The organism is Mesorhizobium sp. M1334 (assembly GCF_040317995.1).
GTDB lineage: Bacteria > Pseudomonadota > Alphaproteobacteria > Rhizobiales > Rhizobiaceae > Mesorhizobium.
In genome coordinates this window covers 1-86,762 of record NZ_JAMYLM010000022.1, presented here as the reverse complement: position 1 = coordinate 86,762, position 86,762 = coordinate 1, and the positions used below count along the sequence as shown (strand labels likewise).

Genomic DNA, 86,762 nt, shown 5'->3' with positions numbered 1-86,762 from the left:
TTTACCGCCGGTTGAGCGTTGCAGCGGCGTCAGGCCCAGCCAAGCGGCGAAGTCGCGCCCCTTTCGGAAGATTGCGGCGCAAGGCGCCAGTGCAACCAGAGCCGTTGCCGTTATCGGACCAACGCCGGGGATTGTTGCCAACCGCCGCACGTCTTCATCCTCTCGGGCACGTCGTGCAATCTCGGCATCGAGCTGCTTGATCCTTTCCTCCAGCGATCTCAGCGTATCGACCAGCATGGTGAGGGCCAGGCGGGCTGCTTCTGGCAGATCGCCCTCAGGATCCTCTACCTTTTCCATCAGCTTGGCAGTATGTGAACGGCCCTGGGCAACGACCAGTCCATATTCTGCAAGATGGCCGCGCAAGGCGTTGATCGTCTGGGTGCGCTGCCGCACCAGCAGATCACGAGCCCGGAATACGGCCGCACTCGCCTGCTCCTCTTCACTCTTCACGGCGACAAAGCGCATGGTCGGCCGCTGCGCGGCCTCGCAGATCGCCTCGGCATCGGCGGCGTCGTTCTTCTGCCGCTTCACGAAAGGCTTCACATAGGATGGCGGGATCAGACGAACGGTGTGCCCGAGCTTGCCGATCTCGCGCGCCCAGTGATGCGCCCCAGAACAGGCCTCCATGGCGACCAAGCAGGCCGGCTGCCCAGCGAGAAACGCAAGCACCTTGTCGCGTCGCAGTTGCTTGCGGAAAACAATGGCGCCCGCCGCATCGGCTCCATGCGCCTGAAATACATTCTTCGCTAGGTCCAACCCGATCGTGTTAACTTCCATTGTGGACGCTCCCTCTCTTACGGTGGCTGTCAAACACCACCATTCTGGCACATCGATGCCGTCGAGGGGGCGTCCACATGGGGTAATCGCGGGAGCGACGCGCCCTGGAACCGATCATAGCCTTGGAGGGTGGCTGTTCCCCGATAAGATGAAATACGGGCTCACGACTGGACGCCGGGCCCAGCATCAACGGAGAACAGCCATGGAAGAACATATCGGTCTCGACGTATCGATGAAAGAGACGGCAGTGTCGATCCGCCGTGAAGGCGAACGGATCTGGCGCGGGAAGTGCGCATCTGATCCCAGGATCATTGCCGAGCTTGTCCGCAAGCGGGCGCCGGCCGCAAAGCGCGTCGTGTTCGAAACCGGCCCGCTGTCAGTTTGGTTCTATCATGCGCTGCGCGCCGAGGGATTGCCAGCCATCTGCATCGATGCGCGCCATGCCAAAGCCGCTCTCGATATGGCGGCGAACAAGACGGATGCGAATGACGCCGATGGTTTGGCGCGTCTTGCTGAAGCAGGATTCTTTCGCGAGGTGCGCGTGAAAGGCTTCGACAGTATGTTGACCCGCACGCTCGTGGCAGCACGCACTCGGCTGGTCCGGATCACCGTCGAGCTTTCCAACCAGATCCGAGGGATCATGAAAACGTTCGGCTTGCTCGTTCCCGCCGGTAAGGGAACTACATTCGAAAAGAATGTCCGGAGCCTTCTTATCGATCAGAGCGAGCTTGCTCCTGTCGTCCTACCGATGTTGGAAGCCTGGCGCAGCATTCGCGTCCGTGCCGCCGAGCTTGGGCGCCAGCTTGTCGCAGATGCACGTCAAAGCCAAGCATGCCGCATACTCATGTCGATCCCCGGCATCGGCGCCATTACCGCAACCTCTTTCGCCACTGCCATTGAAGATCCGGGCAACTTCAAGAAGTCCCGCTCTGTTGCCGCTTGGATCGGCCTGACAACTCGCCGCTACCAATCGGGAGAAGTCGATTATGACGGCCATATATCCCGACGCGGCGATCGACATTTGCGGGGACTTCTCTATGAGGCTGCGGCGGTCATCCTGACACGCAGCTCGATCGACAGCAGCCTGCGCACGTGGGGCCTCAAGCTCCGGGAGAGGGTTGGCTTCAAACGAGCTGCCGTGGCTGTGGCGCGCAAACTGGCGGTGATAATGCATTCGATGCTCAAGACCGGTGAGTTCTTTGATCGAAATGCAGGCGCCACAGCATGAAATCTTGCGAATAGCGTTCAGGATCTGAGCGCCTGAGACGTCCCTGCCGGGACGTGAGCCGAGCCATTCCGCTGATGGGGTTGCACCGCTGTCTCAGCAAAGTGCGTCGTCCACATTGAAGGCTCGTCCGCGGAGCTCCATCATGCGGCGACTGATGTCGACCGCGAAGACAACCATGCACCCGGCAGCGTCGTCTCGACGCAATTACATGCTTGACGTCCCAGCGGCGATTAGACAACCCCATCACTACCGCGTAACGTGGCGCAGCGATAACCGCGTTGACCTTGGCCTCTGGCGCCAAGTGAGGATGACAGGGATGCGAGCTGCCGCACCGCTTTTAAGAGTCCTTCTCTGTTACGAATTCAGGGATGGGCGTTTCTGCGGATAAGATTGCCGCCCATAGCGACTAGGATCATTGCGTGAGAGACGTCGATGCGCTGCTCGAAGTCGCGCACGAGCCTCCGCCACCGCGTCATCCAGCCGAAGACGCGCTCGACAACCAGCGGCTGGGCAAGACTTCGAAACCCTTTTGGTCGTCGGATCGGCGGATGATCTCTACCACGAAGTTTCCAGATAGGCGGCCTTATTCATAAGCTTCAGCTGGTCGTGGGCGCCGTCGGCGAACAGATGCTTCACCCCCGGGCCAGCGCTCGCGGATGCCATCCAGAATCGCCTGAGCCCCGGCACTGTCGGAGATGTCGGGTGAGGTTGACCATCAACAGCCGCCCATCCGTATCGTCGGCGATGTGGCGCTTGCGGCCGACAATCTTCTTGCCTGCGTCGTACCCCCCTGTGTTTCCGCTTGCCGAGCCTTGACAGACTGGCTGTCGATCACGACCGCCATGGGATTGGCCTCGCGCCCGGCTCGCTCGCGGTCTGCCAGCTGCAACGGAGCGCAGAAGGTAGCGCACCGCGTTGATCACCGCACGGAAATCAACCTCGCGCGGACGGCCGCGACGCCCAGGCTTGGGCATCAGCGGCGCAATCTGTTCCCACTCCCCATCCGTCAGATCGGACGGGTAGCGCTTGGTCTTCTTGGCGATCTTGGCCATCCGGCCACGGCTCTGTTCGGTCCACATCCACAGCTCGGTCGATATTGTGCACGACCAATTCGCCTGCGGCGAAAGCTTTAAGTTGCTTACCAACGGTGTCTCCTATCGGAGGGCGACCGGTCACATAAAGCAAGGAGGGCGGAGTTACGTCGGATTCCATGCATCTGTGTCATCATCATGCGCAGCTATAGCAAACTGAAGTTTTATCAGATGGGTATCCTACTGTATTGAGCGGATTTTTTCGTTTGGCACGGTATATGCTCGGCTGTCTGCAACGGTGCCAAGAAGCGTGGTGATGTTAACTGTGGGACAAAATAGATATAGCGCCTGACGGCATGGTGGCAATGGCGGCCGCCTCCAGCGGCTTAGGTTTAGCCACAGCTGAGGAGTTAGCTAACGAAGGTTGCCGCCTCTCCATCCGCGGGCGGACCCGGGGCGGCTAGAAAGAGCAGTGGATCGGTTGCGCAGCACAGGCGCCGAAGTGCTGGCGCGCAATCGATGTAGTAACGGCGCGGATCCAGCAGCTTGAGTTGCCGAAACAGCGGAGCAGTTGCATCGCTCGTACCAGGGGATTCTCTATGTCGACGGGGGCTGCGCCGCGAGCTGGTGCAGGATGCTTCGATGTTGTGGCGGTATTTGGAGAAGGCTAGGCAATGTTAAACACAATACCAGATGAAGTGAACTTCCTGGACTGCACCTTGCGCGACGGTGGCTACTACACAGGTTGGGATTTCGCGCCGGACTTGGTGTCGGACTATGTCGCTACTATCAACACTCTCCCAGTGCGCATGGTCGAGCTGGGGCTCGCCGGAAAGCCTGAGAGCCATGGATATTTCGCCAGTGTGACGAGCTCTAAGGCCGAACAGGTGGCTGCCGGTCTCATAGTCGAGGCATGCGTGATGATCGATGCCAAGGATGTGCTTGCGAGCGAACTGCCTATACCCCTTGCCGTGATCCGCCTGACAGAGGGACTAGCGCCAAGGCATATCACAACCGTCCGCGTAGCGGCGCACTACAGCAACTTGGCTGCTTGCCGGGACATTTGCGCTGAGTTGTCTCACAGGGGCTTCCGTGTGTTTTTGAATCTCATGCAGATCGATGCAGCGAATGCTGCCGAAGTTGGAATGTGCCTCAAGGAGGTAAAGCAGATCAGCACGATCGACGTGCTTTATATTGCCGATTCCTTTGGCTCTATGAAGCCGACTCGGGTTCAGGAATTTGTCGGCCGGTTTGCGGATCGAATTGAGCCTGACATTGGATTCCACGGCCATGACAACCGCGGATATGCACTGGTCAATTCAGTGGCCGCCGCGATGGCAGGAGCGACTTGGATAGACTGCACCATGGGCGGCATGGGCCGCGGGGCCGGCAATGCGGCTAGTGAGCAGCTCCTTCCGATTCTCACTCGCCTCGAAACATCCAAGGAACGGGCACTCCTCGAGCACGTCCTGCGTCACTTCGATCCGCTTCGCAAACGGTATGGCTGGGGCAGCAGCGCGGCATATCAATTCGCGGGCTCAAACTTGATCCATCCGTCCTATGTTCAAAAGCTACGTGAGGGCGGGGTATTGTCTGACGCCGCAATTATAAGGCGCCTGTCGGACCTCCGCGCCGATGAACGGATGAGTTTTGCCAATGAAAAGCTGGCAACGCTGATGGCTAAGGACGACGCGTGATCGCAGATATCTCTGTTGAGCTGCCCCTTGTTCCCCATTGGAGGAAGCCATGACTTTACCAAATGCTGTTGCGAAACCATCGCTCCGCCCGTCCGATCCGCGGTTTTCATCAGGCCCTTGCCGTAAACATCCTGGTTGGAGCGTGCACCCAACTATGCTGCGCTACGTTGGACGTAGTCACCGGAGCTCCGAGGGAGCAGAACGGCTGGGAGAGGTAATCAGGCGCATGGCCTCCTTGTTAGAACTGCCTGACAACTGGCTCTGCGGGATCGTGCCCGGTTCGGGCACTGGGGCCTGCAGCATGGCCTTACAAAATCTACTCGGCCCGTCTCCAGTCGAGACATTCTTGTCGGATAGCTTCTCGCAGTATTGGGCAAACGAGATCGATGGGTTGGCGCTTGCCCCCCAAAGGCGGCACGTTTGTGCTTTCGGAGATTTTCCGAGCACGAGCGGGATCGATCCCAATCACGACATCGTTCTAGTGCTAAACGGCACCAGCAACGGCGTTTGTCCACCGGATCTTGAATGGATTCTTCCTGACCGTGCCGGGCTTGTGATCGCAGATGCCGTCTCTGCAGCTTTTACGAGGCACATCGACTTCGATCGGATCGATGTTCTGTGCTGGTCATGGCAGAAGGCACTTGGAGGCGAAGGGGGCCATGGCATGATCGCGCTCTCGCCTCGGGCCCAGGCACGGCTGAGGGTCGGCGGACGGAAGCCCGTAGCCAGGCTCATGAGACTGCACAACGCTAACGGATCTATAAACAAAGCGTTCTTTGGTGGCCGCACGATCTCGACCCCCAGCATGTTCGCAGTCGAGGATATCCACTCTGCGCTCGACTGGGCCGAAGCGTGTGGTGGATTACCCGCGCTTTTGAAAAGGGTTGCCAGTAATTATGCTGTGATGGCCGACTGGGTGGACTCTACTCCTTGGATTGATTGGACTTGCACCAATCCGGTAGCACGCTCCACCTGTTCAATTACTCTTCAGCTTGTACGAGAGCAGCTCGCAGCCGGCGAAAAGGAGGACGACGGTAGAACCGTTGCGGAGATGATCCGTCTACTCGAAGTAGAAGGTGCGGCATTTGACATCTGGAGCTACGGTGACGCGCCGCCAGGATTTCGGATATGGGCGGGGCCAACGATCGAGGCAGATGACTTGGGTATCTTATGCAAGTGGCTCGCCTGGGCGTATAGCGAGGCGCGCGGGGCCAGCATACCATCCGAGGCTAGGGTTGTGCGTCACGGCTGCTTTACGCCCTCTCAGGCGCGCGCGGTCGAGCCAAGGACGGAGACGGCCTGTCCTCTAACCGTCGCCCCGGAGAGCCCAACTCCCCAGACACTGGCAGATTGCTATGACGCGATACTTTTCGACGCAACGGGGGTTCTGATCAGTGAAAATGAGGCCCTGCCTGGCGCCGCTGATATCTTGGCCCGACTTAATATGTCCGGTCAGCCATACTACATCGTGACGAATATCAGTAGTGGATCGGTTGAGACAATATGCGCACGTCTCTGCGGCGCGGGACTTCCGATTCCGGCGGTCGATCGCATCGTGTCTGCGGGCGGTGTTGCGCGACGTCGCGTACTCGAAGAGCTGGGAGCCGGGCGACTAGTTTCGTATGTGGGCAGTGCACACGCTGCGCATGACATATTCGGCAGGCATCCAAATCTTCATTGCGCTGATACGGCGGAGACATTCGACACGCTCGTAGTGCTCGATGACGGAGGTTTCGATTTTAAACGGGCGGCCGATCACATCCTGTCCACCTTTCAACGCAGACTGATCGAGACGGGCGAGATGCCGCGTATGATAGCGGCAAACGCGGACATCATTTATCCTGGCAAGAATGGCTCGCTCGTCTTTGGACCAAGCATAATAGGGCCAATGCTTCAAGCAGGACTGGCGCCGTTCGAAGCTCCTCCAATCTCAGTAGAGATTATGGGCAAGCCAGGAAGAGCGATTTTTGAAGAATGCATCGCTCGGGCCGGTACCGACCGTCTTTTGATGGTCGGCGATCAGGTTGACACTGACATCAGGGGCGCAAAGGCTGCCGGGCTCGACGCACTTCTCGTAACCACTGGTCTCAACAACCGCGGCCAGTTGCGTCAAGACCAGAACGGCGCCCCCGATTATGTCGCAAAGAGCCTCAGTCAGATCTTCGACGGCAGTTTGTGTCCACATCTCCGATCGGCGAAGCATTCCAGCACGACAAATCAGGTTTGGGTAGCTTCGAGCGACAATTGCGGCGAGGACAAGGCGCATCTTGGCGAAAGCGGTTGAACGCGGCAGCACGATTATGAGGGAGGTGGCGATGATCTTTTCGACTATTTTGGCGGAAGTTGTGATGATGAGAGATCGCCACGACTAGCCGAAGCGTTTGTAAAACCTGACCCTGCGTTCGGTGTCTTCTTGGCCAGCCTTCTTTCCGTTCTGGCCTCGGCTCTCCTCCCTCCAGTCGCCGTTCCGCGGTGCCGTGTGGTGCCGAAGGTCCCTGACAACGTGCGCGTCCGGCTGCCGTGGCGGTGGCCGGCGACACTGGTGGTCGCATGACTGCGCGCCGCCGGCTGCCGGCCATACCGGGGACGGGCAAGCACTGCTTCCAGCTCGGTCTCGAGCATCGTCTCGATGAAGCCACGCACCCGCTCGCGCAGGCCAGCTTCGATCGGATCAAACCAGTTGTCGAAAAGATAGCTCGTCGTCTCATCCGCAGGATGAACGGCGTCGGCATTGATGGTAGTCCTTGTCATGGCGTAGTCTCCTGTCCGGCGCGGCAAGGCCGGATGATTCGAGGTTGAACACCCCGGAGACTACGCCAACTCCTAATTCCAACCACTCCCGCGACGGCACCGCGTCGCCCTCAGAGTTCTCTGATTGGGGTCGTTTGTATCCCCGGTGACGCTTTCGATTACCCACATCGTCGGCTTGATCGCTTGATCCAACGGAGATGCAGAAGGCGAAGTCGTGCAAGCGGATCATGCCGCGCCAGACGACCATGTTGCCGGGAGCGGATCATGTTTGCGGGCGAGATAGCCGCCAAGCATGGCGATTTGCAGCAGGTAGGCGCGAGCGTGGGCCGTTGGAGGCGCGGTCGCGTTCGGGACGCGTCGATCTGGTCGAGCGCAGTGATCTCGGCGAAGGGGAGAACGCTGTCTGGCGCGGCGTCTGGCTTGGCGCGCGCCGACATTGTGACGAAGAATATTCGCCAGCTGACCACCGCGATGAGAGCGAGGAACTTCGCCAGCCTCTCTGCGGTCTCGAGCCTTGCCTCCTCGGCACGGCAGCCGGACTTCATGACCTTGTGGAACACCTCCGCCTTCCAGCGCAGGGCATACCAGCCGAGATTCTCGACCGCCGCGGAGAGATCTTCGACCGGCAGGTTGGTTACCAGCTTCCAGTCGATCGGCTCGCGATCGGCCGGCGGGTTCCCTTCGAGGGCATGGATGTAGGTCAGAACCTGCGGACTGTAGCGCTTCTGCTTGCCCACGGGCGGCAATGTGTTGATGGCGGCGAACTTCACCTGCAGCCAGGTTCGTCTCGTCCTGATCGACCGTAATGCGATGACGTCCCGCCCAAGGCGCCGTCGCAAGTTGGGCAAAGACGCGATGAGCAGGATCGTGCGGGGCAGCATCGGCAGGCCGCTCGGCCAGCCTGTTCGTCTGCACCCGCACCAGGAAGCCGGTACCAAGGTCGGTGCAATAGAGCTCGTAGATGTCGCTCTCCCGGTCACCCACATGCACGCAGCGCTCAGGCGCGCCCACGAGCGCGATGGACTGACACAAGTTCTCCAGCCAGCGGTAGCTCTCCTTCGTCTCGTTGCGGCACGCGCGTGGGATTGATGTGCCGCTTGAGCGCGAGCGTTCCCTTGAATTTCGTTCGGGTCCAGAACTTCACTGTCATCAGACCGAGGGGCGTGCCGGTGAGGGTGACGGCCAAGCTCGAATGCATCAGCACCCCGCACAAGGTCAGCACGTTGGGCTGCCCAGCCTTGTAGCGCCCGGCGTTGATGGTCTTAGTCTAGTGGAAGCCGATTTACCCGGCTGCGCGCGGCTGTCGATAAATTCGGTCGTGTCCTGCAGAATAAGGATCGGACTTCGTTCGCCGCAACGCGCGCCGCATTCGCGGCGAAATGGCCGGCGAGAACGCTGTGTTCGGTCACACGCGGGTTGTCAAAGAAGCGGTAGGCCGCCTTTGCCGCTGCCCAGTCGCTACAGGCCGCTGGGATCGGCTTGCCCGGCGCTGCTGACAGCTGATCCAGCAACCGCTGCAGCCGGCGGACCAGGCGCTTGTCGGGAAGCGCCCGCCGCGCAAAGCTCTTCCTGCCAAGCGGCTTCGCTGCTGCTGGTCTTGTCTCGCATCCGTGACGCCTCCGATTCGTTTTCACGGACAGAATCACGGCAGGTTCATACGGGGTAATAGGCCCGCCGACGATGTGGGTAATCGAAAGACGGTGACGGCCGCCTTGCTGAGGTAGGCTGAAGGCTGCAAGTCCTAGTGGTAGCACTAGGAACAGTCCTATGACGAAGCAGCATGTGGAGGCTATCACGTCCGTCGAGCGCCGCCGACGGTGGCCTCGGGAAGAGAAGGAGCGGCTGGTCGCGGCGTGTCTGGAGCCGGGTGCCAGCGTATCGGAGATCGCCTGCTCGGCGGGCATCCATGCCGGTCATGTCGGCCGAATTGAGAAACTGACCCCCTGACGAAATGAAGAACTGACCCCTCGGTTATGAGAGGAGGCATGGATGACGGTTGAGATTTCGGCGATTCCTGCATTGTCGAGAACGATGCGGGGGGGAGGAGATGCTTCAGCCTGAAGAAGTGGCAGCGATGCTTCGGCTGCATGAGCTTGGCTGGGGAGCGAAGCGACTTGCGAAGGAATTCGGATGCGCGCGCAACACGGTGCGTCGGTATCTGCGCGAGGGCGGGACTTTTCCGTTTCGCAAGCCTGTGCGGCGGACGCGTCTGACGGGCTGGACGATTGGCTGCGGGAGCGCTTCTTCCGCCATGGCGGCAACGCCGATGTGGTGCGCCAGGAACTGGAGAGCGAACAAAGGATCGTTATAGGGCTTCGGTCGGTGGAGCTTCGGGTGCAGGGTTGGCGTCGGGAGTTGAGGGCGCAGAAGCGCGCGACGGTTCGGTTTGAGACGGCGCCGGGATATCAGATGCAGATCGACGACACGCGGGCGTGGTTCTTTCCCACTGCGATCGACCGCCAGCCGAACAGTGGGACTGGACTGATCCCGATCTCTTGGGCCAAGGCTGAGAGGTTCGCTCCTTGCTCAAAGCGCGTGGCCACCATCGTCCGTTTAACGGATCGGACCAGCGCCGACGTTGCAATTGGCGCACCTTCAACCGGCTTGAGATTGACGGCATCGTCATGCGAGTCGGCTGGGGAGACGACGCCGAGGCGGATGTCACTGTAATCCATGCGCTTAAGCCAACGTCGTGATCGGACAGTCCGTCACGATCTGCAGTGAGAATCAACTCAACTCGTTGATCGTCGGAGCTGGTCGAGCACCCAGGCCATGCGAAACGCTGCTTCCTCGGCCACGCCCGGCCCGTGCGAAGCGCCACTGTGGCCACCTACCGTCCGCATGCGAAAGACGAGCTCGGGGTCCCGATCAGCGGCGCAGAACCTACGCTGTGCCACGTAGCGAGCTGGCTGATAATAGAGCACCTGGCCGTCGTCGAGCGCGGCGTCGACGTACGTCGGCGGAAGTGGCCGATCGGCACTGAGGTTGTAGTACGGGTCGTAGCCGCGCAGGTACCGATACTCGTCGGCGATGTGGGGATCGCCGTACTCCGCAGTTTCAGATAGCGCGTACGGCATCGTGAAGTCCAGCTCGGTATCCAGGATGTCGGCGAGCGGAACCTCCGCGAGCACAGCGCGGAACAAGTCCGGCCGCAAGAGGGCCGCTGCAAGCACGGTACCCCCGCCAGCGCTCTTTCCCTCAATGATAATGCCGTCGCGGGCCGCGAATCCCTGCTCAACGAGTCCCTCGGCCGCGGCGACAAGATCTTTGTGTGTGGTGCGTTTTCGATACCGGGTGGCTGCCTCGTGCCATGGGCGTCCGAGTTCGCCACTCCCTCTTACGTGCACGATGCCGAACGCAACTCCGCGATCGAGCAGGCTCAAACGCTTTGTCATGGATGAGGGCCACGTGAAGAATGAGGGCCATCTCGATGTTCCGTAACAGCCGTACACATTCAATAAGACCGGCCCAGGAATCGTTCGATCGCGCCGCGCGACCAACGAGATCGGGATATCAACCCCGTCGTCCGCCTTCACCATGACAACCGTCGCCACGTATCGAGCCGCGTCATACCCGGTAACGCGGGCCTGGTACAGCACTGCCGAGCAGTCGTCGGCGAGATTATGCTCGACGAGGGTGCCGGGCGTCACGAATGAGCTAACCGAGTAAACCAACTTCGAACTTCGGAACGGATGTCGTGCGACCGAATATCTACCCCCTGCAGACAAGCCGACCTTAAGAGTGCAACTCGGCTCGTCGGGAACGATCGTGGCCCCAACCCGCCCGGTTGCGTTACGCGCGACCAGGCGAGCAGAAAGGCCTTCTCGCTCCAGAAGGACGAGGTGCTGATCAAGCAGGTGAACCTCCTCGAGCGTCACGCCCACTCGATGCGGGACCACCTCTTCCCAGCGTGAGGGCGACGGGTCGTCAATCGGCGCGCGCACGAGTCGGTAATACGGTCCGGCGTCATCGATGTGGAACAGGAACTTGTCTTGCCAGTGCTCGGCAACGACCCGGTGACCTAATGCACGCGTCACTAAACGGCGCCATCCAACGCCCGGCTGGTCAGCGGGAAGGCACCACACCTCCACCGCCCCTCGGTGGACGCCATTTACATCCAGAAACAGCCAGGCGCCGCTATCAGAGCGTCTTATCCCCACGTTCAGTCGCTCGTCCGCCTCCTCGAACACCACCTCAGAGTTCCCAGCTGCGACATCCAGGCGGACAAGTTCATGACGCTGTCGCCGCAGGTCACACCGCTCCCGGGTGAAAAACAAGGTATGACCATCCGCGGCCCAAGCCACCATCGCAACCCGATTCGAGCCCTTCCAGACGTCATGGCCGTCAGCCGTGTCGCGCACTCTCAGCTCGTAACATTCGTCACCGATGAGATCAAAGCTAAACGCCACGTAACGCCCGTCGTCGCTCGGCTCGAAGACACCGAGTTCATAGAACAACTCGGCCCCGGGAATCGCGTTCGGGCTGAGGACAAGCTCAGCCGTGCCGCCGATCACAGGCCGGCGCCACCAAGCCGGATGCGTCAGGCCCTGCTCGTGTCGTTGGAAATACTCGAAGGGCCCAACTTGGAACGCTGGCGAGGCATTCTCGCAAGGCTGACGCCCTTCGATCTCGGCGATGAGCTCCGCTTTGAGCTCTGTCAGGTGAGCTGTCGCTTGCTCCGCATAGTTGTTCTCGGCTTCAAGGTACTTGCCGACATCTGGATCCTCCCGGTCCCGAAGCCACCGATAACGATCTATCGTGACGTCGTCATGTAGCACCCTGATTCGGGGCTCGGCACGAGGAAGAGGTGGCGGAAGGCGCTTGTCTCCCATCATGCCGCCCTCAGGTAGTCAATAGCATCGGCGGCGCACGTCGTGGGCCGCGAGGCGCGACGGAAATTGCAATGCGCTGCATGAGATAGCCGGTAGCAAGCGGTAGCACTCGGCGAATGGCAAAGTTGGTACATCAAGGTTCCTCCCAGCGGATAGAGCGAAAACCGTCATCGAGCGACTTTAAATGAGATTCGGATATCGATCGGCAGAACCGCGATCAGCGCGTGTCATCGCAGCTGTCGCAACAAAACCCTGGCCTGTCATGTCTCGAGCCAACAGGCGGATATGTGCTCGGGTCCTACTTCGATACCCGGCGGCTCCTCTTCCCGGCAGCGGTCGAAGGCTAGTGGGCAGCGTGGATGGAAGCGACAGCCCTTCGGCACGCGCGCGGCGCTTGGAACCTCGCCTTGCAGGGCCGGCAATTCGGCGCGACCTGCATTGCCGCCAATCTGCGGGGTAGCGTTACGCAGTGCGACGGTATACGGATGGCGGGGATTGAATGTGATCTCGTCGGCGCTACCGATCTCGACCAATTTTCCAAGATACAGGACGGCAATCCTGTCGGCGATCAACCAGGCAAGAGGCAGGTCGTGTGTGATGAACAGCAGCGCCATGTTGTGCTTGTCGCGCAGGTCAACCAGGACCTGAAGAATCTGTGCGCGTATCGAGACATCGAGCATCGAGACAGGTTCGTCGGCGACGATGAGATCCGGCTTTACCGCGAGCGCGCCAGCGATCACGACCCGCTGGCGCTGCCCGCCAGACAGTTCATGTGGGAAGCGGACGAAGAAATCATTGGGAGGATTGAGGCCGGCCGCCGCAAGCGCTTGACTAACCCGTTCTGCAAGCTGTCTGCCATTGTCGACCAGCCGCAGGGAGCGCAATGGCTCTGCCACGATGTCGAAGACGGTGTGTCGCGGGTTGAGGGCCTGATAAGCGTCCTGGAAGATCATCTGCACGCGATGTCGGTAAGGGCGTAAAGCCGACAAGCTTCGAACCGACGTCATGTCGAGGCCTTCGAACAACAACCTGCCGCCGGTCGGCTGCGTAAGCTTGGTGATGACGCGGCCCACCGTGGTTTTGCCGCTCCCAGATTCCCCGACCAAGGCGACGATCTCACCCCGTCCGACGTCGAGGTCGATCCCGTCCACCGCGCGCACAGCGCCAGCAGGTCGGCCCAGCACACGGTCGAACAGCCCACCCTGGATAGGAAAATGGACCTGCAGGCTCTCCAAACGCAGGATATCGGCGGTGTCAGGCATGAGCTGCGACCTTGGCTTCTTGCGAGGACCGGTGAAGGTGACAGGCGACCCCTCCCCGCCCGAACTTATCGAGGCTGGGGACTTCGGTTGCGCAAACCGCCATAGCCGACGGGCAGCGCGGATGGAAAGCGCAGCCCGAGGGTCGATTCACCAAATTGGGGGGATCACCGGGGATGGGCCGAATTATCCGTTTGCCGCTCGCTGGGTCCGGGATCGATTCGATCAGCAGTCGTGTGTAGGGATGTTTGGGCTGGGCGAAGATCTCGGCGACAGTGCCATCCTCGACGATTCGGCCCGAATACATGATCATCACGCGATCACAGGACTCAGCCACCACAGAAAGGTCGTGGGTGATCAAAATGAGGGCCAGATTAAGCTGCGATCGCAACTCCCCTAGCAGCTTCAGGATCTGAGCCTGTGTGATGACGTCGAGCGCCGTGGTCGGCTCGTCACCGATGATGATCCAGGGGCGACACGCGAGTGCCATCGCAATCATCACCCTTTGGCGCATACCGCCCGACAACTCGTGGGGATAGGCAGCGCCGCGATCCGCCGGAATGCCGACGAGCTCTAGCAGTTCTCTTGCTCGCGCGGTCGCCTCACCACGCGGCATGCCGAGCTTCAGCATGCACGGCTCGGCGATCTGCTTGATGATGCGGTGAACAGGATTGAGCGCATTCATCGCGCCCTGGAAGACTACGGACGTTTCGCACCAGCGATGTGGCCGCATCGCCGCGTCGTCGTCGGCCGGCAGTCGGTTGCCGCGATAACGCACCTCGCCGCTGCTGATCCGCGCGTTGGGCGATAGCAAACCCGCGATCGCCATTGCAGTCGTGGTCTTCCCGCTGCCGGATTCTCCGACGAGGCCAACGGCCTCTCCGGGCCGGAGCACGAAGCTTACGCTGTCGATCGCGCGCGATGAAACGCCCTTGACCCCATAGTCGACAGAGAGCCCGTCGACCTCCAGAAGCGGTGCCTTGTCGTGGGAGGAGTTTGTCATGGAATAACCCTCCGCCGTGGATTGAACGTGTCATCGAGGGCATTGCCAATCAGGACGAAGCTGAGCGAAACCGTGAGGGCGCACACGCCCGGTGCGCCGAGATACCACCAGGCTCCAGCACTGGCAGCACCGGCGCGCTGGGCGAGCGAAAGCAAAGTGCCCCATGAAGGCTGCAACGGATCGCCAAGCCCCAGGAACGAGAGCGATGTCTCGACATAGATTGCGCCAGCGACGACCAGAGCCCCGTTCGCTGCGATTTGCGGCACGAGATTGGGCAGGATGTGCCGCACCATAATGCTGAAATTGCTGCTGCCCGCAACGCGCGCACGATCAATGAATGTTCGCTCCTTAAGCGACAGTGTCTGGCTGCGTACGACACGGGCGACGAACGCCCAGCTTGTCATGCCGATAACGACAATGATCACGAAAAGAGAAGGACGGAAGCCGAGGATTTCGCCGCCGCGCCCCATCACCTCGAGAACCACGGGTGTGATGACCAGCGCCAGCACGAAGGACGGCATGACAAAAAAGAAGTCCGTCAAGCGCATCAGCCAGACGTCAACCCTGCCACCATAGTAGCCAGCCGTCATACCGATCGTAGTCCCGACGACGAGGCTGATCACAGTCGCCAGCAGCGCAATCGTAAGCGAGATTCGGGCACCATGGACGACCAGATTGAGCACGTCCCGCCCGACTTCGTCCGTGCCGAGCAGATGCTCGCCTGATGGGGGTACGAGGAAATCGCCGGTTGCATTGATCGCAGTCTGGAGCGGTCCAACCAGAATATTGGGGACCGCTGCCACAGCGAGGAAGAATACCAGACACAGCAGGCCAAGCCGAGCACCGCCATGGCCAAGAAACTGGCCTAGAAAGGCATTGATAGCACGCGCCCGGCCTCGCGGGGAATACCGAACTGTACGCTCACTCATTGTCGGACCCTCGGATCAAGAAGGCCGTAAGCAAGATCGGCTACGAGGTTTGCGAGAACAATCGAGGCACCGAGCAACAGGAATACTCCTTGAAGGACTGGGTAGTCCCGTGCATTGAGCGCTTCCACCGTCAGGCCGCCGATCCCCGGCCAGGCGAAGACAGCTTCAACGGTGATGGCACCGGCAACGACGTAACCGAGATTGAGGGTAATCAAGGTTACGACAGGCAGCATCGCATTACGAAATGCATGACGCATGAGCATCTGACCAGTGGTGAGTCCTTTAGCCCGCGCAGTTACCATGTAATCCTCAGTCACGACGTCACTCATCGCGGCACGAGCGACCACGACATATTGGCCGATGAGTCCAAGAGCCACCGCGGTGACCGGAAGCGCGAGATGCCGCAAGTAATCGAGCAACGAATCAAGGGAGCCTGTGCTCACGCCGGGTGAATATGCACCATAGCCCGGAAGCCAGCCGAATTTCGTACTGAAGATCACCACAAGGAGCATGCCGAGCCAGAACGACGGCGTAGAGTAGAGCGCCAGAGAGACTCCGGTGGCGATATGGTCGACGGCTCCTCCTCGGCGCCAGCCCGCATAGAGGCCAAGCATCACCCCAACAACGATTGCAATTACCTGAGCAACTCCGACCAGGGCGATGGTTGCCGGTAAGCGCTCCAAAATCAGGTCAGCGACATGCCTGCCCCTGAACTTGAAGCTGTAACCCAAATCGCCCCGTATAGTTGCCGACAGATAGTCGATCGCTTGGTCTGGGAACAGTGGCCGGTCGAGACCCCAGTTCTGGCGCTGCGCCTCGATCTGCTCAGCGGTCACGCTGATGCGCGCTCCGCCAAGCAGAAGCGCGGCAGGATCGCCGGGAATGACCCTGAATAGGATGAAGTTGAGCGTCGCCACCATCACAAGAGTAACGATGGCCCTGATGAGGATGCGCCCGATGTGCCGGCTCGTCCCACCTCCTATTCCAGTGCTACCCATTGTGTGGCTTCAAGCGATCGAGCGGAAAGTAGCCCCACTGCGAGATAGCGTCCTGCGACCCCCAGCCCTCGAAGCAATCCTTCCGATGGGCTTCAAGCACCAAGGGGTAGCTCAGCATAATGTAAGGAGCTTCAATGTAAATTAGACGCGCCGCCTGATCGACCAGTTCCTGACTCTTCTTGAGGTCGACAGTGACACCCACCTCCGAAAGGTACTTGTCAAACTTCTCGTTGGTCCAATACGATCTGTTTTCCCGGCCGATGGCGTTGCTGCTCCCCATGATAAGCAAGTCCTGAGGCGAGGTACTCAGCCAATTGCTGGCGATAACCAGATCCCAGCCACCGCCACCCTTCGCCGGAGATGCGACTCGGGCGTTGAGCGCTCCGGAGTCGAGTTGGGTCACCGATACGGGAATGCCAATTTGTCCCAACCAGCCAGCAACAAGCTGCACGGCTGCGATAGGAATCTCGTTCGCACCCGAAGCCTTTCCTGTGATCAGCTCAAGCTGGAAGTTGTTTCCGTCCTTGTCCTCCCGGACACCATCGCCATTCGTGTCCCTGTAGCCTGCAGCATCGAGCCGGCGGCCCGCCTCGGCAGGATCGAAGTGCCGCATGATGTCCGCCAAATCCGAGTAGTAGTCGGACGCCACAGGCATCACCAGCCCGACACCCGGGTCGGCGTGGCCGCGCATAGCGCGATCAACGATGGTCTTCTGGTCGATCGCGTAGCCGATCGCATCGCGAAACGCCGGATCTTGCAGGGCCTTGGTGCTGCCTGCCCCGTCCCCCGACGCGGTGTTGAAGGCCAGATAATCCCGCTGCTCAACGCGCGATTCACCGACCACGATGTCGGGGTCCTTCGAGAGGTCGGCCCACTGGGCAGCCGTCACGCCGCCATAGTCAAGACTTCCGCTCTTCAAACCCTGGGCAATTGGATCTTGCGTGGTGAAGAGGTAGCTAATCATGCCAGCCGTTTTTGGCTGCCCTGTGCGGAAATACGGATTTGGCGTGAAGCGCACAAACTGACCTTGCTGAAACTCCGCAACGATCATAGGCCCAGTCCCCACCAGCGGCGGGTCGTTTTGGAAAGTGCTGCGCGCATCCGAGTAGCTAATGTCCTTCCAAATGTGCTCGGGGACTATTAGAAGGTAGTTGTCAATTGGCCAGCGCGTAGGAGCCTTGGTCACGATCTGCAAAGTCTCGTCATCAATGGCCGAAACGGATGCAATTTGTTCCATGCCGCTCGTGCTGTTTTGGCCAATGCTCAGTTCGCCTGGCTTGCCTATGGACCCAAGCAGATAGTTATATGTGAACGCGGCGTCTCTGGCGGTGGCAGGTTGGCCGTCCGACCACTTCATGTCGGGCCATATCTTAAATATCCAGGTGAGGCTGTCATCAGCAACGGACCAGGTCCTCGCGAACCCCTTCCGGTCGGAGTGGCGTTGGGCGTCAACGCCGACCAGGAAATCATAAGTGAGAACTAGAGGCCAGAAAGAGCTCCAAGTGGCGAATGGATTCAGGGTATCGGGAGCGCCCATTGATCCGACGCGCACAATATGATCTTTGCAAGACGAGGCGAACGCCCTTGAGTTCATGACCCAAGGTGCTGCCGAACCCACCAGAAGCGCCTTGACGATCGCACGGCGACTGATTGACCACTCGTTCATTCTGTCCTCCCTAAAGCTCTGTCACACCGCAATCCCTAGCCTTCACTGCGATAACGCGCAGCTGCTGCCCCACTTGAGCATTAGAGTTGATGACGTGAGGGTTCCCCATTTTTTCCGAGATTTAGATTTGCGTGGCAGGTTCGGAATTGGCAAATACAAAATCGATATTACTGTCATCTAGGAGTTAGATGGTGATTGCCGCTCATGCTGATGTTACAACGGCTTGTGAGGGGCTACCGCGATAGACGCACGTGCTAACCTCGACAGTCAGCCACAAGCGCCATCGCTTCCCACCTCAGATCATCACCCATGCCTCGAGCGGCTTGCGGAAAACCTCCCACGGCACCAGCGCGTTCAGCTTCTCCAGACCAAGGATCGCCCGCCTCGCTCAACCGCACATAGCGCTCGTCAATATCCCAGAACCCCGCCTCTCCCCGCATCCGAAGCCTCCCGCAGTTGCGGCGATCGCACTGGCTGTGGATCGGACCGATTCCGGGGATCGTCTCCAGACGCAGGCTCTTTTCATTCGAGCGGCGCGAGGAATGAATCTGATATCCAGTTCACCAACCGTAGCTGCTCGACAAAGGGGACAACGACAGCCCAGGCGGGATGAGCTCGTTATTGCCGTCTTCGACGAGCTCGATCAGCATCCCTGTGCCGGCAATCGCGTCCGCCAGCACGAGAGTACTGCACGTTCATCATGTCGCCCCAAACAACGGTTTCGTCGGCGAGGACTAGCCCGATGCAGCGCGACATCAATTTGGGAGAGAAGCCGTATTGCCTCACGTAACGATGTTAGATGCCAGCGTTGCCTCCATTTTGCTCCCCGCTTGGGGCGAAGGAGGCCGGGCGCGGAGATGGGAAGATCCTATGGGGATGGAAGGCGACCAGCGCTCTGCCAGAGTGAAGTCGCTAAACATCACCTGGAGGTCAGCATGCAAGCCAACACCACCAAAGCCCCGGCCGCTATCCGCGTCGATCTTGCCGCAATATTTGTCTCGTTAGAACTGCCTCGTTCAAAATGGCTCGTGACTTCGCTTTCGCCAGGTGGGGGCGAGAGAATGTCGAGACACCTCGTGCCGGGGGGCGACATTCCGGGTTTGCGATCACTTCGCAGAGTTGCAACGAAAGGCGGAAGTGCGGACAGGGCAGCGTTTCCGGGTCATATCAATCCAGGAAGCTGGTCTGGATGGATTCTGGATACATCGGGTCCTCGAACGCGAAGGCATCGAGAGTTATGTCGTGGACCCGGCATCCATTGCCACATCACGTCGCCGCCGGCGGGCCAAGACCGACAGGATTGATGGGGAAGCACTGGTTCGAGCGTTGTTGGCCTACAACCGCGGCGAGCCTCGGGTTTGCGCGATGTTGCGAGTGCCAACGCCGGAGGAGGAAGACCGTCGCCGGTTGGTGCGGGAGCGGAAGGCGCTGACGAACGAGCGGATCAGGTACGTCAACAGGATAAAGGGCCTTTTGTTCAGCCAAGGTGTGTCCGGATACGAACCATTGAAAGGCGATTTCGACGCAAATGCCTCGATGCGCTCATTACCGGAGATGGGCGTCCACTGCCGCCAGCGCTCATGGCGCAGATCAGCCGCGAGCTTGATCGCATCGAGTTGCTGATCCAGCAGATCAAGGATGTTGAAGAGGCACGCGACGCCTTGCTCGTCGCGGCAGATGAGCCAACACCGGCCCTGCTGCTCAGCCTCAAGGGAATAGGTCCGGAGTTCCCGGCCATCCTGTGGTCTGAGGGATTGTCGCGCAAGTTTGACAATCGACGACAGGTTGCCGCCTACGCTGGTTTGGTGCCAACGCCCTGGCAAAGTGGGCAGATTAATTGCGAGCAGGGAGTCTCGAAGTCCGGCAATCCAAGGCTCCGGTCGACGCTTGTCCAGGTTGCGTGGCTCTGGGTTCGCCATCAACCCAATTCCGCACTCAGCCAGTGGTTCAGGGCGCGAGTCATCCAGAATGGTGGCCGGAACAAGAAGACGGCGATCATCGCCCTCGCTCGGAAACTGCTTGTTGCGCTGTGGAAATACGTGAACGCCGGAGTCGTTATAGAAGGAGCTCTCCTGACGAAACCATCAGCGTAGACGTTAATCGATTCTAATAATCTCCAGGACCGACCAGGGCCTGGCAGATCCTCGGTAGACGAACCGACGAAACTCATGGCCTCAAACAGCCGCCGTTGAAGAATGGTTTCGTCTCTTGGGTTCCGAATCCGCCGCAAGCGGGATCATGGAACAGGTGCATGCGCCCTGACCGAATATAAGGTGGACTGGGTTCGTTCGCGAACCGCGTCACGCTAACGGACCCATCGAATGGATCTACGGATTGCCGCGGAGGTACATGACAATGTCGACGTGATGCCGTTTGTAGTTGACCATCCCCATATAAGGGTTTCGCAGCGCCCAGCCTCCTTCGCGAGCGCCACGGCGCCTCAGTGTGGCCTTGCGATCTCGAGGATCGGCTGCTCCTTGTTCAAGAGGTCAAACAGCAACGCGTCGGCGTGTTCGCTGCGCCAGACCTTTAGGCGGCGCTGAAGCGTTCCAAGCAGTTTGTCCTGGGAATCGCCGGAATACACGACAGAAGTTCGCTGCCGGTCCGCCATGGTTCCGCTTCGAACCAATTTCGTAAGTCAGCAGTCGCTTTGACGAGGGGCGGGACGACGTCGGCCGCTTTTGGCTTTCACAATCGGCCGGTTCGTCGGCCGGACAGCACCGTCATTCGGGGCGATGCAAAGTCGCCAGCAGGGGCGCGCGTCCCCGAAGTATCGGCGAGCGCACCGAGCTGGGCGCGGATATCGCGCAACAGCAGGACAGGATCGAGTCCGGCGTATATTTCCTGCAGACGGGTAATCGGCGTATTGACGGCAATCGGGGCAACACCAGTCCTCTCGAATCCGGAGCTATGTTGTGAGGTCTACTGAGAAAGCCCCGACTCCGAGGCTGACCGTAACTTGGCGAGATTATGAACTCCCATCGGCCAGGGGATGACGCGGAGAGTATCGCTCAAACGCTGTGCCGCATGTAGCATGGCCGGACGCATCGTTTCCGCCTTCGTGGCAATCTCCTCGGACAGCATGATGAGGCTGATGGCTGCGATGCATGCGCTAGCGCTGTCCCTTACGGGTACAGCCATGACGCTGATATGGCGGTCGATCAGGCCATGGCCGATAGCGAAGCCTTTACTTCTGGCATGTTCGATCTGCGACACCAAGGCCTCAATGTCGGGCGTCTCGCTCTCCGGAGCGAAGTGCGTGGCCGGAATATTCGCGCTCAAACGATCCGTCGGCACTCCGTCGAGCAGGACGCGGGAGGACACGGTGGTGGGCAAAGGAAAACGCCAACCCATCATTGGCTGCAAGTAGCTGTGCTCCGTACCCTTTATGGCGAGAACAACAAGCTGTTGCCAGTTGTCGACCACGTTCAGCTCGGCGGCCTGCCCAGTCTCTTCCACGAGCTGCAGAAGGACTTCGTTTGCTGTCTGCTCGAAATGGGTGTGACACCGATATGCGAGCCCCAAAAGACCACTCTTGTGACCGAGGGTTATTGTTCCGTTCGGGGACTGCTCGAGCCATCCTCGTGCCAGCAATTGGTCTACGAGGGTGTAGACGGTTGATCTCGGCACGCCCATGGCGCTTGCTAGGCTGTTCCGTGAGTATGGCGTTTCCGCCTCAAAGAGCTTCTCGAGAATATCAAGCAAGCGATCGGTTCCCCGAGCCCGTTCGGATGTCATTACGGCGAATCCATTTTAGTTGACGCAGCGTTCCGAATAAAGTACAAGTTCTCTTACAGGAGATTATGTCTCTTGTAAAGGACATTTGGCTGGAGAACTGATGATTAGTTTGAGGGCAGTGGCGGTCTCGTTTTCTATGCTTGCAACTATGGCGACGAGCGGTTTCGCCCAGGAGCACAAGGGAAGCTCGAGGAAAACCGGGCGCGCGGCGGTATGTAACCATCCTTCGAAACATTCCCGTTCTTCTCGCCATCTTCTTCTTTTTCTTCGCTCTGCCTCAACTGGGCGTTCGAATGGAAAACGGTGACATCATTTATCGCGGCTCTTGCAACCTACGCGGGTGCCGCTCTGGCAGAAAGGTTCCGAGGAGGGTTGCTCGCTGTCTCGCATGGACTGACGGAAGCGGGCCAGTCTATTGGGCTGCGACCGCTGCAGATCAAGATCTACATCGTTCTCCCAGTGATGCTGCGCATTGTGCTTCCATCACTCGGAAACAGCTTCATTTCGCTGTTCAAAGATACGTCCCTCGCAGCGGCGATCGCAGTGCCGGAGCTGACCTATTACGCGCGAAAGGTCAACTTGAGACCTTCCGCCTGATCGAGACCTGGATGATCACGAGTTTGCTTTACGTTGCTACCACTATCGTCATCACAACGGTGTTGCGCCTTATCGAAGGCCGACTCCGGCGCAACGGTAGGCGGGCAGGGATATGCATTTCGAGCGTCTTTTCACTGAGCTCTCTGGCCCCGGCTGCTATCAGGGCTTGGGACAACGATCATCGTCTCGGTCGAGGCCATCACGATTGGCTCCATCGCAGGCTTGGTTTTAGCAGGCTGTTGAAAAAGGCACTCGCCACGGACCGCAGCGGTCATTCTGAATAGCACTCACAGGAAGCAAAACATGCGCGTCATAGTATTAGGCTCCGGCGTGATCGGGGTGACGACGGCGTTCGCCCTGGCGAAGGCGGGGAACGACGTAACGGTCATTGAACGCGAAACCGGACCCGCGCTCGGCACGAGCTACGGAAACGCATCGCAAATATCGCCGGCGCTCTCGTCACCCTGGTCTTCACCGGGGATCGCTCAAAAGGCATTGGGCTGGATGGCGCAGCGCTTCCCCCCGCTTGTGCTCGGGAGCATGCCCGACGCGGCAATGCTGCGTTTTCTTGCCGGAATGCTGAATTGTGCGAACCTCCAAAAGTACGCCAGATCCAAGCATGCGATGGTCGCGCTCGGGGAATACAGCCGTGACCTCATGATCGAACTGAGGGCCCGACACCCCTTTGACTATGCAGGGCGGAGCGCTGGGACGACTATCCTCTTCCGGACGGAGAAGCAGCGCGAAGGGTACCGCAGCGAACTGACGATCCTCGAAAAAATGAATGTGCCGGGCCGCCTGGTCAGCATTGACGAGCTGCGCGGTCTCGAACCCAATGTCGCTATCTCCAGCGCCGGGATCGTTGGCGCGGCTCACCTGCCGGGAGACGAGACTGGAGATTGCTTCCTGTTCACGAACAGGCTTGCGGAGTTGTCCGCCAGTATGGGTGTGCGGTTCTTCAACGGCATCGCTGTCAAGGGCTTCATAAAGAAGGGCTCTAAGATCTCCGCCGTTCGGACAACGCAAGGTGAGATAGAGGCGGACCTTGTCGTCTCGTGCCTTGGAGCGTGGTCAAGCGGGGTCCTCGGTCAACTTGGTGTACGAATTCCCGTGTATCCTCTGAAAGGGTACTCGCTCACGATCAAAGCGGACAGTGATGCCGTCGGTCCTCGGTCCACCGTCGGTGACGAGACATACAAGATCGGCATCACTAACCTCGTGGATCGGATCCGGGTGGGCGGGACAGCTGAACTCGCCGGGTACGACCTATCCCGCAAGGAGAAGCGGTACCGCGGACTGTCCTACGTCGTGCGGAACTTTTTTCCGAACATTTCCCAAGAGGCTGTCGCATCTGCAGAACGCTGGAGCGGACTTCGTCCGATGACACCGGATGGCCCTCCGCTTATCGGACGGATCGCCTGCGACAATCTCTTCATCAATGCTGGCCATGGCACACTGGGTTGGACCATGGCACGCGGAGCAGCGCAACTAACCGCCGATCTGATCGCCGGACGGTCGACAGCGATCGATGCTTCTCCTTTTTCCCCGACCCGTTATCAACGAAAGGTCCAATCATGATCCAACGGTTGCAGCTGGCGCGAGAATGAGCCAGACGTCACTTATCCTGCCAACAGCCGGTTCGTAGTCATCTCCGGACAGGTTCCGGACGACCGCACGCTCGACGTACCCGGACAGACCGCAGATGTGCTTGCAAAGGTCGACAGGCTTCTTGCTGAAGCCGGAACGGACAAAAGCCGTGTCACTCACGCCTATATCTGGCTGCGCGATATCGCCGATTTTGATCTCATGAACAGCTCGTGGGACAAGTGGGAATCTCTCGGCAACGGACCCGCACGCACTTGCGTCGAAGCGCGGATTGCGGCGCCGGATATCCGCGTCGAGATCCAGGTTTTTGCTCTGGCCAACGCATAAGTCCCGGAATGCGATAGGCGCCTCCACCACAAGCGGTCTCGAACTGGAGATCGATGCGCTCGTCGATCTCCAGCAAGGCGTCGGCTGGTCGATCGCAGTCAGAACATACAGTTGCTCGAATACCCTCGCAGAAGGAACCCTATCATGTTCAAGCCAAATCAACTGAAAGCAAGGCTTTTCGCAGGCGAGACGGCCTACGGCTGCTGGATCGGTAGCGGTTTACCGTCAACGCCGAAGTCCTCGGGCATGTGGGGTTCGACTTCCTGCTCCCTGATTTCGAACACGGAGTAGGCGATACCCGCGATATCGTCGAAATGCTCTGTGCCATCGAAACTACCTCGACGCCCGCGATCGGGCGCGTCCCGTGGAACGACCATGTATTCCTGAAGCGGGTATCCTCGCCAAGCTTTGCCAGCTTGCCCGCCGAGCGGGCGATCTCCGATACGCTGGCGTTCGGCTCCAGACAAGCCGCAACCAGCCGTTCCTTCTCTTCACGAGACTACCGTCGGCGGCGCTCAACGGACGTGATCACCTCCACATGCTGTTTCGTCATAGGACTGTTGCTAGTGCTACCACCAAGACTTGGAGCCTTCCGCCTACCTCAGCAAGGCGGCCGTCACCGATCGAGCGCTTCCCACATCGGGCAGCATCATGGGACTGACAGGCTCAGCCGCTCGATCGTCGGAGTTGGTCGAGCACCCAGGCCATGCTTCGACGAGCATTAGAAGGCAACAGCGTCGCCCTCCGGTACGCCCGAGGCAGGATCTTCAATCTGTGTAATGAGCCGCTCGACATGCGAGGGGCCGTGCGGCGCTGGTGGGAGGCAGCTGGTGATGACGGCGGTCGATCACGAGATGTTGGTCGCAATGCTCGACCGCAATCAGGCCGAACTCGGACAGATGGCCGCGGATCGCGTTGATCAGCTGGGTGCGCTGACCGACGAGCACATCGCGGTTTCGGAAGATCACAGCCGTGGCCTGCTTCTCCTCGCTCTTAACTGCCACAAAACACATCGTCGGCCGTTGCGCTGCCTCGCAGATCGCTTCGGCATCGGCGGCATCATGCTTCTGGCGCTTGACGAAGGGCTTCGCGTAAGCCGGCACGATTAGCCTGACCGTATTCTCGCGACCCCAGTAGTGCGCGCCCGGGCAGGCCTCCATAGCCACAAGGCATGGCGGCTGCGCGGCGAAATGGGCCAGCACCTGCTCGCGCCGCAACTTCCTACGGAACACGACGGCGCCGGCGGAATCTGCGCCATGGGCCTGGAAGCTGTTCTTGGCCAGATCCAGGCCAATGGTGGTAACTTGTGACAGGACGCCTTCCTCCGGTGGTTCTCAACGTCACCACTTTGGCACATTGATGCCGTAAGGGGGCGTCCACATGGGTAATCGCGGGAGCGCATCGCCCAGAGAACCAAACATATCCTTGGAGGGTGGCTGTTCTCCGATAAGATGGAAATACGGGCTCACGACTGGACGTGAAAGCGAACGGATCTGGCGCGGAAAGTGCGCATCTGATCCCAGGATCATTGCCGAGCTTGTCCGCAATCGGGCGCCGGCCGCAAAGCGCGTCGTGCTCGAGATTGGACCCCTTTCCGTCTGGTTCTATCATGCGCTGCGCGCCGAGGGATTGCCAGCCATCTGCATCGATGCGCGCCATGCCAAAGCCGCTCCCGATATGGCAGCGAACAAGACGGATGCGAATGACGCCGATGGTTTGGCGCGTCTTGCTGAAGCAGGATTCTTTCGCGAGGTGCGCGTGAAAGGCTTCGACAGTATGTTGACCCGCACGCTCGTGGCAGCACGCACTCGGCTGGTCCGGATCACCGTCGAGCTTTCCAACCAGATCCGAGGGATCATGAAAACGTTCGGCTTGCTCGTTCCCGCCGGTAAGGGAACTACATTCGAAAAGAATGTCCGGAGCCTTCTTATCGATCAGAGCGAGCTTGCTCCTGTCGTCCTACCGATGTTGGAAGCCTGGCGCAGCATTCGCGTCCGTGCCGCCGAGCTTGGGCGCCAGCTTGTCGCAGATGCACGTCAAAGCCAAGCATGCCGCATACTCATGTCGATCCCCGGCATCGGCGCCATTACCGCAACCTCTTTCGCCACTGCCATTGAAGATCCGGGCAACTTCAAGAAGTCCCGCTCTGTTGCCGCTTGGATCGGCCTGACAACTCGCCGCTACCAATCGGGAGAAGTCGATTATGACGGCCATATATCCCGACGCGGCGATCGACATTTGCGGGGACTTCTCTATGAGGCTGCGGCGGTCATCCTGACACGCAGCTCGATCGACAGCAGCCTGCGCACGTGGGGCCTCAAGCTCCGGGAGAGGGTTGGCTTCAAACGAGCTGCCGTGGCTGTGGCGCGCAAACTGGCGGTGATAATGCATTCGATGCTCAAGACCGGTGAGTTCTTTGATCGAAATGCAGGAGCCACAGCGTAAATCCGGATAGCGTTCAGAATCTGAACGCCTGAGGCGTCCCTGCCAGGACGTGAGCCGAGCCATTCCGCTGATGGGGTTGCACTGCCGACTCAGCAAAGTGCGTGGTCCACATTGAAGGCTCGTCCCGCGAATCTCCATCATGCAGCGACCGATGTCGACCCCGCGGAGCGCTGCGGCTGACGGGCATGACTGCGCCCTTCGTCTACGACGGCTCCATGAACGGCAACGTGTTCCTGGCCTATGTCGAGCAGGTGCTGGTCCCGACATTGTCGGAGGGCTACGTAGTCGTCATGGACAACCTGCCCGCCCACAAGGCCGCCGGCGTCCGCGACGCGATTGAGGCCGCAGGCGCGAGCCTGCTCCACCTGCCGCCCTACAGTCCCGACTTCAATCGGATTGAGAACGCCTTCGCCAAACTCAAGGCGCTGCTGCGAGCAAAGGCCGAGAGAACCAGCAAGGCTCTGTGGGACGCGGTCGGCGCGGTCATCGACCTCTTCACCCCAGCCGAATGTGCCAACTACTTCAAAGCCGCGGGATATGAACCGGATTAAATAGGACGTGCTCTAGACTGAGTGGCATGTTACGAGTTGGCAAATATAAAATCGATATCATAACCATCCAGAAGTAAGATGGGTAATCGAGCCGAGCGCTTCATTCAGACGAGCCTACTCGAATCGGCCAACACGCGGGCCTAGAACTTCTCATACGAACGAACGGCCGAATTGCCCCGTTGGCTTCGCCCTCATGGCAACTGAGATCAAAAACCTCAGTTTTCTTGGTCCCGATCGGGACAAACTGTTGAGGCTTTACAGCCACAGCCTTCGGATAGATTGTTGGTGATGTTCGACACAGTCAGATGGTCCCGAAACAAGCGCATCGCGGACCCCTTTTTGGCCAGCGTTTTGTTTTATGGGCGCGACGATAGGCCTAACATATGCGCGCAACCGATACCATCAAATTGCGGCTCGGCATCTTGCGAAGAGAGGCGTCCACATATGCCGGGAGGTGGGATCGAGCTGACGTGCTCTTCCGTTCACTCTCCCGTTTATAAGTTAGCCCTTTTTTTCGTTGAGGTACTCCCTGACGTGCTCCCCATCTTTGGATCGCCCAGGGTCGGCATTTCCGGGGGTGATGGCTCAGGGCGGAACGGCCGCCGATGAGCCTTTGATAAGCGACATCGGTGGCTTGTTGCCGATCGCGCATGCGCGTCGATGATGCGATTGAGGAAGCGCTCCCCTGTGTCGTGGAGCCGGGAGCGACTGCTGCCGCTGGCGCAGCCGAGGCGCAAGCTGCCAATCCTCGTGACCAGGTCCGAGACTCCCTCAGTCGGGATCTTGAGGCTGCCCGGTACGTCGCCGACCGGGCTTTCCGGCGACATGATGCGGCCGATCCCAGGAACCGGCTGGTGCGGCGGAAGTGGATGCGCGTTGGAACCAGGCACTCATCCGTGTCGGTGAGCGAGAACAAGACCGCCGCGCATGATGCCGCGGCACCGAGTTTACCTGTGTTGGCAACGGGCATCACGGCGCTGGGCACAGACCTCCAGGCTGTCTGGTCGGCGCGAACGGCGGACGCTAGGCTCAAGAAGTGCCGGATAGCACGCGACAAACACCGTCAACCATGCCACATCACTGGTGGCACGCCGATTGCTGCGGACTCCGTGTAGCGGGCGCGGACGCAGACGGAGTGTTCCGCTCGAGCCAATAACAGACGGTAATATCAAAGGAGTACCTCAATGCGGGTAGCCATCGTGCGGAATAGCGAATTTGCAGGCGTTATCAACCACTTCGGACAGCCTTATCCAGGGTCTCCACACCCTTGGCCCTCTAATGGATACTACGAAAGAGTGGTGGCGGCAGTGAAAGAGGGCGGTCACGAGACACTGTTGTGCGAAGGCGACAAAGGACTGCTCAATACGCTCGAGCGGTTCATGCCACCCGATCTGCAAGCCCGCCCCTCAGGGATCGTTTTCAATTTGGCAGAGGGTATTCAGGGCGAATACCGCTTCACTCACGTCCCGGCAATGCTCGAGATGGCGGGCGTTCCATACACCGGGTCGGGCCCACTCGGGCATGGGCTAACGGACGATAAGGTGATCAGCAAGAGGCTCATGCGCAGTTGCGGCGTGCCGACGCCGAAGTTTTGCGTCATGCGCCTCGGCACCGAGAGCACCGGCGACCTGCGATTCCCGGTAGTAGTGAAGCCGCGTCGCGAAGATAACAGCTTCGGTTTGCAGCTTGTACATGAGCCCGCTCAGCTGAGGCAGGCAGTGGAAATGATTGTCACGCAATATGGACAGGATGCGCTCGTAGAAGAATACATCGATGGGCGCGAAATCCATGTTGCGCTGCTGGGAAACGGAGAACCCGAGGTGTTGCCTTTGGCGGAAGTTGACTTCGGCGAACGCGAAAGTGGTCTTTTGACGTGGGCGGGGAAGTACCGGCCGGCTGAAAAGCTGCCGACGATTTGCCCGGCCAAAATCGAGAGTAGCCTTGCGACCTTGCTAGGGGAAATTTCGGTTGCGACCTTTCGTGCTTGCCAGTGCCGGGACTACGCCCGGCTCGATGTCCGGATCGACCGCTCCGGCCATCCCTTTGTCCTGGAGATCAACTCAATGCCGGGGCTCAGTATGCATTCCTCATGGGTCCTTGCCGCGATCGCTGCTGGACACAGCTACTCGAGCCTTATCAATCGCATCCTTCGTATCGCTCACGCGCGATATTTCGGAAATGACGGCGTCCACTAGGTCGAACACGCATCGAGCCGCCGCCGCCTGCTTTTCAGCAGCGGCCGCCGATCGGCGCCGTGCGGCAGGAAAGTCGGCATTCTCGATCTGTGCGTCATGGCGAAGTTTTGCAGCCCTGGCGCGGGCTTCGAAACGCTTCTGTCGGCGCATGGTAGCTTCGCGCTCGAGCAGCATGGAGCCATTCGCCATGCTCGAGGCTGCGTGCTTCGGATTGTGGGTCGAGTTCCTGGCAGGCGGTGGCCATGCCATGAAGGCCGAGTTCGCGCAGCATGTCGATGGTCGGAAGGATGAGCAATGGTGTGTCTCAAGGGAAGTAATCATGGCCACGCAGATTGGCGTGATCGACGATGGCGGTCGGTTCGGTGGAAGGCCTTGCGGCCTTGTGATTGGCAATAAGTGCAATAAGCGAGGCGATGCTCTTGCAGTTCAGCCCACCGATCTCGACAGCGCGGGCTGACACGGCTTCGGCGCTATCGCGTGTGATATCGCGAAACAGGCGAAGGACACCCAGGCATGTTCGAAAGCTTTGTTCAGGATGTGGGCGGCTGGCGAGGATTGCGACAATCAAGCCTTCCGTCTCGGGGCAGACGGATGCGGCCCAGCGACGGAAGCGATCTGGCGTGCACTCGGCATAGCGCCGGTGGGAGCTGGGCATGTGATCCGGATCGGTTCCATGGCGAGGACCGCACCGCGACGCGCTTGCTGCGGTGGAAGATCTCGATGGTGCGCGCCGTTGCTCTCAGATCGACCTGCTGGCGAATGAGGCTGTGCGGCACGGAATAGAAGAAGGTCTTGAACTCAACTCAACATGGTAGTCCGTCGAGACGCGGGCCAAACGCCATTCGGCAAACTCGTAATCCTCCAGTGGAAGACTGGCCAAAGCCGGGCGCTCGACACTCTCAACAGTTGCCGGCGACTGACGCCCAGCCGGCGCATGACGTGATCATTGATGCGATCGAGTGCCCGGCGAATGGCGGCATTGGCGTCGGCCAGCGAGAAGAAGGTCTGGTTGCGCATCCGCGCAAGGAGAGCGCTATCGCCTTCCTCGAAGCTGCCATCGCTTATTACGTGTCCCACAGAGCCGATCCGGCCGAGCTTCTTGATATCGAGATGGATGAGCTCGCCGGGATGCTCGCGCTGATAGCGGCGCACCGGCTCGACCGGTGCCAAGCCTTTCAGCCGCAACAGGCCGGCGCGTGCCAGTACCCGGCTCACCGTCGCCTCCGACACGCCGGTTTGCATTGCGGTGTGCTTGCCGGTCAGGCGCTGTCGACGCAGCGCCACGATCGCATCCGCCACCGCGGCTTCGGTTCGCCTCGGGCTTGTCTTGGCCGCTGACCTGCCAAATGGTGGCTCAAACTGCGCTCGTTGACGTCAACTTCGAGAAGATCTGCCGCATCGGCTAAGAAGGCATGGGTAGCTTTTGCCAGCCTGACCTGGCGGCGATCGTCTCCTGGGCTTCATGGCCACTTGGGGTCTACCCCCATTTTTGGTTTTGTTGCCATATCCATTGATTTCACTATTGGAGTGCTTGCTTTGTATGCATGCGATCCTTGTGACATGGATGTGACATGGCACAAACCTTAAAACACGAGGTGCCCTAAACCTCTGAAAGAATTGGTGGGCGGTTCAGGATCCGTCTCGCCGCGGCTGTGCTTGGCCAAGTGCGTGGAGGGATGAAAGACGAAGCTTCGATCCTTCTCCCGCAGTTGCTCGGTTCCCAGATTGCTCAAACGCATCGTCCCTCTCCTCGCGATTCCTCGGCTGGGAACACCCGGTCAGCCGCCCGTTGGAAACCAGCATAGTGGCATGTCTCGGGTTTCGCGGGAATGCACACTTTTAGCCGACGAATTCACGGAATCGGCGCCAATCGCCGTGGAACCAAGGCTTCGGGAGTTTACCGTTGCCTCAGGGTGGACAGAGGAATCGGTGAGTTGGATTTCACTGGTTTCGTCACGACAAGGCTGTAGTATTGCTCGATACCCAAGCCTGCCTGCAGCAATTCCTCCATGAAATCCTGATACGCAGCCATGGAAGGAGATGAAACGCGCATCAAATAGTCGATCCGCCCCCCGATGGCCCAGCAGTCCAGGATTTCCGGAATCTGTTGGATCGCAGTCTCGAAGTGCCGTTGGTCCTCGAGACGATGGCGATCCAGAACCACCTCAACCATTATAGAGATGATGCCCCCCATGAGGGCTGGACTGAGTCGCGCGTAGAACCCCTCAATGATCCCTGCGGCTTGGAGTACGCGGAGCCGCTCCGAACAGGCCGACGCCGAAAGGTGGACACGCTTTGCGAGCTCGCTTTTCGAAATCCGACCATCTGACTGGATCTCTGAGAGAATCCGGACATCCCAGGCGTCTAATCGCACAGGGTCGGGTTTCGACTTCATGACCTTTTGCTCTCAAGCCGTGGTCGACAGCGTAATTAGTGCCAACCAATTCTATCATTAATTGAAGCCACCGAATGTAGTGGACGGCATCCATTCTCGCCCCGCAATGCGCCAGAGTGGGGTTGTCGAAACTCAGGTGAGGGAGTTCGAATCATGGAAAGCCTGCTGTAGAAGCAGTTGGCTATCGCCCGCCGCCTAACAGGGCGATGACGCAACTGGAGAGGTATAGTCGCCTTTCGGCGGAGACCTCGTTGTAATAGATAGCGCATTTTTTGACTTCGTAGCTTGGCACCCCGACAGGATTCGAACATCGATCGCGTGGACTAGTCAGATTGGCTTCGAGATGAATTGAACGCTTTTCTTGTCTGGCACGCCGAGGAACTGGGCACCACAAATGCCGCTTGAGTGCCGTCACGGCTTACATCCGGCGCGAGAGTCTGGCCGCATCGCGCAGCCGGGAAGACTCAAACGCCGATGTTGCGTGCGATGCTGTCGGCAGCCATGCGCTTACGCCACTCAAGCGGCCCGGAATTGTGAATAGAATTTCCCTCAACATCGACAGCCATGATGACGGGCATGTCCTCCACCTCGAATTCATAGATCGCTTCCATGCCCAGGTCTTCAAAGGCAGCGATCCGCGCCGCCTTGATCGATTTTGAAATCAGGTACGCCGCGCCGCCCACTGCGATGAGATAGGGCGTTTTGTGTCTAACAATCGACTCGATGGCCACTGGACCCCTCTCCGCTTTGCCGACCATCGCATATAGCCCGGTCTCGGCGAGCATCTTTTCCGTAAAACCGTCCATGCGGCTGGAGGTTGTCGGGCCGGCCGGCCCGACGACCTCATCCCTCACAGCGCGGACTGGTCCGACGTAGTAGATCACGCGTCCCCGCAGATCGACCGGAAGAGACTTGCCGGCATCGATCAGCTCGACCATGCGTTCGTGGGCGGCGTCACGGCCGGTCAGCATCTTTCCGGACAAAAGAAGGGTTTCCCCGCAGCGCCACGATGCCGTCTCCTCCTTTGTGAGCGCATCGAGATTGACCCGCCGGACGCCCGTTGTGTGCAAATCGTCATGACCGATCTGGGGCCATTCGGAAAGGTCGGGCGGCTCAAGCCTGATGGGTCCAGAGCCGTCCAAGGTAAACTTCAGGTGCCGGTTGGCGGCGCATTGCGGGATGAGCGCGACGGGCTTGGACGCCGCATGGGTAGGATAGGTCGCGACCTTGACGTCAACGACTGTCGTAAGACCACCGAGGCCCTGGGCGCCGATGCCCAGCGCGTTAATGCGTTCATAAAGCTCAACCCGCAGTGCCTCCTCCGCACTTGAGGGCCCCCTGGCGATCAGTTCCGACATATCGATGGGCTCGTTCATGGCCTCCTTGGCCAGCAGCATCGCCTTTTCAGCGCTGCCACCGATGCCGACTGAGATCAGGCCGGGCGGGCACCATCCGCTGCCAAGCGTCGAAACGGTGTCGACCACCCAGTCGGCAACGGAGGCGCTGGGGTTCAGGGTGGTGAAACGCGCCTTGTTTTCCGAGCCGCCGCCTTTTGCGGCGATGGTGATCTCAATCTGGTTGCCGCGCACGAGGTCGACGTGGATGACCGCCGGCGTGTTGTCGCGGGTATTGATCCGTCCGGCGAGCGGATCGGCAACGATCGATACCCGAAGGGGGTTGTCCGGGTCGAGATATGCCCGACGGACGCCCTCATTCACCAGGTCAGCGAGACTGGCCGTTGATTTGATGCGGGCATCCATGCCGACCTTTGCGAAGACCACCACGAGGCCGGTGTCCTGGCAGATCGGGCGCCGCCCGAAGGCCGCCATGCGAGAGTTCAGCAGAATCTGCCCGATGGCGTTCTTCGCCGCCGGGCTCTGTTCGCGCGCGTATGACTGCGAAAGGCACCGGATATAGTCGGGCGGATGGTAGTACGAGATGTACTGAAGGGCGTCGGCGACGCTCCTTGTGATATCCTTGCCGGCAATCGTCCGTGTTTTTTTATTCACGAAATCTCATCCGATGACGCGAATCCGTTGACCAGTTTCAGGTTCTGGAAGCTCCGAAAACCTTGCTCGCCGCCCTCGTATCCATAGCCGCTCTGTTTGACGCCTCCATACGGTGCATCTGCAGAAACCCCTTTCAGGTAATTTACACTGAGAGCGCCTGCCGAAAGACCGCCGATCAGCGCCCGTTTCGCTTCGGCGGTGCCGGTGAAGAAGTAGGCGGCCAAGCCATACTCAGTGGCGTTGGCTTCTTCGATCGCCTCCTCGATCGTGTCGAATGGCGCTACGGTGAGGATCGGCCCGAACGGCTCGTCATGAAGCACTTTCGCATCCTTTGGCACCCCTGTCAGGATGGTTGGCGGCCAGTAAAAACCCGGCTGGTCGAGGCGGGTGCCCCCGGTTTCGATGCGGGCGCCGCGATCGACCGCATCCTTGATCAAACGCTGCATGGCCTCGATTCGCCGCGCGTTTGCCATTGGTCCCATTTCCGTCGCAGGGTCGTCCGGCGGGCCGATCTTGATCTTGCGAGCGGCTTCCGTCAATCGGGATAGGAATTCCTCGTAGAGGGTCCGCGCGACGAGGATCCTGCTGGGGGCGTTGCAGCTCTGGCCCGCGCACTCGAACTTGTATTCCGAAATTGCCGGTACGGCGTTTGCCAGGTCGGCATCCTCGCATACAACGACCGGGGAGTGCCCACCGAGTTCAAGAATGCACCGCTGCAAGTTATTCGCGGCAAGCCTGGCGAGCTGTTTTCCAACCTCGGTGGAGCCCGTGAAAGTCAAGATCTTCACGATCGGCGAACTGAGTAGATGCCGGGATATTTGCACCGGCACGCCAAAGACGAGATTGACCACGCCGTCTGGAATACCCGCTTGTCGCAAGGCTTCGACGAAATGGACAGCCGCGCTTGGTGTCTCCTCAGCCCCTTTGAGGATCACCGGGCAGCCTGCCGCCAAAGCGGGGGCGAGTTTGCGGGCGATGAGAACGACGGGATAGTTCCAAGGCGTAAAGGCAGCAACGACGCCAAGGGGCTCCGGGACGATTTCCCGGTTCGGGCCCATCGGAATAGGGGCCGACAGCTCTTCGGCGTGGGTGCCGTTCCACTCCAGTGTTTCGACAGCGCGCGCATATTCACCTGTCGCTTCGGCAATTGTCTTTCCCTGTTCGGCCGACAGGTCCCTGGCTGCCGCTCCAAGCTTCGCTGCCAAGATCCTGGCGGCTGCTACGAGGATCTCGCCACGATCTTTTGCAGGCCGTGCGGACCAAGCCTTGCGGCTCCGCTCTGCCGAAGCAAGGGCCTCATCCAGGTCCGGCGCTGAAGCCGCGGCCACCGAACCAAATACCTTCTCTGTCGCCGGGTTCATTACCGGCAGAGTAGTCCCGTCACTTCCGGCTCGCCACCTGCCATTGATAAAAAGCTGATAGCTCGTGGCGTTGGGCATCGTATGCTCCGCTTGACTGAATTCCTGCCAGTGCGAGACCAGCCGATATCCAGTCTAGGCTCGCTTGTCTGCAGTTTCATCGCGATGGTCACGCCCGGTCAAATATGGAATATCGCCCGAAACCATCTCGAATACAGATTGATACGGCTCAGGCAGTCGCGGAGGAGCAATAGCACCTGGAACTTGGTTTGAAGGATGTGCCTAAGCCCGGTCCGGAGCCGTGGCCGACCAGTGCCTGCTCTCGATCAATGTCCCGACGACCTTGGGGATCAGCTTGCGGACCGCAGAAACGGCTGGAGAGCGCTCATCTTTCGGGTTGACGGCAAGCACAACGGAACGGGTGATCACTGGATCAATGATTTTAACCGTCCGGACTTGGCCTTGAGACGCCTCTTTCTGAATGGCTGACGGGGTAAGAATAGAATACGCCTTTCCTTCCATGACCATATTGATGATCGTAGAAAGGGAGTCGACTTCGAATCTTACGTCGAGCACACAACCGTGTTGCGCAACGACATCAGCCACCGAACGCCTGACATTGTTATTCCGCATCGGAACCGCCAGCGGAAAGGCATGCAGGTCGGCGAGCGGTATCGAATCTTCGAAAGGCGGTTCACCCGGAGGCACCACTAGGCAAAACTCTTCGCGGGCCAGCACTGTCATTTGCCCCACGCTCTCCGCAGTGCGGTACAGGACTGCCAGATTGAAGCGGCCAGCAGCCATCCACTCCTCCAGCGGTCCAGTCATGCCCTCGATCATCTTAAGTGAGATCCTCGGCAATTCGCTTCTCATCGATTCAAGCAGGGGACCGCTAAGGACGCGAGCGGCTCCGGACGGAATGCCAATGGTCACCTCTCCGGAAGGAGCAGCCACCGAGTTTGTCAGTTCCGCCTCAGTGAGCTGAATTTCCTTCAGGATGATCCGCGCGCGCTGAAGCAGCTTGTCTCCCGACGCCGTGACGCTGACACCGGTCCTATCGCGCACCAGCAGCTGGGTGCCAAATCCTACCTCCATTTGACGCACATGCAGGCTTAGAGCGCTTTGAGCAACGTTGAGGGTCGCAGCTGCCTTCGTGAAACTGCCGGCTTCGACGACGCCGACAAAGTATCTTAACTGCCTGATGTCCACGATGACCAAATCCAACCGGGGCATGATCCCCAGTGCCTTCTTATCTATCTCGAAACGAGATGGCAGGCAAGACAAACCGTCGGGCCATGTCTCGAAATCCAGCCGCTGATTAAATGCAGCTCAGTAATTGCTGGCGAGAGCCAGGATCTCGTGGGCGCGCCGAACTACTGGCGGGTCGACCATCTTGCCATTCAACGAGAATGCAGAAAGTCCACGCGTGGCGGCATTGTTTTCCGCCGCGACGACGCGACGAGCCCACGCGAGTTCCTGTGCGTTTGGCGAGAAAGCCTCATTGAATATGGCCACCTGTGCCGGATGGATCGCCAAAGCTCCGGAAAAGCCAAGCCGCCGCGCATGCACCGCAGCTTCACGAACTTTATGAGTGTCCGAGAACTCGCCGATGCTTCCAATAAAGCCCAGCGGGAGCAAGCCGGCCGCACGGGCAGCAAAAAGAACAGAAAGGTTCGGCGTCAAGAGAAGGTCAAATTCCGGGGCGCCGCCAACAGCAGCACTGAAATCTTCAGGACCAAGTGCCATCGCGACCATCCTTGGATGCGCCGACGCAATGGCCGCGAGCCTTTGCAAAGCGCCCGGCGTCTCGATCAGGGCAAGGAACCGGATGCGTCCCAGCGAAAGATTTCTTTCTCGTTCGAGTTCGGACACCGCATTAGCCATCTCTAAAATCCACTCTGCCGAATCCGTCTTCGGAAGAACCAGTGCGTCAACACCAGCCATCACCGCTGCATCGAGATCGGCCGCTAAGGCACGCAAACCACGATTGACTCGAACTAAAACGGATGCGCCCATGCGGCCCACCTTTGCCACGGATGCAGAAAGCTGCCGCCGTGACTCTGCCTTCTGATCTTGGGGAACGGAGTCCTCGAGGTCGAGTATGACGCCATCTGCCCCGCGCTCATGGGCCGTCTCCACAAAGCGCGGAACGTGAGCGGGAACGAAGAGCAGGGATCTCCAGCGGGGTACAGACATCGGGCTTTCAACGGCCGGAACGGTGTCCTTGATCATGGAGTTGCCTCAGCGGTCGATTTCACGAGGGCGGTGGCGGTGAGCTTGCTGGATGGCGGATACGATGAGATGAGATGATCCGAGGTACACAGGCTCTTTGTAAATCGCGAGCGCACTCACCTTACCGAAACGCGGGTTCACGCTGACGCGGCCCTTTCGCGCAAACGTGCCAGAACCTCCTCGCGGACAGTCTCAGTATGGGCGCCAAGAGCCGGAACTGGGCGCAGACAGGGGCGCTCAGAGTTGAAGATCGCCGCCGGCGCTATCGTCTCTACAGTTCCTTCAGGTGTGCCAACCTCAACCCTGCGAACGTGGGGATGCTTTGAAATATCCGCCACTTCGTTCAGTCGGCCATATGCCAAACCGGCCGCCTCAAGCTCCTGCATCACCTCTTCGCTGGCTAGTTCGGAGAAACGCACTTCGATGATCTCATCAAGTTGCGCGCGGTGACCGAGGCGCTCCATGTTGTCGGCAAAACCAGGTGCGCGTGTGAGCTCCGGCTGCCTAAGGAATTTCTCGCAGAAGTTAACCCATTCGCGGTCATTCTGAACCGAAAAGATGACGTCTTTGCCATCGGCGCAACGATAGGCGCCATACGGCGCCAGCGACGGGTGTTTCACACCCGCGCGAACCGTGTGGTAGCTGCTGTAGTCGTGTTGCAGAACCGGCACATTCATCCAGTCGGCGACGGCGTCGAACAGCGAGACCTGAATGCTGGCGCCCTGACCTGTCCGCTCGCGGTGGAATAGTGCCTGGAGGATGGCGCTATGCGCTGTCATGCCTGCCGAGATGTCGCAAACCGACACCCCTACACGCGCAGGCCCTTGTTGGGTGCCGGTGATCGCGCACAAACCTGTTTCGGACTGGACGATGAGATCATAAGCCTTCAAGTGGGAATACGGCCCTTTCTCCCCGAAACCAGAGATGTCGCAGGTGATCAGCCGCGGAAAGCGTCGACGGAGATCGGCAGACCCGAACCCCAGTTTTTTGATGCTCCCCGGCTTCAGATTCTGGATGAAGACGTCAGCAGCGGCAATCAGCGTGCCCAGGACGGTGCGGTCCGCCTCCGATCTCAGGTCCAGACAGACCGACTCCTTGCCCCGGTTGAGCCAGACGAAGTAAGCGCTCTGTCCCCGCACCAACTTGTCGTAGTTTCGAGCAAAGTCCCCTTCGGGCCTTTCGACCTTGATGACCCGGGCGCCGGCGTCCGCGAGGCGAGACGATGCATAAGGCGCGGCCACGGCCTGCTCCACGGCAACGACGGTGATCCCCTCAAGACAGTTCTGCATGGCGATCCACCGCTTTTCATCCAATGTTTTCGTTTTGAGCCCGACGACGGTTCAGCATCGCCAGCAACCGGTTTTGTTCATTCCCAACAATTGAGAATGCCTCGTCGACACCCATTCCGGGCTTTGCAAGCATCATGTCGGCCTGGGTTGCCACCGATACATGGACCGAAGCCTGGGCGGAGAGATCCGTCTCGGTACAGCTTCCTCCGACATACGCTCCCACCTTGTTCGCCTTGCAGAGGAGAACGGCACGCGCTGTGTCGGCAATTGAGCCGACATCCGGGGTCTTGATTTGGACGAGATGCGCGGCCTTCGCTTCGGCAAAGAGCCGAATATCCTCAAGCGTATTGCACCTCTCGTCCACGACAATGCGAGCGCTGGAACCCCGGTCATCCAAGATCGATACAGTTCGAGCGTAGTTCTCAATTTGAGCTTGCGTCGAACCAAAATCCGCCGGGCACTCGATGTTGAGCGTGAAATCCGGAACGGAATCTGCGACCCTGCAAATAAAGTCGGCGATGCTTCGCGGCTCCAGGCCGATTTCCTGGCCTATCCAGCCATACACATCGAAATGCAGCACCGGATGATAGCCCGGGCGGCCGAGTTCGCGCGTACGCATTGCAACCCACTTCACGAACTCCATGAAGGTCCGTCCGCCGACGCCGAATTTCTGCCGCGAGTTGATCAGGCCGTGGGGAAGCACATCCACAGCTTTCAGGATCATTTTGTCCACGTTGATTTCGCGGGCATCGCCGCTCTGGCAATAAATCGGGACGCTGCGCGTTGGCAGCGGTAAATCAAACTCAGCGCACACAACCTCTGCCATGGTGACGCGCTGGAGGTAGGCCGCGGCTCGAAGCAGCGCCTGGCTTACGCCGTACTCAAGCGCGAGGGGTAGCCGCTTTTGTCCGAATGGCTCGAACACCTTCGCGCAGGCATCAAGGTAAAGAGACGCATCGACATCAAGAAGCCGTGGCGTCACGACCCGCGACGTCAAATCCGAGATTTGAGCTATTTCAAACAAAGGATCGCGTCCACCAGTACCAGAGTACTGAACGCCCATCATGTCGCCCCAAACAACGGTGTCGTCGCCGAGAACAAGCCCGACACTAAGCGAAGATGCCGGAACGCGAAGCGACGTGAACCCCGGCGTTATCGGTTCGCCGACATAGATGAAGCCGTCCTGGGTCGCGCCGGACCTAATGGCAGCTTGATCGTCATAGAAGAATGCGCCGTTGCCAGGCGCAAGGAGGACGTCTTTGATCTGCAATTCAGTCACTCGATTCATTCCGAGGGGATTAAATTCGTTCCGCTACTGGCAGGCGAGGCGCTGCCTGGTCTGCACCTAATTCTTAGATCCTCAGCGGTCGCGCAACGAGCGCTACCCCTTCGTTGATCTCGACATGCGCCCCCGATCGTATGGCGAAGACGATGGATGTTCCAGGCGCGCGGATATCAATGGACTTAGTGGACAGCGAATACATCGGATGCAGGATGCCTATGAGATCTCCCTGGTTCACTTCATCCAAGACAGAGCAGCGGGGTTCAAAGATGCCCGTTGCAGGCGATTTCAACTCGTCGGACGGATGCGTTTCGAGTGTTTGTCCGGACTTCTGTTGGCGAAACGTTGGATACTCGGCTTTACCCTCGACCAGCCCGAGCGCGATGAGCGCGCTGCGTACTCCAGACTCGTAGATCGCGAGGTTGTCCGCACCGACCGTGCCGCCGCCGAATTCAGCGCAAACAAATACCTTGCCCTGATTTTGGGCCAGGATATCGAACATTCCAGCCGTGTCGTTGTGTTGCCAGACCAATGTCAAGGGCAATTTGAACGCTTCCGCCATTCTCACCGTCCTGGCCATGAGATCGGGATCGGCAATGGGGTGCGTCGTGGCGGCCGGTGGAAAATCCCACGTTGGTCCGAAGCTGTGCAGATCAAATACGGTGTCGGCCATTGGCAACAATACGCGCGAAACCGCATCCGCGATTCGTTCGGTCACTGACCCGTCGACGCAGCCCGGAAACACCCGGTTGAGATTCAACCCGTCGAGCGGAGTATTGCGGCTCCATGCCTCCACAGCCAATGGATTGAGCACCGGCAGGACGATGACCCTTCCACAGGCTTGCGTTTCTGGCAGCCACTCGATAAGCCGCCGCGCGACAAGTGGCCCCTCCAGTTCATTGCCATGATTTCCGCCGGTGACAAGAAGGCGCGGTCCCCGTCCTTTATTGAGACTGAAGACCGGGAGCGAAAGCTCTTCGCAGTCGGCACCTCCCGGGACAACAAGATGCCCCCTGCTCACGCCTGGCGTATCAAGATCAAACGTAAGATGTGGTGCTTCGGTCATTGTTCAACCTATTGCGAGTACTCAGGCGACCTTGCGCCGGGTTTACGATAGCTGTTCCGCGGTTGCGCTCCCCGCTCTGGAACTATGCCCCACGCGGTGTTCAATTCGCCAATATAATGTTCCGGACTGTGCCATCGCGTTTTCAGATAGCTGTCGATTGCTTCGTGAGGGGCTTCGCTCTTCACGTTCAGAAAAGTACGAACGAACCAGCGGCGAGAAGCGGCGCTGTCCACGATATACGTCGTGAGGCGACAGGCTGCATGGCCCGCGGACCGATGCTGTCTGCGCACTACGAATATCCTAGCACGTAGTGACGATTTAACTGTTTGAGCCAGATGGCAATAGCTGCGAGCTTGACGAAGCACATGAAATTGACGAGCAGTTTGTCGTATCAGGTTGCGACACGGCGGAACTGATACCCTCCGGCGAAGGCCGCCTTGCGAGAGGACGGCACGGTAGCGAGGCTGCGCTCTTAAGGTCGCCCTTACGAGCGAAGTTAGCAGCACAGCATGAGCCATGTGACGTTATTGACCGGGCCTGAGCGTCGTCGTCGTTGGCGTGAAGAGGATCAGTGCCGGATACTGGCCGCGGCATTCGCGCCCGGGGCCACAGTGGCGGCGGTAGCGCGTCAGTACGATGTCGCGACCAGCCTGATCTATAAGTGGCGCCGCACGATGAGCACCCGCGAGACGGGCTTTGCCGAAGTTGTCGTGGTTCCCGATAAGCCTTTCGCCACTTCGGTGCCGGCGGCGCCACCAGCGGTGATCGAGCTGGAGCTCGCCGGCAAGGTGCGGCTGCGGATTCCGCTGACCACGCCGCCGACACTGGCGGCGGCGATGGTGAAGGCGCTGGGTGTTTCATGATCCCGGTCCCGAGCCAGGTGCGGATCTGGTTGGCGGTCGGCCGGACCGATATGCGTCGCGGAATGCAAGGCCTCGCCCTGCAGGTTCAGGAGACGTTGGGCCGGGATCCGCATGCCGGCGATCTTTATGTCTTCCGCGGCCGCAACGGGCAATTATCGACATTCTGCATACGGTTTCCGCTTTGCGACGGTTGCCTATCGCTGGCATCCGTTGTTTGGGAGCACGTTGCAGGTTTCGCCATTTCGTCGTGGGAAGGCGTTGACGTGCATCTACACGGAGGAGCGCCCTGACCTTTGCCGCGAACTCCCGAATTGGATGTTCGACGCCGGCTACTGCGCGGGCATGACGCTCGGGCGACCCGAAATCGGCATCGAGGGTCTCAATGAGTTGACGATCGTCCTGACGGCGCTCGGCGCGAATCGCAAGCAAGGCGCACAATCCCGCCCTTCAAGGAAGAAGGAGAGGGACGGTGCGAAGAAGCCGATATCACAATCGCGCGCAGCTCATCCTGCAGCTGGAGCGTCAAATTCCTCATCCGCCAGTGGGCAAAAACACAAAGGGACTGGTCGAGACATTGGCCGACCTTCTGCTGGAAGCGCTGGCGGCCGAAGCGGATCAGGGAGGCGGTGATGAACCCGAAGATCACGCCTGATCACCTCGCCCGCTCGGCGGTAGTTTACGTTCGTCAATCGACCATGTCGCAAGTGACGGGCAATCTGGAAACTCAGCGCCGGCAGTATGACCTGGCGGGAGCCGCAGAAGCGGTCGGCTTTGCATCGGTGACGGTGATCGACGACGATCTTGGCCGCTCGGGGTCCGGCCTGATGCAGCGACCCGGCTTTGAGCGGCTTGTCGCCATGGTCTGCTCCGGCGATGTCGGTGCGGTCTATTGCATCGAGGCGTCACGACTGGCGCGTAACGGACGGGACTGGCATCATCTGATTGACTTGTGCGCGCTGGCCGGCACGCTGGTCGTCGATCCGGATGGCGCATACGATCCGCGGCTCGTCAACGACCGCCTGCTGCTTGGGCTGAAGGGAACGATGTCGGAATACGAACTGAGCCTGATGCGACAGCGCGGCATCGCCGCCCGTGACTCCAAGGCCAAGCGTGGGGAGTTCCGCTTCATGCTTCCGCCAGGCTTCTGCTGGAGCGAGGCCGATAAGGTCGAGATCGATCCTGACGAGCACGTGGCCGACACCATCCGGCTGGTCTTCGCGAAGTTCCGCGAGTTGGGCAGCGCGCGGCAGGTCTTCTTATGGCTGCGATCGGCAGACATTAAAATGCCCGTGGTCCGGCGCAATGTCGAGGTTTGCAAACTCGTCTGGAAGCCTCCCGCCTACCACAGTGTCACGCAGATTCTTCACAATCCGCTTTATGGCGGCGCCTACGCATTCGGCAGAACGGCGCAGCGGACACGGATTGTCGAGGGGCGCGCCCGTAAGGCCAGCGGCTTCAGGAAGTCTCGCGACGAATGGCATGTGTTGTTGCGTGACAATCATCCTGGTTACATCAGCTGGCAGGAATACGAGGAGAATCAGAAGCTCCTGCTCGAGAACGCGCATATGAAGAAGAACTGCGCGCGCAAATCTGCACGTGGAGGCCGCGCCCTGCTCACGGGATTGATGCGTTGTGGGCGATGCGGACGAATGATGCGCGTCTTCTATGGCATGGCGAACGGCAACGCCCATCGCTACCAGTGCCGCGGCGATGATGCCCATGTCGGCGCTGGCCTGTGCATCGGCATTGGCGGTCTGCGGATTGATCGCGCCGTCGCCCTGCAGATCCTAGAAGCCGTCTCCGATCGTGCCGTGGAAGCCGCGATCTTTGCTTCGGAGCAGGCCGAGCGTTCGCGAAAGGACATCGTTGCCGCCGTCGAGCGGGAGCTGGAAGCAGCCCGATACGATGCCTCGCTGGCCGGGCGTCGTTACGAACTGGTCGACCCCGCCAAGCGCCATGTCGCACGCGAACTCGAGGCTCGCTGGAACGATGCGTTGGACCGCGTGGCCACACTGGAGCGCCGGATCGCGGAGCTGTCGGCTCTGTCGGCGACACGCCCGAAGGTCGATCGCGCCCGTTTGCTTCAGCTTGCCCATGATCTACCGGCGGTATGGAACGCACCCTCAACCGACACTCGGACCAAGCAGCGCCTTATCCATATCCTGGTTCAGGAGATCGTATGTGATCTCGATGAGGCGACCAACGAAGCCGTGCTGCTGATCCATTGGACCGGCGGGCGTCACACCGAGGTGCGTGTTGCCCGCGTCAAGACCGGCCGTTGTCCAGATATGGCGCCGAGCGCCGTCGAAGCACTGCGCAAACTCGCCGGACACTGGCCGGACCGCGAGCTTGCCGTATCGCTCAACCGGATGCGCTGCAAGACCGGCGATGGCGAGACCTGGACGACGGTGCGCGTGCGCGAAATGCGCGAGCGGCTCGGCGTACCCGGATACGATCCAGCCAAGGCTGATGGCGAAATGATCAGTCTGATGAAAGCCGCCGAACGGCTTGGCATCTGCGTCGGGTCCGCGAAAAGCTTGGCTCTCAAGGGCATCCTGCCGGCGAAACAGATTTTGCCCGGTTCGCCCTGGCTGGTCCCCGTTGAAGCACTCGCTTCAGAAGCGGTGCGCATAGGGGTGCAAGGTATCGTCGCTCGTCGACCGAAGTTCTACGAGCAATATCAATACGATAAAGTCGTCCGACTGCCCGGACTCTGACAAGGGGATGCATTATGAAACGAACTGCGGCAACCTGATCAAGATTATCTGGCATGATGGGCTCGGCATGTCGCTATATGCAAAACGGCTCGAGAAGGGCCGGTTTCTATGGCCGTCGCCGGCGGACGGCACGGTTTCCATATCACCGGCGCAGCTCGCCTACATGCTCGACGGGATCGATTGGCGCAACCCGCTTCACACGTTCCGCCCGCAGCGCGCGGGCTGAGTTTTTCTTTGAGTTTGCGCCATTTTCCGCGAGTCAGCGGACGCGTTTTATGATTCACTCCAGGGCATGGTTGCCACCGCCCAGGATGCTGTTCCGGACGATATTGGCGCGCTGAGAGCAGCGCTGACCGCGGCGCTGGCCAGAGCCGAAGACGAGGCCGCGCGCGCTGTGCTGGTCGAGGCCGAACTGGCGGTCGCCAGGGCCAAGGCATCGGATGATGCGGCGCTGATCGCGCATCAGCATCTGACGATCCGGAAGCTGCAGCGGGCGCTGCATGGTCAGAGTTCTGAACGCTCAGCCCGCCTGCACGACCAGATGGAACTCACCTTCGAGGAACTCGAGAGCACCGCGACGGAAGACGAGATCGCCGCCGAACAGGCCGCGGCCCGGACCACCGAGGTGGCGCCTTACATGCGCAAGCGACCGGCGCGCCAGCCATTTCCCGAGCATCTGCCGCGCGAACGCGTGGTCGAGCCGGCGCCGGCCGCTTGCCATTGCTGCGGCGGTCATCGGCTGCGCAAGCTGGGTGAGGATATCACCGAGACGCTGGAGGTGGTGCCGCGGCAATGGAAGGTGATCCAGCACGTGCGGGAGAAGTTCACCTGCCGCGACTGCGAGACGATCAGCCAGGCTCCGGCGCCCTTCCACGCCACCCCGCGCGGCTGGGCCGGTCCCGGCCTGCTGGCGATGATCCTGTTCGAGAAGTTCGGCCAGCATCAGCCGCTTAACCGCCAGGCCGAACGCTATGCCCGCGAAGGCGTGCCGCTCAGCCTGTCGACGCTCGCCGACCAGGTCGGCGCCGGCGCCGCGGCGCTGATGCCGCTGTTCAAGCAGCTCGAAGCCCATGTGCTGGCCGCTTCGCGTCTGCACGGCGACGACACGACGGTGCCGGTCCTGGCCAAGGGCAAGACCGATACCGGCCGATTATGGACCTATGTGCGCGATGACCGACCGTTCGGCGGCGCCGATCCGCCGGCGGCAGTGTTCTACTATTCCCGCGATCGCCGAGGCGAACATCCCGCGACGCATCTCGCCGGCTGGAGCGGCATTCTGCAGGCCGATGCCTTTGGTGGTTATGGCGATCTCTATGCGACGGGTCGTCAGCCGGCGCCTGTTCTGGAGGCCAGCTGCTGGGCCCACAGCCGGCGCAAAGTGTTTGAGCTGGCCGATGTCGAAGCGGCGGCGCGCAAGAAGGCGCACGGCGAGAAGCCCAACCTGGTCTATCCGCTGGCGGTCGAAGCCGTGAAGCGCATCGATGCCCTGTTCGATATCGAGCGCGCGATCAACGGCCTGTCGCCGGCCCAACGCCACGCCGTGCGCCAGGAGCGGAGCGCGCCGCTGGTCACCGAGCTCGAGCGCTGGATGATCAAGACGCGCGACAAGCTCTCGCGCGGGCACGACCTGACCAAGGCCTTCAACTACATGCTGCGCCGCTGGTCATCCTTCACCCGGTTCCTCGACGATGGGCGGATCTGCCTATCCAACAATGCAGCCGAGCGAGCCCTGCGCGAGTCCTGGCTCTTCTGCGGTTCCGATCGCGGCGGACAGCGCGCGGCCGTTCTCTACAGCCTGATCGTCAGCGCCAAGATGAACGATGTCGACCCGCAGGCCTGGCTCGCCGACGTCCTCGCCCGACTGCCCGCCTATCCGGCCCATCGGATCGATGATTTGCTGCCGTGGAATTGGAGATCCGCAAAATTGCGGACCCAACCAGCGGCGGCCTGATCATGCAGCGCAATAAGGTGCATCACGTCTACACCGTCGATCGTGTCGCCAGGGACCTCGGCGTCAGCGAAGCGCTCATCCAGGACCTGACCCTCGGTCTCGAGCCCGAGGACGGCGTCATCTGGGTCTACGGCGCCAACGATGACGACGGGATCTTGGCCTTCACCGATGAAGGCATCGAGGAGGTCAAACTCCTCCTCGAAGAATATCATCGCGTCTCCCCAAAGAAAGCTTGACCCCAGCACTCCGGTGCTCAGGTTCTCCTGGCTGCCGGATGCGGAACTGTTTAAGCTTGCTAAAGAAGCGCTCGATGATGTTGCGCTCCTTGTAGAGTTCAGGTCGTAAGGAAGCTGATGGGCGAAGGCGATGTCATTGCGCTGTCCTGGGCTTGCGATCAGGCGAACGGGAAGCCCGAGTGCATCGCCTGCGGCGTGGATTTTGAAATCGGCGGTTATTCGTGCGTGGACCGCGCTTGCCCTTCGTACAGCCGGGCACAAGCCCTTGATCCGTTCCCACTAATCGTCACAAAGGCGAGATTTGCGCCTTCGAGGTATCCATCCGGCGGAGCCCCTACCGGATGCTTACCCTTCGAGGGAATCCCGACCCGTTAAATAGTCACTACGCTCTAGTTCACCCCAGGTGCATGCTCCTCCGCAATCTCTATTGGTGCAGCGGTGCAGCCGCAATCTGCCACCGTTTGTCGGGACGATCGAAGGTGCCCTTCTCCACGTGCCCGACTGCACTCTCTTCAAGCTCGATCAGGCTGAGCGCTGTGGTGTCCTCCCAAGTTTGATCCTGGCCGCCCGATTGAGGTCAGTCCCTGTCCAGACGTCCTAAGTTTTCATGCACGGTACAGCTTGTTAGGAGTGTCGCTAAGTAGTTCTGCGCCACGCTCCGTCACCAAGATGTGCGCCCCCGTCCCAAACAAGTAGCCGCTTTCGCTGCATAATATATTTGGTATGTGAAACGTCATCCCGCTCTTAAGAGTGTCCTCCGCACCGGGCTCTAAGCTCAGATCACCGCGTGCATTTGAGAGACCAGTTTGGTATCCAGTACGTTGGCGAAAGACTCGTTGACGCCCGGATCGGTTGAGGACTTTGCGCCCGGCAGCGTCCACAGTTCCCGTGGTGGCGCCCGGTATCGCGGCGGCGACGACTGCATCGATGACCTCCTCGGCCAAGGCGTGCAGTGATTCAGTTTCCGGATGTCTACCAAGAACGGCGCACCGGACCAGCCAGGCTGAGTACCCATGTTTCGATCCGGCGACCTCCAAGAACGCCGGCTCATCCTTGTTGATCGAATTCGGCGTGGGCACACCGTGCGGCAATTTGGTCCGCTCCCCGAATAGAATGGTAGTGTGAGGCAAAGTGATTCCACTGCCAGCCTTGCCTGCCCCTGACTGGATAGCGGCTACTAGTATCTTCTCCATTTCCAGCTCCGTAACTCCTTCCTGCAACGAGCTTTGGAAGGTTCGCACTGCCAGATCGGTGATGCGCATAGCGTCGCGCATAACTTCGAGCTCCAAGTCGCTCTTGACGGCCACCACGGAGGTGACCGCCTGAGTAGCGTCGGACATCTTCAGATTAGGAAGCTCCGCCTGAAGTGCACTTACATCGGCTGGGGCAAGGTCCCAGCAGCCCAGCTGAAAACCAACTCGTTTGTTTTGTAATCCGTGTCGCCGAAAGACATCAGCGCACACCTTCGCAAAGTCGCGCCTGTAGCTGTAGGAGACGATCTCGTCGATGCAGCTTTCTGCACGCACGGTCTCTACGTCATACTCGCGCACAACGTAGGTCGGCGCGTGTCCCGGCATAAGAATTAATGGGAACGGCGCGTAGTATACACCATTCCCATCATACCCGGTCAGATACTGAAGATGGTTACGCGAAGTCACCACAAGGGCATCTAAGCCGGCCAGCGCGACCGCCTCTAGAACCCTCTGCTGACGTCCGTCGTATTCCGATTTCGGAAAAGGGGTACTTGTCAGAGGATTTTGCGAAGAAATCGTGGCCATATCTCACCTTATCATCGCTGCGGTAACACTGCGAGTTGGCGTGGGGGATGCCATCCGGTTTCCAGATGGCACGCGCCAACTGCATCTCACTGACAAAATTACTAAACAGTCAACGGGTTCTTACCCGATGATGTGGAGGCCACGCATAAGTCTGCGAAATCTTCCACGATCCAGCGGTCACCACGACGGTGGCTGAAGTTGGTTTCCGTAGATGCGATGGCAAACCACTGCATAGCGGTCACGGAGAAGTCGCAGGCTCCGGGAGCGCGTGCTGATCTGTCGGTCGGGATCGCCACCATGTGACATAGAGAACGACAAGCCAAAGCACTGGCAAGAGCATCAACAGAGATGCCACTGCAGCGATCGTGGGGTCAATCTGGTGGCGAATATTCTCCAACATCTTGAGCGGCAGGGTTCGGATCGAAAGCCCACCGACCAGAGACGTGATGACGACCTCATCGAAGGAGTGGAGAAACGCGAACATGGCGCCTCCGATTACGCCGGGTCGGATCAAAGGCAGCGTCACCTTCAAAAAGGTTTGCACGGGCCCCGCACGCATGCTCTTGGCCGCCCTCTCCAGCGTTCGGTCAAAACTCGCCAGCGTCGCGGACACAATCACGACGACAATGCCGATGGCTCCAATGCTGTGGGCGAGGACGATACCAGTCTTAGAGCCCGCCAGTCCAAGTTTTATTAGCCCAAGATACGTAGCGATGCCGACGACGATCACCGGAAAGGTTATGGGGGTCAGGATGATCATTGTCATGGAGCTGCGGAGCCTTGGACCGACACGGCTCAGGCCGAACGCGGCCAGGGTTCCGACGATGGTCGACAGAACGGCGACTGCAATGCCGATCTGGACGCTGGTCCATGCCGCCCCATTCCAGGATGAATCTCCGAAGAAGGAGTGATACCATTGTAGTGAAAGGCCCGAAGGCGGGAACTGCAGGAACGCCCCTGCACTGAACGACATGATAACGACTATGACCCCAGGGAAAAGAAGGTACGCCATCACGATCATGACGAACACTGTTCCGACGATGTTCGTCCACCGGCTACCACCACCTGCCCGGTAAAGGTGGGCCGACCAGCGCTTCGCGCGGTACGGAGTTGGCAGCTCGCTTAGATTGCGTTTCAACATGCCAACTATCGGCAGACGGATCAGCCAGGGCTTCCGGACTTGGTTCGCCGCGCGCCCTTGGGTACCCGACAGGTCGAGCCCAAGCATGGAAAGCACGACTACAGCGATCGCCAGGAGAATAAAGGACGCCGTCGCGATCCGTGCGATATCGAAGGAGCTTTGGACCTGAGCTTCTATGAAGGTTGACAACATCGCGTCGCGCAAACCGCCGAGCGCGGCTGGCGTTATGTAAAAACCCAGACAGAACACGAAGACCAGCAGTGAGCCACTGCGCACGCCTGGCATGCTCAAAGGGAAGAATACCCGTCGGAAGGCGGTGAATGGCCGCGCCCCCATACTCCTGGCTGCCGCCATGAGCGACCTGTCAATTCCCATCATGGCGCTAACGAGGGGAAGGATCATCAATGGCAACATGATGTGCACCATGCCAATATACACTGCCATGCGGTTGTAGATGAGAGGCAGCGCACTTTGGATCATGCCGATGTCGAGCAATAGATTGTTGATCACGCCGCGATCCCCAAGAATAACGATCCAGGCATATGTACGAGCCAATCCACTGGTGAGATAGGGGACGATGACAAGCGCAATCAGTGTCATGCGCACGCTTTTAGAAGCCGTTACGATAAGATAGGCCGTAGGATACGCGACGATCAAGCAGATGGACGTTGCCACAAGGCTTACTTCGACGGTCTGGAAGAGCACGCGGACGTTCGCCCTTTGGCCAAAGAACTCAAGATAATTTGAAATTGAGAAGTTCGGCGCATTGACGCTGGTCAGGAAGAGCAGAACTATTGGAATACCAAAGACGATGAGCAAAATAGCGATGGCCGGTACTATGAGGCCAAAGGGCATTTGCCCCAGCTTGTGAAAACTTTTCATCAGCCCTACCCTCTTGGTGGCTACGCTGCGACGAAGCGAACGTCGGATCGTAACCAGTCGAGCCGTACCTCGTCGCTAGGACGAAAGATTGGCTGCCCGGCGGCAACGTGCTCACGGATGACGAAGACATTGCCGCCGACCCGCACATGGTATTTCCTCAAGGGGCCGGCATAAATCATATCGTCCACTGTGCCGGGAACGGACTGGCGACGGTCTGCATCGGCGGGCGTCAGTGCCTCAGGTGCAACGATGCGGATACGCTCCGGCCGGATCATAGCCATTGTGCCGGCCGGCTGCTCTGTATCGGATTCGACGCCGAAACCGGAGTTTTCGAGAATATTCGCCTCGCCCACAAATTTTGCGACGAAGGACGTTGCCGGCTGATCGTAGAGCGCCTCGGGGCTGTCGATCTGCTCGATTTTCCCAGCTCGCATGACAACGATACGGTCTGACAAGGTAAGCGCCTCTTCCTGGTCGTGCGTAACGCAGACGGTCGTGATGCCGAACTCTTTGTGTAAGCTCTTCATCTCGATCTGCATCTGCTCGCGGAGATTGCGATCCAGGGCGCCGAGCGGTTCATCAAGTAAGAGGAAGGGCGGATCGGCTATAAGAGCGCGTGCAAGTGCTACGCGTTGCTGCTGACCGCCACTCAAGTGGGACGGCATGCGCAGGCCAAGATCATTTAGGTGCACGCGCGCCAACATGCGGCTGACCCGGGTAGCCCTCTCGGCGGCGCTCACGCCGCGCATCTCGAGCGGGAACTCTAGGTTCCCTGTTACTGTGAGATGCGGAAACAGCGCGTAATTCTGGAATACGATACCTTGGTCGCGTCGATAGGACGGTACTGCGGCGACCGAGTGACCCGCGATCATAATATCTCCCTCACTCGGTGCCTCAAAGCCAGCGAGCAGCATCAGTGTTGTAGTTTTTCCCGAACCGCTCGGACCGAGTATGGTCAGGAACTCGCCGCGACGGACTGTCAGCGACAGATCTCTGACAGCGGCGACCTTCCCATACATCTTGGTGACGTTGCGGAATTCGATTTGCGGCTGAACTGGGCTTAACTCCAACACGCCATCCTTTGGGACTAGATCGGCAGTTTTCGCATGCATGTTCATTATTGCTCCTCAGCACTATACCACCGCTGTTAGACATCGCTTCGACCTGCAGCGGCCACCCCCGAACTCGCTACACCAGAGGACCAAGCTCTCCCAGGTGCTTGGCCAAAATCGGCTATCGTATTTTACAATCCTAAGTTGTAAACTATAAACTTTGATGCGCAGAATCCGCGGACGGCAGTCGAACAATAGCACCGCCCGGCTTGCCGTCATGACCCAGTCGGACCTTAAGTCTATTGCAGAACCCATTCATTCCAGCGCTGAATGAGTCGTTCAATGTTTGACAGACCGTCCGGGCCAACATCAGAATACCACTGACCGTTCATCGAAACGCTGCTGCTCATGTAGTCCGGATGAGTAGGAAGTTTCCGGGCCACCTGATCTGGGATCAGTTTGAATGCGTTACGGTTGCTTGGACCTTCCGGAAATAGCTGCGAGAAGGCTGCTTGGCGGTCAGCACGAGTTGCGAATTCGATGAACTTCTGAGCGGCCTGAGCGTTCGGACTGTCTTTAGGAATTACCCAGCAGTCCCATTGTAGCTTTGCCTGATTCCGATTGATCTCAGTTGGTGCTCCCTGATCGACCAGAAGGAGCGCTCGCCCGTCATAGGATTGCGCGATGTCAACGGCCTTGTCATGCAACATTTGTTGGATTTCGGAGCCGCTCCCCCACCATTTGCGGATGTGCGGCTTGATTTTGTCCAGACTTGCGAAAATGCGATCGATATCCATTGGGTAGAGTTGATCGGCAGGTACGCCATCCGCCAAGAGAGCTTCCTCCCAAGGCCCTTCCGAACCGTACTGCCCGGACACCAGCGTTCGAACACCAGGAAATTTCTCGACGTCCCAGAATTCCGCCCAGGTTGTGGGCCGCGGCTTACCAACAGGAAAAGCTTCAGTATTGTATACCATGTTGTAGGAATAAATGAGCGCGGCGACGCCGAACTTCTGCTTGGCGAAGTCGTAAATAGCGTCCAACTCTTCCTTTTTGTAGATCGAATAATCGATCTCCTCAAGAACCTCCTTTCGACCCGCTGTAAGGGCGGACGCCTGCGATAGGGTGGCAACATCCAGCGTGACGTTGCCTGATTTCACCATCAACTCAATCTTACCCATGTCTATATCGTCGGTGATCGGCGTGACCTTGATGCCCGTTTCAGTTTCGAATGGCTTGGCGTAGGCTTGGATGTTTGCTTTGCCCCAATCGCCGCCGCCCAACGCCACAGTTATTTCGCTCAACGATTGTGCCGAGGCCCGGTTCGCGACCGAGGACAGCGCGCCGACCGCGATAGCGGATGAGGTCGCCTGCATGAAACGTCTGCGGTTTATCCTATAGTTCATAGGTATCCCCTTTTTTGTTGTCTTGACCGCGACCGGCCAAGATGTTTGCATTGTCTAAATGCTTTCAGACAGCCAGCGCCGTTTCTGCAAGTTGACGCAACTAGCCGATGCCATAAGGCAGGGCTTCGTCATTAACGACGCATTCTGGATTGTGCAGGGCAGCGGTCGGGCCATTGCCAAGTAAAACGTAGGCGCCCGGGCGCGCCTCAAGTATGTGCGCGAAATCCTCCAATCCCATGCTCGGCTTAAATTTGTCGTTGGATGCAAGCCTGACCAGACCTCGTGCCCAACCGCCCGATTGCTCCCGTCCGTGTGATTGATCATGAGGGGATCGAGGCGCGGGTGCCTAAATTCGACTTCGGCACCGAATCCGGGCGCAATACCCTGCGCGCATGCCTCAATCTGTCGTTCTGCGAAGTCTCGCAGGGCGGGCGTGAGCGTCCTTGCAGTGCCGGCGATCTCAGCGTGTTCTGGGATGATGCTGTAGGCCTGGCCGGCGTTTAATTTGGTGACGGAGATGACGAGGGACTCGGGCGCGTCGGTGTTGCGCGAGACCAAGGTTTGCAGGCCGACGATGACATGTGCTGCTATGACAATGGGGTCAATAGTCCGATGCGGGTTGGCCGCATGGCCGCCCCTGCCCTTCACGAGGATGTCAAACTCGTAGACCGCGGCAGAGATACGGCCGCCACAAATCCCGAACCTGCCGACGTCAAGGCCTGGCTGATTGTACATGCCATTGACCTGGGCGATGCCGAAACGGGCCAGCCCGATAATCGAGCTCTGGATTTTCATGGAGGTCTCGGCGCCATGTGGCTGCCTCGCCCTGAATTTCCCTAAATTGCATCTGTGCGTTCCCTTGGTTAGCGATGATCGATCGCCCGTCTGTTTTCGTCAAATTCAGTTTGTGTATTATCGTCATCTAGAAGTGAGATGGAGGATAAGCTGGCGAAGTAGCTGCTCCAACCCGATTGTTACCGAATCCCTGGTTAACTGCGCGGTACAATGCGGGTACTTTTGGACGACGGGGCATCGTTTGCGAGAGCGGTGTCATCCGCGGTCGAAAAGACGCGCCGCTTGATCGGCCGTTCGCGAGTGATCCCGACTCCGCACCAGCAAGGACGTCTTCTATGCGCTCAAAATCTGCGCTACGGCTCTCAAAATACGCGCCATTCTAGTCCCTATGATTGCCGGGCCTAGGGTGGCCGTCATCCGTTATGCAACGGTTACGAGGGTTAAGCCGGCTGGCCGGCGCAGAGCCTCATGCACAGGAGACGGGCATATGGAACACAGCAGATTTGTAAGTTTGAATGTTAGCCCTGTTCACGTTGTGATCCTTGACGGATCGGATTGCACATTCAAGCGGGGGTGAGCCCATCGAGGCTCGTGTGTGGGCGATTCACGTTGTAGTCGATTCTTCGATGCATTGCGGGCGAGCCGATAGCTGGTGGAGGGCGGTTCGTTGAGGCACTCATCGCGTAGCCGACCATTGAAGCTTTCCACGAAGCCATTATCCGGCATGATGTTCTTGGTGGCATCGTTTTGCTCGGTACGTCAGGTTCGTTAAGGTTGGCGCATCCGGGCCACGGGGCACCGGGAGCACGCAAGTGCGGGCAGGCCGTCGTATGCAGATGAACTGCGAGTTCGAGCACATTATCTGGCCGCCCCTACGACTCGCCCGGATGCGCTGCGAGCGCGGATCCGTATTTGTCGTGTTGCCCGCTCGCTCCCTGTTCGTGACCAACGATGGAGGGAACCGTGCGTATTATCGGCATGGACATACACCGCGTAGCCGCCGAGGTCGTGTCGTTGCTTGATGGCAAGATCGTCAAGCTCGGCCGCGTTCAAATGCTGCGCAACAAGCTCGAGGAGTTCGCCAGGAAGGAACTCACCCACGATGATCATGTGGTGATCGAGGCCACGGGCAATGCTGCTGCCGTCGCTGAAGTGCTGTCGCCCTACGTCGATCGGATCGTGATCGCCAATCCCAAGCAGGTGCACATGATCGCGCACGCGAAGGTGAAGACTGACACGATCGACGCCACTGTCCTTGCGAAGCTCTACGCCTCGGGCTTTCTGCCGGAGGTCTGGGTTCCGGATCCGGGGACCCTTGCCCCCCGAAGACAGGTCACCAGGCGGACACAGCTGGTTCGCCAGCGTTCGCGGCTGAAGAACCTGATCCAGTCAATCCTCCACGCCCACCTGATCCCGCCGTGTCCGCATGGGAACCTCGTCGGGATCAGCGAGCGCAAATGGCTGACGAGGCAAATATTGCCTGCGGATGAGCGCGCCGCCATCGAGCGCCACCTCGGCTTGATTAACCAGATCAACGAGGCGTTGACGGTGGTCGAGGCGGATATCGCCGTACATGCCCTTCAGGATCCGACAATCCGCCGCCTGATGACGTTGCCCGGCCTCGACGTCACCGTGGCTGCGAGCGTTGCCGCGGCAATCGGCGACATACGGCGCTTCAGCGATCCACAGAAGCTCGTTGCCTATCTTGGCCTGAATCCCAGCGTGCGGCAGTCCGGTGAGGGGCCAGCCTATCACGGGCGCATCACGAAGCAGGGCCGCGGCCATGCGCGGGGGATGCTGGTCGAGGCGGCATGGGCGGCTGTGCGATCGCCAGGACCTCTTCGCGCCTTCCACAAGCGGATCGCCTCGCGCCGCGGGAAGCACATCGCGGCCGTCGCCACTGCGCGCAAGCTTGCAATGATCATCTGGCACATGCTGAGCAAGGATACCGACTACATCTGGGCCCGGCCGGCCTTGCTCGCCCGCAAGTTCAGATCGGTCGAGCTGCGTGCCGGCCTTCCGACCAGCCATGCCAGACGCGGCACCGCCTTCGACTACAACATCCCGGCCAAGCGCGCCGAAGAACGATCCTGCGTCGAGAAGGCGGAAGCTGGCTATGCAGCAGCGAATTCCCGATGGCAAACGAGGCCGGAAAGGCAGAAGGCTGTGGAAAAAGCCGCCGAATGAGAAGAACGGGCTATTCTACAACATCCGTTTGCATCGGCTTGCCCGGCGCGCTGTAGTGCCATCGATCCTCCTGCCACGAGGATGGCATTCGAGGTCAGATCGGTCTCATAGCACCTAAAGGAATGAAGGAGTGGCGGCAGCCGAGACAGCGGTGCGCGCAGCTTTTCGCTGCAGGCGCACCGGTCGAGGCGGCCATGGCCAGTCAAAGTTTCTTTAGAATGTGAATGTTCACAACCCATTCCGGAGAGACCGACATGACCACTTCAGATTCTACACCCGCCGCGGTGCTGGTAGCGATCGACGTTGCCAAGGGGCGCAATGAAGTTCTGATCGAAGCATCAGCCACAAGCGCCGGCGTCGGCTTTTAGTCCTCAGCACCCGTACTGAGCACGACCACATGATCGAAGTGCTGCAGGCGTACGGCCGCCCTGTGGTCTGCGCCTTCGAGGCGACCGGAACTATGACCGGCCGAGCAACCAGAGTGCGTTCTGCAGGCCTTCAGCGAGCGCAACGAAGCTCACGCCGCCGAGCACGACATGGGCACGTTCAAAGCCGGAATAGGCGAGCCGGAAATGGTCGACCGGTGATCGAGCTGCTGTCCGGCGATGGTGAGGCCAGCACTGCCCATATCGGTGAAATCCGACAGGCCGAGGCGGCCGGGTTCGTGCACTTCCCGGAAGATGACTTCCTGTTCCTCGCCATGGACAGCGCGCCAGGATCGATGCGACGCTCGTAAGTGCGGCGAATGGCGTTGCCCAGCTCGGGAAGAACGCCGCAGCATCTCCTCGAAGATTGCGACCGGCCGGATTCCCGGCGCGGCCGGCATCAGCGGCACGATCTCGGCGTCAAAAATGTCGGCGAGCGGATCGGGGCGGCGCCGTTGCCGCGGAACCTTCCTTGCGAGGGCACTCTCGAATCGTTATCGGTGCGATAGGCCGTGGCCGCTGATCGACGCCCCTTGGCCGCCGCGACGGCCGTCGTATTGACCTGCCGGAACTTAATGAAAAGCCTCATGCTGGTGATCGGCTACGTCGCGGCCCGCACAAAGTGATTCGTCCAATCGGAAAACATCAGACCTCGACCCGTGATCACACAACGCGAAGGGAACGCCGCCGTGCCGTGGTGCGCCGCATCGTCGGCTGGAGGGGCTGGAAGCCGCCGCAGCCCTGGCGCAGCTCTATGCGACGCGTGAACTTCTTCCAGCCCTCCTTCAAGCTGGCCGCAAAGGAGCGGGACGGCGCCCGCGTGCGTAAGCGCTATTATCGCCCGCTGCGAATCCGCTCAATCCGCAAGTCAAGCCGAAGGGAAAACAGGGCGACCGGATTCCTAACGCTCGTCACCAACGAACTGCAAGCGTGGTTTGACCAACAGCCCTGGCGGAGCCACGAATTGCTGGAGCGCCTGCAGGCGGAGTGTCCGACGCTACAGCGCCGCTCGCCGCTTGAAGATCTGACGAAAGGAAAAGGCGCACGCAATGGTGTTCGGCGCGATGCAGTTCGAGCCGGCAATCGAGCCGATGACGAATTGATCCGGATCCTAGTCGTGGGGAACATCACGATGAGGCAACGGATAATGTCGGTCGGGAGCATTCGTGTGAGACTATACGCGCTCTTGCCGCGCCGCATCCTCAAGCCATACTCGAAGAACAGTCCCGGAGACCCTCCCAGCCGCACCCAGGCCGCCCATTCAATCCATCCTTCGCCCTGATTCGACTTGCTTAGGCATCATGCGCGATAGAGCGTGGGGGGTGTGTGGCTCAATATTTCCGCACCACGCTCTGTCACCAGGACGTGAGCGCCAACCCCGAATAAGTACCCGTTTTCGCTGCACAATATATTAGGCATGTGCAAGGTCATGCCGGTCTTCAGGATATCCTCCGCGCCCGGCTCCAAGCTCAGGTCACCGCGTTCAGTCCAATTAATTCCGGTCTGGTATCCGGTTCGTTGGCGAAAGACTCCCTTGCGCCCAGATCGCTTCAGCACCTCACGGCCGGCAGCGTCGACTGCCGCCGCGGAGGTACCCGGCTTAACTGCGGCAACGAGGGCGTCAATGACCTCCTCGGCCAAGACGTGTAGAGACTCAGCCTCAGGATGTCGCCCAAGCACAGCGCACCGGACCATCCCTACGGTGTACCCGTGTTTTGAAGCGCCGATTTCCAGAAAAGCCGGCTCGTTATGCCTAATCGGATGTCGAGATGGGGGGCCATGCGGCAACTTCGTCCGTTCCCCGAACAGAATGGTGGGGGGAGACATCCCAATCTCACCGCCCATATTGCTGACATCTGCCTTGATCGCTTCTGCTATGGTTCCCGCCATCTCCAACTCGGTAACACCTACTCGCAGCGATTGATGGAACGTTCGCACTGCCAAGTCAGTCATGCGCATCGCGTCGCGCATGCACTCCAGTTCTAGCTCGCCCTTCACCGCCGCCACGGACGACACTAGCCGAGTCGCATCAGCGATCTTCAAACCGGGAAGCTGCGCCTGAAGCGCATTGACATCTGCCATCGCGAGGTTCCAGCAGCCAAGCTCAAAACCGACCCTCTTGCCGTCCAGTCCATACCGGCGAAGGACGTCGGCACAAACTTTCCCAAAATCTTGCTGGTGGGTGTAGGTAACTATCTCATCGATGCAACTATACGCACGGACCGCTTTCTCGTCATACTGCCGCACAACAAATGTTGGCGGCCGATCGGGCACCATGATCAAAGGGAACGGCGCGAAGTACCCGCCACTGCCATCGTATCCGCTGAGATACCGAAGATGGCCATGGGCACTCACCACAAGTGCGTCTAGCCCCGCGCTCGCCACCGCCTCCAGCACGTTGAGCTGCCTGTGCTCGTACTCAGATCTCGGGAACGGGACACCCGTCAGAGGAATAGCTGAGGATATCGTCGCCATATCTCACCTCAATGATTTGCCATGTTGCGGTTCTGTAGCGGAACAGTACGCATCGGAACGATGTTCGAAGCTGTCGTTTAAGGTTCCGGGTTTGGTTCAGGCAGACATTCAACCGTCCTGGCCGCTTGCGTCAAATGCAGTTTTCATATCGTCGTCATCTGGCGGCGAGATGAACGGCCAGTACAGCGGCAATTCACTGATGTGCTTGATCGACCTGCCCAACTACTGGAAAAAAAGCGCAACGGCCCCACGCTTCAGTCTCTGTCTGAGTTCGTGACAGAACCTTTCCGTTCACCCGTGGTCGGAACTGGTGTAATCGACCAACCGATTAAGTCGACAGCGTGCTGAAGTATGGCCTTGGTCTGAGCAAGGCTTGATGAAGCGGCGATGACATGTCCGATCCAATCTCGGTAATCGCCTTTCCTGATGATCGGCGTCTTGGGTTCAATATACAATTTGACCTCGGCGACACCCGGCACAGCAGCCGCCCTGGCATCGCCATCAATCCAATCGAGGGTGCCATCGCTATCAGGAAGCAGGATCCGTGCGGCCGCAGCATGCGAACGGCTTCTGCGCAAATCCCATTCCTCGCCTATGACAAGCTTGATGTGCTCGGTAATGAGATCGACACCATAAGCCAGCTGGACGAGTTGAGGATCGGGTGAGCCACCAGCACGCGGATTGACTTCAATGACCACTGGGCCACGGTTCGTCCACCGGAATTCAATGCCGGTTGGCCCCCAGCCAAGGTCGAGAGCTCGTAAACAGCCTAGCGAAAGATCCACGATACGTTCATGCTCGTGATAAGTGAGCGGGGCCGGAAAGGCGAACTCCCGATAGACGAAATGCGGTGGGGGGCCGAAGCTAGCTGCGCCAATCGCCAATACCTCATTTCCCATTATCTTAGCGTAATAATGGGAGCCTTGTGCGAATTCTTCGACCAGTATCCTCGGCGAGGACCGACATATGTGCTTCCCGCCCAACAGGTAGGTCGTATGTTCAGCTACCTCTTCGATGTTGCGGCACAATCGGACACCGATGCTGCCGCTGCCTATGGCCGGCTTAACAATCACCGGCAGGCCGATTTCCGCGGCAGAGATTTCTACCTCCGACGCATTTGCTGCCAGTCGATAAGCAGGTATTGGAACACCGGCCCCAGCAAGGAGCTGACGTTGCGTGAATTTGTCACAGCATTGTTCAATCGATGCGGGGTTCGGTCCCGGTAGATCGAAATGCTGGCAAAGCTTCCCGACTGTCGCATAGACCGATTCGTCGTCCCCAGCAAAGCCAGTAATGCCAGCAATGTCGTACGTCGCGCGTAGTCGCGAACATTCGCGGATCAGCGCATCGAGATTGTCTGTATCGACCCGGATTGCCTCAATTTGTTCCGCCGCAAGATAGCCGTAGCGAGCTGGATCGGCCGACAGAGTGACTGGGTGAAGACCAAGACGCTGAGCCGCTTGGACGTATAGCAGACCAATACCCCTATGACCTTCAATCAGGATTAGCGCTCTTCTTACCATCACTGTCTCCGACGTTGCGTCTGTGCCGAGCGAAAATCGGCTTCAGCTTTTGTTAGCCGTGCGTGATCTCCGACTTTGGGTGAACGTACCATTGTGAACGATCTGCGGTTGTTAAGATTGCGTAAACTTAGTCGAAAGATCTGTTCCCACGTGTTGGTTTACTGGTGTTGTCGCATCGCCACAAAAGATGTTAGCATTGCAGATGCTACAGCCATAAGGCAGCGGCGGCGAACATGATTCGGCGACGAATGAAGTTGCCGGCGAGAACCCCGGCGAAAACGGACAAATGAAAGCGGGCAGGTTAGATGACGCCTGCACCAGCGCCCAGCCGAACAGCTGCGAGGTCGCCACTCCAGCCTCTCGCGATTGCCGACACCTTCACGCCGCCTCGATCAGTCGTGCCTTCGCTTGCGCCGACCAGGGCCGCCGCGGACGCTGCGGGCTTGCCTCCAGCCGGAACCGCCTCAAGAACATAGAGACTTCTTTCATCAGACATAGGCGCAGACATAGAAATTGACACCGCAAGCTCCTCGCTCCTTCGGTGTCATCATCTCTCGCCCATCTCATGCCGCGCCAGATGTATGGGCTTCGAGCTTGCGAAACAAATCCTTCAGTTAAATTTACAAAACCTTTGCGACGCAGATCACTGGCAAATGGTACGTTCACCCCGGAAAGTATGAGTCAGGCACGGAAGATAAGCTGATGCCGTTGTATGCTCGGACCACTGCACAGATCGCGAAGGAGGTTGCCGCCAATGGCAAGAAGAGCACTTATCTTAATTGAAGGCACAAGGAGCAATGGCCCGCTTTACGCCAAAGCGGCCCAACGTCTTGGCCTGCATCCAATTACTCTGTCGGCTGATCCAGCTCGCTACGACTATCATGCGCCGGTGAGCATTGAAGCGATCCGTGTCGATACAGACAACCTTGATGCGCTGATCCACGAATGTTCGCGGCTGCGTGCGACCCATGAGATTGCCGGGATTACGGCCGCTGAAGAGGAGGTCTATGCGACAGTTGGCAAGCTCTGCCAGCATTTCGATCGACCGGGGCCGAACCCTGAATCGATTGAACAATGCTGTGACAAATTCACTCAACGTCAGCTCCTTGCTGGGGCCGGCGTTCCAATACCTGCTTATCGACTGGCAGCAAATGCGTCGGAGGTAGAAATCTCTGCCGCGGAAATCGGCCTGCCGGTGATTGTTAAGCCGGCCATAGGCAGCGGCAGCAGCGGTGTCCGATTGTGTCGCAACGTCGACGAGCTAGCCGAACATACGACATATCTGTTCGGCGGGAAGTACATATGGCGGTCTTCGCCGAGGATACTGGTCGAAGAATTCGCAGAAGGGCCCCACTATAGCGCTGAGGTAATGGGAAGTGAGGTCATTGGGACTGCGGCCATTGCCTGGGGCCGCCCACCGCATTTCGTCGCTCGCGAGTGCACGTATCCGGCGTTGCTGACAGGTGACGAGCATAGGCGTATTGTTGATGCTTCGCTGAGCTGTTTGCGAGCTCTCGACCTTGACTGGGGACCGACGAATATTGAATTTAAATGGACGAAACGTGGCCCCGTCGTCATTGAAGTCAATCCGCGTCTTGCGGGTGGGACCGTTCCTCAACTGGTTCAGTTGGCTTATGGTGTCGATCTCATCACCGAGCACATCAAGCTTGTCATAGGCGACGAATGGGATTTGCGCAGAAGGCATTCGCACATCGCAGCCGCGCGGAAACTAATACCTGATCGCGATGGCTTCCTCGATTGGATTGATGGCGATGCCAGGGCGGCTGCTGTGCCAGGTGTCGCCGAGGTCAAATTGTATATTGAACCCAAGACGCCAATCGTCAGGACGGGCGACTACCGGGACTGTCTCGGACATGTGATGGTCGCTTCTCCCAGCCGTGCTCAGACCGAGAAGATACTTCAGCGCGCCGTGAATCTAATTAGTTGGTCGATCACACCAATTTCGTCCGACGGCGAACAGGAGCAATCACCGTCCCTCACCTCCCCCGCCAGCGGAGGTGGCGGTAGGTAAGAGGTGACGGTCGCCGATCGTTCAAATCGTCCGGCATGCGGTTGTCCAGCCTGATCCGTCTCGGAAGCGCGACGGATTGCAAGTGCGACCGTACAATCCGAAAGGACTGACGGCAAATGGCAGTCAAGCAGGAGGGCTGGTGCGAGTGTTTTCGAAAGTTTAGCACCCGCTACGATCACGCAACCGCTGCTATAGCGGGCGCCAATGGACAGAGCCACTGTGATCAGACATCGCGAGCGCGAATCCACAAGAAATGGCGACAAGGACGCGTTTGTAACCGGCTCTGTCTACCTGTACGGCGAATGTTCGACAACGGGCGCGCTGAGGCGCAATGCGAGTGACCCCGCTTGACAGGCAGGTGTTCCCTGTCAGCACGAGGCTCAGGCAGCGTAAGTGGCAAGAATTTGAGGATGTATCGGCATGCAGGGTAACGTGACGACGTTGGACGTTTCGAAGTTCATCTGTGCAGCGTACAAACTGGCGCGCAAGTCCGGTCTCCACATCACAATGGGAGACGATTTTGAGGAGTATGTCAGGATCACGGGCAAGCTTCCCGGAAAGTCACCGACCGATCCAAACTTCCGCCCGGACTGCTCTGATCTTCTACCCGGAAAGGCTTTTTGGATCATGGGACGGGACCGGGAAGATCGAATGGCGCATGTCCAAGCAATGCGGCTGTACGATCTCTCCAATACAAGTCTTGATAAGCACCTTGGGACGCTCCGGGCCTTCTTCGCGGACCCTGAGCTCAAAGCGGGCCCTGGTTCTTCCTGTAGCTGCTACGCACCGTCCGCTCGGGGGATTACGGGGCTTGTAGGATATCGCGGCGACCTCTGGCTGCGGGAGGATTTTCGGGGACGCGGTCTTCTGGCCTTCCTTGGTAGGATCGCATTTGGACTGGCCTGGGCTAAATGGTCCCCGGATTTTATTTTCGCGCTGGTCGCTGACTGGAATATCGAAAAAGGCGTAGCAGATCGCAACGGCTATCAGCACAAAGAGCCTCATGGGGCAATCCTGCGCTTGCCCAAGCAGCGAATATACGAAGACGACTGGCTCGTTTGGTTGACCCGGGAGGACATTCTGAAGATGCTTGCGAGCGCTTCGAGGAGCATCCCTGCACTTTAAGACCGCCGGTAGCACACAGGCGAGACGGCTGGCCAACTCGCCGCTCCGACGCACCCGGCTCAAGGACCGTCATCGGTGGACGTGCCGCACGGTGTTGGTCGCGCGCAGCGGGCGACGCATCGTGCGTTTAAGGACGGCCAGATCGTCAACGCCAACCTTAAGGATGCCTTGGTGGATCGCGCCCCAATTCAACTTGCCGTCCGCTGTCCTGCCACGCTTCTTGCTGAAGCAAAAGATACACTTCATTCAACGAAATTTATAGCCCTAGGATATTCGGAAATATTCACATAGCGGTGCGTTATCTCCTCATCCACCTTTATGTCCCTTGTTGCTACGAGGCTGGCCCACGCGCCGGAGTTTTTATCTATCCAAACGGTTTCTGCATTTGGGTTCGAAGAGTGATTCACTATCGAGATAAAACCAAAAACAACGTAGCTCGTCATAAGATCCTTTTCGAGTTTCCGATCGTGGCGCACGAAGTAGTACTCAAATAGCCCCGTACGATCCAACAGTTTTGCTGTCGTGCTGTCAAATTCCCATGATGGAGCGCGCTCAATCACATCTCCAGCCTTGAAGGGAATATTAGCAAATACACCGCGGCCTTTCCTGGGAACGTTTTTGACGTACACAGTGTTGCTGCGATCAAACACCTTATCCACATGGTATGTTTCTTCTTTGTTGCTGAGCATGGCGTGTTTCCTACACATTGTGTTTACCAGTTTTTTCCTGCATTGTGTTCACCACTGACGCGGCTGTCCTTAAGCCCCGACCGTCGTCCACCAGTAATGGTGAGTTCAAAGAAGCCGACGGCTGGGGGGCGATCCCCGCTCGCCTACGAGGCTCGCCTGTTCTCGCCGCAAACCTCCTCCTTTGCCCGCTTCCTTCAACGCCGCCATCGCGCGCTTAAAAGCGCCGCTCAAATGCGCAGCTGATACTTGCCGCTCCGGTCCCCCGGCTCGGACACCGCTCATCAAAACATTTGAAAGCCGTCATCCGGTCAACCGACCACATCCTCACCAGCGTCTTCGCCGAAGCATCACATCCTGCAAAGGTTATCGTCCGAGAACAGGTGCTTGATGAGTGCCTACTCTCCATGATCGCACAACGGAACTGCCTTACTCCGATCCCACAACGGGGCACCTCCTCCGCTAAGACCAACACTTCGCTGGGATCGGCAATGCGCGTCTTCTGCGCGACAAAACTCAGCGCTTTCATTCTCAAGAATTGATTTAGCGAATATAGTTTGTCCCTCAAGCTCGTCATACCTACGAATTCACGTGGGTGGCTTAGCCGCGGAAGACATATTATGTAGAAAGGCTGAGGTCGACGGGTATAGCGCTTGCTCTGCCGGTTCAGCGGCTGATGCTGTGCAAATTTCTCGAACGGGATCCGCCAGCAGGTTCGGCCAGGCAAAGCCGCGGGGCGTCAGTGGAAGGGTGCGGGCGGCTGATATCTCGCGGACGCTCCCACCGTCTCGGTGATGTCCTCGCCAAGCTTCGCCAGCCTAGCCGAACCGGGCGTACAGTTTGATGTTGCGCGATGACGACGCGCACGCGCGGCAGGTGCTCGGGAAACGGCTCCTTGACGGACGCTCGCTGGATCAACTTCAGTGGCATGTCAGGGGATCGGGAGCGTGCACGGGATTGCTGCCCGAGCTGAGCTTCGCGTCCCAAATTGGAATCGGACCCCACGCAAAGACTTTGATTTATAATGTTCTCCACCGCGGAGCATGTCGGGGCCGACACGCCGCGGTCTTAGGGTCCACGGGAAATGCTGCTTTCACAACGAAGCGTATCCGTCCCATCCGGGGAAATATCAGCAGTCGATGCCTAGTGTACGGTTTGTCGACTCTGCGACACATTGTTGATCGACCTGATTGCCGCGTACCCTAAACAGTCGGTTGAAAACCTGAAGAAAATCTTTTGCTGCCATGCTGGCACGACTTTTGAAAGTCCCTCGTGGCGACAGGAACTCTGAACAGATCCGCATTGACAGCGCATGTGCTGGCCTGGCGATGACGGGGCATGGAGCCACAGTGTCTTACAGCCGTCTGATTTGGCACCGGGACAACGCAACTGAAGGAGAGACCATGGGACTCCCGCGGATTGCGGTCGAGTTAGGCCGATTTCTCGACATGACTGAAGGTATCGCTCAATCCGAACAGTTGTTCGATGTGTTGTCTACGTTTGCCCTGAGTTTTGATTGCCCGTGGATCGCCTACGGTCCTCTTGCACCCGACCAAAAGGTTTTGAAGCAGGCCAGACGGGATTCGGCGGTCATGTTGAATTACCCCGAGGAATGGCAGGAGCGCTACTTGAAAATGGGCTATGACAGAATAGACCCGATCATCAAGAAAAGTCGACAGGGGGTAGGCGCCTTTCGATGGAGCGAAGTGTACACTGATGCAAGCACGACTGAAAACGAACGGCGCGTATTAGACGAAGCGGCGACATTCGGCCTAAGGTCAGGCGTTACTGTTCCATTACACGGCCCCGCTGGCAGCTTTACGATCATGAGTTTTGCTCAGCCCTCGGACCGCGATTTTCAAGAGAGAACGATCACCTACTTGGAAATAGCCGCCTTGCATTTCCATCTTAGGATTGCGAAGTCTGTTAGTCCGAGCGCGCCAAAGAAAGTCCACAACCTCTCTCTTCGGGAAAAGGAGTGCATTTTGTGGACATCCAGAGGTAAATCGTCATGGGAAATAGGAATTATACTAGGGATAACCGACAATACGGTGAATTTCCATTTAAAAAACGTGATGCGGAAGCTGAGCACTACCAGCAGAACGGTCGCTGCTATAAAAGCGTTAAGCCTCGGAATTATCGAAGCCTAAAAAAGTTGCCGGAAAACGGCAATCCCAGATCGCGATCCCGCAGCTCTGCCTCAGCTCTAGAGTACTACTCAGAAAGGTCGGTGGATGTTCATGGGCTTTCGCGGCGCGTTGCAGCATGGACATCGGTCGAGGCTCCTGGCGATGGCGGCCGTAAGGCGGCGGCGCAGGGGCGCGATCGAGTTCGGGATGTGCCGCTCGGGTCGGGTCGGCGGCGCCTCGGGGTCGGGCAAAGTTGAGAGGCCTCTTGCGTCGGATCGGATCGGCTGACCAGTCTTCCGGCAGATAGAGCCGATAGGCCACCGCCAGGCAGGCGGCGTGATTGGCGATCGATAGCCTCACCGCGATCTGCAGTTGTCCTGCCTGCCGAGCTGGCCCCAATACTGCCGCGTCACGCCCACTGAATGCCGGCCCTTCTTGGGAAAGCCGGTATCATGGATGATACACGCCTCGATCGGCCCGCTCCGCTCGATGGACGGGCAACGCCAGATCGCGCACCTTCGCCAGCAACGCCTGGTCCGACCACGGCGCGTTGCCGATGAAATGCAGCAGCGACTAGTGCTGCGCCGCCACTCCGGCCGGCGCCGTCACCGCCGCCATTGGCTCCACGCTCTTGCCTTCGCCCGGCAGCAACAGGCCGGAGTAGGAATCGCGCACCGGCGCCGCCCGGTCGGCGTGGCAGATCACACCCACAAGCGCCTCGACATAGGCCGCAAAGCGCGATCCACTGCGGTCGCTTTGGAGATCCATCTCTGCCCTCGCAACTTAAAATTAACCTCTCACGATACGTGAGTCGCCGCACCGCAAGCCTGCGGCTCTCTAACTCAGTAGTACTAGAAGCCTAGTGCTGAACGATTGCCGTTGGCTTATCCTCGTCAGTCTGGAGGGCTCGTCATCTGCCACTTCTAACAAGAGTTTTATTTCATAGCCGGAAACGTAGTCGCGGGGTCCACGACAACAAGCAGCGTACGCCCGTCTGCTCTCTCAGGCGATCGTGGTCTCAATAAAGGGAATGGCATGACACGTACAGCCCTTGTACCGAAGGCCGGTCACGCGGTTGGGCCGTGGCAACTGCTTCTCAGCTTGACGGAACGTTCCGGACTCATGCCCAGAAACATGTGGGCGAGCGTCATGACATCAGCAACAGGAAGGCCAGTATCGCTCCGCACGGCACCCGCCGCTACCGGGAAGGCGGTGCATTCGAATACGAACGCACCAATATCCGGGTTCGCGTCGAGGAGCTTCCTAGCCGCAGCCCTCACGTCCCTTACGAGGATCGAGACGTCGATGTTCGGAGCGGACTTAGCAAACTCATACCATAGCTCGCTTCCCTCGATCCCACCCACAGCCAAGCTGATATCTGTCGAAGACCAGCCTGCGCAGACATAGTGGTTCTCCATCAGCTTGGGTGCGTCGTAAGTGAGAAGGCCAATCCTCGAGCCCGGCTTCAGCGTCCGCGCTACGAAAGGCACCAGCAGCAGGCTCGACATCGCGACCGGAATCGAGACCGCCTCTGTCACCGCCGCCTGATAGAGGCCGGTGAAACCGCAGTTGGAAACGATAGCGGACACACCCTGACGATCCAACTCTCGCGCGGCGGCTACGTAACCGGCTTCCACGGACTTGTCCCCGTCGATGACATTCCGGGTGAATGCCCCCGGAACCTGCCTGCGTTTAACCGGGAACGGGAATGTACCTGGTCCGGCCATGAAGCCCGGAAGCTCGACCGGCTTTGTCTCCAGTTCAAGAATGCCCAATACCTTATCTGTCATTGTGGCGTGGCCCCGCTATCCATCAACACCCCGCGTCGAGTGCCCAAGTGCCCCACACTCGCCGCCACTCTCTAGGGCGATACCTGTTCGTCTGGCCTCTTTTATCACGGAATTCGTCATTGTCCGGTTCGCCCAGTTTATTTGACGACGAGCGTCCGTGGCGTGCGGGTCAAGGGCTCGTACCTAGTCTCGGTCACGGCAAAGGGCTGCGTGATGGTAACGGACTGATCACCGAGCCAAAGGCCTGTCATCATGTGAAAGCACATCCCCGGCTGGAGCACCGTCTTCTCTTCCCTGCGTATGCTTGCGGTACGCTCGGCGACTGTCGGCGGATATCCGATACCGAGCGGATAGCCGATCCGCTGGTCTTTCTCGATCCCGTTCCGCGACAGCACCTTGTGAAACGCTCGAAAGACTTCGGAACACGCCTGGCCGGAACGCACGCTGTCGAGTCCGGCATTCAACGCATCTATGGCGATGTCCGCGAGCTTCACATAGTCTGTAGACGGCTTTCCGAGGTAGACGGTACGGCTCACGTTGATCTGATAGCGGTGGCGTGTACCATGGACCTCGAAGTTGATAACCGTGTTGTTGGACAGCGGCTTGTCAGTCCACGTAGAGTGGGGCGCGAGGGCCCGCTCGCCTATGCAAAGATGCACGACAGAAGAGTTATAGGTTCCACCGAACTCAGGAGTGCCGGAAATTTCTTGATGATACGCGGCTGCGGCGAGATCGCACTCCCGTACACCCGGCTCAGCCGTCTCGATGACGCGCTTGATGACGGCATCGCCGATGAGGCCAGCCTGGCGCATGAACACAAGTTCGGCAGGACTTTTCACCAGGCGGATCCAGTTGACGAGGAGGTCGGCGTCTTCGAACCGGGCCTGCGGGAGCGCCTTGACCAGGTCCGCGTGGGCACGTGCGGAATAATAGTAGCCGCCCATCTCGACGCCGATGACGGCCGTCTCTCCGCCGAGTTCCTGGACGATTTTTGCAACATACTCGTACGCTGACCGCTCCGTGGAGTTCACGTAGCTATCAGAAAATCCCCGGATGCTATCGTCAGAAAGATAGGTCGTGATCTTCGAAGAGGTTGCGTCCATGCCGCGAGTGATCATGATCGGCTCATCGCGGTCCAGAGCCACAATTGCCATTTGCGGGGTATAGAATGAGTAGGCGTCGTAGCCGGTGAGATAGTTTTGATTTGGCGGCTCCGAAATGAGCAGGATATCGAGCCCGCGCTTTGACATCTCGGCCTTAACCGCGGCGAGTCGCGTGGCGTATTCCGCCCGTTCGAAGTGAAGAATTCTTTCCATCTTCGGTTCTCCTGCTTCTTCCCGTGTTGACGCCCGGCTGCACCATGCGGCAGTCCTGCCGTCCTGGTCCTCCCGACGGTGCCGCTGAAGCCGAGAATAGAGGTGCCTGCTCGCACAAAAACTGCATATAAGGCTCGATAGGGCCGCGCTTCTCGATTTGGGGGAGATAGCGTGCAGCAAATGTGCGAACTCTCGGCGAAGAAGCAGTTTTCAGGTTGAAGGTTGCAGCTCTCCATCTGGCTTGGAGGACCACACCCAAAGGGGGCGATCCGAACAGTGAGAATCGATGGTGAAGCCGACCGGAATGTAGCGGAACTAGGAAGCCTTGCACGAGGCGAGGGCCGTCTTTTGAATCTGTGAATTCCCCGGAAAGGTCCAACGTTTCCTCGCGGAAGCGGCTCCGTCCACTTTCGTGAGTGTGGAGAATGGTTTGAGTCAGATGCCTTGCGTCTTCGATGCCCAGCGACCGGATGCAGGCAAGCCGGAGCAGCTGACCGATCCGTGGCAGGATTAATCACGAGCCGATTCTAGCGAAGTGCGGTGCTGAAAAGGTGTGGCATCCGAAGCGCGGAAACCCGTCGGGCCTGGATACGCCCCGCAGGTCCAATCGCCACCCGCAGGCAGCACTATTCGATGGCAACGGGCGATCAGAGTTAGCGCGATCCCGACGACGCAAAGACTCCCATGCCGCGGTTCCCAACGGAATCCTTCAACAATCATGCTGGCGGCGCAGTCTTTCTGCTGCAGCGGGGCGTCTTTCAGTCGAAACCGCACCCGGTGATGAAATACTATTCGACGATGCGGTTCGGCTGGACGCAAGTCGAGAGCTGGGCGCCGCCCAAAGGCGGTCAACTATTATCGCGGGTGAGATGAAGGTTCTATGTTTGTGGCATGCCACACAGTCGAGAATATCAAGATGGCGTTGCCGGCGGGAACCGAAGTGGTCGTGTCAGCACCCGCCGATTACATGTCCCGCTATGAGACCACTTACGCCGATCTTGAGCCTCATGCGGCGACGCAGACGCCTGAAGATCCTGTGATGGCTGCATGTGGGCGTTGATGACTTGAAGCAAATAGGTGCACTTTCGCTGCTCACCCCACGCAAGGCGAAGCTTGCCAATACCGCTGGAGCGAACGCCATCGCAATAGCCGAACAGGGCATGATGCTGATGCTCGCCCTCGCGAAGAATGCCATCATCAAGTATCAGATGTGCAGTCGACGGTCGTTCTTCGTTCCTGTCTGCGGGGATGAAAGCCGGTGGGCGATGCTTCAAGGACGTATGGTTGGGGTGATCGGCGTCGGCAGCATCGGCGGCCTTGTCGCAAAGCACGCCAAGGAGTTCGATATGAACGTCCTGGGAGTAGGTCGACCAAGGAGCAAAAAGCGGAAGGCGTTGATACCCTGTACGGGCCTAGGAGCTGCACGCCGTTCTGGCTTGCCACCCCAATACCAGAGAACAACAGGCTTTTCGGCAAAGCCGAACTGGCAGCAATGAAGCCGAGTGCGTTCTTGGTCAACGTTGGTCGCGCGGCAACGATTCAGGAAATGCCCCTTTATGAAGCGCTTACCTCAGGGCACTTGCGGGGTTTCGGCACGGGTTTTTGGTGGCGGTATGAGTTCGGCAGAACGTTTCCAATCGGATGGGGCTCTCGGCTAGAGATTCAGAGGCTCCCGAAAGTGATTTGCTCTGCCCGCGAAGCCCGTAACGCGGATGATCTGCTGGAGCGGTCTATCGAACGGGGTATCCAGAACCTTATCGAATTTGCCGCAGGGCAGCAGCTGACACGGGAGGTAAATCTGGAACCGGGCTAGTAGGCCCGCGCATACGCGACCGCTGGTCGATAAATTGGAATTCATACCAGACCACCAATTCGAGTTCCCCTTGCTTCGGCCCGCTCTGTGCGCGGTTCGCGCAATGGGACACATCATTGCCCGACGCGGCTCACCGTGTGGGGCTGTACCAGCTAACCATAAGGAGAATGGGAAATGAAAAGACGCACATTTCTGAAACTCGCCACCGCGACCACGATGAGCACGCTGGCTGCGCCTTACGTCCATGCCCAAGACAAAAAATTCGCGGGTATCACCCTCCGTTTCGGCGGATGGGGTGGATTGTACGACGAAACGATTCAGAAGTGCGTAGCTGCGCCGCTTGAGGAGCGGACGGGGCTAAAAGTAGAGATTACCGCCGGCACACAATCTGCCGACTTGGTCAAGCTCGTCGCGAATAAAGAGAACCCTCCTTTCGATGTGTACCAGGCCGACAGCGCGTATATGGTGGAGGCACTGAAAGCTGACCTGATCCAAAAAGTAACGGAAGTCGAGGTACCAAACATCAAACGCATCCTTCCCGGATTTCATGAGTACGGTGAGTATGGGGTCCCATACAGCATTTTCACGTACATACCCATATACAACTCGCAGCTGGTCGAAAAACCACTAACTACATACACCGACATAACCAGACCCGATCTCAAGGGTCGTCTGGCTCTTCCGGTTGCGACTTTCGACACGTGGAACCTATACTTGTTGGGGCTAGCAGAGGAGAATGGTGGTTCGATCTCCAATATGGAGCCTGCGTACACTTTGTTGGAGCAAGCGAAATCAAACATTCTTGCTTTGGCCCAGAGTACAGTTGCGATGGTCCAGATGTTCGAAAACGAAGAGGCTACGGCCGGCGTTATTTCAGATGCCCGTGGGCACGAACTGCGCTCGAAGGGAAAACCGATCGTTAGCGTGTATTCGCCGCTGGGTATCTACGGGGCAACGTCCTACATGAATGTTGTCAAAAATGCGCAGCATCCGGAGGCAGCATTCGCATTCCTGAACCAAATGCTTTCCGACGAAGGCATGCTTGGGCTACCTCGAACGCTGAGGCTTGGGGTGACGACTGACGTAAAACTTCCCGATGACATCGCGAAAGACCTGACATTCAACTCACCGGAGCGGGTCGCCCTGAAAAAGAAGGTCGACTGGGAGAAGTGGATGGCCGACCGCGGCGCGCGGATCGAGCGCATCAACAAAATCCTCCGCGGCTAGGGTCGTTGCCTTTGGATGCAGGACTTCGCGCGACCGCAGTAGCCCTGCATGCCCACTTACTAATAGAACTTTCCAAGGAAAAGCTGTGTATTCACCTTCAAAGCAAAGCCGAAAACTTCCTGCGACACTTTTGCTGGCCCCAATGGTCCTGCTACTAGCCGGATTCTTGATAGTCCCTGTGACCGGTGTACTTCGCTCCAGCTTCCTCAACGGCGACTACCTTCTTGAAGGTGGTGGGTTTACACTGAGACATTATTTTCGATTCTTCTCGGACTCCTATTATTCGTCCATTTTATGGGAGACATTTGTCGACGGCTCCGTGGTGAGCCTGATCTGCTTGGTGATCGGCTTTCCGACGGGATATTCCCTTGCCCGACTGCCACCCTTGGCGCGAAGATGGCGTACAATCATCGTCATCATGCCCTTGACGCTTAGCCTGGTTGTCATCGTGTTCGGTTGGCTCATCGTTCTCGGGCGCAACGGGCTTCTGAACTCGCTCTTACTGAGTCTTGGTATTATGTCGACTCCGCAGACGATGCTGTTCACGCGGCCGGCAGTGATCCTAGTACTTGTCCAGCAGTTTCTGCCGTTCATGATCCTTTCTGTCATGAGCGTTATCACGCAGATTGATCCAGTTCTGGAACAGGCCGCGTCCAACTTGCGGGCCAATCGGCTTGTTACGTTCCGGCGGGTTATCCTTCCGCTCGCGATGCCGGGGATCCTTGTCGGATTAAATCTCGTATTCGTGCTATCGATTTCGGCGTTCATAACGCCTCGTTTAATCGGTGGTAACCGTGTCCCCATGCTGGGCAGCCTGATCTACGAGCGCATCATGTCGGAATTCAATTGGCCCTCTGGCGCAGCGATGGCCTTCATCCTCTTCGTCGCCGGCCTCGGCTTCACAGCGGCTTTCAACGCGCTAGCCGCATCGCGCTTTGTTATGGGTGGCCGTCGCCATGCACAATGATTTCACAGATTACGTCATGAAGGTGGCCGGAGCTGTGATACGTGCACTCGTGTATACAATGCTCGCACTGCCTGCGGTCCTGGTGATCATTTCGTCATTCACCCGCGGGGAAACGATGAATTTCCCTCCCCCCGGCTTCTCCCTGCGATGGTACCAGCGGGCGTTTGAAAGCGAACCTTTCATGACGGCACTTTGGACCAGCACCTACGTCGCGGTCATCGTCGCATTCCTTGCGCTGGCGATCGGATTTGCCGCCGCATTTGCCATCAACCGGTTTTCCTTCCCTGGAAAGGGGCTGCTGCAGGCGCTTTCGTTCTCGCCGTTGATCATTCCCGCAGTTGTCTTGGGCATCGGCCTCCTGTATCTCTTTTCTTGGATGCGTATTACACAGACGATGCTGCCGCTTCTCGTCGGCCATCTAGTTCTCGCAATCCCATACGTTGTCAGAACTATTCTTGCGAGCCTCTCGTTACATAACCGGGTGCTCGAGGAAGCCGCGATGAATTTGCGGGCGACACCGCTCCAGGTGGTCCGCCGGATTACGCTGCCACTCATTCTCCCGGGATTGCTGTCGGCTGCGATCTTCGCGTTCGTGACTTCGTTCGGCAACGTGACGATATCTGTATTCCTCACATACGGCGGCAACGTAACATTGCCCGTTCAGCTGTTCACCTATGTGGATAACAGCTACGACCCGCTTGTTGCATCAGTGTCGAGCATAATGATTTTTGTCACGTTGGCAGTCATTTTAACAATTGAGCGTTTGATCGGCGCCGAACGACTCGCCTAAGAAAAACAAAGGGTAGCGACTGTGTCGAGCAATCTTGAAAACCGCCCGGATGACGCGGGCGACTATGTCGTCGAACTGCAATCCGTGTCGCGGCACTACGGAGATACGATCGCTGTTGCGAACGTCTCACTAGGCATGACACGGGGGGAGCTGGTCTGTCTGCTCGGTCCCTCCGGCTGCGGCAAGACGACGACTCTTCGCATGGTGGCCGGCTTTGTCGAGCCGACCTCCGGCACGGTTCGCATCAACAACATGGACATGACGCACCTGCCACCGTATCGGCGCGATACGGGAATGGTCTTCCAGAGCTACGCGCTTTTCCCACACATGACTGTGGCGGAAAATATCGCTTTCGGTCTGGAGAACCTGAAGTGGAACCGCGCCGACCGGGACAAGCGGGTAAGCGAGATGCTCACACTGGTCGAGCTTCCCCACCTCGCCGAGCGGCTCCCGGCGCAGCTCTCCGGCGGACAACAGCAGCGTATTGCACTTGCTCGCGCTTTGGCGATGCGCCCAGCAGTCCTGCTGCTCGACGAGCCGTTCTCCAACCTTGACGCTCAGCTCAGGGTGCGCATGCGCGAGGAGTTGCGAGAAGTCATTCGTGGGGTCGACGTCACGACCTTGTTCGTGACCCACGACCAGGAGGAAGCACTGACGATGTCCGACCGAATCGTCGTCATGAATGCGGGAAGGATCGAACAGATCGGGTCACCTGGCGACATATACGAAAGCCCCGAAAGCACATTCGTCGCAAAGTTCATCGGTTGGTGCGCTGTCGTGGAAGGCACTGTCGATTCGACTGGTAACTTCATGTCGAAATCGGGCATAAACCTGTCGGGTTCCTGGCAACCTGGCTCGGCGAGTGCCATAGTTCGACCCGAGCAGGTCCGCATATCGTCGGAAGGGGCATTTGGAACTCCCGCGCAGGCAAGGGTCGTTGAATCACATTATTATGGGGGCGCCACCCGAGTCATCCTCGAAGTGAACGGAGAGCATCTGATGATGCACGAACGCTTCCCGTTCGGTCGCCATCCCAAGCCCGGCGAAGCCCTGAGCATTACTCTAAATACGAGCGAAATCCGCGTTGTGCCGACGCCCGGCACGCCCCGCTAATTTTTGCGACGTGCCTAGCCTTCTAGACCTCAGTTGTCCTCAGGGTCGTCTATCGGCACGGCAAATCCAGCCTTCACCCTGTCCACGACGACCAAGGTCTTGACGCTCTTGATATGGGGATTCTCATAAAAAAAACGGCGCGTATACTCTTCGTAATCTTCCATGCTGCGGGCAGTGACGTAGAGCAGGAAATCCGCCTCGCCTGTAATGTAAAAGCCGGTGGCGATTTCGGAGGAAGATTTAATGTCTCTCTTGAACTTGTCGATAATGTCGACACGCTCCCGCTCAAGGGTAACTAGCACTAGCATCTGGATCGGCCTGCCGATTGCCTTCGCGGACACGATTGAAACATCTGCCTCTATAATACCTTCTTTCCTCAGGCGCTTCAGTCGCCGCTGGCAGGCGGTTGCCGAGAGTCCGACCTGTTCCCCGATGGCCTCGGAGGTCAGTCGGTTGTTCTTCTGGACAAGTTCGAGAATACGAGCGTCGATACGGTCGTAATGCTTGGCAGAGAAGCTATAAGCCACTGCGGAAACCTCACAAAAAAACCCAAAGATGCAGAAATTCATCTTGAAACGCGCAAATGGCGATGCATTTATTAACAAATCTCAGCGCTCAGTTGCAAGCGCGATTTGGGCAGAGTCGGCGACAATGCTACGGCGAGTAATCTCATGACGACCGCTGCACGCGCTCGCTGTGCGGGTGCTCCTCTGCGGCAGTAGGCGGCCTCGGCTCCGGCAAGGTGAAATCCTTCAATCTCCCAGGTCGAATACGCAATCATCCTTGGCGCATCATCGGCCGTTCGATGGATTCCACCTCACCCGGCTTGGGCATCGCGATGTCCTGCTTCTCGAACGCGACCAGCTCACATGAGGCACCACCTGGCATGCGGCCGCGCTAGTTACCCCATCTCCGAGCCAACGAAAACATGGCTAAGCTGGCGCAGTACTCCGCCGAGTTGTTCCGCGAGCTGAAGCAACTGAGAGCAGCCGACTGGATTCCGGCAGACCCACAGTTGTCGGCGGGACCACAGTTGAGGCGGTTGTGAATGGTTGTGGGCGGGCAATATTCGGCCGAACAGTCCTACAAAGGAAGGGTCCACGCGTCATGGTCCAACCTATCAGAACACAAGTTCGCTAAGAGTCCTCTCTTCTTCGATTGGGGTCTTTGAAGTCAAGCTGCTCCTGTTCTTTTCCGGGTCGTGTCGCCCGCGGGTCACTCGCTTCTCTTCGCGGTGGGGCTAGGCGTTCCTTGGTCAGCCGACGGCGCACCAAACGGACGGTCGCTCTCACCTTCACCCGTCCCTTGCCGGGACCTCGGCTGTTGCGGAGGCGTGAGGTCGCGTTCGCAAATTACACTGCCGCAGCTGCCCGTTGGCTCGTGCGCCGGAAGGTCGGCACAAGCCGGGCGTAGGCCTCGAGCAGATTTTGGGGGTCCAATTCTTGTCGCTTCGAACGACACGTGCACGCGCAGCACAGGGCGATCCATGCGCCGGACCATGTGCGCCTCCATAGGCCGGCCGCAGCCGGGCCGTCGATGGCGCATTAAATCCTGTGGTGGCTCTGATTCGCCGGCGACAAATCGACTCGCATCCCGACCACGACGGGTTTAAGCAAGCTGCCGCCTACGGCTTGGACGCTCGATGCACACGACCACTCAAAGGCACATTGGCAAACATTGTACGGGGCTCTCGAGCGCACCTTCGGCTGCATGACGCGCTGGCGGCGCGTCGTGCGCGATTATTAACAGCGCATCGACATCTCTCACGCCATGATCCTCGTCGCTATGGGTGGAAACCTTGTCCGACGAAATGCCCATCCCTGATTTCCAAAACGGACTCTAAGCTTCAGCGCCCTGATAGAGACTTAGTCTAGGATTGCGGTGTGAGCACTGTTTCGACGAGCTTGACCCAGTATCCGATACCGTACGGGATTGCCTCATCATCAAAATCGTACGCCGGGTTGTGTAGGGCAGCAGTAGGTCCGTTGCCGAGGTACATGATCGCTCCGGGCCTCTCCTGAAGCATGTAGGCAAAGTCTTCAGACGAGCTGCGTGGGGGCATCTTCGCATCGACGGAGGCTGCGCCCACAAGGCTCTGGGCCGCCTGGATCGCGAGATCCGTCTCCGCCATGTGATTGAATGTGACCGGTGTGTCCCGCCGGTAGTCGAGCTCCGCATCCCCGCCAAATCCACGAGCTATGCTTTGCGCCGAGTCTTGGATCTTTTGCTCGGCGAAGGCACTCAGCGCAGGGGAGAATGTCCTGACCGTGCCGGCCAGATGAACCTGCTCAGGGATGACATTATAAGCCGAGCCGGCGTTGATCTTGGTCACGGAGACGACGAGCGCCTCGATCGGATTGGTTTGTCGCGACACCAGCGTCTGCAGGCCCAGGATCACCTGGGCAGCGATGACGATCGGATCAACCCCCTCATGCGGCCTCGCGGCATGCCCGCTCTTCCCCTTCACTATCAGGTCGAAGTCATCCAACGAGGACAGGGCGGGGCCATGGCAGGTCGCGAACTTGCCGACCTCGACGCCAGGCGTGTTGTGCAAGCCGAATACCTGGGAGATGCCAAACCGATCTAGGAAGCCTTCATGAACCATTTTCTGGGCGCCCGAGGGGAGGATTTCCTCGGCAGGCTGGAAGATCAGCGCAACGGAGCCCTTGAAGGTGCGGTTGCGGGCAAGGTGCCTTGCCGCGCCGAGCAGCATGGCGCTATGCCCGTCGTGTCCGCAGCCGTGCATATGGCCCGGAACTTCCGAGGACCAGTCCTTTCCCGAGGCTTCGAGTATCGGAAGTGCGTCCATATCGGCTCTGAGCCCGATCGTCGGTCCTTCGCCGCCATCCCCTTTGATGACTGCGACGATGCCGGTCTCGGCGATGCCGGTTTCAATATGTTTGATCCCGAACGATGCCAGCTTTTCGGCCACGAACTGCGCCGTATTCTTCAGACTGAACCCAAGTTCGGGGTTCCGGTGGAGATGACGTCGCCACGCGGTTGCTTCCGCGTGGTATTCTCGGAAGGGTTCAACGCTCTGCAAACTATTCCCCTGACAGTTTCGATCGGGCAAGCGGCGGGTTAGCCATACTATACCATTTTACCGCGGCATCTTCTCCAATTCAGTTTGCATATACCGATCATCTGGAATCGAGATTCGGCAGGATGCACAACTCTCATTTGACGAGAATGAGATAGCTCAGGGGCAATCATATCTGCGCGCATCAGTGATCTCGAATCCAGATGATTTTTGCACAAACAATGTATTGGCGGACCCACGAAGCGGCGCCGCACAATGTCGAATGATTTCCGCAGCGAATTTGCTGCCATCAAACACCGAAGATCATACTAACAGCCGAAAGAAGCCACACCCTCGCCCCTCGCCCATAGCATCTACGCCAGGGGCACCATCGAGCCCGGACCGCGATTTTTCTGCGACAGCTACTGAATAGCGTCGCCGAAGATCGGTGCTCAACGGACAAGCCCACTCGGACGAGTTCGGCGCAGCAGCGGAGAAAGCGTTCAACGACATCCTGGACTACGCGGAGCGTGGGACCCGCGGTAGCCGGAGGCAGGTCCGCGGGACCTATGCAATCCGCCATGGTAATGCGCCGCTACCGGCATCGCAGGAATAAATGGAATGTGCAGTCCCTGCTACTCGCACGCCGACATTGATCTCAGGGACGATCCGATGGTGTGACCATCCTAAAGTGCTTCTATGTGGCCATCTGCTGCCAATGCTTGACGAGTCACCACCTTGGCGGCAGGCGACCCTGGAAAAGACACGTATCAGCAACATCTCGAGGGTATGAAGCGCTTGTCGATTGGCTCTGTACAGACTCCTCCAAAGGTCGAGTGAAATGGCCGCGTCTTTCGGCCTCCGCTCGCGCCTAGTGGTCTATGTTGACTCCCTGCACGTTCGCCGGACAGACTGCATTAACGCGTACGCCAGAGGCGCCCAGTTCAACGGTGAGCGTTTTTGTAAAGCCGACAACCGCCCACTTCGCAGCAGCACCCGCTGTGCGAAGGCTATAATAGCCGTAGAGTCCGGCAGTAGAGGAACCCTGCCCGTTGCTCTTTCATACCGGAGCGGCGCGGCGGATGCATCACCTCGGATGGCGGCGTCATGCTTCTGGCTGCCGCCGAGCGGCGTTTGCGACTGGCCAACCGGCTTGCGGCTGCGATTCGCGTCATTCGCACCGGGTGAGGCACGCCATGGCCGACATTCTGCGCGCCCGCATAACGATCGCATGCGGCTACGAAAATGCCCGGATCTCAACCGGCTGCGCACCGATCCAGCCTAAGTCGGAAGTTTCGCCAGGCGCGATAATAACTTGAGGCGTTCGCTTCAAAGCGCTGTTGTCGGCTGCGCAGTGCTGTCGATGCTCTGCGGACATGCTAGGTGCTGTCAGCACAGGTGATGAATTCCTCGCCCATACCATCGCGAAACGCATAATTTCAGCACCCTTAGAGCGCCTTTCAGAGACTTTCGACCTGGCCCTGCCCTTAACCTCTCACGACTTGTGGTCGTTTGTGGCCCAAGCGCTGAACATGAACACCGTATGTGCGCTGAGTCCGCGGGACGCCTCTCTTATATTCCACGGCAGACTGGAGCGCTTTTCCTGAGGTTTGAAATGCGAAAACTTCCCTCCCATGTGGAGTGCGTGATCATCGGCGGCGGCATCATCGGCCTTTCAATTGCCTATCACTTGACACAACTTGGACATCGGGACGTCCTCCTGCTCGAACGCGACCAGCTTGCCAGCGGCACTACATGGCATGCCGCAGGTCTAGTCACCCAGCTTCGGGCAAACGAGAACATGGCGAAGCTCGCCCAGTATTCGGCCGAGTTGTTCCGGGACCTGGAGAAGCTAACCGGACAGGCGACGGGCTTCAGGCAAAGCGGCTCCATCACGGTCGCAGCCACAACCGCACGGCTGGAGGAGCTGAAGCGTGGGGCGTCGATGGGACGGTCCTTCGGACTGGAAGTCGAGATGATCGATGCAGCCGAAGCCAAGCGACGCGTCCCGTTGCTGGACGTGAGCGACGTTCTCGGAGCCGCGTGGATCGCCTCGGATGGCATGACAAATCCTATAGATACCGCGCGCGCCTTCGCCGCCGGCGCCCGACAAGGTGGAGCGACGATCCTCGAACGCACTCCGGTCACCCGGATTGCTGTGGAAAACGGCCGGTTCACCGGGGTTGAAACAGCTGGAGGTATTGTCCGCGCCGAAAAGGCCGTGATCTGCACCGGAATGTGGAGCCGAAGTGTTGGCGCAGACCTCAACTGGACCATCCCGCTCCACGCGGCCGAGCATTTTTACGTGGTTACCGAGTCGATACCGGATTTGCCTCACAACTTACCCACAATCCGTGACATGGACGCACGTTTTTACGCGAAGGCCGACGCCGGAAAGTTGCTGGTGGGCTTCTTTGAACCCGACGGCAAGCCGTGGGGCATGGAGGGAATCGCACAAGATTTCAGCTTCGATTCATTGCCTGAAGACTTCGATCACATCGAACCCTACCTCTCTGCTGCCATCGAGCGCATGCCGGCTTTGGCAAACGTTGGGCTGCAACTGAATTTCAACGGTCCTGAGAGCTTCACGCCGGACAACCGCTTTCTCCTCGGACCTGCGCCGGAGATCACCGGTTTATATACGGCCACAGGCTTTAATTCATGCGGCATCGAATCATCCGGCGGCGCCGGGAAAGTCATGGCCGAGTGGATGTCGAAGGGTCAGCCCTCAAATGACTTTTGGGAAATGGACGTCCGGCGCGCCATGCCGTTTCAGCGGAATCGCAAATACCTGTATGACCGGACCATTGAAGCTGTCGGCAATCTCTGGATGCTCCATTATCCGCACAAGTCTGCCAAAACGGCGCGAAACGTCCGTTTGTCTCCGCTTCATGATCGACTTGCCCGAGCTGGTGCAAACTTTGGTGAGATCGCCGGGTGGGAGCGAGTGCAATGGTTTGGCGCACCAGGGTCGCCGACAAGTTCGCACGGCACATTCGGTCGTGACGACTGGTTCAGGTTGAGTGGCGAGGAACACGAGGCCACCCGTTCCGGGGTCGCGCTGTTCGACCAGACATCCTTTGCTCACCTGCTGGTTCAAGGTAAAGACGCCCTCGCACTCCTCCAACGGCTGTCGACCAACGACGTGGACGTTCCGCTGGGCCGGATCGTCTATACCCCATGGCTTAATGAGCGCGGAGGCATGGAATCGGATGTCACGATCGCCCGAACAGGCGAAGATGAGTTTCTGGTTGTCACGGCTGCCGTGCAGCGCATCCGCGATCTTGCTTGGCTGAAAATGCATGCAAAGGGCGCAGGCCACGTCTCCGTCGCAGATGTGTCGTCAGGGTACACGACGCTGTCAGTGATGGGACCGCGCTCAAGAGATCTACTGAAACGCGTGAGCCCGGCTGACTTCTCCGACGACGCGTTCCGGTTCGCGACATCCCGCGAAATCGAGATAGGCTATGGCCTGGCGATGGCTTTCCGCATGACCTTTGTGGGGGAACTTGGTTGGGAGCTGCATATTCCGGTCGAGCAGGCTCTTGGGATTTATGATGCGCTCGTCGCAGCGGGGCAGGATCTCGGTGTGCGTCACGCGGGCTATGTCGCACTGAACTCATTGCGACTTGAAGCCGGTTATCGTGACTGGGGCTCGGACGTGGGAGACGAAGATACGCCCCTTCAGTCGGGCCTGGGTTTCACGATTGCCTGGGACAAGGGATCGGACTTCATCGGGCGATCGGCCTTGGAGACCCAGCGGGGGCAAACGCCGCGTCGGCGTCTTGTCCACTTGGCTGCTCCCCAAGCTGCACCGCTGATATTCGGCACGGAGCCCGTCTGGCGGAACGGGGCACTCGTAGGTTACCTGCGCTCTGCGGGTTTCGGGCATACCGTCGGCTGCGGTATCGGCATGGGATACCTCCACTCAGATACCGGAGTCAGTGCCGAATGGCTGTCGAAAGGAGACTTTGAGATCGAAATTGCCGGTGAACGACACGCTGCTATGGCAACGCTACGCCCCCTGTTCGATGCAAAACGGACTCGCGTGAAGGGCGAATGGCTGAAGACGGAAGATCTGATCCATCCTGAACTGCGCCCTGCGATGTCGAAGGCGTGACCTTTAAGACATTTCAAGTGCTGACGCTGCTGAGATCCAAGCAATGACCGACAATGGCGACCGCTCCAGGTCCTCACCCTATCCTGTCCCGATCAGCTCGGCATTATGTCGGCTGTGTCGGGGCTCCTTTACCATGCTGGATGTATCATCCTCGACGCTCATCAATTCAATGACACGGAGACCGGCCAATTCTTCATGCGGGTTGTTTCTCCGCCTTGGCCAAGCCAAATCGAGTAGGAAATTGTCTCCCTAATCCAAAGAGCAGTCTTGGCGCCTTGCCATAAAGTTCGTCTTGCGGCCAAGTTCCGCGATGAACCGGGTGATGCTACTGGTCTCGAAGTTCGACCATTGTCTGACGGGCCTTCTGTATCGCTGGCGCACCGGGAATTGCCCATGTTGGTAACCGCGGTGGTTTCCAATCACGGTCGCGAGCACCTTGCGTCAACCCATCTGGGCAAATTGCCATCTTACCATTTGCCTGTCACCAACGACAGCAAGACGGAGCAGGAAGCACGCATCTGGAAAGTGGTGCAGGAAACCAAACGGATCTAGTTCTCCTCGAGCGTTATATACAAATCCTGTCGACCGATTTTTCGAGCAAGCTGTCAGGGTACTGCATCAACATTCACCACTCATTCCTGCCGGGCTTCGAGGGCCCCAAGCCCTATCACCAAGCCCATGAGAGGGGCGTCAAGGTCATCGGGGCGACCGCGCATTATGTTAGGTCCGATCTCGAGGAGGGGGCCGATCATCGAGCAGGATATCGAACGCATCTCGCATGCAACACACCGGACAACCTTGTGCGAAAAGGCCGCGACATCGAAAGGCGTGTCCTTGCGCGGGCCGTCCACTATCACCTTGGCAATCGCGTGGTGCTCAACCGAGAGGAGACGGTCGCTTCACCGACCGAGCGGCGGGCAGTCAACCGGGACTGACCGCATCAGCGGTCGTGTCCTCGCGCCGTGCGCTCCAAAACTTAAAAAGCGTGAGCTTCGGTCTCCGCAGCTGTTAGCGCGACGGAGATGCGACCGGCTGCGCCCCTTTTCCGCCCCTCCGGCCGGCTGGCTTGCGTGGCAGCGAAGAGGCTCACCTCGCCGTGCTTATCCAACTTTGTGAGTTCAAAGGTCCCACTGCTCGATCATTGGGCGGCACGAAGAGCCGGAAAGCCTCACTGAATGTGACATTCCGTTGCACAAACGCATCAAACTTTCGGCCACCCACATTAGGTCCACCAGAGAACAAGATCCGGGCGTGCGAATCCAAAGAAGCTGTTCAGCACCAGGCGACGCTTTCCGTTGCCCGATTGACCGGTGACTCCATGAACGAAACCGCCATCGATCAGGCCGATATCCCCCGCCCTGAGCTGGAAGTCGCGACAAGGAACGCCCTCGAGATAGGCTGCCGAATAGGGATAGCCCGTAGTCTCCACACCTTGAGACTTTCGGTCGGTGACTGTCGGCTTGTGGCTCCAGAGCCGCAGATTGCCACCTTCCTCGGGCATGCTGGGATAGAAGTTAAGTGCCGCGACGGTGTTGTGCGCCACCGCAGAAAGCTCGTAATCGTTCCCAGCACATAACACTTGCGCGACGTCGTCGTGGGGGTCCAGGGAGAATGTGCCGCTGCCAGACCAACTAAGAGCGCGACAAACATTAGCCTGACCGTGCTCCGAACGGGCCAGCCGCAATTCAACGCCCTGTTTGCGAAGGTCGCGCTTCAACGCGTCGAACAATGCTCGGACCGGATCAACCAGATTCTCAAAAAGGGCGTCGACGTACGGTCGCGCAGTTGCCGCCTCTGCGAAATACGTCGCTGCATCCTTCCTGTAGTGGGATGCGCCGACATATTGTCCGGGGACGCCATCCTTACGCTCCTTGAGACCGGGGCTGCCACTGAATTTGGCGGTGATCTCCTCGGCTATTTCCGTACTGAAAGCTTGCTTGACGTGCAGAGCGGTGATCTCACCTTTCAGAACTGAGATGATGTCCGCAGTGCTGATCGAGCCGGTTCGTTCTCTGATCGCAACAGGCGAGATGGCTGCGGCTTGGGACGCTTGATTAGCCTTCATTGACTTGCTCCTTTAGTGCGTGATCAAGGATGGCGATGCCATGATCGAGTTCGTCATCGGTGATGGTTATCGGTGGGAGGACTTTGATGACGTCGCGATTTGGTCCTGAAGATTCGATCAGGAGGCCATTTTCGAATGCGACATCGTGCACACGACCGACAACGGCCTGTGAACGGCATTTGAGACCGGCCATCAGACCACGGCCGCGCTTTTGTTCGATGCAATTTGGAAATTTTGCAACGAGGTTATCAAGGTGTCTTTGCAGTTTGGCGGCCGTCCGCTCGACCCCAGCAGTAAACTGCCTGTCGGACCACATTTTGCACATGGCCCGTGCAGTAACAAACGCGAGATTGTTGCCTCTGAAGGTCCCGCTATGTTCTCCGGGATTCCAAATATCCAAGTCGGGGCGAATCAGAACGATGGAGAACGGACTACCTGATCCGCTTAAGGATTTTGACAGGCATATGATGTCGGGATCAATACCCGCGAACTCGAATGAGAAGAACTCGCCCGTTCGTCCCGCACCAGCCTGAATATCGTCGACGATCAATACAACGCGGTGTTTGCGGCAAATGCGCTGGATTTCTGTGAGCCAAGCAGCAGATGCAGTGTTCAAGCCGCCTTCTGCCTGGATGGTCTCCAGAATGATTGCGGCGGGCTTTTCAATGCCGCTTCCCGGGTCGCCCAATAAGGAGTCTATGTAACTCGCGGAATCGAAATCTTGGTTCGGATATCCGTCATAAGGGACACGGATCACATCGTGACGAGCAACGCCGCCTAATTCCCTGGTCGACGCCGAACCCGAGACCGCCAGAGAGCCGAGCGACATACCATGGAACGCATTCGTGAAGGCCATGACGCTTGAGCGGCCGGTATATTTTCGCGCCAGTGCCAGCGCTGCTTCGTTAGCGTTTGTGCCGGTCGGCCCAGGAAATTGTATCTTGTAAGAAAGCCCCCTGGGCTTCAGGATCGAATCCACGAACGCTCCAATGAAGTCACGCTTTGCCGCTGTATACATGTCGAGGGATAGGAGAATGTTCTCGCCAACCATATATTCGATTGCTGGCGCTACAATATCTGGATGGTTGTGTCCGTAGTTGAGTGCGCCGGACCCTACGAGGAAATCGATATAAGGGTTACCGGCCTCGTCCCAGATTGTCGCCCCAAGGGCCTTCGTAAAGACTGTAGGAAACGACCGCCCGTAGCGACGAACGTTGGACTCATGAGCCGTAAAAATTTCAGTGTTCATTTCAGGGTCCCTCTGCATGTCCCGTCGCGTTCAACGAGCAAGTGATTAAATCCGTTTGGTTTGGTTTTTTGGGGTTGTTTTCAGCTTCACTTGAAGAACGGAACGGGCCGGGCGGGACTTTGGACGGTCGGGACTTCCCATAAATATGTTAAGAATGCCGACACGCTCCTCAAAAACGTCAGCGACAACAGGGAGACCGGACTCGCGCGGCAGCTCAACTGCTGCACTGACGCACTTCGAAACCTCCTCCACCCTAGTCACGTTGCTCTGCATGGCGATATCTCTCGTCTATGCGTTGGAACGAACTCAGTTCTAGAGTTTTCGGGGAGGCGTCGATACTACGGCATTTGGTAGTTGACGCACCTGCTTGTACCCGGCGAAACACCGTGCCAATCCAGTCAAGCTCAGCGCTAGCACCGGCTTATGTGTGACAGGCGCTTCTGCCATGCAGCAGCATGCTAGGTGTTGCAGGCCGCTTCGGCAGCAACACGAGCCATCGCCCCGCCGGGAGCTGTAGCTCGGCGGTGACGAAGCCGCTCGCGAGCGCGCCCTCAACAGCGCTGTAGATGCTATGGGCGGCGGCGAGCGTGTGGCACCCTCGACGCTGTTGAGCAGCTACCTAAGGAGCGC

Annotated in this window: 67 protein-coding genes and 19 pseudogenes; 38 read left to right on the top strand and 48 right to left on the bottom strand. The window is 58.7% G+C overall.

Translation table 11 applies throughout. The features are described 5' to 3' along the window. On the bottom strand, positions 1-777 hold a 777-nt coding region (locus tag NKH17_RS27090; protein WP_352972781.1), incomplete at its 3' end, for an IS110 family RNA-guided transposase. A gap of 202 nt (positions 778-979) precedes the next feature. Here NKH17_RS27090 and NKH17_RS27085 point away from each other — a divergent pair. Next, positions 980-2,005: an IS110 family RNA-guided transposase gene (locus tag NKH17_RS27085; RefSeq protein ID WP_352823862.1), complete on the top strand. Its 1,026-nt coding sequence runs from the start codon at positions 980-982 to the stop codon at positions 2,003-2,005. Between the two features lie 362 nt (positions 2,006-2,367). Here the strand turns inward: NKH17_RS27085 and NKH17_RS27080 are convergent. Then, a pseudogene (locus tag NKH17_RS27080) lies at positions 2,368-3,084 on the bottom strand (transposase). A gap of 626 nt (positions 3,085-3,710) precedes the next feature. On the opposite strand from NKH17_RS27080, the gene NKH17_RS27075 reads away from it, so the two are divergent. After that, on the top strand, positions 3,711-4,733 hold the full coding sequence (locus NKH17_RS27075; RefSeq protein WP_352972779.1) for a hydroxymethylglutaryl-CoA lyase-like TIM-barrel protein: 1,023 nt from the start codon (positions 3,711-3,713) through the stop codon (positions 4,731-4,733). A gap of 226 nt (positions 4,734-4,959) precedes the next feature. Further along, positions 4,960-7,017 carry an HAD-IA family hydrolase gene (locus NKH17_RS27070; RefSeq protein WP_352972777.1) on the top strand — a complete coding sequence of 686 codons (2,058 nt, stop codon included), beginning with the start codon at positions 4,960-4,962 and terminating at the stop codon, positions 7,015-7,017. A gap of 44 nt (positions 7,018-7,061) precedes the next feature. On the opposite strand, the gene NKH17_RS33505 is transcribed toward NKH17_RS27070, so the two are convergent. Further along, entirely contained in the window at positions 7,062-7,484 is a 423-nt protein-coding gene (locus NKH17_RS33505) for a hypothetical protein (protein WP_502910631.1), read from the bottom strand. Positions 7,485-7,560: 76 nt separating this feature from the next. Between NKH17_RS33505 and NKH17_RS27060 the strand changes: the two are divergent. Next, positions 7,561-7,608, top strand: a pseudogene (locus NKH17_RS27060) (OapA N-terminal domain-containing protein); the annotation flags it as partial. A 34-nt stretch (positions 7,609-7,642) separates the two neighbouring features. Here the strand turns inward: NKH17_RS27060 and NKH17_RS27055 are convergent. Both NKH17_RS27055 and NKH17_RS27050 read right to left on the bottom strand, forming a co-directional pair. Then, the gene (locus NKH17_RS27055; RefSeq protein ID WP_352972775.1) at positions 7,643-8,365 is read right to left on the bottom strand and encodes a hypothetical protein; all 723 of its coding nucleotides are present in this window, start codon (positions 8,363-8,365) and stop codon (positions 7,643-7,645) included. A 381-nt stretch (positions 8,366-8,746) separates the two neighbouring features. Then, complete coding sequence (locus NKH17_RS27050) at positions 8,747-9,118, bottom strand: IS4/Tn5 family transposase DNA-binding protein (RefSeq protein ID WP_352972773.1); 372 nt, start codon at positions 9,116-9,118, stop codon at positions 8,747-8,749. Positions 9,119-9,251: 133 nt separating this feature from the next. On the opposite strand from NKH17_RS27050, the gene NKH17_RS27045 reads away from it, so the two are divergent. Together NKH17_RS27045 and NKH17_RS27040 are read left to right on the top strand one after the other, a co-directional pair. Then, on the top strand, positions 9,252-9,431 hold the full coding sequence (locus NKH17_RS27045) for a transposase (protein WP_352972771.1): 180 nt from the start codon (positions 9,252-9,254) through the stop codon (positions 9,429-9,431). Positions 9,432-9,515: 84 nt separating this feature from the next. Then, positions 9,516-9,920: pseudogene (locus NKH17_RS27040) on the top strand (helix-turn-helix domain-containing protein); the annotation flags it as partial. On the opposite strand, the gene NKH17_RS27035 reads toward NKH17_RS27040, so the two are convergent. The 8 genes and pseudogenes from NKH17_RS27035 to NKH17_RS27000 form a co-directional block, all read right to left on the bottom strand. After that, complete coding sequence (locus tag NKH17_RS27035; RefSeq protein ID WP_352972798.1) at positions 9,890-10,159, bottom strand: hypothetical protein; 270 nt, start codon at positions 10,157-10,159, stop codon at positions 9,890-9,892. The pseudogene NKH17_RS27040 and the gene NKH17_RS27035 overlap by 31 nt on opposite strands. A 57-nt stretch (positions 10,160-10,216) precedes the next feature. Next, positions 10,217-12,319 (bottom strand): prolyl oligopeptidase family serine peptidase, encoded by a 2,103-nt coding sequence (locus NKH17_RS27030; RefSeq protein WP_352972768.1) that lies wholly within the window; start codon positions 12,317-12,319, stop codon positions 10,217-10,219. 257 nt (positions 12,320-12,576) lie between these two features. Then, positions 12,577-13,578 (bottom strand): ABC transporter ATP-binding protein, encoded by a 1,002-nt coding sequence (locus tag NKH17_RS27025; RefSeq protein WP_352972766.1) that lies wholly within the window; start codon positions 13,576-13,578, stop codon positions 12,577-12,579. Next, a complete protein-coding gene (locus NKH17_RS27020) occupies positions 13,571-14,578 on the bottom strand; it encodes an ABC transporter ATP-binding protein (protein WP_352972764.1) in 1,008 nt (335 codons plus the stop codon). Before NKH17_RS27020 ends, NKH17_RS27025 begins: the two co-directional genes overlap by 8 nt. Further along, positions 14,575-15,507, bottom strand: a complete 933-nt coding sequence (locus NKH17_RS27015) for an ABC transporter permease (RefSeq protein WP_352972762.1) — start codon at positions 15,505-15,507, stop codon at positions 14,575-14,577. Before NKH17_RS27015 ends, NKH17_RS27020 begins: the two co-directional genes overlap by 4 nt. After that, positions 15,504-16,505, bottom strand: coding sequence for an ABC transporter permease (locus NKH17_RS27010; RefSeq protein WP_352972759.1), 1,002 nt, complete (start codon positions 16,503-16,505; stop codon positions 15,504-15,506). The genes NKH17_RS27015 and NKH17_RS27010 overlap by 4 nt, the downstream gene beginning before the upstream one ends. Beyond that, a complete protein-coding gene (locus NKH17_RS27005) occupies positions 16,498-18,171 on the bottom strand; it encodes an ABC transporter substrate-binding protein (RefSeq protein ID WP_352972757.1) in 1,674 nt (557 codons plus the stop codon). Before NKH17_RS27005 ends, NKH17_RS27010 begins: the two co-directional genes overlap by 8 nt. Before the next feature lie 454 nt (positions 18,172-18,625). After that, a pseudogene (locus tag NKH17_RS27000) lies at positions 18,626-18,854 on the bottom strand (IS110 family transposase); the annotation flags it as partial. A gap of 252 nt (positions 18,855-19,106) precedes the next feature. Here NKH17_RS27000 and NKH17_RS26995 point away from each other — a divergent pair. Further along, positions 19,107-20,264: pseudogene (locus NKH17_RS26995) on the top strand (IS110 family RNA-guided transposase). A 347-nt stretch (positions 20,265-20,611) separates the two neighbouring features. On the opposite strand, the pseudogene NKH17_RS26990 reads toward NKH17_RS26995, so the two are convergent. Both NKH17_RS26990 and NKH17_RS26985 read right to left on the bottom strand, forming a co-directional pair. Continuing rightward, positions 20,612-21,021 (bottom strand): annotated as a pseudogene (locus NKH17_RS26990) (ISNCY family transposase); the annotation flags it as partial. 72 nt (positions 21,022-21,093) lie between these two features. After that, positions 21,094-21,876, bottom strand: coding sequence for an IclR family transcriptional regulator (locus NKH17_RS26985; RefSeq protein WP_352972755.1), 783 nt, complete (start codon positions 21,874-21,876; stop codon positions 21,094-21,096). 336 nt (positions 21,877-22,212) lie between these two features. On the opposite strand from NKH17_RS26985, the gene NKH17_RS33500 reads away from it, so the two are divergent. From NKH17_RS33500 to NKH17_RS26970, 3 genes and pseudogenes are all read left to right on the top strand, one after another. Further along, complete coding sequence (locus NKH17_RS33500; protein ID WP_502910630.1) at positions 22,213-22,506, top strand: ABC transporter permease subunit; 294 nt, start codon at positions 22,213-22,215, stop codon at positions 22,504-22,506. Between the two features lie 303 nt (positions 22,507-22,809). Then, a complete protein-coding gene (locus tag NKH17_RS26975) occupies positions 22,810-24,084 on the top strand; it encodes a D-amino acid dehydrogenase (protein ID WP_352972753.1) in 1,275 nt (424 codons plus the stop codon). A 66-nt stretch (positions 24,085-24,150) separates the two neighbouring features. Further along, positions 24,151-24,438 (top strand): annotated as a pseudogene (locus NKH17_RS26970) (RidA family protein); the annotation flags it as partial. 194 nt (positions 24,439-24,632) lie between these two features. Here the strand turns inward: NKH17_RS26970 and NKH17_RS26965 are convergent. Both NKH17_RS26965 and NKH17_RS26960 read right to left on the bottom strand, forming a co-directional pair. Continuing rightward, complete coding sequence (locus NKH17_RS26965; RefSeq protein ID WP_352972751.1) at positions 24,633-24,815, bottom strand: hypothetical protein; 183 nt, start codon at positions 24,813-24,815, stop codon at positions 24,633-24,635. A 501-nt stretch (positions 24,816-25,316) separates the two neighbouring features. Beyond that, positions 25,317-25,751 (bottom strand): annotated as a pseudogene (locus tag NKH17_RS26960) (IS110 family transposase); the annotation flags it as partial. A gap of 112 nt (positions 25,752-25,863) precedes the next feature. Here NKH17_RS26960 and NKH17_RS26955 point away from each other — a divergent pair. The 3 genes and pseudogenes from NKH17_RS26955 (at position 25,864) to NKH17_RS26945 (ending at position 29,629) form a co-directional block, all read left to right on the top strand. Next, positions 25,864-26,883 (top strand): IS110 family RNA-guided transposase, encoded by a 1,020-nt coding sequence (locus NKH17_RS26955; protein ID WP_502910632.1) that lies wholly within the window; start codon positions 25,864-25,866, stop codon positions 26,881-26,883. Between the two features lie 140 nt (positions 26,884-27,023). After that, positions 27,024-27,434 (top strand): annotated as a pseudogene (locus tag NKH17_RS26950) (transposase); the annotation flags it as partial. Between the two features lie 1,184 nt (positions 27,435-28,618). Next, positions 28,619-29,629 (top strand): D-alanine--D-alanine ligase family protein, encoded by a 1,011-nt coding sequence (locus NKH17_RS26945; protein ID WP_352972749.1) that lies wholly within the window; start codon positions 28,619-28,621, stop codon positions 29,627-29,629. Between the two features lie 57 nt (positions 29,630-29,686). On the opposite strand, the pseudogene NKH17_RS26940 reads toward NKH17_RS26945, so the two are convergent. Continuing rightward, positions 29,687-29,924 (bottom strand): annotated as a pseudogene (locus tag NKH17_RS26940) (ATP-binding protein); the annotation flags it as partial. Between NKH17_RS26940 and NKH17_RS26935 the strand changes: the two are divergent. Then, positions 29,817-30,086, top strand: a complete 270-nt coding sequence (locus NKH17_RS26935) for a hypothetical protein (RefSeq protein ID WP_352972796.1) — start codon at positions 29,817-29,819, stop codon at positions 30,084-30,086. The pseudogene NKH17_RS26940 and the gene NKH17_RS26935 overlap by 108 nt on opposite strands. A 73-nt stretch (positions 30,087-30,159) precedes the next feature. On the opposite strand, the gene NKH17_RS33495 is transcribed toward NKH17_RS26935, so the two are convergent. The 10 genes and pseudogenes from NKH17_RS33495 to NKH17_RS26890 form a co-directional block, all read right to left on the bottom strand. Next, positions 30,160-30,405 (bottom strand): hypothetical protein, encoded by a 246-nt coding sequence (locus tag NKH17_RS33495; RefSeq protein WP_502910629.1) that lies wholly within the window; start codon positions 30,403-30,405, stop codon positions 30,160-30,162. A gap of 283 nt (positions 30,406-30,688) precedes the next feature. Next, positions 30,689-30,949 (bottom strand): annotated as a pseudogene (locus NKH17_RS26930) (IS481 family transposase); the annotation flags it as partial. Between the two features lie 577 nt (positions 30,950-31,526). Further along, a complete protein-coding gene (locus NKH17_RS26925; RefSeq protein WP_352854660.1) occupies positions 31,527-32,024 on the bottom strand; it encodes an Lrp/AsnC family transcriptional regulator in 498 nt (165 codons plus the stop codon). 464 nt (positions 32,025-32,488) lie between these two features. Next, positions 32,489-34,033: a fumarate hydratase gene (locus NKH17_RS26920; protein WP_352972747.1), complete on the bottom strand. Its 1,545-nt coding sequence runs from the start codon at positions 34,031-34,033 to the stop codon at positions 32,489-32,491. Then, positions 34,030-35,472 carry an NAD-dependent succinate-semialdehyde dehydrogenase gene (locus NKH17_RS26915; RefSeq protein WP_352972745.1) on the bottom strand — a complete coding sequence of 481 codons (1,443 nt, stop codon included), beginning with the start codon at positions 35,470-35,472 and terminating at the stop codon, positions 34,030-34,032. Before NKH17_RS26915 ends, NKH17_RS26920 begins: the two co-directional genes overlap by 4 nt. 201 nt (positions 35,473-35,673) lie before the next feature. Beyond that, entirely contained in the window at positions 35,674-36,600 is a 927-nt protein-coding gene (locus NKH17_RS26910) for a LysR family transcriptional regulator (RefSeq protein ID WP_352972789.1), read from the bottom strand. A 120-nt stretch (positions 36,601-36,720) separates the two neighbouring features. Further along, on the bottom strand, positions 36,721-37,623 hold the full coding sequence (locus NKH17_RS26905; protein ID WP_352972743.1) for an HpcH/HpaI aldolase/citrate lyase family protein: 903 nt from the start codon (positions 37,621-37,623) through the stop codon (positions 36,721-36,723). 137 nt (positions 37,624-37,760) lie between these two features. Beyond that, a complete protein-coding gene (locus NKH17_RS26900; protein ID WP_352972787.1) occupies positions 37,761-38,912 on the bottom strand; it encodes a CaiB/BaiF CoA transferase family protein in 1,152 nt (383 codons plus the stop codon). A 16-nt stretch (positions 38,913-38,928) separates the two neighbouring features. Further along, on the bottom strand, positions 38,929-40,182 hold the full coding sequence (locus tag NKH17_RS26895; RefSeq protein ID WP_352972785.1) for a methylaspartate ammonia-lyase: 1,254 nt from the start codon (positions 40,180-40,182) through the stop codon (positions 38,929-38,931). A gap of 82 nt (positions 40,183-40,264) precedes the next feature. After that, entirely contained in the window at positions 40,265-41,260 is a 996-nt protein-coding gene (locus NKH17_RS26890) for a succinylglutamate desuccinylase/aspartoacylase family protein (protein WP_352972741.1), read from the bottom strand. Positions 41,261-41,769: 509 nt separating this feature from the next. Between NKH17_RS26890 and tnpA the strand changes: the two genes are divergently transcribed. The 7 genes from tnpA (at position 41,770) to NKH17_RS26850 (ending at position 47,027) form a co-directional block, all read left to right on the top strand. Next, entirely contained in the window at positions 41,770-42,123 is a 354-nt protein-coding gene (gene tnpA / locus NKH17_RS26880) for an IS66-like element accessory protein TnpA (protein WP_352972739.1), read from the top strand. Then, positions 42,120-42,413: an IS66 family insertion sequence element accessory protein TnpB gene (gene tnpB / locus NKH17_RS26875; protein WP_352972737.1), complete on the top strand. Its 294-nt coding sequence runs from the start codon at positions 42,120-42,122 to the stop codon at positions 42,411-42,413. The genes tnpA and tnpB (NKH17_RS26875) overlap by 4 nt, the downstream gene beginning before the upstream one ends. Before the next feature lie 179 nt (positions 42,414-42,592). Beyond that, a complete protein-coding gene (locus NKH17_RS26870) occupies positions 42,593-42,775 on the top strand; it encodes a hypothetical protein (RefSeq protein ID WP_031203903.1) in 183 nt (60 codons plus the stop codon). After that, the gene (locus NKH17_RS26865; RefSeq protein ID WP_352972734.1) at positions 42,753-44,840 is read left to right on the top strand and encodes a recombinase family protein; all 2,088 of its coding nucleotides are present in this window, start codon (positions 42,753-42,755) and stop codon (positions 44,838-44,840) included. Before NKH17_RS26870 ends, NKH17_RS26865 begins: the two co-directional genes overlap by 23 nt. Positions 44,841-44,847: 7 nt before the next feature. Continuing rightward, entirely contained in the window at positions 44,848-45,066 is a 219-nt protein-coding gene (gene tnpB, locus NKH17_RS26860) for an IS66 family insertion sequence element accessory protein TnpB (RefSeq protein ID WP_352972732.1), read from the top strand. A gap of 66 nt (positions 45,067-45,132) precedes the next feature. Next, positions 45,133-46,791 carry an IS66 family transposase gene (gene tnpC, locus NKH17_RS26855; RefSeq protein ID WP_352972729.1) on the top strand — a complete coding sequence of 553 codons (1,659 nt, stop codon included), beginning with the start codon at positions 45,133-45,135 and terminating at the stop codon, positions 46,789-46,791. A gap of 2 nt (positions 46,792-46,793) precedes the next feature. Continuing rightward, positions 46,794-47,027: a hypothetical protein gene (locus tag NKH17_RS26850; protein WP_023731894.1), complete on the top strand. Its 234-nt coding sequence runs from the start codon at positions 46,794-46,796 to the stop codon at positions 47,025-47,027. A gap of 40 nt (positions 47,028-47,067) precedes the next feature. On the opposite strand, the pseudogene NKH17_RS26845 reads toward NKH17_RS26850, so the two are convergent. The 7 genes and pseudogenes from NKH17_RS26845 to NKH17_RS26815 form a co-directional block, all read right to left on the bottom strand. Further along, positions 47,068-47,231 (bottom strand): annotated as a pseudogene (locus NKH17_RS26845) (IS5/IS1182 family transposase); the annotation flags it as partial. Positions 47,232-47,632: 401 nt separating this feature from the next. After that, positions 47,633-48,805 carry a M24 family metallopeptidase gene (locus NKH17_RS26840; RefSeq protein ID WP_352972727.1) on the bottom strand — a complete coding sequence of 391 codons (1,173 nt, stop codon included), beginning with the start codon at positions 48,803-48,805 and terminating at the stop codon, positions 47,633-47,635. Positions 48,806-49,043: 238 nt separating this feature from the next. Next, positions 49,044-50,828 (bottom strand): ABC transporter permease subunit, encoded by a 1,785-nt coding sequence (locus tag NKH17_RS26835; RefSeq protein WP_352972725.1) that lies wholly within the window; start codon positions 50,826-50,828, stop codon positions 49,044-49,046. 20 nt (positions 50,829-50,848) lie between these two features. Then, the gene (locus tag NKH17_RS26830) at positions 50,849-51,946 is read right to left on the bottom strand and encodes an ABC transporter ATP-binding protein (protein ID WP_352972723.1); all 1,098 of its coding nucleotides are present in this window, start codon (positions 51,944-51,946) and stop codon (positions 50,849-50,851) included. Positions 51,947-52,179: 233 nt separating this feature from the next. Beyond that, positions 52,180-53,286, bottom strand: coding sequence for an ABC transporter substrate-binding protein (locus NKH17_RS26825; protein ID WP_352972721.1), 1,107 nt, complete (start codon positions 53,284-53,286; stop codon positions 52,180-52,182). 54 nt (positions 53,287-53,340) lie between these two features. Further along, positions 53,341-54,081: a peptidase dimerization domain-containing protein gene (locus tag NKH17_RS26820; RefSeq protein ID WP_352972718.1), complete on the bottom strand. Its 741-nt coding sequence runs from the start codon at positions 54,079-54,081 to the stop codon at positions 53,341-53,343. A gap of 563 nt (positions 54,082-54,644) precedes the next feature. After that, positions 54,645-54,798 (bottom strand): annotated as a pseudogene (locus tag NKH17_RS26815) (integrase core domain-containing protein); the annotation flags it as partial. A 246-nt stretch (positions 54,799-55,044) separates the two neighbouring features. Here NKH17_RS26815 and NKH17_RS26810 point away from each other — a divergent pair. Next, positions 55,045-56,268, top strand: coding sequence for an IS110 family RNA-guided transposase (locus NKH17_RS26810; RefSeq protein WP_352972716.1), 1,224 nt, complete (start codon positions 55,045-55,047; stop codon positions 56,266-56,268). Between the two features lie 467 nt (positions 56,269-56,735). Here the strand turns inward: NKH17_RS26810 and NKH17_RS26800 are convergent. Continuing rightward, positions 56,736-57,328: pseudogene (locus NKH17_RS26800) on the bottom strand (IS21 family transposase); the annotation flags it as partial. 59 nt (positions 57,329-57,387) lie between these two features. Between NKH17_RS26800 and NKH17_RS26795 the strand changes: the two are divergent. After that, positions 57,388-57,975, top strand: a complete 588-nt coding sequence (locus NKH17_RS26795; protein ID WP_352972714.1) for a hypothetical protein — start codon at positions 57,388-57,390, stop codon at positions 57,973-57,975. A gap of 17 nt (positions 57,976-57,992) precedes the next feature. Here the strand turns inward: NKH17_RS26795 and NKH17_RS26790 are convergent, their stop codons facing one another. Next, positions 57,993-59,168, bottom strand: a complete 1,176-nt coding sequence (locus tag NKH17_RS26790; protein ID WP_352972712.1) for a M24 family metallopeptidase — start codon at positions 59,166-59,168, stop codon at positions 57,993-57,995. Between the two features lie 254 nt (positions 59,169-59,422). Further along, on the bottom strand, positions 59,423-60,691 hold the full coding sequence (locus NKH17_RS26785) for an ATP-grasp domain-containing protein (RefSeq protein WP_352972710.1): 1,269 nt from the start codon (positions 60,689-60,691) through the stop codon (positions 59,423-59,425). Between the two features lie 754 nt (positions 60,692-61,445). Here NKH17_RS26785 and NKH17_RS26780 point away from each other — a divergent pair. Next, the gene (locus tag NKH17_RS26780; protein ID WP_352972708.1) at positions 61,446-62,723 is read left to right on the top strand and encodes an ATP-grasp domain-containing protein; all 1,278 of its coding nucleotides are present in this window, start codon (positions 61,446-61,448) and stop codon (positions 62,721-62,723) included. A gap of 420 nt (positions 62,724-63,143) precedes the next feature. Then, the gene (locus NKH17_RS26775; protein WP_352972706.1) at positions 63,144-63,848 is read left to right on the top strand and encodes a hypothetical protein; all 705 of its coding nucleotides are present in this window, start codon (positions 63,144-63,146) and stop codon (positions 63,846-63,848) included. A 242-nt stretch (positions 63,849-64,090) separates the two neighbouring features. On the opposite strand, the gene NKH17_RS26770 is transcribed toward NKH17_RS26775, so the two are convergent. Next, positions 64,091-64,537: an SET domain-containing protein-lysine N-methyltransferase gene (locus NKH17_RS26770; RefSeq protein WP_352972704.1), complete on the bottom strand. Its 447-nt coding sequence runs from the start codon at positions 64,535-64,537 to the stop codon at positions 64,091-64,093. Positions 64,538-65,174: 637 nt separating this feature from the next. Then, positions 65,175-65,431, bottom strand: a pseudogene (locus NKH17_RS26765) (IS66 family transposase); the annotation flags it as partial. Between the two features lie 347 nt (positions 65,432-65,778). Here NKH17_RS26765 and NKH17_RS26760 point away from each other — a divergent pair. Beyond that, positions 65,779-66,684 carry a LuxR family transcriptional regulator gene (locus NKH17_RS26760; protein ID WP_352972702.1) on the top strand — a complete coding sequence of 302 codons (906 nt, stop codon included), beginning with the start codon at positions 65,779-65,781 and terminating at the stop codon, positions 66,682-66,684. 246 nt (positions 66,685-66,930) lie between these two features. Here the strand turns inward: NKH17_RS26760 and NKH17_RS26755 are convergent. From NKH17_RS26755 to NKH17_RS26745, 3 genes and pseudogenes are all read right to left on the bottom strand, one after another. After that, positions 66,931-67,431 (bottom strand): annotated as a pseudogene (locus NKH17_RS26755) (transposase); the annotation flags it as partial. Positions 67,432-67,730: 299 nt separating this feature from the next. Next, entirely contained in the window at positions 67,731-68,453 is a 723-nt protein-coding gene (locus tag NKH17_RS26750) for an aspartate/glutamate racemase family protein (protein WP_352972700.1), read from the bottom strand. Positions 68,454-68,590: 137 nt separating this feature from the next. Beyond that, positions 68,591-69,769, bottom strand: a complete 1,179-nt coding sequence (locus NKH17_RS26745) for a M24 family metallopeptidase (protein ID WP_352972697.1) — start codon at positions 69,767-69,769, stop codon at positions 68,591-68,593. A gap of 1,049 nt (positions 69,770-70,818) precedes the next feature. Here NKH17_RS26745 and NKH17_RS26740 point away from each other — a divergent pair. The 6 genes from NKH17_RS26740 (at position 70,819) to NKH17_RS26715 (ending at position 75,679) form a co-directional block, all read left to right on the top strand. Then, positions 70,819-71,265, top strand: a complete 447-nt coding sequence (locus tag NKH17_RS26740; protein ID WP_352972695.1) for an NAD(P)-dependent oxidoreductase — start codon at positions 70,819-70,821, stop codon at positions 71,263-71,265. After that, positions 71,262-71,582, top strand: a complete 321-nt coding sequence (locus NKH17_RS26735; RefSeq protein WP_352972693.1) for an NAD(P)-dependent oxidoreductase — start codon at positions 71,262-71,264, stop codon at positions 71,580-71,582. The genes NKH17_RS26740 and NKH17_RS26735 overlap by 4 nt, the downstream gene beginning before the upstream one ends. A gap of 174 nt (positions 71,583-71,756) precedes the next feature. Continuing rightward, on the top strand, positions 71,757-72,809 hold the full coding sequence (locus tag NKH17_RS26730) for an ABC transporter substrate-binding protein (RefSeq protein WP_352972691.1): 1,053 nt from the start codon (positions 71,757-71,759) through the stop codon (positions 72,807-72,809). 178 nt (positions 72,810-72,987) lie between these two features. Continuing rightward, positions 72,988-73,776 (top strand): ABC transporter permease, encoded by a 789-nt coding sequence (locus NKH17_RS26725; RefSeq protein WP_352972689.1) that lies wholly within the window; start codon positions 72,988-72,990, stop codon positions 73,774-73,776. After that, complete coding sequence (locus tag NKH17_RS26720) at positions 73,766-74,566, top strand: ABC transporter permease (RefSeq protein WP_352972687.1); 801 nt, start codon at positions 73,766-73,768, stop codon at positions 74,564-74,566. The genes NKH17_RS26725 and NKH17_RS26720 overlap by 11 nt, the downstream gene beginning before the upstream one ends. Before the next feature lie 21 nt (positions 74,567-74,587). Beyond that, complete coding sequence (locus NKH17_RS26715) at positions 74,588-75,679, top strand: ABC transporter ATP-binding protein (protein WP_352972685.1); 1,092 nt, start codon at positions 74,588-74,590, stop codon at positions 75,677-75,679. Between the two features lie 29 nt (positions 75,680-75,708). Here NKH17_RS26715 and NKH17_RS26710 read toward each other — a convergent pair whose 3' ends face one another. Next, complete coding sequence (locus NKH17_RS26710) at positions 75,709-76,206, bottom strand: Lrp/AsnC family transcriptional regulator (RefSeq protein ID WP_352972683.1); 498 nt, start codon at positions 76,204-76,206, stop codon at positions 75,709-75,711. Positions 76,207-77,368: 1,162 nt separating this feature from the next. Between NKH17_RS26710 and NKH17_RS26705 the strand changes: the two are divergent. After that, a pseudogene (locus NKH17_RS26705) lies at positions 77,369-77,503 on the top strand (IS5/IS1182 family transposase); the annotation flags it as partial. Between the two features lie 46 nt (positions 77,504-77,549). Here the strand turns inward: NKH17_RS26705 and NKH17_RS26700 are convergent. Beyond that, positions 77,550-78,722: a M20 aminoacylase family protein gene (locus NKH17_RS26700; RefSeq protein ID WP_352972681.1), complete on the bottom strand. Its 1,173-nt coding sequence runs from the start codon at positions 78,720-78,722 to the stop codon at positions 77,550-77,552. An 847-nt stretch (positions 78,723-79,569) separates the two neighbouring features. Beyond that, positions 79,570-79,728: pseudogene (locus tag NKH17_RS26695) on the bottom strand (SDR family NAD(P)-dependent oxidoreductase); the annotation flags it as partial. 47 nt (positions 79,729-79,775) lie between these two features. Here NKH17_RS26695 and NKH17_RS26690 point away from each other — a divergent pair. The 5 genes and pseudogenes from NKH17_RS26690 to NKH17_RS26670 all read left to right on the top strand — a co-directional run. Then, positions 79,776-79,980, top strand: a pseudogene (locus NKH17_RS26690) (transposase); the annotation flags it as partial. Positions 79,981-80,313: 333 nt separating this feature from the next. Further along, positions 80,314-82,818, top strand: a complete 2,505-nt coding sequence (locus tag NKH17_RS26685; protein ID WP_352972679.1) for a GcvT family protein — start codon at positions 80,314-80,316, stop codon at positions 82,816-82,818. A gap of 105 nt (positions 82,819-82,923) precedes the next feature. Continuing rightward, on the top strand, positions 82,924-83,055 hold the full coding sequence (locus tag NKH17_RS26680; RefSeq protein ID WP_352972677.1) for a hypothetical protein: 132 nt from the start codon (positions 82,924-82,926) through the stop codon (positions 83,053-83,055). A 156-nt stretch (positions 83,056-83,211) separates the two neighbouring features. After that, positions 83,212-83,370, top strand: coding sequence for a hypothetical protein (locus tag NKH17_RS26675; RefSeq protein ID WP_352972675.1), 159 nt, complete (start codon positions 83,212-83,214; stop codon positions 83,368-83,370). Further along, the gene (locus NKH17_RS26670) at positions 83,337-83,753 is read left to right on the top strand and encodes a formyltransferase family protein (RefSeq protein ID WP_352972783.1); all 417 of its coding nucleotides are present in this window, start codon (positions 83,337-83,339) and stop codon (positions 83,751-83,753) included. Before NKH17_RS26675 ends, NKH17_RS26670 begins: the two co-directional genes overlap by 34 nt. Before the next feature lie 287 nt (positions 83,754-84,040). Here the strand turns inward: NKH17_RS26670 and NKH17_RS26665 are convergent, their stop codons facing one another. Further along, positions 84,041-84,883 (bottom strand): 2OG-Fe(II)-dependent halogenase WelO5 family protein, encoded by an 843-nt coding sequence (locus tag NKH17_RS26665; protein ID WP_352972673.1) that lies wholly within the window; start codon positions 84,881-84,883, stop codon positions 84,041-84,043. Continuing rightward, on the bottom strand, positions 84,873-86,132 hold the full coding sequence (gene ectB, locus NKH17_RS26660; protein ID WP_352972671.1) for a diaminobutyrate--2-oxoglutarate transaminase: 1,260 nt from the start codon (positions 86,130-86,132) through the stop codon (positions 84,873-84,875). Before ectB ends, NKH17_RS26665 begins: the two co-directional genes overlap by 11 nt. Positions 86,133-86,762: the final 630 nt, after the last annotated feature.

What these genes read in the sequence shown, in the direction of transcription:
- NKH17_RS26835 (WP_352972725.1), bottom strand. Translation starts at nt 50,828, where the DNA reads ATGAAAAGTTTTCACAAGCTGGGGCAAATGCCCTTTGGCCTCATAGTA.
- NKH17_RS26965 (WP_352972751.1), bottom strand. Translation starts at nt 24,815, where the DNA reads ATGGTCGTTCCACGGGACGCGCCCGATCGCGGGCGTCGAGGTAGTTTC.
- tnpB (WP_352972732.1), top strand. Translation starts at nt 44,848, where the DNA reads ATGCATTATGAAACGAACTGCGGCAACCTGATCAAGATTATCTGGCAT.
- NKH17_RS26750 (WP_352972700.1), bottom strand. Translation starts at nt 68,453, where the DNA reads ATGACAGATAAGGTATTGGGCATTCTTGAACTGGAGACAAAGCCGGTC.
- NKH17_RS27010 (WP_352972759.1), bottom strand. Translation starts at nt 16,505, where the DNA reads ATGGGTAGCACTGGAATAGGAGGTGGGACGAGCCGGCACATCGGGCGC.
- NKH17_RS26775 (WP_352972706.1), top strand. Translation starts at nt 63,144, where the DNA reads ATGCAGGGTAACGTGACGACGTTGGACGTTTCGAAGTTCATCTGTGCA.
- ectB (WP_352972671.1), bottom strand. Translation starts at nt 86,132, where the DNA reads ATGAACACTGAAATTTTTACGGCTCATGAGTCCAACGTTCGTCGCTAC.
- NKH17_RS33505 (WP_502910631.1), bottom strand. Translation starts at nt 7,484, where the DNA reads ATGACAAGGACTACCATCAATGCCGACGCCGTTCATCCTGCGGATGAG.
- NKH17_RS26790 (WP_352972712.1), bottom strand. Translation starts at nt 59,168, where the DNA reads ATGGCGACGATATCCTCAGCTATTCCTCTGACGGGTGTCCCGTTCCCG.
- tnpB (WP_352972737.1), top strand. Translation starts at nt 42,120, where the DNA reads ATGATCCCGGTCCCGAGCCAGGTGCGGATCTGGTTGGCGGTCGGCCGG.
- NKH17_RS26825 (WP_352972721.1), bottom strand. Translation starts at nt 53,286, where the DNA reads ATGAACTATAGGATAAACCGCAGACGTTTCATGCAGGCGACCTCATCC.
- NKH17_RS26665 (WP_352972673.1), bottom strand. Translation starts at nt 84,883, where the DNA reads ATGAAGGCTAATCAAGCGTCCCAAGCCGCAGCCATCTCGCCTGTTGCG.
- NKH17_RS27015 (WP_352972762.1), bottom strand. Translation starts at nt 15,507, where the DNA reads ATGAGTGAGCGTACAGTTCGGTATTCCCCGCGAGGCCGGGCGCGTGCT.
- NKH17_RS26975 (WP_352972753.1), top strand. Translation starts at nt 22,810, where the DNA reads ATGCGCGTCATAGTATTAGGCTCCGGCGTGATCGGGGTGACGACGGCG.
- NKH17_RS26900 (WP_352972787.1), bottom strand. Translation starts at nt 38,912, where the DNA reads ATGCAGAACTGTCTTGAGGGGATCACCGTCGTTGCCGTGGAGCAGGCC.
- NKH17_RS26770 (WP_352972704.1), bottom strand. Translation starts at nt 64,537, where the DNA reads ATGCTCAGCAACAAAGAAGAAACATACCATGTGGATAAGGTGTTTGAT.
- NKH17_RS26685 (WP_352972679.1), top strand. Translation starts at nt 80,314, where the DNA reads ATGCGAAAACTTCCCTCCCATGTGGAGTGCGTGATCATCGGCGGCGGC.
- NKH17_RS26935 (WP_352972796.1), top strand. Translation starts at nt 29,817, where the DNA reads ATGCTCGAGGCTGCGTGCTTCGGATTGTGGGTCGAGTTCCTGGCAGGC.
- NKH17_RS27070 (WP_352972777.1), top strand. Translation starts at nt 4,960, where the DNA reads ATGGCCTCCTTGTTAGAACTGCCTGACAACTGGCTCTGCGGGATCGTG.
- NKH17_RS27035 (WP_352972798.1), bottom strand. Translation starts at nt 10,159, where the DNA reads ATGGATTACAGTGACATCCGCCTCGGCGTCGTCTCCCCAGCCGACTCG.
- NKH17_RS26820 (WP_352972718.1), bottom strand. Translation starts at nt 54,081, where the DNA reads ATGAAAATCCAGAGCTCGATTATCGGGCTGGCCCGTTTCGGCATCGCC.
- tnpA (WP_352972739.1), top strand. Translation starts at nt 41,770, where the DNA reads ATGAGCCATGTGACGTTATTGACCGGGCCTGAGCGTCGTCGTCGTTGG.
- NKH17_RS26720 (WP_352972687.1), top strand. Translation starts at nt 73,766, where the DNA reads ATGCACAATGATTTCACAGATTACGTCATGAAGGTGGCCGGAGCTGTG.
- NKH17_RS26905 (WP_352972743.1), bottom strand. Translation starts at nt 37,623, where the DNA reads ATGATCAAGGACACCGTTCCGGCCGTTGAAAGCCCGATGTCTGTACCC.
- NKH17_RS26925 (WP_352854660.1), bottom strand. Translation starts at nt 32,024, where the DNA reads ATGAAGTCGAAACCCGACCCTGTGCGATTAGACGCCTGGGATGTCCGG.
- NKH17_RS27055 (WP_352972775.1), bottom strand. Translation starts at nt 8,365, where the DNA reads ATGCTGCCCCGCACGATCCTGCTCATCGCGTCTTTGCCCAACTTGCGA.
- NKH17_RS26780 (WP_352972708.1), top strand. Translation starts at nt 61,446, where the DNA reads ATGGCAAGAAGAGCACTTATCTTAATTGAAGGCACAAGGAGCAATGGC.
- NKH17_RS26760 (WP_352972702.1), top strand. Translation starts at nt 65,779, where the DNA reads ATGCTGGCACGACTTTTGAAAGTCCCTCGTGGCGACAGGAACTCTGAA.
- NKH17_RS26785 (WP_352972710.1), bottom strand. Translation starts at nt 60,691, where the DNA reads ATGGTAAGAAGAGCGCTAATCCTGATTGAAGGTCATAGGGGTATTGGT.
- NKH17_RS26865 (WP_352972734.1), top strand. Translation starts at nt 42,753, where the DNA reads ATGAACCCGAAGATCACGCCTGATCACCTCGCCCGCTCGGCGGTAGTT.
- NKH17_RS27005 (WP_352972757.1), bottom strand. Translation starts at nt 18,171, where the DNA reads ATGAACGAGTGGTCAATCAGTCGCCGTGCGATCGTCAAGGCGCTTCTG.
- NKH17_RS27085 (WP_352823862.1), top strand. Translation starts at nt 980, where the DNA reads ATGGAAGAACATATCGGTCTCGACGTATCGATGAAAGAGACGGCAGTG.
- NKH17_RS26675 (WP_352972675.1), top strand. Translation starts at nt 83,212, where the DNA reads ATGTTGGTAACCGCGGTGGTTTCCAATCACGGTCGCGAGCACCTTGCG.
- NKH17_RS26680 (WP_352972677.1), top strand. Translation starts at nt 82,924, where the DNA reads ATGTCGGCTGTGTCGGGGCTCCTTTACCATGCTGGATGTATCATCCTC.
- NKH17_RS27045 (WP_352972771.1), top strand. Translation starts at nt 9,252, where the DNA reads ATGACGAAGCAGCATGTGGAGGCTATCACGTCCGTCGAGCGCCGCCGA.
- NKH17_RS27020 (WP_352972764.1), bottom strand. Translation starts at nt 14,578, where the DNA reads ATGACAAACTCCTCCCACGACAAGGCACCGCTTCTGGAGGTCGACGGG.
- tnpC (WP_352972729.1), top strand. Translation starts at nt 45,133, where the DNA reads ATGGTTGCCACCGCCCAGGATGCTGTTCCGGACGATATTGGCGCGCTG.
- NKH17_RS26745 (WP_352972697.1), bottom strand. Translation starts at nt 69,769, where the DNA reads ATGGAAAGAATTCTTCACTTCGAACGGGCGGAATACGCCACGCGACTC.
- NKH17_RS26830 (WP_352972723.1), bottom strand. Translation starts at nt 51,946, where the DNA reads ATGAACATGCATGCGAAAACTGCCGATCTAGTCCCAAAGGATGGCGTG.
- NKH17_RS26945 (WP_352972749.1), top strand. Translation starts at nt 28,619, where the DNA reads ATGCGGGTAGCCATCGTGCGGAATAGCGAATTTGCAGGCGTTATCAAC.
- NKH17_RS26890 (WP_352972741.1), bottom strand. Translation starts at nt 41,260, where the DNA reads ATGACCGAAGCACCACATCTTACGTTTGATCTTGATACGCCAGGCGTG.
- NKH17_RS26735 (WP_352972693.1), top strand. Translation starts at nt 71,262, where the DNA reads ATGAAGCCGAGTGCGTTCTTGGTCAACGTTGGTCGCGCGGCAACGATT.
- NKH17_RS27025 (WP_352972766.1), bottom strand. Translation starts at nt 13,578, where the DNA reads ATGCCTGACACCGCCGATATCCTGCGTTTGGAGAGCCTGCAGGTCCAT.
- NKH17_RS26915 (WP_352972745.1), bottom strand. Translation starts at nt 35,472, where the DNA reads ATGCCCAACGCCACGAGCTATCAGCTTTTTATCAATGGCAGGTGGCGA.
- NKH17_RS27030 (WP_352972768.1), bottom strand. Translation starts at nt 12,319, where the DNA reads ATGATGGGAGACAAGCGCCTTCCGCCACCTCTTCCTCGTGCCGAGCCC.
- NKH17_RS26840 (WP_352972727.1), bottom strand. Translation starts at nt 48,805, where the DNA reads ATGGCCACGATTTCTTCGCAAAATCCTCTGACAAGTACCCCTTTTCCG.
- NKH17_RS26850 (WP_023731894.1), top strand. Translation starts at nt 46,794, where the DNA reads ATGCAGCGCAATAAGGTGCATCACGTCTACACCGTCGATCGTGTCGCC.
- NKH17_RS27075 (WP_352972779.1), top strand. Translation starts at nt 3,711, where the DNA reads ATGTTAAACACAATACCAGATGAAGTGAACTTCCTGGACTGCACCTTG.
- NKH17_RS26730 (WP_352972691.1), top strand. Translation starts at nt 71,757, where the DNA reads ATGAAAAGACGCACATTTCTGAAACTCGCCACCGCGACCACGATGAGC.